At 63.9% G+C, this 109,433-nt stretch carries 113 protein-coding genes, 1 tRNA gene and 5 pseudogenes (2 of these 119 only partly in view); 55 read left to right on the forward strand and 64 right to left on the reverse strand.

The features are described from left to right. The 3 genes from NVV79_RS05615 to NVV79_RS05625 all read right to left on the reverse strand — a co-directional run. On the reverse strand, positions 1–602 hold the 5' portion of the coding sequence (locus NVV79_RS05615; RefSeq protein ID WP_303987050.1) for a branched-chain amino acid ABC transporter permease. The gene continues 319 nt to the left of window position 1, outside the view; the window shows 602 of its 921 coding nt (coding positions 1–602); the start codon lies at positions 600–602; its stop codon lies off the left edge, out of view. Continuing rightward, positions 599–1,471 carry a branched-chain amino acid ABC transporter permease gene (locus NVV79_RS05620; RefSeq protein ID WP_303987052.1) on the reverse strand — a complete coding sequence of 291 codons (873 nt, stop codon included), beginning with the start codon at positions 1,469–1,471 and terminating at the stop codon, positions 599–601. Before NVV79_RS05620 ends, NVV79_RS05615 begins: the two co-directional genes overlap by 4 nt. 153 nt (positions 1,472–1,624) lie before the next feature. Continuing rightward, positions 1,625–2,860 carry an amino acid ABC transporter substrate-binding protein gene (locus NVV79_RS05625; protein ID WP_303987054.1) on the reverse strand — a complete coding sequence of 412 codons (1,236 nt, stop codon included), beginning with the start codon at positions 2,858–2,860 and terminating at the stop codon, positions 1,625–1,627. A 167-nt stretch (positions 2,861–3,027) separates the two neighbouring features. Here NVV79_RS05625 and NVV79_RS05630 point away from each other — a divergent pair, with 167 nt between their 5' ends. Further along, positions 3,028–3,921: an AraC family transcriptional regulator gene (locus tag NVV79_RS05630; RefSeq protein WP_303987056.1), complete on the forward strand. Its 894-nt coding sequence runs from the start codon at positions 3,028–3,030 to the stop codon at positions 3,919–3,921. A gap of 258 nt (positions 3,922–4,179) precedes the next feature. Here the strand turns inward: NVV79_RS05630 and NVV79_RS05635 are convergent, their stop codons facing one another. Both NVV79_RS05635 and NVV79_RS05640 read right to left on the reverse strand, forming a co-directional pair. Next, complete coding sequence (locus NVV79_RS05635; RefSeq protein WP_303987058.1) at positions 4,180–5,109, reverse strand: aldo/keto reductase family oxidoreductase; 930 nt, start codon at positions 5,107–5,109, stop codon at positions 4,180–4,182. Positions 5,110–5,294: 185 nt separating this feature from the next. After that, positions 5,295–6,404 carry an FAD-dependent oxidoreductase gene (locus tag NVV79_RS05640; RefSeq protein WP_303987060.1) on the reverse strand — a complete coding sequence of 370 codons (1,110 nt, stop codon included), beginning with the start codon at positions 6,402–6,404 and terminating at the stop codon, positions 5,295–5,297. Positions 6,405–6,506: 102 nt separating this feature from the next. On the opposite strand from NVV79_RS05640, the gene NVV79_RS05645 reads away from it, so the two are divergent. Continuing rightward, positions 6,507–6,758 (forward strand): DUF2188 domain-containing protein, encoded by a 252-nt coding sequence (locus NVV79_RS05645; RefSeq protein WP_303987062.1) that lies wholly within the window; start codon positions 6,507–6,509, stop codon positions 6,756–6,758. A gap of 6 nt (positions 6,759–6,764) precedes the next feature. Here NVV79_RS05645 and NVV79_RS05650 read toward each other — a convergent pair whose 3' ends face one another. From NVV79_RS05650 to NVV79_RS05690, 9 genes are all read right to left on the reverse strand, one after another. Then, positions 6,765–7,592, reverse strand: a complete 828-nt coding sequence (locus NVV79_RS05650; protein WP_303987064.1) for an ATP-binding cassette domain-containing protein — start codon at positions 7,590–7,592, stop codon at positions 6,765–6,767. Between the two features lie 134 nt (positions 7,593–7,726). Beyond that, the gene (locus tag NVV79_RS05655; protein WP_303987066.1) at positions 7,727–9,019 is read right to left on the reverse strand and encodes a hypothetical protein; all 1,293 of its coding nucleotides are present in this window, start codon (positions 9,017–9,019) and stop codon (positions 7,727–7,729) included. A 113-nt stretch (positions 9,020–9,132) separates the two neighbouring features. Beyond that, on the reverse strand, positions 9,133–9,591 hold the full coding sequence (locus tag NVV79_RS05660) for a DUF1801 domain-containing protein (RefSeq protein ID WP_303987067.1): 459 nt from the start codon (positions 9,589–9,591) through the stop codon (positions 9,133–9,135). A 10-nt stretch (positions 9,592–9,601) separates the two neighbouring features. After that, positions 9,602–9,991, reverse strand: a complete 390-nt coding sequence (locus tag NVV79_RS05665; RefSeq protein ID WP_303987069.1) for a VOC family protein — start codon at positions 9,989–9,991, stop codon at positions 9,602–9,604. Between the two features lie 32 nt (positions 9,992–10,023). Further along, positions 10,024–10,446 carry an SRPBCC domain-containing protein gene (locus tag NVV79_RS05670; RefSeq protein ID WP_303987071.1) on the reverse strand — a complete coding sequence of 141 codons (423 nt, stop codon included), beginning with the start codon at positions 10,444–10,446 and terminating at the stop codon, positions 10,024–10,026. Continuing rightward, the gene (locus tag NVV79_RS05675) at positions 10,443–10,691 is read right to left on the reverse strand and encodes a hypothetical protein (protein WP_303987073.1); all 249 of its coding nucleotides are present in this window, start codon (positions 10,689–10,691) and stop codon (positions 10,443–10,445) included. Before NVV79_RS05675 ends, NVV79_RS05670 begins: the two co-directional genes overlap by 4 nt. Beyond that, positions 10,688–11,011 carry a helix-turn-helix transcriptional regulator gene (locus NVV79_RS05680; protein WP_303988327.1) on the reverse strand — a complete coding sequence of 108 codons (324 nt, stop codon included), beginning with the start codon at positions 11,009–11,011 and terminating at the stop codon, positions 10,688–10,690. Before NVV79_RS05680 ends, NVV79_RS05675 begins: the two co-directional genes overlap by 4 nt. A gap of 247 nt (positions 11,012–11,258) precedes the next feature. Beyond that, positions 11,259–12,014 (reverse strand): ABC transporter permease, encoded by a 756-nt coding sequence (locus tag NVV79_RS05685; RefSeq protein WP_303987075.1) that lies wholly within the window; start codon positions 12,012–12,014, stop codon positions 11,259–11,261. 125 nt (positions 12,015–12,139) lie between these two features. Next, positions 12,140–13,096 carry an ATP-binding cassette domain-containing protein gene (locus tag NVV79_RS05690; RefSeq protein ID WP_303987077.1) on the reverse strand — a complete coding sequence of 319 codons (957 nt, stop codon included), beginning with the start codon at positions 13,094–13,096 and terminating at the stop codon, positions 12,140–12,142. A gap of 172 nt (positions 13,097–13,268) precedes the next feature. Between NVV79_RS05690 and NVV79_RS05695 the strand changes: the two genes are divergently transcribed. Beyond that, positions 13,269–14,033: a TetR/AcrR family transcriptional regulator gene (locus NVV79_RS05695; RefSeq protein WP_303987080.1), complete on the forward strand. Its 765-nt coding sequence runs from the start codon at positions 13,269–13,271 to the stop codon at positions 14,031–14,033. Here the strand turns inward: NVV79_RS05695 and NVV79_RS05700 are convergent. The 6 genes and pseudogenes from NVV79_RS05700 to NVV79_RS05725 form a co-directional block, all read right to left on the reverse strand. After that, positions 14,030–15,081, reverse strand: a pseudogene (locus tag NVV79_RS05700) (ABC transporter ATP-binding protein). The gene NVV79_RS05695 and the pseudogene NVV79_RS05700 sit on opposite strands and share 4 nt — an antisense overlap. Positions 15,082–15,093: 12 nt before the next feature. After that, complete coding sequence (locus NVV79_RS05705) at positions 15,094–16,179, reverse strand: Gfo/Idh/MocA family protein (protein ID WP_303987082.1); 1,086 nt, start codon at positions 16,177–16,179, stop codon at positions 15,094–15,096. Then, positions 16,176–17,195: a Gfo/Idh/MocA family protein gene (locus NVV79_RS05710; protein WP_303987084.1), complete on the reverse strand. Its 1,020-nt coding sequence runs from the start codon at positions 17,193–17,195 to the stop codon at positions 16,176–16,178. The genes NVV79_RS05705 and NVV79_RS05710 overlap by 4 nt, the downstream gene beginning before the upstream one ends. Before the next feature lie 194 nt (positions 17,196–17,389). After that, the gene (locus NVV79_RS05715; protein ID WP_303988328.1) at positions 17,390–18,223 is read right to left on the reverse strand and encodes a carbohydrate ABC transporter permease; all 834 of its coding nucleotides are present in this window, start codon (positions 18,221–18,223) and stop codon (positions 17,390–17,392) included. 46 nt (positions 18,224–18,269) lie between these two features. Continuing rightward, positions 18,270–19,214: a carbohydrate ABC transporter permease gene (locus NVV79_RS05720; protein ID WP_303987086.1), complete on the reverse strand. Its 945-nt coding sequence runs from the start codon at positions 19,212–19,214 to the stop codon at positions 18,270–18,272. A gap of 2 nt (positions 19,215–19,216) precedes the next feature. After that, the gene (locus NVV79_RS05725; RefSeq protein ID WP_303987088.1) at positions 19,217–20,509 is read right to left on the reverse strand and encodes an ABC transporter substrate-binding protein; all 1,293 of its coding nucleotides are present in this window, start codon (positions 20,507–20,509) and stop codon (positions 19,217–19,219) included. Between the two features lie 464 nt (positions 20,510–20,973). Here NVV79_RS05725 and NVV79_RS05730 point away from each other — a divergent pair, with 464 nt between their 5' ends. Beyond that, a complete protein-coding gene (locus tag NVV79_RS05730; protein ID WP_303987090.1) occupies positions 20,974–21,897 on the forward strand; it encodes a LysR family transcriptional regulator in 924 nt (307 codons plus the stop codon). A gap of 141 nt (positions 21,898–22,038) precedes the next feature. Here NVV79_RS05730 and NVV79_RS05735 read toward each other — a convergent pair whose 3' ends face one another. The 4 genes from NVV79_RS05735 to NVV79_RS05750 all read right to left on the reverse strand — a co-directional run bounded on the left by NVV79_RS05735 (position 22,039) and on the right by NVV79_RS05750 (position 25,996). After that, positions 22,039–22,728, reverse strand: a complete 690-nt coding sequence (locus NVV79_RS05735) for a TetR/AcrR family transcriptional regulator (RefSeq protein ID WP_303987092.1) — start codon at positions 22,726–22,728, stop codon at positions 22,039–22,041. Then, positions 22,679–24,202, reverse strand: a complete 1,524-nt coding sequence (locus NVV79_RS05740) for a tripartite tricarboxylate transporter permease (RefSeq protein ID WP_303987094.1) — start codon at positions 24,200–24,202, stop codon at positions 22,679–22,681. The genes NVV79_RS05735 and NVV79_RS05740 overlap by 50 nt, the downstream gene beginning before the upstream one ends. A 9-nt stretch (positions 24,203–24,211) precedes the next feature. Continuing rightward, positions 24,212–24,739 carry a tripartite tricarboxylate transporter TctB family protein gene (locus tag NVV79_RS05745; protein ID WP_303987096.1) on the reverse strand — a complete coding sequence of 176 codons (528 nt, stop codon included), beginning with the start codon at positions 24,737–24,739 and terminating at the stop codon, positions 24,212–24,214. Between the two features lie 219 nt (positions 24,740–24,958). After that, the gene (locus NVV79_RS05750; RefSeq protein WP_303987097.1) at positions 24,959–25,996 is read right to left on the reverse strand and encodes a tripartite tricarboxylate transporter substrate binding protein; all 1,038 of its coding nucleotides are present in this window, start codon (positions 25,994–25,996) and stop codon (positions 24,959–24,961) included. Between the two features lie 208 nt (positions 25,997–26,204). Between NVV79_RS05750 and NVV79_RS05755 the strand changes: the two genes are divergently transcribed. The 4 genes from NVV79_RS05755 to NVV79_RS05770 all read left to right on the forward strand — a co-directional run bounded on the left by NVV79_RS05755 (position 26,205) and on the right by NVV79_RS05770 (position 30,365). Beyond that, positions 26,205–26,945 carry a sulfite exporter TauE/SafE family protein gene (locus NVV79_RS05755; protein ID WP_303987099.1) on the forward strand — a complete coding sequence of 247 codons (741 nt, stop codon included), beginning with the start codon at positions 26,205–26,207 and terminating at the stop codon, positions 26,943–26,945. A 269-nt stretch (positions 26,946–27,214) separates the two neighbouring features. Next, positions 27,215–28,366, forward strand: a complete 1,152-nt coding sequence (locus tag NVV79_RS05760; protein ID WP_303987100.1) for a Gfo/Idh/MocA family protein — start codon at positions 27,215–27,217, stop codon at positions 28,364–28,366. Positions 28,367–28,371: 5 nt separating this feature from the next. Then, positions 28,372–29,544 carry a dihydrodipicolinate synthase family protein gene (locus NVV79_RS05765; RefSeq protein ID WP_303987102.1) on the forward strand — a complete coding sequence of 391 codons (1,173 nt, stop codon included), beginning with the start codon at positions 28,372–28,374 and terminating at the stop codon, positions 29,542–29,544. Continuing rightward, positions 29,541–30,365 (forward strand): sugar phosphate isomerase/epimerase, encoded by an 825-nt coding sequence (locus NVV79_RS05770; protein WP_303987105.1) that lies wholly within the window; start codon positions 29,541–29,543, stop codon positions 30,363–30,365. The genes NVV79_RS05765 and NVV79_RS05770 overlap by 4 nt, the downstream gene beginning before the upstream one ends. On the opposite strand, the gene NVV79_RS05775 is transcribed toward NVV79_RS05770, so the two are convergent. The 7 genes from NVV79_RS05775 to NVV79_RS05805 all read right to left on the reverse strand — a co-directional run bounded on the left by NVV79_RS05775 (position 30,362) and on the right by NVV79_RS05805 (position 36,832). Further along, a complete protein-coding gene (locus tag NVV79_RS05775) occupies positions 30,362–30,745 on the reverse strand; it encodes a hypothetical protein (RefSeq protein ID WP_303987106.1) in 384 nt (127 codons plus the stop codon). The two genes, NVV79_RS05770 and NVV79_RS05775, sit on opposite strands and share 4 nt — an antisense overlap. A gap of 110 nt (positions 30,746–30,855) precedes the next feature. Further along, positions 30,856–32,049 carry a class I SAM-dependent RNA methyltransferase gene (locus NVV79_RS05780; protein WP_303987108.1) on the reverse strand — a complete coding sequence of 398 codons (1,194 nt, stop codon included), beginning with the start codon at positions 32,047–32,049 and terminating at the stop codon, positions 30,856–30,858. Between the two features lie 51 nt (positions 32,050–32,100). Next, complete coding sequence (locus NVV79_RS05785; RefSeq protein ID WP_303987110.1) at positions 32,101–33,174, reverse strand: DUF2793 domain-containing protein; 1,074 nt, start codon at positions 33,172–33,174, stop codon at positions 32,101–32,103. 190 nt (positions 33,175–33,364) lie between these two features. After that, entirely contained in the window at positions 33,365–34,204 is an 840-nt protein-coding gene (locus NVV79_RS05790; protein ID WP_303987111.1) for a metal ABC transporter permease, read from the reverse strand. Further along, positions 34,201–35,055 carry a metal ABC transporter permease gene (locus NVV79_RS05795; protein WP_303987113.1) on the reverse strand — a complete coding sequence of 285 codons (855 nt, stop codon included), beginning with the start codon at positions 35,053–35,055 and terminating at the stop codon, positions 34,201–34,203. Before NVV79_RS05795 ends, NVV79_RS05790 begins: the two co-directional genes overlap by 4 nt. Then, entirely contained in the window at positions 35,052–35,936 is an 885-nt protein-coding gene (locus NVV79_RS05800) for a manganese/iron ABC transporter ATP-binding protein (RefSeq protein WP_303988330.1), read from the reverse strand. The genes NVV79_RS05795 and NVV79_RS05800 overlap by 4 nt, the downstream gene beginning before the upstream one ends. Positions 35,937–35,941: 5 nt before the next feature. After that, positions 35,942–36,832 carry a metal ABC transporter substrate-binding protein gene (locus NVV79_RS05805; protein WP_303987115.1) on the reverse strand — a complete coding sequence of 297 codons (891 nt, stop codon included), beginning with the start codon at positions 36,830–36,832 and terminating at the stop codon, positions 35,942–35,944. Between the two features lie 202 nt (positions 36,833–37,034). On the opposite strand from NVV79_RS05805, the gene NVV79_RS05810 reads away from it, so the two are divergent. Together NVV79_RS05810 and NVV79_RS05815 are read left to right on the forward strand one after the other, a co-directional pair. Then, positions 37,035–37,721: a Type 1 glutamine amidotransferase-like domain-containing protein gene (locus NVV79_RS05810; RefSeq protein ID WP_303987117.1), complete on the forward strand. Its 687-nt coding sequence runs from the start codon at positions 37,035–37,037 to the stop codon at positions 37,719–37,721. A 150-nt stretch (positions 37,722–37,871) separates the two neighbouring features. Then, positions 37,872–39,707 carry a patatin-like phospholipase family protein gene (locus NVV79_RS05815; protein ID WP_303987118.1) on the forward strand — a complete coding sequence of 612 codons (1,836 nt, stop codon included), beginning with the start codon at positions 37,872–37,874 and terminating at the stop codon, positions 39,705–39,707. Here the strand turns inward: NVV79_RS05815 and NVV79_RS05820 are convergent. The 7 genes from NVV79_RS05820 to NVV79_RS05850 all read right to left on the reverse strand — a co-directional run bounded on the left by NVV79_RS05820 (position 39,704) and on the right by NVV79_RS05850 (position 46,414). Then, a complete protein-coding gene (locus tag NVV79_RS05820; RefSeq protein ID WP_303987120.1) occupies positions 39,704–39,901 on the reverse strand; it encodes a hypothetical protein in 198 nt (65 codons plus the stop codon). The genes NVV79_RS05815 and NVV79_RS05820 overlap by 4 nt on opposite strands. A 130-nt stretch (positions 39,902–40,031) precedes the next feature. Then, positions 40,032–42,452 (reverse strand): phenylalanine--tRNA ligase subunit beta, encoded by a 2,421-nt coding sequence (gene pheT, locus NVV79_RS05825; protein WP_303987122.1) that lies wholly within the window; start codon positions 42,450–42,452, stop codon positions 40,032–40,034. Between the two features lie 12 nt (positions 42,453–42,464). Continuing rightward, positions 42,465–43,505: an ASCH domain-containing protein gene (locus tag NVV79_RS22535; protein WP_369684701.1), complete on the reverse strand. Its 1,041-nt coding sequence runs from the start codon at positions 43,503–43,505 to the stop codon at positions 42,465–42,467. A 1-nt stretch (position 43,506) separates the two neighbouring features. Then, on the reverse strand, positions 43,507–44,637 hold the full coding sequence (gene pheS / locus NVV79_RS05835) for a phenylalanine--tRNA ligase subunit alpha (RefSeq protein WP_303987124.1): 1,131 nt from the start codon (positions 44,635–44,637) through the stop codon (positions 43,507–43,509). 183 nt (positions 44,638–44,820) lie between these two features. Beyond that, on the reverse strand, positions 44,821–45,222 hold the full coding sequence (rplT, locus tag NVV79_RS05840; RefSeq protein ID WP_303987126.1) for a 50S ribosomal protein L20: 402 nt from the start codon (positions 45,220–45,222) through the stop codon (positions 44,821–44,823). Positions 45,223–45,242: 20 nt separating this feature from the next. Further along, positions 45,243–45,443 (reverse strand): 50S ribosomal protein L35, encoded by a 201-nt coding sequence (gene rpmI / locus NVV79_RS05845; protein ID WP_035099236.1) that lies wholly within the window; start codon positions 45,441–45,443, stop codon positions 45,243–45,245. A gap of 116 nt (positions 45,444–45,559) precedes the next feature. Then, on the reverse strand, positions 45,560–46,414 hold the full coding sequence (locus NVV79_RS05850) for a glycosyltransferase family A protein (RefSeq protein WP_303987131.1): 855 nt from the start codon (positions 46,412–46,414) through the stop codon (positions 45,560–45,562). A gap of 112 nt (positions 46,415–46,526) precedes the next feature. Between NVV79_RS05850 and NVV79_RS05855 the strand changes: the two genes are divergently transcribed. Both NVV79_RS05855 and NVV79_RS05860 read left to right on the forward strand, forming a co-directional pair. Then, positions 46,527–46,946 carry an Hsp20 family protein gene (locus tag NVV79_RS05855; protein WP_146291372.1) on the forward strand — a complete coding sequence of 140 codons (420 nt, stop codon included), beginning with the start codon at positions 46,527–46,529 and terminating at the stop codon, positions 46,944–46,946. 15 nt (positions 46,947–46,961) lie between these two features. Continuing rightward, the gene (locus NVV79_RS05860; protein WP_303987134.1) at positions 46,962–47,249 is read left to right on the forward strand and encodes a DUF1150 family protein; all 288 of its coding nucleotides are present in this window, start codon (positions 46,962–46,964) and stop codon (positions 47,247–47,249) included. A gap of 73 nt (positions 47,250–47,322) precedes the next feature. Here NVV79_RS05860 and NVV79_RS05865 read toward each other — a convergent pair whose 3' ends face one another. The 8 genes and pseudogenes from NVV79_RS05865 to lnt all read right to left on the reverse strand — a co-directional run bounded on the left by NVV79_RS05865 (position 47,323) and on the right by lnt (position 54,487). Beyond that, positions 47,323–47,790 carry a PTS sugar transporter subunit IIA gene (locus NVV79_RS05865; RefSeq protein WP_303987136.1) on the reverse strand — a complete coding sequence of 156 codons (468 nt, stop codon included), beginning with the start codon at positions 47,788–47,790 and terminating at the stop codon, positions 47,323–47,325. Positions 47,791–47,837: 47 nt separating this feature from the next. Then, complete coding sequence (locus tag NVV79_RS05870; protein WP_303987138.1) at positions 47,838–48,413, reverse strand: HPF/RaiA family ribosome-associated protein; 576 nt, start codon at positions 48,411–48,413, stop codon at positions 47,838–47,840. 261 nt (positions 48,414–48,674) lie between these two features. Further along, on the reverse strand, positions 48,675–50,192 hold the full coding sequence (gene rpoN, locus NVV79_RS05875; RefSeq protein ID WP_303987140.1) for an RNA polymerase factor sigma-54: 1,518 nt from the start codon (positions 50,190–50,192) through the stop codon (positions 48,675–48,677). 127 nt (positions 50,193–50,319) lie between these two features. Beyond that, positions 50,320–51,069: pseudogene (gene lptB / locus NVV79_RS05880) on the reverse strand (LPS export ABC transporter ATP-binding protein); the annotation flags it as partial. Positions 51,070–51,074: 5 nt separating this feature from the next. Further along, complete coding sequence (locus NVV79_RS05885; RefSeq protein ID WP_303987142.1) at positions 51,075–51,530, reverse strand: LptA/OstA family protein; 456 nt, start codon at positions 51,528–51,530, stop codon at positions 51,075–51,077. After that, positions 51,527–52,180, reverse strand: coding sequence for a hypothetical protein (locus NVV79_RS05890; RefSeq protein WP_303987144.1), 654 nt, complete (start codon positions 52,178–52,180; stop codon positions 51,527–51,529). The genes NVV79_RS05885 and NVV79_RS05890 overlap by 4 nt, the downstream gene beginning before the upstream one ends. Before the next feature lie 13 nt (positions 52,181–52,193). Next, positions 52,194–52,808, reverse strand: a complete 615-nt coding sequence (locus NVV79_RS05895; protein WP_303987145.1) for a ribonuclease D — start codon at positions 52,806–52,808, stop codon at positions 52,194–52,196. Positions 52,809–52,873: 65 nt separating this feature from the next. Further along, complete coding sequence (gene lnt, locus NVV79_RS05900; RefSeq protein ID WP_303987147.1) at positions 52,874–54,487, reverse strand: apolipoprotein N-acyltransferase; 1,614 nt, start codon at positions 54,485–54,487, stop codon at positions 52,874–52,876. Positions 54,488–54,612: 125 nt separating this feature from the next. On the opposite strand from lnt, the gene tsaB reads away from it, so the two are divergent. The 5 genes from tsaB (at position 54,613) to NVV79_RS05925 (ending at position 57,316) form a co-directional block, all read left to right on the forward strand. After that, positions 54,613–55,224, forward strand: coding sequence for a tRNA (adenosine(37)-N6)-threonylcarbamoyltransferase complex dimerization subunit type 1 TsaB (tsaB, locus tag NVV79_RS05905; protein WP_303987150.1), 612 nt, complete (start codon positions 54,613–54,615; stop codon positions 55,222–55,224). Next, complete coding sequence (gene rimI / locus NVV79_RS05910; RefSeq protein WP_303987152.1) at positions 55,221–55,700, forward strand: ribosomal protein S18-alanine N-acetyltransferase; 480 nt, start codon at positions 55,221–55,223, stop codon at positions 55,698–55,700. The genes tsaB and rimI overlap by 4 nt, the downstream gene beginning before the upstream one ends. A gap of 90 nt (positions 55,701–55,790) precedes the next feature. Then, positions 55,791–56,180 (forward strand): Fur family transcriptional regulator, encoded by a 390-nt coding sequence (locus NVV79_RS05915; protein ID WP_303988332.1) that lies wholly within the window; start codon positions 55,791–55,793, stop codon positions 56,178–56,180. Beyond that, on the forward strand, positions 56,177–56,980 hold the full coding sequence (locus NVV79_RS05920; protein ID WP_303987153.1) for a 1-acyl-sn-glycerol-3-phosphate acyltransferase: 804 nt from the start codon (positions 56,177–56,179) through the stop codon (positions 56,978–56,980). The genes NVV79_RS05915 and NVV79_RS05920 overlap by 4 nt, the downstream gene beginning before the upstream one ends. 93 nt (positions 56,981–57,073) lie before the next feature. Continuing rightward, a complete protein-coding gene (locus tag NVV79_RS05925) occupies positions 57,074–57,316 on the forward strand; it encodes a hypothetical protein (protein WP_303987155.1) in 243 nt (80 codons plus the stop codon). Here the strand turns inward: NVV79_RS05925 and NVV79_RS05930 are convergent. The 7 genes from NVV79_RS05930 to NVV79_RS05960 all read right to left on the reverse strand — a co-directional run bounded on the left by NVV79_RS05930 (position 57,313) and on the right by NVV79_RS05960 (position 63,402). Next, on the reverse strand, positions 57,313–57,570 hold the full coding sequence (locus NVV79_RS05930; RefSeq protein WP_303987157.1) for a hypothetical protein: 258 nt from the start codon (positions 57,568–57,570) through the stop codon (positions 57,313–57,315). The genes NVV79_RS05925 and NVV79_RS05930 overlap by 4 nt on opposite strands. A gap of 219 nt (positions 57,571–57,789) precedes the next feature. Beyond that, a complete protein-coding gene (gene pncB, locus NVV79_RS05935) occupies positions 57,790–59,100 on the reverse strand; it encodes a nicotinate phosphoribosyltransferase (protein ID WP_303987158.1) in 1,311 nt (436 codons plus the stop codon). A gap of 76 nt (positions 59,101–59,176) precedes the next feature. Further along, entirely contained in the window at positions 59,177–60,316 is a 1,140-nt protein-coding gene (locus NVV79_RS05940; RefSeq protein ID WP_303987160.1) for a winged helix-turn-helix domain-containing protein, read from the reverse strand. A gap of 53 nt (positions 60,317–60,369) precedes the next feature. Then, positions 60,370–62,079: an alpha/beta-hydrolase family protein gene (locus tag NVV79_RS05945; RefSeq protein WP_303987162.1), complete on the reverse strand. Its 1,710-nt coding sequence runs from the start codon at positions 62,077–62,079 to the stop codon at positions 60,370–60,372. After that, positions 62,079–62,669, reverse strand: coding sequence for an exopolysaccharide biosynthesis protein (locus NVV79_RS05950; protein ID WP_303987164.1), 591 nt, complete (start codon positions 62,667–62,669; stop codon positions 62,079–62,081). The genes NVV79_RS05945 and NVV79_RS05950 overlap by 1 nt, the downstream gene beginning before the upstream one ends. Positions 62,670–62,781: 112 nt before the next feature. Next, a tRNA-Ala gene (locus tag NVV79_RS05955) sits at positions 62,782–62,857 on the reverse strand. Positions 62,858–62,997: 140 nt separating this feature from the next. Then, positions 62,998–63,402 carry a TIGR02300 family protein gene (locus NVV79_RS05960; protein ID WP_303987166.1) on the reverse strand — a complete coding sequence of 135 codons (405 nt, stop codon included), beginning with the start codon at positions 63,400–63,402 and terminating at the stop codon, positions 62,998–63,000. Between the two features lie 177 nt (positions 63,403–63,579). Here NVV79_RS05960 and aroA point away from each other — a divergent pair, with 177 nt between their 5' ends. The 13 genes and pseudogenes from aroA (at position 63,580) to NVV79_RS06025 (ending at position 75,416) form a co-directional block, all read left to right on the forward strand. Further along, positions 63,580–64,953 (forward strand): 3-phosphoshikimate 1-carboxyvinyltransferase, encoded by a 1,374-nt coding sequence (aroA, locus tag NVV79_RS05965; RefSeq protein WP_303987167.1) that lies wholly within the window; start codon positions 63,580–63,582, stop codon positions 64,951–64,953. A 1-nt stretch (position 64,954) separates the two neighbouring features. Continuing rightward, complete coding sequence (locus NVV79_RS05970; protein WP_303987169.1) at positions 64,955–65,602, forward strand: d(CMP) kinase; 648 nt, start codon at positions 64,955–64,957, stop codon at positions 65,600–65,602. A gap of 159 nt (positions 65,603–65,761) precedes the next feature. Then, positions 65,762–67,465: a 30S ribosomal protein S1 gene (gene rpsA, locus NVV79_RS05975; RefSeq protein WP_303987170.1), complete on the forward strand. Its 1,704-nt coding sequence runs from the start codon at positions 65,762–65,764 to the stop codon at positions 67,463–67,465. A 79-nt stretch (positions 67,466–67,544) separates the two neighbouring features. Then, entirely contained in the window at positions 67,545–68,036 is a 492-nt protein-coding gene (locus NVV79_RS05980; RefSeq protein ID WP_303987172.1) for a GNAT family N-acetyltransferase, read from the forward strand. A 15-nt stretch (positions 68,037–68,051) separates the two neighbouring features. Then, a complete protein-coding gene (locus NVV79_RS05985; protein WP_303987174.1) occupies positions 68,052–68,378 on the forward strand; it encodes a hypothetical protein in 327 nt (108 codons plus the stop codon). Continuing rightward, the gene (sppA, locus tag NVV79_RS05990; RefSeq protein WP_303987176.1) at positions 68,375–69,316 is read left to right on the forward strand and encodes a signal peptide peptidase SppA; all 942 of its coding nucleotides are present in this window, start codon (positions 68,375–68,377) and stop codon (positions 69,314–69,316) included. The genes NVV79_RS05985 and sppA overlap by 4 nt, the downstream gene beginning before the upstream one ends. Before the next feature lie 38 nt (positions 69,317–69,354). Beyond that, positions 69,355–69,636, forward strand: coding sequence for an integration host factor subunit beta (locus NVV79_RS05995; RefSeq protein WP_146291309.1), 282 nt, complete (start codon positions 69,355–69,357; stop codon positions 69,634–69,636). Between the two features lie 31 nt (positions 69,637–69,667). Further along, positions 69,668–70,030 (forward strand): lipopolysaccharide assembly protein LapA domain-containing protein, encoded by a 363-nt coding sequence (locus NVV79_RS06000; protein ID WP_303987179.1) that lies wholly within the window; start codon positions 69,668–69,670, stop codon positions 70,028–70,030. A 56-nt stretch (positions 70,031–70,086) separates the two neighbouring features. Beyond that, positions 70,087–70,685, forward strand: a pseudogene (locus NVV79_RS06005) (phosphoribosylanthranilate isomerase). 116 nt (positions 70,686–70,801) lie between these two features. Then, complete coding sequence (gene trpB, locus NVV79_RS06010) at positions 70,802–72,013, forward strand: tryptophan synthase subunit beta (RefSeq protein ID WP_303987181.1); 1,212 nt, start codon at positions 70,802–70,804, stop codon at positions 72,011–72,013. A 3-nt stretch (positions 72,014–72,016) separates the two neighbouring features. After that, the gene (gene trpA, locus NVV79_RS06015) at positions 72,017–72,841 is read left to right on the forward strand and encodes a tryptophan synthase subunit alpha (RefSeq protein WP_303987183.1); all 825 of its coding nucleotides are present in this window, start codon (positions 72,017–72,019) and stop codon (positions 72,839–72,841) included. A gap of 233 nt (positions 72,842–73,074) precedes the next feature. After that, complete coding sequence (gene accD, locus NVV79_RS06020; protein WP_303987185.1) at positions 73,075–74,049, forward strand: acetyl-CoA carboxylase, carboxyltransferase subunit beta; 975 nt, start codon at positions 73,075–73,077, stop codon at positions 74,047–74,049. 71 nt (positions 74,050–74,120) lie between these two features. Further along, the gene (locus NVV79_RS06025) at positions 74,121–75,416 is read left to right on the forward strand and encodes a folylpolyglutamate synthase/dihydrofolate synthase family protein (RefSeq protein WP_303987186.1); all 1,296 of its coding nucleotides are present in this window, start codon (positions 74,121–74,123) and stop codon (positions 75,414–75,416) included. Here NVV79_RS06025 and NVV79_RS06030 read toward each other — a convergent pair. Further along, positions 75,413–76,971, reverse strand: a pseudogene (locus tag NVV79_RS06030) (glycoside hydrolase family 3 protein). The gene NVV79_RS06025 and the pseudogene NVV79_RS06030 sit on opposite strands and share 4 nt — an antisense overlap. 205 nt (positions 76,972–77,176) lie before the next feature. Beyond that, positions 77,177–78,064: a bifunctional DNA-formamidopyrimidine glycosylase/DNA-(apurinic or apyrimidinic site) lyase gene (gene mutM, locus NVV79_RS06040; protein WP_303987192.1), complete on the reverse strand. Its 888-nt coding sequence runs from the start codon at positions 78,062–78,064 to the stop codon at positions 77,177–77,179. Positions 78,065–78,180: 116 nt separating this feature from the next. Between mutM and ubiE the strand changes: the two genes are divergently transcribed. The 6 genes and pseudogenes from ubiE (at position 78,181) to NVV79_RS06070 (ending at position 82,443) form a co-directional block, all read left to right on the forward strand. Next, positions 78,181–78,945, forward strand: coding sequence for a bifunctional demethylmenaquinone methyltransferase/2-methoxy-6-polyprenyl-1,4-benzoquinol methylase UbiE (ubiE, locus tag NVV79_RS06045; protein ID WP_303987194.1), 765 nt, complete (start codon positions 78,181–78,183; stop codon positions 78,943–78,945). Between the two features lie 290 nt (positions 78,946–79,235). Next, a pseudogene (locus tag NVV79_RS06050) lies at positions 79,236–79,397 on the forward strand (AarF/UbiB family protein); the annotation flags it as partial. 91 nt (positions 79,398–79,488) lie between these two features. Continuing rightward, entirely contained in the window at positions 79,489–80,496 is a 1,008-nt protein-coding gene (locus NVV79_RS06055) for an AarF/UbiB family protein (protein WP_303987196.1), read from the forward strand. A gap of 10 nt (positions 80,497–80,506) precedes the next feature. Further along, entirely contained in the window at positions 80,507–80,968 is a 462-nt protein-coding gene (gene dut, locus NVV79_RS06060; RefSeq protein ID WP_303987198.1) for a dUTP diphosphatase, read from the forward strand. Continuing rightward, entirely contained in the window at positions 80,919–81,731 is an 813-nt protein-coding gene (locus tag NVV79_RS06065) for a DUF2259 domain-containing protein (protein ID WP_303987200.1), read from the forward strand. Before dut ends, NVV79_RS06065 begins: the two co-directional genes overlap by 50 nt. Next, positions 81,721–82,443 (forward strand): molybdopterin-synthase adenylyltransferase MoeB, encoded by a 723-nt coding sequence (locus NVV79_RS06070; protein WP_303987203.1) that lies wholly within the window; start codon positions 81,721–81,723, stop codon positions 82,441–82,443. The genes NVV79_RS06065 and NVV79_RS06070 overlap by 11 nt, the downstream gene beginning before the upstream one ends. 10 nt (positions 82,444–82,453) lie before the next feature. Here the strand turns inward: NVV79_RS06070 and fabB are convergent, their stop codons facing one another. Continuing rightward, positions 82,454–83,680 (reverse strand): beta-ketoacyl-ACP synthase I, encoded by a 1,227-nt coding sequence (fabB, locus tag NVV79_RS06075; RefSeq protein ID WP_303987205.1) that lies wholly within the window; start codon positions 83,678–83,680, stop codon positions 82,454–82,456. A 105-nt stretch (positions 83,681–83,785) separates the two neighbouring features. Next, positions 83,786–84,292 (reverse strand): 3-hydroxyacyl-[acyl-carrier-protein] dehydratase FabA, encoded by a 507-nt coding sequence (gene fabA / locus NVV79_RS06080; protein WP_303987207.1) that lies wholly within the window; start codon positions 84,290–84,292, stop codon positions 83,786–83,788. 185 nt (positions 84,293–84,477) lie between these two features. On the opposite strand from fabA, the gene irrA reads away from it, so the two are divergent. The 3 genes from irrA (at position 84,478) to NVV79_RS06095 (ending at position 85,891) form a co-directional block, all read left to right on the forward strand. Continuing rightward, positions 84,478–84,924, forward strand: a complete 447-nt coding sequence (gene irrA, locus NVV79_RS06085) for an iron response transcriptional regulator IrrA (protein ID WP_303987209.1) — start codon at positions 84,478–84,480, stop codon at positions 84,922–84,924. A gap of 173 nt (positions 84,925–85,097) precedes the next feature. After that, positions 85,098–85,274, forward strand: a complete 177-nt coding sequence (locus tag NVV79_RS06090; RefSeq protein WP_303987211.1) for a DUF1127 domain-containing protein — start codon at positions 85,098–85,100, stop codon at positions 85,272–85,274. After that, a complete protein-coding gene (locus NVV79_RS06095; RefSeq protein WP_303987213.1) occupies positions 85,271–85,891 on the forward strand; it encodes a glutamine cyclotransferase in 621 nt (206 codons plus the stop codon). Before NVV79_RS06090 ends, NVV79_RS06095 begins: the two co-directional genes overlap by 4 nt. Positions 85,892–85,893: 2 nt before the next feature. Here NVV79_RS06095 and NVV79_RS06100 read toward each other — a convergent pair whose 3' ends face one another. Then, positions 85,894–87,102 (reverse strand): helix-turn-helix domain-containing protein, encoded by a 1,209-nt coding sequence (locus NVV79_RS06100; protein WP_303987215.1) that lies wholly within the window; start codon positions 87,100–87,102, stop codon positions 85,894–85,896. A 108-nt stretch (positions 87,103–87,210) separates the two neighbouring features. Between NVV79_RS06100 and NVV79_RS06105 the strand changes: the two genes are divergently transcribed. The 5 genes from NVV79_RS06105 to NVV79_RS06125 all read left to right on the forward strand — a co-directional run bounded on the left by NVV79_RS06105 (position 87,211) and on the right by NVV79_RS06125 (position 90,884). Then, complete coding sequence (locus NVV79_RS06105) at positions 87,211–87,888, forward strand: class I SAM-dependent methyltransferase (protein ID WP_303987217.1); 678 nt, start codon at positions 87,211–87,213, stop codon at positions 87,886–87,888. Positions 87,889–88,022: 134 nt separating this feature from the next. Beyond that, on the forward strand, positions 88,023–88,853 hold the full coding sequence (locus NVV79_RS06110; RefSeq protein WP_303987219.1) for an arylamine N-acetyltransferase: 831 nt from the start codon (positions 88,023–88,025) through the stop codon (positions 88,851–88,853). 2 nt (positions 88,854–88,855) lie between these two features. Further along, on the forward strand, positions 88,856–89,455 hold the full coding sequence (locus tag NVV79_RS06115) for a YdeI family protein (RefSeq protein ID WP_303987221.1): 600 nt from the start codon (positions 88,856–88,858) through the stop codon (positions 89,453–89,455). Continuing rightward, the gene (locus NVV79_RS06120) at positions 89,455–89,994 is read left to right on the forward strand and encodes a DUF1697 domain-containing protein (RefSeq protein ID WP_303987223.1); all 540 of its coding nucleotides are present in this window, start codon (positions 89,455–89,457) and stop codon (positions 89,992–89,994) included. The genes NVV79_RS06115 and NVV79_RS06120 overlap by 1 nt, the downstream gene beginning before the upstream one ends. After that, complete coding sequence (locus NVV79_RS06125) at positions 89,991–90,884, forward strand: ribokinase (protein WP_303987225.1); 894 nt, start codon at positions 89,991–89,993, stop codon at positions 90,882–90,884. Before NVV79_RS06120 ends, NVV79_RS06125 begins: the two co-directional genes overlap by 4 nt. Here the strand turns inward: NVV79_RS06125 and NVV79_RS06130 are convergent. Then, on the reverse strand, positions 90,881–91,765 hold the full coding sequence (locus tag NVV79_RS06130; protein WP_303987227.1) for a LysR family transcriptional regulator: 885 nt from the start codon (positions 91,763–91,765) through the stop codon (positions 90,881–90,883). The two genes, NVV79_RS06125 and NVV79_RS06130, sit on opposite strands and share 4 nt — an antisense overlap. Positions 91,766–91,870: 105 nt before the next feature. On the opposite strand from NVV79_RS06130, the gene NVV79_RS06135 reads away from it, so the two are divergent. From NVV79_RS06135 to dnaA, 3 genes are all read left to right on the forward strand, one after another. After that, the gene (locus NVV79_RS06135; protein ID WP_303987229.1) at positions 91,871–92,500 is read left to right on the forward strand and encodes an NADPH-dependent F420 reductase; all 630 of its coding nucleotides are present in this window, start codon (positions 91,871–91,873) and stop codon (positions 92,498–92,500) included. A gap of 251 nt (positions 92,501–92,751) precedes the next feature. Further along, entirely contained in the window at positions 92,752–93,018 is a 267-nt protein-coding gene (gene rpsT / locus NVV79_RS06140) for a 30S ribosomal protein S20 (protein WP_056255689.1), read from the forward strand. A 904-nt stretch (positions 93,019–93,922) separates the two neighbouring features. After that, positions 93,923–95,377 (forward strand): chromosomal replication initiator protein DnaA, encoded by a 1,455-nt coding sequence (dnaA, locus tag NVV79_RS06145; protein ID WP_303987233.1) that lies wholly within the window; start codon positions 93,923–93,925, stop codon positions 95,375–95,377. A 70-nt stretch (positions 95,378–95,447) separates the two neighbouring features. Here the strand turns inward: dnaA and NVV79_RS06150 are convergent, their stop codons facing one another. After that, positions 95,448–96,134, reverse strand: a complete 687-nt coding sequence (locus tag NVV79_RS06150) for an ABC transporter substrate-binding protein (RefSeq protein WP_303988335.1) — start codon at positions 96,132–96,134, stop codon at positions 95,448–95,450. 14 nt (positions 96,135–96,148) lie between these two features. On the opposite strand from NVV79_RS06150, the gene NVV79_RS06155 reads away from it, so the two are divergent. From NVV79_RS06155 to gyrB, 4 genes are all read left to right on the forward strand, one after another. Further along, positions 96,149–96,376, forward strand: coding sequence for a hypothetical protein (locus NVV79_RS06155; protein ID WP_303987235.1), 228 nt, complete (start codon positions 96,149–96,151; stop codon positions 96,374–96,376). A 227-nt stretch (positions 96,377–96,603) separates the two neighbouring features. Further along, positions 96,604–97,725 (forward strand): DNA polymerase III subunit beta, encoded by a 1,122-nt coding sequence (dnaN, locus tag NVV79_RS06160; RefSeq protein WP_303987238.1) that lies wholly within the window; start codon positions 96,604–96,606, stop codon positions 97,723–97,725. 5 nt (positions 97,726–97,730) lie between these two features. Then, positions 97,731–98,843, forward strand: a complete 1,113-nt coding sequence (gene recF / locus NVV79_RS06165) for a DNA replication/repair protein RecF (protein WP_303987240.1) — start codon at positions 97,731–97,733, stop codon at positions 98,841–98,843. 104 nt (positions 98,844–98,947) lie between these two features. Next, positions 98,948–101,374: a DNA topoisomerase (ATP-hydrolyzing) subunit B gene (gyrB, locus tag NVV79_RS06170; RefSeq protein WP_303987241.1), complete on the forward strand. Its 2,427-nt coding sequence runs from the start codon at positions 98,948–98,950 to the stop codon at positions 101,372–101,374. Positions 101,375–101,422: 48 nt separating this feature from the next. Here gyrB and NVV79_RS06175 read toward each other — a convergent pair whose 3' ends face one another. Continuing rightward, the gene (locus tag NVV79_RS06175; protein ID WP_303987243.1) at positions 101,423–101,626 is read right to left on the reverse strand and encodes a CsbD family protein; all 204 of its coding nucleotides are present in this window, start codon (positions 101,624–101,626) and stop codon (positions 101,423–101,425) included. Between the two features lie 190 nt (positions 101,627–101,816). Here NVV79_RS06175 and NVV79_RS06180 point away from each other — a divergent pair, with 190 nt between their 5' ends. Continuing rightward, positions 101,817–102,839: an LLM class flavin-dependent oxidoreductase gene (locus NVV79_RS06180; RefSeq protein WP_303987245.1), complete on the forward strand. Its 1,023-nt coding sequence runs from the start codon at positions 101,817–101,819 to the stop codon at positions 102,837–102,839. Between the two features lie 4 nt (positions 102,840–102,843). On the opposite strand, the gene NVV79_RS06185 is transcribed toward NVV79_RS06180, so the two are convergent. Further along, positions 102,844–103,377, reverse strand: coding sequence for a hypothetical protein (locus tag NVV79_RS06185; protein ID WP_303987248.1), 534 nt, complete (start codon positions 103,375–103,377; stop codon positions 102,844–102,846). Between the two features lie 283 nt (positions 103,378–103,660). Here NVV79_RS06185 and NVV79_RS06190 point away from each other — a divergent pair, with 283 nt between their 5' ends. After that, entirely contained in the window at positions 103,661–106,333 is a 2,673-nt protein-coding gene (locus tag NVV79_RS06190; RefSeq protein WP_303987250.1) for a PBP1A family penicillin-binding protein, read from the forward strand. Between the two features lie 35 nt (positions 106,334–106,368). On the opposite strand, the gene NVV79_RS06195 is transcribed toward NVV79_RS06190, so the two are convergent. Together NVV79_RS06195 and NVV79_RS06200 are read right to left on the reverse strand one after the other, a co-directional pair. Then, positions 106,369–107,106: a M48 family metallopeptidase gene (locus tag NVV79_RS06195; RefSeq protein ID WP_303987252.1), complete on the reverse strand. Its 738-nt coding sequence runs from the start codon at positions 107,104–107,106 to the stop codon at positions 106,369–106,371. A gap of 193 nt (positions 107,107–107,299) precedes the next feature. Beyond that, positions 107,300–107,785 (reverse strand): DUF2852 domain-containing protein, encoded by a 486-nt coding sequence (locus NVV79_RS06200; protein WP_303987254.1) that lies wholly within the window; start codon positions 107,783–107,785, stop codon positions 107,300–107,302. A 144-nt stretch (positions 107,786–107,929) separates the two neighbouring features. On the opposite strand from NVV79_RS06200, the gene NVV79_RS06205 reads away from it, so the two are divergent. Then, on the forward strand, positions 107,930–109,249 hold the full coding sequence (locus NVV79_RS06205; RefSeq protein WP_303987256.1) for an ActS/PrrB/RegB family redox-sensitive histidine kinase: 1,320 nt from the start codon (positions 107,930–107,932) through the stop codon (positions 109,247–109,249). 96 nt (positions 109,250–109,345) lie between these two features. Further along, positions 109,346–109,433, forward strand: partial view of an ActR/PrrA/RegA family redox response regulator transcription factor gene (locus NVV79_RS06210; protein WP_303987258.1) — the start only. Its footprint extends 464 nt past the window's final position; only the first 88 of its 552 coding nucleotides appear in the window; its start codon is at positions 109,346–109,348; the stop codon falls past the right edge of the window.

Below are 109,433 nucleotides of genomic sequence, written 5' to 3' on the forward strand. Positions count from 1 at the left end.
CAGGAGATGGAGAACAGCGTCAGCTTGGTGCGGGTGATGCGCACGCCGAGATGGCTGGCGACGACCGGATCGTCGCCGATGACGCGGAGGGCGAGGCCGATACGCGAGCGGCGGACCCAGAAGGCGATGGCGAGCGTGGCGGCGAGCAAAGCCAGCAATTGCCAATAGATATGCTCCGGCTCCAGCGGCAGGAAGACATAGCGGCCCAGGGTGCGGGTGACGTTGACCTCGTAATAGGTGACGAGCTGGCGCACCAGTTCGGTGAGGCCGAAGGTGAAGATGACGAAATAGATGCCGGCGAGGCGCAGAGTGGCAAGGCCGACGATCAGCGCCACGATGAGGCCGACAAGGGCCGCGACAACAAGCACCAGCGGATAGGGCAGCACATCGGCCAACACGGCGACCGTGTAGGCGCCGAGGCCGAAGAAGGCGACGGTGGCGAGCGAGATATAGCGGGTGGGACCGGAGAACATGGCCCAGGCCGTGGCGAGCACGCCATAGCCGAGAATGCCGATGCCCAGGCCGAGCGGATAGGGGCCGGCAAAGGCGGGCACGAAAGCCAGCGCGACGAGGGCGATGAGGGCGAGAGCCAGTTTCATCATCGCGCCGCCTTTCCGAACAGGCCCTGCGGCCGCACGACGAGCACGGCGAGGAAGATGAGATAGGTGGCGGCCAGCGTCAGGCCGGGATCGATGAAGCTGGCGACCAGCGTTTCGACCAGCCCGAGGATGAGCCCGGCGGCCAGCGCGCCCATGAGATTGCCGACGCCGCCCATGATGACGACGATCAGCGCCTTCATGGTGAAGATGACGCCCATCGTGGCCGAGAAGGTGAGATACATCGAGACCACGACACCCCCGGCCGCGGCCAGCGCGCCACCGATGGCGAAGGCGAAGCGGGCGACGGAATCGACATTGATGCCGACCAGCGGCGCGGAGGCCGGATTGGCGGCGACGGCGCGGATGACGGTGCCGAAGCGGGTGCGCGTCAACATGAGCCAGAGGCCCAGCCCGAAGACCACGGCCAGCACGAAGGCGAGCAGCCTGTTGGCGGCGATGGTGGTGCCCATTATATCGACCGGCACGGCGAGGAAACTGTAGCTCATGAAGCCCGAGCCGAAGATCACCAAAGCCACGCCCTGGATGACGAAGAGCAGGCCGAACGTGGCGAGGATGGAATCGCCCTCCAGCCTGCCCCGATCGCGCGAGCGGCGGGCCAATGGCTGCAGCATGACGGCATAGATCAGCCAGCTCAGCGCGAAGCCGGCGGGAATGACGATCAGCATGCCGAGCAGCGGATTGATGCCCAGGGCGGTGAACAGCACGAAGGCGCCGAAGCTGGCCGCGATGATGATATCGCCATAGGCCAGGTTCATGATGCGCGCCACGCCATATTGCAGCGTCAGGCCCATGGCCACGAGGGCATAGGTGCCCCCGAGGACGAGGCCGGTGAGTATGGCGCTGAAGAGCATATGGGCGCTCCGGTGGTTGGACAGGCACAATAGAACTCCCTCCCCCTTGTGGGGAGGGTTGGGGTGGGGGTGGGCCACGAGCACTGAGCGCGCGGAGGCAACCCCCACCCTCATTCCCTCCCCGCAAGGGGGAGGGAGGCAGATCGAGCTTGCTTAGGCCGCAGGAACCCATGCCGGCTTGGGCACGACCGGATCGCGGCTGCCATCGCGCTCGGTATGGGCCAGGCCGACGAACTTGCCGCCCTGCCACTGGCCGACGGTCCACAGCGCGCGCAACTGGTTGTCGACCAGCTTTACCTTGCCGATGACGGTATCGAATTCGCCACTCGACAATTCGGCGGTGATGGCCTCGCGGTCGAGATCGCCGACCCTGACAATGGCCTGCTGCAGCATTTCCAGGCTCGCATAGGTGATGGCGCTGGCCCAGCTATCGGGGGCCTGGCCATTGAGCGCTGTATGGCGTTCGAAATAGGCGGCGAGCTTTTCGCTGTCGGGGTCGATGCCGCCGACGCCCATGACGCCGTCATGGTTGGGGCCGGCAATGCCCGGATAGATCGGAAAGGCGGTGCCGACGCCGAGATAGAAGACCTTGGGGCTGAAATTGGCGACCACCGATTGCTGGGTCAGCGCGAAAGTATCGGGCGGATAGGAGAAGGCGACGAATGTATCGACGCCGAGGCCCGAGACCTCGTTGATGATGGGCGCGAAATCCGACGTGCCGAGCGGATAGGTCTTGTCATAGACCAGCTCGAACCCGGCTTCGGTAAAGGCGGGCGTCGCGGCCTTGGAGAGGTCGATGCCGAAGCCGTCGGCCACCGAGGCAATCGCCACCTTGTTGTTGATGGTGCCGGCTTCGCGCTGCTTGACCAGCAGTTGCACCAGGGCATTGGCATAATCGTGACCGCCGCCGAGCAGCCAGAAGCTGTGCTTCCAGCGCTTGGCCAGATCGGGCGCCATGTCGGTGACGGCGGTGGCGCCAAGCTGGGGATAGCCGAAGCGATCGAAGGTCGGGCCCGAAGCCAGGTTGGGGCCGGTGCCCCAACTGGGCAGAATAAAATCGGCATTGTCCTGGGTGGCGAGGCGCTCGACGGCGCGCACCAGTTCCTCGGAGCTGGAGCGGTCGTCATATTCGACCACTTCGAGCGGCAGGGTGACGCCCAGCTTGGATAGTTCGAGTCCGCCGGCCTTGTTCACGTCATCCACCCAGAGCAGGTAATTGGGGGTGGTCGAAATGCCGGCGCCGGCGGCATTGGCGCCGGTCTTGGGCACGGCATAGCCGATGCGGATGGCTGTGCGGTCCTGCGCGAAGACCGGCAGGCCGGCAAGGGCGGTAGCCAGGGCGCTGACGCCCATGCCCTGCAAGACGGTTCTGCGGCGAAAAGTGGTCATGACTTGCTCCTCCATGCCCGTCGCTGCGGGCGCTCCCAGATGCGGTTCCGGCTTACTGCCGGTTCCGTCCTTGTCAGCATGGTAGGGCGGGGTTCCAGCAGATAAAATGGACATTACGGAAAGATAAATGTACTTTTACGGCGATCTCACTCCTTAAAGGGACCGCCATGACCGAACATCCCATGCGCGCCCTGCCCGGCCCCGGCATGGTGCAGGATGTGGAAGTAGACGACATTGCCGGGGCGCTGTCGGCGAGCGAATGGGATTTTTCGGCGCCACGGGCGCGGCTGGGGGCGCATGGCTTCGTGCTGGCTTCGGGCAGCGGCATGGTGCGGCTGGATAGCGGCACAACCAGTATCGAGGCGCCCTGCGTGATCTGGCTGCCCAACGGCCTTGTCGGCAGCGTGCGGCTGGAAGCGGGCGCGCGCGGGGTGATGATGACCGTGTCGGACGCGGCTCTGGGCCGGGTGGTGCCGGCCAGTTCGATTGCCGGACCCTTGCGCCAGGCCATCGACCGGCCGCTGGTCGGCACGCGCCTCGAGCCGGCCACCGCGCGCGCAACCATCCGCGACCTCGAAGATATAAAGCGCGAGACGCTGGAGGACCTGCCGGGCATGCGCGAGGCGATCATGAGCCGGCTGTGCCTGGTGCTCATCGCCTTCTGGCGGCTGGGCGAGGTGGCGGCCCAGCCGCAGGCGGCGCCGCGCGTGCTGGTGCAGAATTTCCTGCAATTGGTGGAGCTCAATGCCCGCGCGCAATGGCGCGTGGCCGACTATGCCCGGACCATGGGCATTTCCACCGACCGGCTGACCTCGGCCATCCGCCGCGGCACCGGCCAATCGCCGCTGGAACTGGCGCATGGGCGGCTGCTGGAAGATGCCGAGAGCCTGCTGGAACGCTCGGCGCTGCAGGTGCGGGAAATTGCCGACGCGCTGGGTTTTCGCGACGCGGGGTACTTCAACCGCTTCTTCACCCGGCTCAAGGGGATTTCGCCCGGACGCTATCGGCAGCAGGTGCGGCGGCGGGCGAGCCCGGATGGGTCCTATGCGGCTTGGCCGTAGCTTCATGCGGGTGGCACCACCCCACCCTCGGTCCCTCCCCATCAAGGGGAGGGAGGCGTCAGATCGGATGCGGGTGTTCATCGTCTCCCTCCCCCTTGTGGGGAGGGATCAAGGGTGGGGGTGTCGGGGCTTCAACAAGCATCAAGCATGTGGGAACCTCGACACCCCCTCCCCAGCTTTGCCAAGGCCCTGCGGGCCAGGCGCCGCTACCCTCCCCTCAAGGGGGAGGTGGGCAGGAGCTGATGGTGTGGCGATCGATCACGGCAGCGTATGCCCTGCCGCGCGGAACAGGCGATACCATTCCTCGCGGGTCAGCGTCACATCCGAGCCGGCGGCGGAATCCTTCACGCGCCCCGGATTGGTGGTGCCGAGCACGACCTGGATATGGGCCGGATGCCTCACGATCCAGGCCACGGCGATGCCGGTCGGGGTGACGCCATATTGGGCCGCGAGCGCGTCGATGGCGTCGTTCAGTTCGGCGAAATTCTCGCGGTCGCCGAGGAAAACGCCGTCGAAGAAGGCCTTCTGGAACGGCGACCAGGCCTGCAGCATCATGTTGTTGAGCCGCGAATAATCGAGCAGGCCATTGTCGCGCGACACCGACTGTTCGAGCCCGGCCATATTGGCGGCGACGCCCTGGGCGAAGAGCGGGGCATGGGTGATGGAGAGCTGCACCTGATTGGCCACCAGGGGCTGTTTCACCGCGGTCTTGAGCAGTTCGATCTGGCCCGGCGTGTGGTTGGAGACGCCGAAATGGCGCACCTTGCCGGAGGCGACCAGTTGCTCGAAGGCTTCGGCCACTTCCTCGGGCTCGACCAAAGTGTCGGGGCGGTGCAGCAGCAGAAGATCGAGATAATCGGTGCGCAGGGCAGCCAGCGATTCATCGACGCTGGTGAGGATGTGCTGTTTCGAGAAATCGAACCAGCCCTTGCGGATGCCGACCTTGGACTGGATGACAATGGCGTCGCGTTCGGCTGGGGTGAGGCGCACGGCCTCGCCGAAGCGCTGTTCGCAGCGATGGCGCTCGCCGCCATAGATATCGGCATGGTCGAAGACATTGATGCCGGCATCGCGGGCCGTGCCGAACAGGGTGGCGATCTCGGCATCGCTCATCTTGGCAATGCGCATCAGGCCGAGGACGACGCTGGAAACGGTGCGGCTGGTATGGGGGAGCGTGTAGGTTTTCATGGATTTGGCCTCGATTCTTGGCCGAAGAATAGCTCCAATATTCGGGCCAACCCACCCCCACCCTTGATCCCTCCCCACAAGGGGGGAGGGAGACGATAGGACCTCGTTCCGGGCTTCGATCCGCAAGAGCAGAATAGCTTCCCTCTCCCTTGTGGGGAGGGAATGAGGGTGGGGGTACGCTTCCGCTAGCGCTGTGTGGGGGTAATCCCCAGAAACCCCGTCAATTCCCGCGCCGCCACCGCCCCCGCCCGGTTCGCCCCGATAGTGGAGGCCGATGGCCCATAGCCCACCAGATGCACGCGCGGGTCGCGCGCCACCTGCGTGGCCAGCCGGCCGGTCATGGTGATGCCGCCCGATTCCTCGCGCAGTTGCAGCGGGGCGAGATGATCGAGCGCCGAGCGGAAGCCGGTGCACCACAGGATGACATCGACATCGAGCGTCCTTCCATCGGCCCAGCGCACGCCCGATGGCGTAATCTCGCTGAACATTTCCTGCCGCTCCAGCACGCCGCGGGTGCGCATGGCCTCGATGGCCGGCGTCAGCGGCAGGCCGGTGACCGAAACCACCGAATTGGGCGGCAGGCCGGCGCGGACGCGATCCTCCACCAGCTTGACGGCAGCGCGGCCGGCTTCCTGATCGAAAGGGCCGGTGCGGAAACGCGGCGGGGTGCGGGTGACCCAGGTGGTCCGCGTCACCTGCGAAATCTGGTCGAGCAACTGGATGGCGGAAATGCCGCCGCCGACAATGAGCACATGCTGGCCGGAGAAATCCTCGGCGGTGCGAAATTGCTGGGTATGGAGCTGGCGGCCGCGGAAGCTGTCGCGGCCGGGATAATCGGGGATGTAGGGCTTTTCCCAGGTGCCCGTCGCGTTGATGAGGCCGCGGACCGAGAAGAGGCCGCGATCGCTCTCGACACGCAGCCGCTCGCCCCGGTCGCAGACGACATTGACGGTGGCCGGGCGCAGCACGTTTAGGCCGAAGCGCTCCTCATAGGCGGCGAAATAATGCGGCACGGCAACCGAGGCCATGACGCTGTCATCGCCGCCGGCGCTATCGGCAAAGCTCAGGCCGGGCAGGTCATGCACCCGATTGACGGTGGAGAGGGTGAGCGAGGGCCAGCGATATTGCCAGGCGCCACCGGGCTGTGGCGCGCGGTCGAGCACGAGGAAATCGCGGCCGGGGGTGAGGCCGAGCTGTTTCAGGTGATAGGCCGATGAGAGCCCCGCCTGGCCGGCACCGATGACGACGATATCGAGCTTGATGGCGGTGCGGGTATTGGGGGATGGGTCGGTCACGCAGAGGCTCCGGAGACATGCTAAGCATGTAGAGTCGGCGCGACGGAAAGCAAGCGCAACCTCCTGAGCGCCCGCCAGTTATGCATTGCAAAGGAGACTATCATGGGCCACGTGACTTATGACATCGTCGAACATGACGGTGGCTATGCCTACAAGGTTGGAGACGTGTTCTCCGAAACATTCCCCACCCATCAGGCGGCCCATGAAGCAGCCGAAGCCGCGGCCCGGCGCCAGCAGATCGGCGGCCGGGATGAAGCCATCCAGTATCAGGACAGCAAGGGACGCTGGCACGAGGAGCAGGCCGATGGCGGCGACCGGCCCGAAACCGATGTCGAGGACGACCTGAGGGACTAGGTCTGCCTAGAACCGCGCCGCCAGATGCTGGCCGGTGAGCGAGTGTTTCGCCTTGGCCAGATCGGCGGGCACGCCTTCGAACTGGATTGTGCCGCCATCCTGCCCTGCCCCCGGGCCCAGGTCGATGACCCAGTCGGCCCGCGAGATCACATCGAGATTATGCTCGATGACGATGACCGAGGACCCGGCATCGACCAGCCGGTCGAACAGGCCGATCAGCGTATCGACGTCGTTCATATGCAGGCCCGTGGTGGGCTCGTCCAGCACATAGATATTGCCCTTCTTGCCCAGTTCGGCGGCCAGTTTCAGGCGCTGGCGTTCGCCGCCCGAGAGGGTCGAGAGCGGCTGGCCGAGCGTGAGGTAGCCCAGGCCCACATCGTCGAGTCCGCCCAAGATCCTGGCGATGGCCGGTTCGGTGAAGAAGCCCACCGCGTCGGAAATGCTCATCTCGTAGACTTCGGCGATGGACTTGCCGCGCAGGTGATGCTCAAGCACCTCGGGCAGGAAGCGCTTGCCTTCGCAGGTCTCGCAGGTGGTGATCATCGGGTCGAGATGGGCGAGATCGGTATAGATGACGCCCAGCCCGTTGCAATCCGGGCAGGCGCCCTTGGAATTGGCCGAGAACAGCGCGGCATCGACGTCATTGGCCTTGGCGAAGGCCTTGCGGACGGCGTCGAGGATGCCGGTATAGGTCGCGGTATTGGACCGCCGCGAGCCGCGGGCCAGGTTCTGGTCGATGATGATGGTATCAGGGTAGGCCAGCGGCAGGCAGCCCTGGATCAGACTCGACTTGCCCGAGCCGGCGACGCCGGAAACCGCAGTCAGCACGCCCATGGGAATGGTGACCGAAACGTCCTGCAGATTGTTGAGCCTGGCATGGGCGATCTTCAGCTCGCCCGTGGGCTTGCGGACCTTTTCCTTGATCGACTGGTGCTTCTTGATGTGGTTGCCGGTCAGCGTGCCTGACGTCAGCAGCCCGGCGTAATCGCCCTGATAGACCAGCTCGCCCCCTTGGAGCCGGCGAAGGGCCCCATATCGACCACATGGTCGGCAATGGCGATCATGTCGGGCTTGTGCTCGACGATGAGCACGGTATTGCCCTTGTCGCGCAACTGCTGCATCAGCCCGGCCAAGCGGCCCACATCATGCGGGTGGAGCCCCACTGACGGTTCGTCAAAGACATAGGTGATGTCGGTCAGCGAGGAACCGAGGTGGCGCACCATCTTGACGCGCTGGCTTTCGCCACCCGACAGGGTCGAGCTTTCGCGGTCGAGGCTGAGATAGCCAAGGCCGATAGTGACGAGGTTTTCCAGCCGCAAGGCCAGGGCTTCGAGCATCGGGCCGACCTGGGGCGCCTCGATCTTGCGAACGAAACTGGCCAATTCGCTGACCTGCATCGCCGAGAGCTCGGCAATGTTGCGGCCATTGACCTTGCTGCCCAGCGCCGCCTGATTAAGGCGGGTGCCGTGGCAGGCCGGGCAGGTGGCGCGGGTGAAGATCTTCTCGTATTCGCGCAGTACATGGGGCTGCAGGCTTTCGGGGTCCTTGGAGCCCAGCCCCTTCTTGAGCTTGGCGACCACCCCCTCATAGGTCAGGCCGATCTTGCCGACCTTGATCTTGCGGCCGTCATCGAGGTTGAGCAGGTTTTCGCGCTCTTCGGCGCTGTATTTGCTGATCGGCTTGTCCATGTCGAACAGGCCGGAATTCTTGTAGATTTCCCAATACCAGGTATCGACCGCGAAATCCTTGGGCAGCAGGGCGCCGTCATTGAGCGAGCGGCTTTCATCGATCACCGCCGACATGTCCATGGCCGCCACCTGCCCGATGCCCTCGCAATCGGGGCACATGCCGCGCGGATCGTTGTAGGAATAAAGGCTGGGCGGCCCCAGCTTCGGCTCGGCCAGCCGGGAAAACAGCACGCGCAGCATCTGCGCCGCATCGGTCACCGTAGCCACGGTCGAGCGGGAATTGCCGCCGAGACGCTGCTGGTCGACGATGATGGCGGCCGAGATGTTTTCGAGCTGGTCGGCATCGGGCTGGCCGTAGCGCGGCATGAATTGCTGCACGAAGCTGGGGTAGGTCTCGTTGATCAGCCGCTGGCTTTCCGCCGCGATGGTGCCGAAGACCAGCGACGACTTGCCCGACCCGGAAACCCCGGTGAACACCGTGATGCGGCGCTTGGGAATATCGAGCGAGACATTCTTGAGATTGTTCTCGCGGGCGCCGCGAATGATGATCGAGCCGTAATTGGGGTTGGTCAAGGACAGTCCTCATGGTGGGGGCCGGAGCGAGACCGACATTGCAGAAGGCTTGCTGACATGACGTGTCAGCAAGCCGATTTTCGACAGCGGGCGTGATTTTTCAAGCGGGAAGCCTAGCCCACCGCCTTCTTCAGCAAGGCGGCGATCTGCTTTTTCTCGGCGTCGCCGAGCTTGAGCAGCGCGAAGGAGGTCGGCCACATATTGCCGTCATCCAGTTTGGCGCTGGTATTGAAGCCCAGCGAGGCATAGCGCTCCTTGAACTTTTCGCCGGGAGTGAAGAAGCACACCGCCTTGCCGTCCTCACCCGCCCAGGCCGGCATGCCATACCAGGTCTTGGGTGCGAGGCTGGGCGCATGTTCCTTGACCAGGGCATGGAGGCCTTCGGCCAGTTCCCTGTCGAGCCCGTTGAGTTCGGCGACCTTGGCGAGCAGGTCGGCTTCGCCATCGACCTTCTTGCCGCCCTTGCGGCGGGCGGCCTTTTCGGCCTTTTCCTCGGCGACCTTGTCCTTCATCGCCTCGATTTCGTCGTCGGAGAAGGACTGACTGGTCTTTGTCGTCTTGCGCGTTGCCATGGGAGGCTCCCTACCAGCTCAACTGGGTGATCTGCACGATATTGCCGCAGCCATCGTCGAGCTGGGCGATGGTCGAGCCGGTGACGTCGATCGGCTCCATGCGGAGCGCCACGCCCCTGGCCTTGATGCGTTCGCAATCGGCCTTCACATCGTCGGTGAAGAACTGGATGGCCGGCTGCTCCTGCTCGAACGTCGCCTGCTGGAAGGCCCTGGCCGGCGGATTGTCGTTGAGCGCCAGTTGCAGCTCGACGCCGTCGGGGTCCTCGGACGGCACCACGGTCAGCCAGCGATAGCCTGCATTGCCGAAGTCATTCTTCTTGGTGAAGCCCAGCACATCGGTATAGAAGGCCAGCGCCTTGTCCTGGTCGTCCACATAGATGGTCGTTACCTTGATCTTCATCGTCGCTACTCCATTTCACTCGGGCCTGGACGTCAGTCCAGCTTCGCCACGACCTGTTCCAGCCGCGCCATGAACTGCTTCCACGCTGCCTTGGCGCCCTTGTAGGCAAGGTCGTGCTCGGGCCGGAAACCGGTCTGTTCCATACGGACAATCGTACCCGATGGCGTCGGTTCCAGCGTGAAGGTCACTGTTGTTTCGAGCCCATAGGCGACCCAGCTATAGGTGAGGGTCTTGTGAGGCTCGATCTCCAGCACCTCGCATTCGACCACCACTTCGATGTCCGGCTTCGGCGTGTTGCGGAACTGGAATTTCCGTCCCTTGACCGGCTTGAAATCGCTTTTCATCAGCCACTCCTCGATCAGGTGTGGTTGGGTCAGCGCCCGCCAGATCTTCTCGGGTGGATGGGCGATTTCCCGTTCGACGACGGCGGTGCGAATCTCGGGCTGGTCGCTCACCGGGCCAGGCTCCCGCGGCTGCGCCAGCGGGCGGCATAAGGCAGGACGAACATGTAGAGGCCCGTCCCCATCAGCAGGAAGAGCGGCAAGAGCGGAATATAGGACACCCAGACCAGCGGCTCGGGCAGAGCCAGCGCGATGAAGGTGACGATGACGCTGAGCGTGAAGACTATGGCGAGCCAGCGATGGATCTGGCGGATCCATTGGCTGGCGGTCCAGGGTGTGGTGCCGGCGATATCGGTCATTGATCCATCCTCTTGAGCAGGTTTTCCAGGTCGTCGAACCGGCCCTCCCAGAAGCCGGTCATTTCGCTGGTCCAGTCGACCAGCGGCGCCAGGGCACCCGGCAGGGCGCTGTAATGGGTCTGCCTTCCCTCATGGCGATCGCGCACCAGGCCGGCCTGTTTCAGCACGCCGAGATGGCGCGACACGACCGGCTGGGACACCCCAGCCTGGGCCGTGAGAGCCCCGACGGTGATCTCGCCTTCCCGGCACAGCCGCTCGAAAATGGCGCGGCGCGTCGGATCGGCAAGCGTCCGGAAGATCATGTCCTGGGTGGTCGACAAATCCATACCTCACTGGCTATGAATTATGTATAGCTGGAGAGGTATGAATGAGTCAAGCAGGATTTGGTCTGTCAGAAGTGTAGGCTCCTTCGACCTTCCGTGGCTCCCGTCACCCCACCCTCAATCCCTCCCCATCAAGGGGAGGGAGGCGCAGGTTGAGATGTCGGTGTTCGTCGTCTCCCTCCCCCTTGTGGGGAGGGATCAAGGGTGGGGGTGGGCCACGCTCACCGGACCTCGCTATCGCTCTTTAGAGCGAAGCCTTGCGCACCTGGCTGACGCCCACCGCGAGACCGGCCACCGCCACGACCACCGCCACCAGCGCGCCATACAGCACCGGCATGACGAAAATCTCACCCATGAACAAAGCGCGTTCGGCTTCGACCAGATAGGTCAGCGGATTGAAGCGGCTGGCAATATAGAGCCAGGCCGGCGCATTGGTCATGGGCAGCAGCACGCCACCCAGCAGCATCATCGGCAGGGCCACCGAATGGCTGACGAGATAGAACAGGCTCCCATCATGCTTGCTGGCAATGGCCAGGGCATAGGAGAGCGAGGCGACGCCCACGCCGAACAGCATCAGCATGGCCAGCCCCAGCAGCATATGCAGCGGATGCAGCACCAGGCCGAATGGCGTGGCGACGACGATCAGGATCAGCGCCTGCACCAGCAGCGGCGCCAGTTCCTTGAGCGCCCGGCCCACCATGATGGCGGGCCGGCTCATCGGGGTGGCAAGGAAGCGTTCGAAGCTGCCGCTCATCAATTCCTCGGTCAGCGCCCAGCCGCAGGATACGGTGGTGAACAGCACCAGCATGACCACCATGCCGGGCACGAACCATTGCAGCGGCGAGGTGCCTTCGGGGCCGGGAATGGCGCCGAGCAAAGGTACGAAAAGCGCCAGATAGAGCAGCGGCTGCACCAGTCCGAAGATGATGTAGTACCAGCTTCGCAGGGTGGGGCCGATTTCGCGGCGGAAGGAAATGGCGGTGTCTGATAAGAAGGACATGTTTTGATCCTGACTGTCAGTAGACCTCGTCCTGAGCCTGTCGAAGGACGAGGTCGTGCCGAGATTGGCGTACCCGACCTCGTGGTTCGACAGGCTCACCATGAGGTCTAACGAGACTGGAACGGCTAAGCCGCCGCCTCCCTGAGCGAGCGCCCGGTCAGGCCCAGAAACACATCGTCCAGCGTCGGCCGCACGACCCTGGCGCTGATGGCTTCGATGCCGGATTGATGCAGCCGGCGGATGAATTCGGGCAAGACGGCCTCGCCATCCCGCAGGGTGACGGCGACGTCGCGGCCATCGACCCTGGTTTCGCGCGCATCGGGCAGGTTCTGCGCGATCTCGGCGGCATTGCCCGACTGGTCCTCGCAGAGCACGCTGACATGGATAGTGTCGCCCGCCAGATCGGCCTTGAGCCGCGCCGGGGTGTCGTCGGCGATCATGATGCCATTGTCCATCACCATGACGCGCTCGGCCATGGTGTCCGCCTCGTCGAGATAGTGGGTGGTGAGGAAGATGGTCATGCCGCTGGCCTTGCGGAGGCTGGTGATGTGATCCCAGAGATTGGCGCGGCTATGTGGGTCGAGCCCGGTGGAGGGCTCGTCGAGAAACAGGATCGGCGGGGTATGCATCAGGCCCAGGGCCACATCGAGCCGCCGCTTCTGGCCGCCCGACAGCGAGGCACAAGGCCTGTCGGCCAGGCCATCGAGTTCGAGCATGCCGAGCAGGTCGTCGGCGCGCTTGCGGGCCGCCGAGGCGGTCATGCGCTGGGCCTTGCCCTGCGTCACCAGCTCGTCGCGCACGCGATGATAGGGCCCCGAGCCTGTGCCCTGCCCGACATAGCCGATCTGGCGCCGTACGCCGGCCGGATCGGCCACCACGTCATGCCCGCTGACGCTGGCGCTGCCGGATGTGAGCGGCAGGAGCGTGGTCAGCATGCGCACCGAGGTGGATTTGCCGGCGCCATTGGGGCCAAGAAAAGCCACCAGCTCCCCCTCGGCCACGTCGAGGCTGAGGCCGCGCACGGCCTCTACCGGGCCGGCCTTGGTCTTGAAGGTACGGGTCAAATCTCTGGCATGGATCATCGGCTTCCCCTGTGCGATGCGGGCACACTGACCCGGCCCTGCTGACATGACGCGGCAGCAGGCGGGTTTTCGACAGCAGGCTCGACTTTTGCGTCGCGGAGCCGTATAACTCCGTACGCCGCACAGGGTTTAGCACAATCTCGTACGGTGTAAAGAGTTATTTGGAGACCCAATGGCCGAGGATATTGCCGGGCGCGGCGACCCCATCAAAACCCTGCAACTGATGTGGGGGCGGGTCGATACGCCAAAGCGCGGTCCGAAGGCCAGGGTGGCGCTGACCGACCTGGTGCAGGCGGCGGTGCGCATTGCCGATGCGGAGGGGATCGACGCCGTCTCGACCCGCCGGGTGGCCGAGGCCGTCGGCATTTCGCCGATGAGCTTTTACACCCACATTCCCGACAAGTCGGTGCTGCTCGACCTGATGCTGGATGCGGTGTCGGGCGGGGACTATCCCATGCCGGTCTTCGATCCGGCGCAGTGGCGCGCCAATGTGACCATGGTCGCCTCCGAATTCCGCAAATATTACATCGCCCATCCCTGGGTGCTGCAGGTGTCCACCCACCGCCCGGTGCTCGGCCCCAATACGATGAAGTCCTACGAGGTCTTCCTCAGCGCGCTGGACGGGCTGGGGCTCGATGAGATCGAGATGGATATGAGCGTCACCATGATCGCCAATTACGTCTTCGGCGCCGCCCGCGACGTGGCCCGCTCGCGCATGGTCAAGGAACAGACCGGCATGAGCGATGACGAATGGTGGTACGCCATCGCGCCTTTCCTCGAAACGCTCGACTATTCCCCCTACCCCGTCGCCAGCCGCATCGGCCCGGTGGTCGGCGAACTCTATGGCCTGGGCGACCCCGACCGCGCCTTCGATTTCGGGCTGGAGCGGATTCTGGACGGGTTGGCGGTGATGATCGAGGGGAAGGGCGGGCCCTAGATCACATTGCCCTCGGCATCGAACAGGTGCAGGCGGGACGGGTCGATATGGGCGCCGACGGTCGAGCCCAGTTCCACCGGACGCTGGCCTTCGAGCACGATGGTGAGCGGCTGATTGTCGGCCGTCGTGGCATAGACCACCGTCTGGCCGCCGAGATTTTCCACCAGGTCCACGCGCACATCGGCCAGCTTGAGGCCGCTGCCTTCTGATATGGTGATGTGTTCGGGGCGCACGCCCAACGTGGTCGCGCCGGTCACCGGGCGCGGCAGGTCGAGCGTGTTGCCCGCCACTTTCAGCGCCGAACCATCGGCGCTGGCGGCGAGGAAATTCATCTTGGGCGAGCCGATGAAGCCGGCCACGAACAGATTCTTCGGCGTGTTGTAGAGTTCGAGCGGCGCGCCGGCCTGTTCGATGACGCCCTGGCGCAGAACCACGATCTTGTCGGCCATGGTCATGGCTTCCACCTGATCGTGGGTGACGTAGATCATGGTGTTGCCGAGGTCGTTATGCAGCTTGGCGATCTCGACGCGCATCTGCACGCGCAGTTCGGCATCGAGATTGGAGAGCGGCTCGTCGAACAGGAAAATGCGTGGCTCGCGCACGATGGCGCGGCCGATGGCGACGCGCTGGCGCTGGCCGCCCGACAATTGCTTGGGCTTGCGCTGCAGCAGCGGCACGATCTGCAGGATTTCGGCGGCGCGCTGCACGCGCTCCTTGATCTCCGCCTTGGGGGCGCGGGCGGTTTCGAGCCCGAAGGCCAGGTTCTGGTAGACGCTCATATGCGGATAGAGCGCATAGGACTGGAACACCATGGCGATGCCGCGCTTGGCCGCCGGCACGTCGTTCATGCGCTCGCCGTCGATCAGCAGGTCCCCCCGGTGATCGGCTCGAGCCCGGCAATCATGCGCAGCAAAGTGGATTTGCCGCAGCCCGAGGGGCCGACGAAGACGGTGAATTCACCCGGATCGATGTCGAGATCGACGCCGTGGATCACTTCCACGTCGCCATAGGCCTTGACGATCTGGCGGAGCTGGATGGGGGTCGACATGAGCTCTTACTCCTAAGCCGCCCGGAACTGGGCCGGAACCCAGCTTTCGTAAAGCGGATGGCCGGGGCCGATGGGCAGGACGACATCCTCATTGGTTGCCGACGAATGATAGAAGGCGGTGACCAGTTCGAGCGAACGGCGCGAATCCGCCGATGTCACCGGCAGCGGGCCGGTGCCCATGAGGGCATCGTGGAAACGGGCCATCTGGGTCTGGAACCTGGACGGCACATGCTTCCAGTCCTTGAGCAAAGCGTCGATCCTGGCCGCCGTCTCGGGGTTGCGCGGCTGGATCTTCCAGGGCTTTTCGCCCGGATTGTAAGCCGCATGATCGCTCTCGAAGGTGACATTCTCGAAGGCCAGGCGAATGCGGGTGGTGTCGTCGGCCGAGCCCAGGGTGGCGGTGAGGCTGGCGAGGGCGCCGTTCTTCATCTGCAGCGAGGCCGAGATCGTGTCCTCCACCTCGATCGGATTGACGCGGGTGGCGACGCGGCCGAAGACGCGTTCGATATCGCCCATGAGATAGGTGAAGAGGTCATGCGGGTGGATGGCATGGCCCATCAGCACGCCGCCCAGTTCGGTGGCCCATTTGCCGCGCCAGGGCACGGCATAATAGGGCGCGTCGCGCCGCCACAGCGTCTCGACCGTGCCCATGAAGGGTTTTCCCGCAATGCCGGCATCGATGATGGCCTTGGCCTGCTCGATGCCATTGCCGAAGCGGTACTGGAACACCGGCATCAGCATGCCCTTGCTGGCTTTTTCCTGTTCCATGACCGCATCGACCTGGGCGAGCGAGCCGACCAGCGGCTTTTCGCAGATGACATGCTTGCCGGCTTTGAGCGCCGCCATGACCATGGGGAAATGCAGGCCCGGCGGGGTGCAGATGTCGATAATGTCGATATCGTCCATGCCAAGCACGTCATCGAAGCCGGCAATGCGGCGCTCGATGGCGAATTCGTCGGCGACGCCGCCCAGCCGCTCGGCATTGAGATCGCAGAGCACCTTGACCTTGAACTTGTCGGCATTGGGCAGGTAGCCCTCGACGATATGGGAACGGCCGATGCCGCAACCGATGACGGCGACGTTGAAAACCCTGCTCATTGCGCCCACTCCGTTCCGCGTTCGGCCAATGCCTGCGCCGTCAGCGCCAGCTTCATGGCATTGAAGCACCGCTCCTGCGGCATGGCGGTCTCGGTGCGATTGCGCACATCATCGAGGAAAAGCCGGCCAAAGGGGCGGTCCACGGCCGAACAATCCACGTGGCGCGGGCCTTCGTGATTGACCATGAACAGGTGATCCTGCCCGGGCCGGCCGGCAATATCGATATATTTGCGCAGCTCGATATAGCCCTCGGTGCCCAGAATGGTCAGGCGCCCGTCGCCCCAGGTGGGCAGGCCCTTGGGGGTGAACCAGTCGACGCGGATATAGCCCGAAGTGTTTGGTGTCCGCAGATGCACGTCGCCCACATCCTGCAGACCCGGCCGGTCGGGATTGGCGCGATTGGCGACGCTGGCCGAGATCACTTCGGCATCATTGGCGTCGGAGAAGAACAGGAACTGCTCGAACTGATGGCTGGCAATGTCGCAGAGAATGCCGCCATAGCGCTGACGGTCGAAGAACCAGTCGGGGCGCGGATTGTTCTTGAGCGCATGGGGCCCCAGGCCCACCGTGTTGATGACCTTGCCGATGGCGCCCTGGGCGATGAGATTGCCCGCTTCCACCGTGGCGCGCACCTCGAAATGCTCGGAATAGAGCACCGAATAGATGCGGCCGGTTTCCGCCTGCACTTTCCGGAGCTCGTCAAGCTGGGCGAAGCTGGTCATGCCCGGCTTGTCGGTCAGCACGTCCTTGCCATGCCGCATGGCGGCGAGCGAGATGGCCGCGCGGTCGGCCGGAATGGCCGCAGTCAGCACCACGGCGATATCAGGGTCTTCCAGGATCGCCCTGGGATCGTCGACGCGTTTGGCCTCGGGATATTTGGCCCCGAAAGCCGCGGCGAGATCGTCCTCGACGGCGTGGAAGGCAACGAACTGCGCGCCGGCATCCTTGAGGCAATCGACCTGGCCATGAATGTGGCTGTGGTTGATGCCGATGGCGGCAAACTTGATGTCGGTCATAGAGAAGAGCCCTGGAAGAAACTGGGTGACGGAACGTCCACCGGACGGCCCCCCTCTCCCCTCAGGGGAGAGGGCTGGGGTGAGGGGTGAAGGCCCCTCGGCAGGAATACCGAAGCTGAACCCCTCACCCGACCCTTCGGGTCGACCTCTCCCCTGAGGGGAGAGGTGAACAGGCCCGTGCATAGCGCCCGTCCTCACCGCTTCATCCCCGTCGTGGCGATGCCCTCGATGAGCAGGCGCTGGAAGAACAGGAAGAACAGGAAAATCGGCACCAGGCTGAGCACGCTCATGGCGAACAGCCCGCCATAATCGGACATGCCAGTGCTGTCGGTGAAGGTGCGCAGGCCCAGCATCACGGTATAGGTCCGCATCTCGCTGAGATAGATCAGCGGTCCGAAGAAATCGTCCCACGTCCAGATGAAGGTGAAGATGGCGGCCGTCGCCAGCACGGGCATGGAGAGCGGCAGCACGATCTTCCAGTAGATGCGCCAGGGCGAGCAGCCGTCCATCTGGGCAGCCTCGTCCAGCTCCTTGGGCAGGCCGCGGAAGAACTGCACCATGAGGAAGATGAAGAAGCCATCGGCGGCAAGGAATTTAGGCACCACCAGCGGCAGAAAAGTGTTCACCCAGCCAAGCTGGCGGAACAGCACATATTGCGGGATCAGCGTCACCTGATAGGGCAGCATCAGCGTCATCAGCATCAGGGCGAACCAGAAGTTCTTGCCGCGGAACTGCAGGCGCGCAAAGGCGAAGGCGGCCATGGAGCAGGCCATGACATTGCCGCAGACGCTGAGGATGGAGATGATGAAGCTGTTGGTGAAGAAGGTGCCGAAGCTGGTGCGCAGCCCGTTCCAGCCGCGGAAATAGGCATCGAGGCTCCAGGCGGAGGGGATGATGCTGGCCGAGGTGAAGATTTCGTTTTCCGGACGGAACGAGGCGGCCAGCATCCACAGCAGCGGATAGAGCATCAGGACCGAGGCGCCGAGCAGCGCCACATGGATCAGCACCGAGACGAGGCGGCGCTGCATCGGGGTGAGCTTGCGCAGGCCGACCACGGTCAGCTTGTTGGGGGCATCAGTCATCGTAGTGCACCCAGTATTTCGATGTCAGGAAGGAGAAGGCGGTGAACAGCCCCACCAGCGCCAGCAGCACCCAGGCCAGGGCCGAGGCATAGCCCATGCGGAAGAAGCCGAAGGCCTCCTGGTAGAGATAGAGCGTATAGAACAGGGTCGAATTGATCGGGTTGCCGGTGCCGCCCGAGATGATGAAGGCCGGGGTGAAGCTCTTGAAGGCCTCGATGGTCTGGATGATGGCGTTGAAGAACACGACCGGGGTCAGCAGCGGCAGGGTGATCTTGACGAATTGCCGCCACTTGCTGGCGCCGTCGAGGCTGGCCGCCTCGTACATGTCCTGCGGGATCTGCCGCAGGCCGGCCAGGAAGATGATCATGGGCGAACCGAACTGCCAGATGGACAGCACGATCAGCGTCCACAGCGAATAGTTGGGATTGGATATCCAGCTTGGCCCGACAATGCCGAAGATCGACAGGAACTTGTTGACCAGGCCGTCGCCGGCGAAAATCTGCCGCCACAGGATGGCGATGGCCACCGAGGCGCCGAGCAGGCTCGGCAGGTAGAACAGGGCGCGGTAGAGCGGCAGGCCGCGAATGCCGCGATTGAGCAGCATGGCCACGCCAAGCGCGAAGGCGAGCTTGAGCGGCACCGAGAAGATGACGAAGAACATGGTCACCCGCATCGACGCCCAGAATTTGGGGTCATTGGTGAACATGCGCATATAGTTGTCGACGCCGGTCCAGCGCGGGGCGGTCAGCAGGTCGAAATGGGTGAAGCTCAGATAGAGCGAGGTGACCATGGGCCCCACGGTCAGACCGAGAAAGCCGATCAGCCAGGGCAGCAGGAACAGATAGCCCGGGGCATCGTTCTGCCAGATACGGGCCCAGAGCGAGGGTGCCGCGCGCTCCCTTGCGGGAGCGCCCGATTCAAGGGAGCGCGCGGTCATGCTTAGCTGGCCCGGTCCAGAATGGCGGCTGCTTCATTGACGAAGTAGACACCGGCATCTTCGGCGGAACGGCCGCCGAAGGCGACTTCCTGGCTCAGCGTCCGCAGCAGCGAGATGTCGATCTCACCGGCAGCGGCCGGCGGCGGCGGCGGCAGCGGGCCGAGCAGGTCGCCCAGATTGGCCACGAAATGCAGCGCGATCTGGTTCTGCGCGTCGAGCGTGGGGGCCACCGCATCACGTACGGCGGCGGCGCAGGGCACCCCGCGTTCGACGCCCAGGATCTTGCCGGCGTCGGGATCGTTGATGAAGAAGCTGAGGAATTCGGCAGCCGCTTCCTTGTTGGCCGACGAGCCCGCCACCGAGAAGAACATCGAGGGCTTGCGGTAGTGACCGCCACCGACACCGGGGGCGAGACGCGGATAGCCGACCATGTCGAGGCGGTCCGGCAGCAGCGCCTGATAGCCGACCAACTGGTTGGAATTGGATGGCATCATGGCCGCCTTGCCGGAAACCAGCATGGTAGTTTCGAGCGGACCGGTGTCGAGCGCCTGATCTTCCGGCGAAACGATCACGCCGGCATCGCGGAAGCTGTTCCACATGGTGAACCACTCGATCATCTCGTCGGCGCCGAAGCCCAGCTCGCCCTCGGCGGTATAGAGCGCGAGGCCTTTCTGGCGCAGCCAGTTGTCCAGCATCGGCTCGGTGCCCGAGGAATCGGTCATCATCTTCATGCCGTTGCGGACATTGGCGGCAGCGAAGGCTTCGCCGGTGGCCAGGATGTCGTCATAGGTCCAGTCGCTGGTCGGCACCGCGATATCGGCTTCCTCGAAGGCGGCCGTATTGATGAGCGTGGCCACCGTATTGGCGCCCAGCGAGATGCCGTAGAGCTGGCCGTTGACCTTGCCGCCTTCCAACTGGTCGGCGTCGAAATCGTCCAGCTTGAGCGCGCCGCCGACGAATTCGTCGAGCGAGGCGATGGCGTTGCGCTGGGCGTATTCCACGATATAGCGGTAGTCCATCTGGATCAGGTCGGGGGCGTTGCCGCCCGCGGTCTGGGTGGCCAATTTGGGCCAGTAGTCGTTCCAGGCCAGGAACTCGCCCTCGATGGAGCCGCCATTGGCGGCGGTGTAGAGGTCGGTCACGCCATAGGTGCGGTCGGCGCGGTCCTGGCCGCCCCAGAAGGTGAGGCGCATATTGGCGCCCTGAGCCCAGGCCGGCATGACGCCGGCGGCGCCGGCGGCGACAAGCGCGGAACTGCCCATCAGGAACTGACGGCGGTCGATGCGGATAGTCATTCGGTTTTCCTCCCATGAACTGTGGTCGTTCCGGCTCCCGGAACGGATGCGTAATTCGCAGCCTCCCCGCTGCTAATCACCAATCGGTTACTTGTTCTGCCCCGAGGCCGGCATCGCTGCCGGCATTCTCGGTTGTGCTTTTCGCCGGAAACTCCCTACGAAAGTTACACAAATAACCGACTGGTTACGACATAGCACACACGTTTGCGGCAAGGCAATGACTTGTATGGAAGATGCGGAAAGCTGGTGAAATCTCCCTCCGGCAGTGTCGCTGCCCGAGCCGGATCGTCCCGGATTCCCGCTGTTTCAGACCGTCCCCGCGAACGCAGACGCGTCTGGCTCCCATGGCCGTTATCGGCCGTTTCCTGTCTCGCTGCCGCCACCTTGGCGCAGTCTCGACCAAAAGAAAAATAGGAAATATCCTGTCCGGTATAGATTGTTTCTATGGCATGGAGACCGGCCCCATGGACAAGCTGCTCAACCAGTTCCTCGCCGTGGCCGAGGCGGGCACGATCAGCGCCGCGGCGACGGCCCTGTTCGTCACCCAGCCGACGCTGACCTTCAACATGCGCAAGCTCGAGGAAAATCTCGGGGTGAAGCTGCTGATCCGCACGCCGCGCGGGGTGGAGCTGACCGAATATGGCGAGACGCTCTATCAGAACGGGCGGCTGATGCGCCGGCTCTATGACAATACGCTCAATGCGATCGCCCACCAGCAGGGCCGCACCGAGCAGGGCTTGCGGATCGGCTCGGGCTATTCATGGTGGACTTTGTTCATCCGCGACATGGTGCTCGACTATTCCAGGAACTACCCCAATGCGCGCATCCATGTGAGCCTGGGCAACCAGTTGCGCTGCATGGACCAATTGCTGAGTGGCGACATATCCCTGTTCGTGGCCCATGAGATCGAGGGGCTGAGCCGCAGCACCGGCGCCCGCCTCCTGCCGCTGACCCGGGTCGGCCAGGGCTATTTCGTGCGCGAGGGCCATCCCTTGCTCAGCCGCCCCCGCTCGATGACGGAGGTGGAAGCCTATCCGGCGGTCACCAGCTCACTGCCCGAGGTCCGCCACCAGCGCTTCTTCGAGACCTGGAGCCGCACCACCACGGCCAGCGCCCCGTTCGACCAGGGCAAATATGTGTTTGCCTCCAATTCGCTGGCCGCCTGCCTCGACTATGTCGAGCGCAGCGACGCGGTGCTCAGCCATACCGAGGTGATGGCCGAGGAATTCATCAGCCGCGGCCTGCGACAGGTCAGCGTGACCGAACCGACGCGGCAGAGCCTGATCGGCATCTATGTGCTGCTGGAACGGGCCGAAGAGCCCCGCGTGGCCGAACTGATCGAGCGCTTGCGGGAGAAAGCCGCCACGGTGCTACCGCCGTTGGAATAGGCTTTTCCAAGAGGATACCCCCTCCCAACCTCCCCCTGATAGGGGAAGGAGCAGATCGGGGATTTGGCACGATCTTGCCCCACCCACCGGCCGGATTCCTCCCCTATCAGGGGGAGGCTAGGGGGTATCCGACAAAAAACCTCAAGCCGGCTTGGTCCGCAGATAATCCAGCACCATCTGCACTGCCTGCGCCTCGCGCTCCTGCACCATGTCGATACCGCTGAGGTCCCGCGCGAAGATCACCGACAGCGTCGCCATGTTGGAGACGTAGAAGAAGCCCAGGGCGGCGATGGAGATATAGAGCTGCACCGGATCGACGTCGCGGCGGAAAATGCCGATCTCGGCGCCGCGTTCGACAATGGTGCGGATCTGCCCGACCAGCGGGGAATGCAGGGCCTGGATATCGGGCAGGGTCTTGAGGAACCGGGCATTCTCGATGTTTTCGGTGCCGAGCAGGCGCGGAAACCACGGATTGGCGAGGAAGTGGCGGAAGGTGAAGCGCACCAGCCGGTCCATGGCATCGACCGGCCCGTATTGGTCGAGGCTCAGCGCCCGTTCGCCGCGGCGGATCTCCTGATAGGCATCGAGCAGGACGGCCCGGTAGAGATCCTCCTTGTTGCCGAAATAGTGGTAGAGCAGCCGCTTGTTGGCCCCCGCCAAAGCGGCAATGGCATCCACCCGCGCGCCCTCGAAGCCGCGCTCGGCGAATTCGGCCCGGCCGGCGACCAGGATCGCCGCCTTGGTCTTGATCGAATTGCGCGCCCGCTTGGCCGGGGCCGCCTCAGCCTTGGGCTGGGGCGGCGCGACCGCGGGTGAAGAGGGCTCGGACACGCTTGGATACCGCCGGAATGGACATCAGGATGGTGAAGACGATGATGAGGCAGATAACAGCACTGATCGGACGGGTAAAGAACGGGGTTGGATCGCCATTGGTCAGCAGCAGGCCGCGCCGCAGGTTGAGGTCGAGCAGATCGCCCAGCACGATGCCCAGCACCATGGGGGCCATGGGATATTTCATTTCGCGCAGGATGAAGCCGAAGACGCCGAAGCCGAGCATGACATAGACGTCGAACATGCGCTGGGTGATGGCGAAGGAACCGACCACGCAGAGGATATAGATCACCGCCATCAGCCGCTGGCGCGGCACGCGCAGGACCTGGATGAAGACCTTGGTCAGCGACAGGCCGAAGACCAGGTTGGCGAGCGTCGCCAGCAGCAACATGGCCACGACCTGGTAGAGGAAAACCGGATTTTCCACCATGATCATCGGCCCGGGCCTGATGCCGTGGATATACATAGCCGCGATCAGTACGGCCGCGGCGGCCGAGCCGGGCAAAGCCAGAGTGAGTGTCGGGATCATCGCCGCCGAGACCACGGCATTGTCGCCGGTTTCCGCGGCGATCAGCCCTTCCTGGCTGCCCTTGCCGAATTCCTCGGGATGCTTGGAGGCCCGCTTGGCCGCGGCATAGGAGGTCCAGGAGCCCACATCCTCGCCTACACCGGGAATGATGCCGATGAAGGTGCCGATGACGCCGGAGCGGATGATGGTTTTCCAATACCGGAAAATCTCGCGGAAGGTCGGCACCACCCGGTCATTGACCGAAGCCACATGGGCCACCGCATTGCGTTTCATGGCCGAGAGGATTTCGGCCAGCCCGAAGGCGCCCACCATGGCCGGGATCAGGTCGATGCCGCCGCCTAGCTGGGAAATGCCGAAAGTGAAGCGCTGATGCGCATGCAGCGTTTCCATGCCCACCATGGCGACGAGCAGGCCCAGAATGCCCGCAATATAGCCCTTGAGCGGCGTATCGCTGCCGGTCATCTGGCCCGAAATCACCACGCCGAACAAAGCCAGCCAGAAGAATTCGTAGGAGCCGAATTTCAGCGCCGCCTCGGCGAGGAAGGGCGCGATGATGGCGAGAAAGAAGATGCCGACCAGCGTGCCCAGGGTGGACGAGGTGGTGGCCAGGCCCATGGCGAGGCCGGCCTTGCCCTGCTGGGCCAGGGGATGGCCGTCCAGCGTCGCCGCCGCATTGGCGGGGGTGCCGGGAATATTGAGCAGGATGGCGGTACGGCTGCCGCCATAGATGGCGCCGAGATAGACGCACATCAGCGTGAGGATCGCCTGGTCGGGCGCCATCTTGTAGGTGAGCGTTACCAAGAGGGCCACGCCCATCGTGGCGGTCAGCCCCGGCAATATGCCGATGACCACGCCGAGCAGGGTCGCCCAGGCGACATTGAACAATGCGGCGGGGGTGAGGAAGTGGCCGATGCCCTGACCGAGAAGGAGCAGTCCGTCAAACATCTGGAATCCTTACGGCAGGCGGACGAGAAAGATGCGTTCGAAGACGAGGTAGATGCCCCCGCCGCCGAACACGGCAATGGCGATGGCCCAGCCCAGTGTCGACAGCGGCGTGATGGGCCCATCGGCCAGCCAGGTCTCGAAAATCATGATGAAGGCGAAGATGAACAGCATGGCGGCAGCCCAGAAGGGCAGCCAGCCGACCAGGATCAGCGTATGGACCAGCGCCAGCCCCAGGATGACCAGCACGCGCAAGGCCTGCCGCGTGGTGAATATACCGGCCAGGCCGCGCCAGCCGCCTTCGGCCTCGATGCGCCATGAGCGCAGCCCCAGCAGCGCGCCGCACAGCGTCAGCCCCACCGACAGGATCAGCGGCACCAGCCCCGGAATGGTGGCGGGATGAATGTGCCGCGCCTCGAGGCGCGGCATGGTCCAGGACAGGTAGAAAATGGTAAGGCCCAGCCCCACCAGCACGATTGATGTCAGCAGATCGGCCCGCGCCCGGATGGCGGTTTCGTCCGCTTCAGTCGGTGTGTCCAATGCCCGCCTCCCTAGTAAAGACCATCTCTACCCCTCTCCCCTTGCGGGAGAGGGTGGTTCTTCCGCGTCCAGCGGAAGAACCGGGTGAGGGGTGCTGCGCTCTCCCATGCTTCAATGCAGTCGGATAGCACAGAACCCCTCATCCGCCCTTCGGGCACCTTCTCCCGCAAGTGGAGAAGGGAAGAGCCTCAATGGCGGTGACCACCGAGGCCCCGACTCTTACTGCCCGACTTCGGTGCGGGTCTCGCAGTCGATGCCGATGGTGGAGGGGTCGTTGACCGCCTCGCCACGCGCCACCGACGAGCAGGCTTCGAGGATCGCGACCGGCATGGCCAGCGCACGGGCCTCGGGCCCATAGGAGGGCGCGAAGACCGCACCGAAGGTTTCGGCATAGGTCTTGAGCTCGGGCGAGTTCATCACCTTGTCGGCCCAGATGGCATCGACCGTGGCCAGCACTTCGGGCGGCGCGTCGGCCGGAATGAAGATGCCGAAATAGTCGGGGGCCAGTTCCATGTCCGGAATCCAGTCGGTGATCGGCGGAATGGGATCGACCCCATCCAGAACCAGCGGCTGGTCGGACAGCACGGCAAGGGCCTTGAGGCGCCCGCCGCGGATCAGTTCGGTCTGTTCCACCGCCAGTTGCGTGGTGACCATGGCTTCGCCTGCCGCCGTGGCAATGGCGGCCGGGCCACCACCGTCATAGGTGATCATGTTGTAGTCGAAGCCGTCGGCCGCATCGGACAGTGCGGCAATGGCCGTGCCGCCCGAAGAGGTGATGCCGGCCGTAGCCACCGTGATCTCCTGGCCTCGCGCCTTGAGCGCGTCCAGCAACTGGCCGAAATCGGTGAATTCGCTGCCGGCCGTCACGCTCACGACCGGCACGTTGGCGACGGAGAGATAGATGTGCCAGTCGTCGATATCGGTGCCTTCGAGCAGGCCCGACACCGAATAGGTGGCATTGTTGGCGATGGCATTGGCGGTCCAGGTATAGCCGTCATGCGGCGCGTTGAGCACTTCCTGGGTGCCGATGGCGCCCGAGGCACCCGGCTGGTTGACCACGACCACATCCACACCCAGCGCCTCGGCCAGGATCGGCGCGGTGACGCGGGTCACCTGGTCGGTCGAACCGCCGGCGCCCCAGGGCACGATCAGGTTGATCGGGCGGTCGGGCTTCCATTCCTGCGCGGCGACCAGCGACGAGCTCAGCAACAGCGCCGAAACGCCGCCAGCCAGCACAAACCGTAAGTCACGATTCATCTGCATCCTCCCTCGATGTTGAAAGGCCGGACTTTTGTCCTCGGCCCAAGGGGGCAGACTGCCGCAGCGATCCGGCACTGTCAACCAAGTAACTACCCGGTGACTATTGACAGCGCGATGCGGAAACAGGATTTTTCTTTTCCATCATATGGATGATTGCCCCGGTCGTTCCGGCCCGGCCGTCACATGTACCGGACAGGGAACACAAATGGACGTGACGGCGGCTCTCATCATGACGGCGGCCCTGGCTGCGGGCGCCGTGGTCAAGGGCGCCACCGGCATGGGCCTGCCGCTCATCGCCCTGCCGGTGCTGACCGCCGCCTTCGGCCTGCAGCATGCCGTGGGGCTGATGACCATTCCGCTCATCGTCACCAATATCTGGCAGGTCTGGCGCTTCCGCAAGGAAGCCCGCTCGGACCGGCTGGCCTTCATGCCGCTGTTTCTCGTCGGCGGCGCAGTGGGCATCGGCATCGGCACCTGGGCGCTGACCACCCTGCCCGAGCGCGTGCTGGTGCTGGTGCTGGGCCTGCTGCTGCTGGCCTATGTCGGGCTGCGGCTGATGGCGCCAACCTGGTCGCTCGGCCCCGACCTGGCGCGGCGGCTGGGGCCGCCAGCCGGGCTCGGCGCTGGCATTCTGCAAGGTGCCACCGGCATTTCCTCGCCCATCGGCGTCACTTTCATCCATGCGATGAAGCTGGAGCGCGAGGCCCATGTCTTCGCCGTTTCGGCCATGTTCCTGCTGTTCTCGGTGGTACAATTGCCGGCGCTGTGGGCGGCCGGGATCATGCAGCCCGAATGGCTGCTGCAGGGCCTGCTGGCACTCATTCCCATCCTGCTGTTCATGCCCGTGGGCCAATGGATCAGCAGCAAGCTCAGCCGCAAGGCCTTCGACCGCATGATCCTGATTTTCCTGGCGGTGATCGGGCTGACCATGGTGCTGGGGCTGTAGGGGCATGGCGCGCTGTTTTATCCCAGCAGCCCTCATCATCCCCAGTAGCCCTCATGGTGAGCCTGTCGAACCACGAGGGCGTGGCACGATAGCTCCACTCGCCCGACCTCGTGGTTCGACAGGCTCACCATGAGGTCTTCGAGGGCATGAGGCCGCTCCCGACTTCCTCATCCAAAAGTCTTCCATACATCCCGCTTGACGCCAGTGCTGCATCGCGTGTAGCTAAGTAACTAATCAGTTACACGCCGGGTGCGGCAGGGAGGAACACGATGGCAGACAGGCGGCTTGGACTCATCATGCACGGGGTCACCGGGCGCATGGGCTATAACCAACATCTGGTGCGCTCGATCCTGGCCATCCGCGACCAGGGCGGCGTGGTGTTGTCCAATGGTGATCGCCTCGTGGTCGATCCGATCATTGTCGGCCGCGACGCCGACAAGATCGAACGCCTCGCCAAAAAGCACGACATCAAGCGCTGGAGCGCCGATCTCGACGCGGCCCTCGCCAACCCCGACGACACCGTGTTCTTCGATGCCGGCACCACGCTGATGCGCGCGAGCCTCTTGGAAAAGGCGCTGGCCGCGGGCAAGCATGTCTATTGCGAAAAGCCGACCTCGGACTCGCTCGATGTCGCCCTTAACCTCGCCAAGACCGCTCGCGCCTCGGGCCTCAAGCATGGCGTGGTGCAGGACAAGCTGTTTTTGCCCGGCCTGCTGAAGCTCAAGATGCTGCGCGACAGCGGCTTCTTCGGCAAGATCCTCTCGGTGCGTGGCGAATTCGGCTATTGGGTCTTCGAGGGTGACTGGCAGCCGGCGCAGCGCCCGAGCTGGAACTATCGCAAGGATGACGGCGGCGGCATCATTCTCGACATGCTCTGCCACTGGCGCTACGTGCTCGACAATCTCTTCGGCGAAGTCCAGGCCGTGTCCTGCCTGGGCGCCACCCACATTCCCGAACGCGTCGACGAGAAGGGCAATCGCTTCACCGCCGATACCGACGATGCGGCCTATGCCACCTTCCAGCTCGAAGGCGGCGTGGTGGCGCAGATCAATTCGAGCTGGACCACGCGTGTTCGCCGCGACGATCTGGTGACCTTCCATGTCGATGGTACGCATGGCTCGGCCGTGGCGGGGCTGCACAAATGCTGGAGCCAGCATCGCGTCAACACGCCCAAGCCGGTGTGGAATCCCGACCAGCCGCAGACCATGAACTTCTTCAATGACTGGGAAGAAGTGCCTGATAACTGGCCGGCCCAGAACGGCTTCAAGGCGCAGTGGGAAATGTTTTTGAAGCATGTCGCCGAGGACGCGCCCTGGGAATACGGCCTCGAAGCCGGCGCCAAGGGCGTGCAGCTCGCCGAACTCGGCCTCAAGAGCTGGGCCGAACGCCGCTGGCTCGACGTGCCGAAGCTGGAATTCTAGTCGCGATGACCAGCATCAACCTGCCCAATCCCGACCGGACCATCACCCCCTATACGCTGACCGGCACCCCGATCCCCTTCGTCCGGCACAAGGCCAGCGACTTCAACCGCATCGCCTATGCGGCGGCCCATGTCGTGGCCGATCCGCTGGCCAATAACGACCCCTGGCTGACGCCCGCCATCGACTGGGATACGACGCTCAAATTCCGCCATCGCCTGTGGGATCTCGGCCTCGGCGTCGCCGAAGCCATGGACACCGCCCAGCGCGGTATGGGGCTGGGCTGGACCGAGGCGCAGGAGCTGATCCGCCGCGCCCAGGCCGAAGCCCGCACCCGTACCGACAGCCTCATCGCCTATGGCGCCGGCACCGACCACCTGGCCCCCGGCCCCGATGTCACCATCGACGACATTATCCGCGCCTATGAAGAACAGGTCGGCTTCGTTGAAGCCCAGGGCGGCCGCGTCATCCTGATGGCCTCGCGGGCGCTCGCCGCCGCGGCCAAGTCGCCTGACGATTACGCCAAGGTCTATGGCCGCATCCTGAGCCAGGTGAAGCAGCCGGTCATCATGCATTGGCTCGGCGAGATGTTCGACCCGGCTCTCACGGGCTATTGGGGCCATGGCGACCACGACAAGGCCATGGATGTCTGCCTCGACGTCATCGCCGCCAATGCGGACAAGGTCGACGGCATCAAGATTTCCCTGCTTTCGGCCGAGAAGGAAATCGCCATGCGCCGGCGGCTGCCGGCTTCGGTGAAAATGTATACCGGCGACGACTTCAACTATGCCGAACTCATCGCCGGCGACAACCAAGGCTTCTCCCATGCCCTGCTCGGCATTTTCGACGCCATCGCCCCGGCCGCCTCGGCGGGGCTCGCCGCGCTCGGCAAGGGCAACAATAACGAGTTCTTCGACCTGCTCGAACCGACCGTGCCGCTCAGCCGCCACATCTTCGCGGCGCCGACCCGGTTCTACAAGACCGGCGTCGTCTTCCTCGCCTATCTCAACGGGCTGCAGGATCACTTCCAGATGGTCGGCGGGCAGCAATCGACCCGCTCGGTGCAGCATCTCAGCGAACTGTTCCGCCTTGCGGATAAAGCACGTGTCCTTGTTGACCCCGAATTGGCTGTTTCGCGCATGAATGCGGTGCTCAACGTTAACAGTGTGCTAACCAAATGACCCAACGTGCTATCTCGCTGAACCTCGCCACCACGCGTCAGGTCTGGGGCTTTGCCGAAGCCGTGGATGGGTGCCTGCGGGCCGGAATCACGGCCATTTCGCCCTGGCGCGACCAGATCGCGGCCATCGGACTCGACGAGGCCGCCCGCATCGTCAAGGCCAATGGGCTGCAGGTAACCGGGGTCTGCCGCGGCGGCATGTTCCCCGCCGAAAGTGCCGCCGGGCGGCAGGCCAATATCGATGATAACCTGCGCGCGATCGACGAAGCGGCGGCACTCAATGCCGATTGCCTCGTGCTGGTAGTCGGTGGATTACCCGGTTCTTCCAAGGACTTGCCTGGCGCCCGGCAGATGGTGACCGACGGCATCGCCGCCATGCTGCCCCATGCCCACGCCTCCGGCGTCAAGATCGCCATCGAGCCGCTGCACCCGATGTATGCCGCCGACCGCGCCTGCGTGAACACGATCGACCAGGCACTCGATATCTGCGAGACGCTGGGCGAAACCGTCGGCGTTGCCGTCGACGTCTACCATGTCTGGTGGGACCCGCGGCTGGCTGAGGCCATTGCCCGCGCCGGCCGCATGAAGCGCATTTTCGCCCATCACATCTGCGACTGGCTGGTGCCGAGCAAGGATATGCTGCTCGACCGCGGCATGATGGGGGACGGCGTCATCGACCTTCCCGCGATCCGGAAAATGATCGAGGACGCCGGCTTTCACGGGCCGCAGGAGGTCGAGATTTTCAGCCAGGACAATTGGTGGAAGCGCCCCGGCGACGAAGTTCTGTCAGTCATCAAGGAGCGCGTCGCCACCGTGTGCTAGGCGCGGGTATAGGTCAGCGTCTGGCAGAAGATGCCGCCGCGGCAGCCCTGGATGTCGATCGTGTCGGGGCTCGTCATGGTGACCGTCGCCTCGGCGCTGATGCCGCCGGCGGAAAGCTCGCCCTTCCACTGGTTGGGCGCAACCTGCTCGGCCTGCATCACCTGCTTGCCGACATAGGCCAGGTTTTCTTCAGTGGCCGAGTTGCCTTCTAGATTGGTCAACACGCCGCATAGGTCCGTGCCATCGCCGCAGAGCGAGAACTCGAAGGACGTGCCCCAGGAATCGACAAAGGTGCCTGATGGCGTCGCCGTGGCGGCAAAAACCGGGATGGCGGTGGCGGCGCACAGGGCGCCAATGGCAAGAATCTTCTGAATACGCATGGTATCTCTCCACGCGACTACACCCGCCCCAGGCCGTCGCTCAGTTCATGATTGATGAGTAGCCAACGTAAACACGCCCGAGACGGTTGCGTTGGCGACGTCATTCGTGATTAGCGACGAAATGTGGCAGCAATTTCGACATGGGTGGATTGGGTGAACTGATCCACGGCCACGAGGTCGCTCATGGCGTAGCCGCCAGCGATAAGGAGCGCTGCGTCGCGGGCGAAAGTCCTGCTGTCACAGGCAACCATGACCACGGTCTTTACCCTGGATGCGGCCAGTTCCCGGACCTGTGCCTCGGCCCCGGCCCGCGGCGGATCGAGCACCACGGCCTCGTAGGGCAGTTCGAACCGGGTCAGCGGATCGCGGAACAGGTCGCGTGGTTTGGCCGTCACCTCGCGCAGGCCCCTGGCGAAGCGGCGCGCCTTGTCGAGGGCGGCAATGCCGGCTTTGTCGCTGTCGAAAGCGGCCACCGGCCGCTGCCCGGCCAATCGCAGGGCGAAAGGCCCGATGCCGCAGAACAGGTCGGCCACGGTTTTCGCCTTGCCCACGGCATCAAGCACGTAATCGGCCAGGATATTTTCCGCGGTCTCGGTGGCCTGCAGGAAGCTGCCGATCGGCAATTCGACCTGCGCCCGGCCCATGGCGATCAGCGGCGGTTGGGCCTGCAGCACCATTTCACCATTGAGAGCCAGCCGCGCCAGCCTGAAGCGCCCGGCCAGCGGCGCGACGCGGTCGGCGCGAGCCTGCTTCTTTTCGGTGCGGATGGCGACATCGAGGCCGCTCAAAGTGGCAGTGAAACTCACATCGGCCTCGCCCACGACCTGCATCACCGCGCGGGCAATGTCCGGAGCCCTGGCCAGAGCGGGTACCAGGATGGGGCAGGTATCGAGGTCATGCACCTCGTGGCTGCGCAGGCGCATATAGCCGGCGCCTTCGCGCCGGGCATGCAGGGTCGCCCGGCGGCGCCCGTCGCCCGAAGCGTCGATGAAGCGGGACACTTTCTGCTCGATGCCGGCAAATTGCAGCGGCGTCTCCACCAGACCGGTCTTGAAGGCCTCGTAGCTCGGGCGATCCATATGCTGGAGCTGGCAACCGCCACAGGCGCCGAAATGCGGGCAGAAGGGCGCGATGCGGTTGGGCGCCGGGGCGGTTACGGCCAACAAGGTGCCGCGCTCGCCCTCGGCGAGGATTTCCACCACCTCGCCGGGCAGGGTCAGCGGCACAAAGACCTTGCGCCCGTCGATCTCGGCGACACCCTCGCCCTTGTGGCCGAGGCTGGTAATGGTGGTTGTCGTTGTCATTGATATCCGGGGCTTGCTGAGGGCCTGCACTAGCGCGTTTCCGCCAAAAGGTCACGTCTTTGCGCCTCGGCCGGCGGGGTCGCGTTCGAGTTGATCGATGCGGCTGGCCAGTTCCTGCACGGCTGATATCAGCGGGGCGATGAAGGCATCGTAGCGCAGGCCCTGCTCGCTATCGGGATCGGCGGGGTCGGCGAGGATGTGGCCAGCGAAGTCCGCACCGGCCAGGACGGCCTGCACCTGCTGGGCGAGGAGGCCGTAATGGGTGCGGCGGCCGGGGCGCGGGGCGCCCGCTTCATTGCCGCCGATGGTCCAGCGGTATTTGACCGGTTCGAGCGCGCAGATGAAATCGAGACCGAGATCGGAGGGGGCGATGTCGGTTTTCTGCCTGATATCGGAGGTCTGGATCGTGCCGGTGGCAGCCCAGACGGCGGACCAGCGCGCGCCCGAGCCGCCCAGGGTCATGGCATTGTCGGTGGCGGGGCGGAGGGTGGCGGCGAGGGTGGTCGCGCCGGTGCTGGCATTGACCGTGAGGGCGTTGACCCAGGTGGCGCCATCGGGGCTGACCTTGAGGCGCCAGTGGTCGTCGCCGGCCAGGCCCATTTCGGCGCGGCCCGACCAGTTGGTCTGGTAAAGCAGGCTGGCCGTGTCGCCTAATGCCGCCTTGTTGATCTTGACCTGATGGCCATTGCCTTCATGGGTCAGCAGGGTGGCGGCGGAAGCGACGGCAAGGCGGTTGGTGCTGTCGGCGCTGGTATTGACGCCCAGGCGCGGCAAAGCGGCGCCGAGTGCGGCCAAAGGGGTCCAGGCGCCAGCATCGAAGACGAGCTGGGTCTTGTCGGAACGGTCATAGACCTGCCAACCGGCGGCCGGATCGAGGAAAGTCCAGGCGCCGGACTGGAAGGCGGCGATTTCGTCGGTGTGGCCGGACCAAGAACCGGTAGCGCCGGATGGAACGATCCAGGCTTCGCCCTCCAGCGGGGTGGCGGGGGGCGTTGTCAGGCGGCGGCTTTCGACGGTGGGTTGCACCAGGGTATCGAGGGCCTGGATGGCCTCGTTATGGGTAATGTGCTTCTGCGCCTGACTCGGCATGATGAAGGGCAGGGTAAGGCGAGGGGTGTGGTCCATGAGGGGTTCTCCTTTGGCGAGGAGTATCCGGCCGGATGGAGGGGGTGGGGATAAGCGGGATTTCTTGCCGCCATTCCAGCCCCCACCGCGCGTCACCCTCGGGCTTGACCCGAGGGGCCTGCACTTACCCGGCGCTCGGCAAGTGAAGAGCCTTCGGGTCAAGCCCGAGGGTGACGATCGAGTTTGAGGACTACGCGGTGACCGCCGCAGGCCTTCTCGCCGTGGTCACGATGAAGGTCACCACGAATGTCGCACTCATCAGCAGGACGATGGTCGGGGCGGGGGCGGAGTCGATGAAGAAGCTGGCATAGATGCCGATCAGCGAGCTCAGCACCGAGACCGTCACCGCGATCAGCATCATGGGGGCGAAGCGCTTGGAGATGAGGTAGGCGATAGCGCCGGGGGCGACCAGCAGAGCGATGACCAGCACGATGCCGACGGCGGTGAGGGCAGCGACGATGGTGAGCGAAAGCAACGCAAGAAGTCCGTAATGCAGCCAGCGCACGGGCAGGCCGATGGCGCCGGCCTGTTGCGGATCGAAGGTGAAAAGCAGCAGGTCGCGCCATTTGGCTGATACGATCAGCGTCACCACCAGGGCGATGATGCCGGTCTGGATCAGGTCGGCGGGGCTGATGCCCAGGATATCGCCGAACAGGATGTGGTCGAGATGCACATCGGTCTGGATCGAGGTGTAGAGCACGATGCCCAGGCCGAAGAGACCGGAGAAGACCACGCCCATGACCGTATCTTCCTTGATGCGGGAATTTTCCTTGAGATAACCGACCGAGAGGGCGCAGCCCATGCCGGCGGCGAAGGCGCCGACACCCAGCGGCAGACCGACGATATAGGCCAGCACGACGCCGGGCAGCACGGCATGGGAAATGGCGTCGCCCATCAGGGACCAGCCCTTGAGGACGAGGAAGCAGGAGAGCAAGGCGGTGGGCACGGCGACCATGACCGCGATCAGCATGGCACTGGTCATGAAGGGGAACTGGAACGGCCAGAGGGCGTAGGTGAGGAACTCGCTCATGACGCAATCTCCGCGGCGGCCTTGCGGCGTGCGGCCAGCAGGCCATGCTTGGGTGCGAAGACGAAGGCGGTGAGGAAGACCACGGTCTGGAGCACGACAATGACGCCGCCGGTGGCGCCATCGAGAAAGAAGGAAATGTAGGCGCCTGATAGCGAGGACAGCGTGCCCACGGCAATGGCAATGAGGATCAGCCGGGGAAAGCGGTCGGTCAGGAGGTAAGCGGTGGCGCCGGGGGTCACCACCATGGCGATGACGAGAAAGGCACCGACGGTCTGCATGGCGGCGACGGTGCAGGCGGCGAGCAGGGTGAAGAATATCACCCGGAGCAGCGGCGGATTGAGGCCGATGGAGCGGGCATGGCTTTCATCGAAGAAGGTGACCATGAGGTCCTTCCAGATGAAGAACATCACCACCAGGGTCACCACCGCGATGATGACCAGTTGCAGCGTATCTTCGGGGGTAACGGCCAGGATATTGCCCATGACGATGGTCTGGATGTTCACCGATGTGGGCGACAGCGAAATCATGAACAGGCCGAGGCCGAAGAAGGCGGTGAAGATCAGCCCGATGACCGCATCTTCCTTGAGCTTGGTGCGCTGGGTGAGGAACAGCATGGCCCCGGCGGCAAGACCGCCCGAGAAGAAGGCACCGATGGAAAAGGGCAGGCCGAGCATATAGGCGCCGGCCACACCGGGCACGATGGAGTGGCTGAGGGCGTCGCCAATCAACGACCAGCCCTTAAGCATGAGATAGGCCGAGAGGAAGGCACAGACGCCGCCGACCAGGGCCGAGACCCAGATGGCGTTGATCATGTAGTGGTAATTGAAGGGCAGGAGCAGAGTTTCGATCATTTCGGTTCGACCGGGTCCGACTGCTTGGTGGTCATCTTGCCCTTTTCGCCATACATGACCAGCGGCCGCTCATCGTCGGTCAGGACCGAAATGTGGCGGGGATCGTCGTCTTGATGCAGGCCCGAACCGGCGAGGACGAAGTGGCGCAGAGCGCCGCCGAAGGTTTCCTCGAGCCATTCGCGAGTGAAGATTTCACTGGTCGGGCCGGAGGCGAGGACGGTGCCCTTGACCAGCACGGTGCGGTCGCAGAATTCGGGGACCGAGCCGAGGTTGTGGGTCGAGACCAGCATGACCTTGCCCTCGTCGCGCAGCGCGCGCAGCAAGGCGACGATCGCATCCTCGGTCTTGACGTCAACGCCTGTAAAGGGCTCGTCGAGCAGGATCACCTGCCCTTCCTGCGCCAATGCGCGGGCGAGGAAGACACGCTTTTTCTGGCCGCCGGAGAGTTCGCCGATCTGGCGGTGACGGAATTCGAGCATGTTGACGCGTTCGAGGGCGGACGTGACCATGTCATGGTCGATTTTTCTCGGGCGGCGCAACAGGTTCATATGGCCGTAGCGGCCCATCATCACCACGTCTTCGACGAGTACCGGGAAGTTCCAGTCCACATCCTCGGACTGCGGCACATAGGCGACGAGGTTGCGCTTGAGTGCCTGTTTTCCCGGCACGCCGAGGATATCGACGGATCCTGATGCCAGCGGCACGAAGCCCATAATGGCCTTGAACAGCGTGGATTTGCCCGAGCCGTTCACCCCGACCAGCGCCGTTATGGAGCCCCTGGGAATGGTGAAGCTGGCACGTTTGATAGCGGTGGTGCCATTGCGATAGGCGACGGTGATGTCATCGACATCAAGGCCCAGTGTCGCGGCGTCGTGGCTCATGTCGTTCATGGGGTGAGGCCTTGCACGATGGTCGTTGACGTGACCGAGAGCAGATCGAGGTAAGTCGGCACGGGACCGTCGGGGTCCGACAGGGAATCCACATAGAGCACCCCGCCATATTTGATCCCGGTCTCGCGGGCGACCTGTTCGGCCGGCTTGGAGGAAATGGTGCTCTCCGAAAAGATGGCCGGCACGGCATTGGCGCGCACGGCGTCGATCACCAGGCGCACCTGTTGCGGCGTGCCCTGCTGGTCGGCATTGATCGGCCACAGATAGAGCTCCTTGAGGCCGAAATCGCGGGCCAGGTAGCTGAAAGCGCCTTCCGACGTGGCGAGCCAGCGGCGCTGCTCGGGGATGGCTGATATTGCGGCGCGAATGGGTTCGACCGTGGCGGTGATCCGGGCGGAATAGGCCGCGGCATTGGCGGCATAGACCGCCTCGTTGGCCGGATCGGCCGCGGCGAAGGCTGCGCGGATATTCTCGACATAGATCAGCGCGTCTGAGGGCGACATCCAGGCATGGGGATTGGGCTTGCCCTGATAGGGACCTTCGCCAATGCCCATGGGCTCGATGCCCTCGGTGACGATAACGGAGGGCACATCGCCCAGATTGGAAAGGAACTGCTCGAACCACTGTTCGAGATTGAGGCCATTCCACAGGATCAGGTCGGCATCCTGGGCGGCGATCAGGTCGCCGGGGGTGGGCTGGTAATTGTGGATCTCGGCACCGGGCTTGGTGATCGAGACGACATCGGCGGCGTCACCAGCGACGTTGCGGGCCATGTCGGCAATGATGGTGAAGGTGGTCACCGCCTTGAGGCGTTCCTGCCCCGCGGCAGGAAGAGATGCCGCCAGCACGACAGCAGCGGCAAGAACGGAAAATACGCGACGACGCATCGAACACTCCAAAGCGAATGATCACCAGATAATGCAATTGCAAATCATTCGCAATAGCAAATCGAAGGTTTGGGTGGATGCGTGGTTCATTGCGCCGAACGCTTCAGGCAACCTGGCGCGTGCGACAATGCCGTTGACGTCCTGGGCGCTGCGGCTGGATGATGGCGTATCAGCACGATGTGGCTAGTCGGGGGAGGCCTTCGTGAAGTTTCTTCTCACATCCGCAGGCATTACAAACCGGAGCATCTCCAACGCGCTTGTCGACCTGCTGGGCAAGCCGATTGCCGAGTCCAGCGCCCTTTTCATCCCGACCGCGATCTATCCCTTTGCGGGCGGTGCGGGCATGGCGTGGAAGGCGATCAGCGGCAAGGCCGGAAACCCGTTTTGCGAACTGGGCTGGAAGTCCCTCGGCGTGCTTGAACTCACCGCCCTGCCGACCATTCGCGAAGAAAACTGGATACCGATGGTCCGGGAGACCGATGCCCTGCTCGTTTGGGGTGGGGACGTGCTGTACCTGACCTACTGGATGCGCCAGTCGGGCCTGGCGAACCTGCTGCCGTCACTAACCAGAACCATCTATGTGGGGATGAGCGCGGGAAGCATCGCGGTGACCCCCTATAACTGCGATGCTGAATTCGACCTGCAATATGTGCCTGACGGCAGCGACAGGGGCCAGGACGCCGACAGGGCGCTGGGACTGGTGGATTTCACGCTCTATCCGCATCTCGATAACAAGGACATGCCGGACACGACCCTGGCCAATATCGAAAAATGGGCGTCGGGAATCCCGGTTCCGACCTATGCCATCGACGATGAAACGGCCGTCAAAGTGGTCGGCGGCAATGCCGAGATCGTCTCCGAAGGAAACTGGCAGTTGTTCAACCCGTAGCGCTTGCGTGCCTCCTTCGAAGCAGGCATCGCGAAGGGCATTTCGCCAGCCATACCATGTTCATAGTATTCATCCGACGCGCCCCGAGCGCATAGGGTCCGCCCGCCACGGGCCGGCCATGCCGGCAGCACGAGCGCAGGGGGACGGACTATGGACGGCATGGGCACGCTGCAGAAACTGACTGCGGCCCAGAGGGAATTGCTCGTTGCGCAGGCGCAGAAACGCTCGATCGGGCGGGGCGATGTATTGTTCCGCGCAGGAGAGGCGAGTCAGGCCCTGTTCATCGTCGTGCGCGGGGTATTGGCCGCCTCGGCCAGTGGCGACCTGACGGTTTACCGGGAGGTCAGGGCCGGGCAGGCGGTGGGCGATCTCGCTTTTTTCTGTGGTGGCGACTACAGCGAGACGGTCACGGCCTTGCGCGACTGCGAAGTGCTGGAGATTTCCCGCCTGGCCTATGCCCATGCGCTGGAGACCGATCCGGGCATTGCCGTGGCTTTTCTCGGCATGCTGGCCGCGCGGCTGCACCTGAAGGATGCGCGACGCGAGCGGCGGCCGGGTGGCCCGCGACGCGCCATTGCCTTTGTGCAGGGTGGGCACGAGCCGGTGCCGCCGGCCTTCTTCGAACGGATGCGCAGCCGCTTGCAGCGCGAGGGCCATGTCACGATCGACCATGGTGCGGTGGCGGACCGGTTCGGCAGCCGAAGCCTGAATGACCCTGCAGTGGCGGAATGGCTGGACCGGATGGAGGACGACACCGCACCCGTCTTCTATTTCGGCGATGACGGGCTGACCGACTGGACGGAGCTATGCATCCGCCAGGCCGATGAAGTGGTACTGGTGACGAGCGGCGATGCACCAAAGGCCGAACTGTCCGCCGTCGAGCGGCTGGTGGAGAAGCTTCATCCGCAATCGGCCTGCCGGCTGGTTCGCCTGCATGGGCGGCGGGCCGGCATTGTCGAGGGCACGGCCTCCTGGCTCGCGCGGACCCCGGTATTCCTGCATCACCATGTGTCGTTGCAGGACAATGCCGATGTGGATGCGCTGATCCGCTTCCTGACCGGGCGGGCTGTGGGGTTCGTCGCCGGCGGGGGCGGCGGGTTCGGGCCGGCGCATGTCGGCATCTACCGGGCGTTTCGCGAACAGGGCGGCACGTTCGACGCCTTCATGGGTACGAGCGTGGGGGCAGCGATGCTGGCCGGCTTCGCCTTCCTGGGTGAACACGACACGCTGACTTCAGGCACGCACGACATTTTCGTCAAGAGCCGCAGCTTCAAGAAGGTGACCTGGCCGCGCTACGCACTGCTGGACCACACGGCGTTCGACGATGCATTGGCGCGGGCCTATGGGCCGGATACGCGGGTGGAGGATTGCTGGAAGCCGTTTTTCGCCATCGCCACCAACCTGTCGGACAATCGCATGGAGATCATCCGATCCGGCCTGCTGTGGCAGGCGGTGCGTGCCTCGAGCGCCATTCCCTGCGTGCTGCCGCCTTTCTATACGGCGGACGGGAAAATGCTGGTCGATGGCGGCGTGATGGACGATGCGCCGCTCGGCCCGATGCAGCAGATCAAATCCGGCCCCAATCTGGTCGTGCATTTCGGACGCACCGGAGGACAGCGGTTCAACGTTTCCTATGCGAGCCTGCCCGGGCGCGGCAAGCTGCTGGCAACGCTGCTCAATCCACGCGGACGGCTGCCGCGGGCACCGCGCATGCTGAGCATATTGTTCCGCACCATGCTGGCGCATCAGCGCTATGAATTGCCCGTCACGCCGCAGGATCTCGTGCTGACGCCGCCGACCTTTCCCGGTGCGAGCCTGATGAGCTTCGACCGGCATATGGATGTGTTCAACGCGGCCCATGCCTGGGCGCAGCGGGAAATCGAAACCCGACTGGGCAATCATGACGCAGCCATGGAAGCCATTTTCCACCGCCCTGCTCCGGCAGAACCGCTGGAGGACGTGCCGGCGATGCAGGCAGTAGCCTAGCTCGACTGGGTATGCGGATCGGGCGGCAGGGGGTGCAGATCGGGGACGCCGCGATAGGCCCTGGCCTCGCAGCGGCGGGCCGCCTCTTCCACCAGCAGGCGTATGACTTCGCTCCCCTCCTGCGGCAGGATGGCGAGCGCTTGCAACAGGTGATCGCGGGCGGTTTCGTAGCGTAGATCAGGCAGGGAAGTCATGCGGCGCTCCACCGAAGCCCCACATGCGAGGATGGGAGCGATAGGTGGATGGCGCCTTAACGGCGGCCGCGCAATTTGAGATGGTTCGTAGGCTGGGTGTGGCCCCATGGAGCCACACCCGTCAATTCGGCTAAGCGCGCAGCACGCCGCCGGATGTCTTGGTGACTGCGGCGATGACGCCGGCGGAAATCCTGTCGATTTCTTCCTCGGTCAGCGTCTTGTCCGATGGCTGGATGGTCACCTCGATGGCAACCGACTTCTTGCCCTCGCCGACATGGTTGCCCTCGAAGACGTCGAAGACCGTGACATCCTTGATCAGCGCCTTGTCGGCACCGCGCGCAGCCTTGAGGATGGCGCCTGCGGTGACAGCCTTGTCGACCACGAAGGCGAAGTCGCGGGTGAGCGGCATCAGGGCGGAGAGGTCGAGCGCCGGCTTGGTCTTGGTCGCCTTCCTGCGCGGCTCGGGCAGTGCGTCGAGATCGAGCTCGAAGGCGGCAACGGGGCCGTCAATGTCCAGTTCGGCGGCCAAGGCGGGATGGAGTTCGCCGAACCAGCCCAGCGTCTTTGGACCCTGGGCGACGCGGCCGCCGCGGCCGGGATGGCTCCAGGGGGCGGGCTCGGCAAAGAGCTGCACCTTATCGATGTCATGGCCCAGCGCATCGAGCACGGCGCCGAGATCGGCCTTGGCATCGAAGACGCCGACGGGTTCAGGCTTGCCGGACCAGTGGCGGCCGGAGCCGCCGAGTTTTGCGGTGCCGGTGCGGATGCCCGTCGCGTAGGTGTGCTGGCCTTCGGGCGCGTCGCTAAGGAAGACCTGGCCGACTTCGAAGAGCGCCAGATCGGCAAGGCCGCGATTGGCATTGCGGCGGGCGGCGGCGAGCAGGCCCGGCAGCAAGGACGGCCGCATGTCGGTCATGTCGGAGGCGATGGCATTGGCCAGTTGCAGGCCTTCGCTGCCGCCGCCGAAGCGGGTGGCTTCGTCGTGGCTGATGAAGGACCAGGTGACCGCCTCATCGAGGCCGCGCGCGGCGAGGGCCCGGCGGGCGATACGGCGGCGGTTCTGGATTGACGTCAGCATGCGCGGGGCGACATGGCTGAGACGCGGCAGCGGCTCGACCGGGACATTATCGACACCAACCATGCGCATGACTTCTTCGACCAGGTCCGCCTTCTGCGTCACGTCGGGGCGCCAGGACGGCACCTTGACCGATAGAACATCGCCCTTGCCCGATATCTCGAAACCAAGGCGGGTGAGGATGGCGGTAACGATCGTCGGCTCAACCGTGAGGCCGGTGAGGCGACGCACTTCGGCGAGCGGGAATTCCACACTGGTATCGGGGAACACGTCCTCGCCCGAAATTGCCGGCTCCATCGGTTCGCCGCCGCAGAGTTCCATGACGAGGCGGGTGGCGAGTTCGAGACCGGGCTCGGTCAAAGCCGGATCGACATTGCGTTCGAGGCGGTAGCGAGCATCGGAGACGATGCCGGTCTTGCGGCCGGTGCGGGCGACCAGTTCGGGGTCCCAACTGGCGCATTCCATGAAGACATTGACGGTGTCGTCGGTCGAGCCGGAGCGGATGCCACCCATAATGCCGCCCAGACACAGCGGACCGACATCGTCGGCAATGACCGTCATGGTTTCGTCGAGGGAATAGATCTTGTTGTCGAGCGCGTCGAGCGTCTCGCCGGGGCGGGCATTGCGGAGCACCGGCTGACCCTGGATCTTGTCGGCGTCATAGGCGTGCAGCGGACGGCCCCAGCCGAGCGACACCCAATTGGTGATGTCGACAATAGCATTGATAGGGCGCAGGCCGACGGCGCGCAGGCGCTGCTGCAGCCAGGCCGGGGATGGGCCGTTTTTCACACCCTTGATGTAGCGACCGCTGAATTTGCGGATGGTCTTGGGCTCATCGGCGCCGAATTGCTGCGGCAGCGGCGCGATAGGGCTTTTGCCCTTGGAGGGGACCGGCGACATATCGGTCTGCTTCAGCGTGCCGAGGCCGAAGGCGGCCAGATCGCGGGCAATACCGTAAACGCCGGTGGCGTCGCCCCTGTTGGGGGTGATGGAGATATCGAAGACCACGCCGTTGATGCCGGCATAGTCGGTATATTTCATGCCCACCGGGGCGTCTTCGGGCAGTTCGATAATGCCGTCATGATCGTTGGACAATTCCAGCTCGGCATTGGAGCAGAGCATGCCATTGGACACCTGGCCGCGGATATTGCCCTTGCCGATGGTCATGTCCTTGCCCGGGATATAGGTGCCAGGGAAGGCGAAGACCGACTTGAGGCCTGATCGGGCATTGGGGGCGCCGCAGACCACGTCGATCAATTCGCCGGTGCCGGCATCGACCTTGCAGACGCGCAGCTTGTCTGCATTGGGATGTTGCTCGGCCGAGACGATATGCGCCGTGACGAAAGCGCTGAGCGCCTTGCCCTGGTCTTCCATGCCTTCGAGCTCGAGGCCGATCATGGTCAGCGTCTTGCCGATCTCGTCGGCCGAGGCATCGCTATCGAGGTGCTCCTTGAGCCAGTCGAGGGTGAATTTCATATCAGTGGCACCTTAGCGGGAATCGGACTTGCTGCCCGAAATGGGCGGCAAGGCACGGGAAATCTTGAACAATTCGACGAGGACATTGGCAAAACCCTCGGCGTCGTCGATGGCTTTGTGGGTGTGGGCGATGTGGCCGTAGAATTCGGCCGGCAGCTTGCTCATGCCCCAATCGAGATAGGGCGCGCCGCGCAGGGTTCCGGCCATGGTGTAGAGGCAGATACCGCCGCCGCGGAAAATCTGCCGGGACTTGAACGGGCCGGACAGCACGCGCGTGCCGGCATATTCATCGAGATAGTGATCCATCCAGAGACCATCGAAGATCATCGGCGCGGCGACGAAGACTTTCGGGCCGGGCAGATTCTCGACCCAATCGGCATAGCGTGGCATGACGACGGCAGGGTCTTCGGCGTCGGTGGTGGCGGCCGCCCAGGCTTCGGGCTGGGTCTGCCACCAGGCCATGGTGGTCTCGTTGGTGGCACGGTCGGGGCGCTGCAGGAGCTGGGCTTCGAAACTGCCATGGCGCGTGCCATCGGCTTCGATCGCGACCGAGGCGAAGCTCAGCATGGAATTATGCAGCGGCGTGGGCCCGTCGGATTCGATGTCGGTGACGATGAAGATGGGCGAGGCTACCTGCGCATAAAGCGCGCGCCCGGCGGGCAGCACGGTGACGAGACGGAAGGTTTCGCAGACCACGTCCATATCCGGCGAGAAGCCGCCGTTACGGGCGAAATAGGCCTCGTGGCCTGCTCGCCAGGCGGCATAGTCGCCTTCGCCTTCACGGTCGGTGAAATCGGGCGTGATGGCATCGAAGCGCCTTGTTTCGACTGACAGCGTCTCGATCAGCGCCGCTTCTTCGCCCGCGCCATTGAGCACGATATCGCGCCGCCCGGCTACGGGCATGGGCTCGCCGCCCGCGCCATAGTCGCGCAGGGCGCCGCAGGTGGCGGTCTTCTTGCCCGCCAGCACCAGCGCGAGCAGACGGTCGGCCAGCTCCGGCGAGTCGCCGAAGCTGAACCGGATCGGCTCTGGTCTGGTGCCCTGATCGGCCATGTTAGCTGCTCAGCCCTCCGAACAGGGTGGGCAGGTCGAGGGGGCGGAAGCCATAGTGGTCGAGCCAGCGCTGGTCGCCGTCGAAGAAGGCACGCAGGTCCGGCATGCCGTATTTCAGCATGGCGATGCGATCGATGCCCATGCCCCAGGCAAAGCCCTGGTAGATATCGGGGTCGAGGCCGGCATTGCGAATGACATTGGGATGGACCATGCCGCAGCCGAGGATTTCGAGCCAGTCGCTGCCCTCGCCGATCTTCACTTCGGAGCCCGAGCGGTCGCATTGCACGTCGACTTCCATCGACGGCTCGGTGAAGGGGAAGAAGCTCGGACGGAAGCGCAGGGTGACGTTGGGCACCTCGAAATAGGCCTTGAGGAATTCCTCGAGCACCCAGCGCAACTGGCCGATATGGGAGGACTTGTCGATGACGAGACCCTCGACCTGATGGAACATCGGGGTATGGGTCTGGTCTGAGTCATTGCGATAGGTGCGGCCGGGCATGACCACGCGGATGGGCGGATCCATGGGCGGGGTGATGTAGCTGGCCGCCGGCTTTTCGTTGGTCCTCTGCATGACGCGCATCTGCACCGGGGAGGTATGGGTACGCAGCACCTTCTTCACCCCATCGACACCCATCTTCATGAAGAAGGTGTCGTGCATTTCGCGGGCCGGGTGGCCTTCGGGGAAATTGAGCGCCGTGAAATTGAAATAGTCGGTCTCGATATCGGGCCCTTCGGCGATCGAGAAGCCCATATCCGAGAAGATGGCGGTGATCTCGTCGATGGTCTGGCTGATCGGGTGGATGCGGCCCTTCGCCGTGGGGGCGGGCTGCAGGGGCAGGGTGATATCGACGGTTTCGGCCTTGAGGCGGGCGTCGAGCGCGGCGGATTTGAGCGCGGCGCTCCTGGCCTCGATCAGGCCCGACATCTCGGTCTTGAGGCCGTTGATGGCGGGACCGGCGCTCTTGCGCTCTTCAGGCGCCATCGTGCCAAGCGAGGCGAGAAGGGCGGAGACGCTGCCCTTCTTGCCCAGGGCGCCTACGCGCACGGCGTCCAGCGCCGGCTCGTCGCTAGCCGCGGCGATGGCGGCCGAAAGCTCGGCACGAAGGGTGGCAATTTGAGTGTCGAGGGACATCGCAAACTCTCAATAAACCTCTCCCGGGCATGGCAGGATCGGTGTGACCGACCTCGTGGTTCGACAGGCTCACCATGAGGTCTCAGGGAAATTCAGTGGGCGTTAGAGCAAACAAAAACGCCTCGCGCCAGCCTTCACAGGCGGCGCAAGGCGCTATTTTGACCTCAGCCAGGCTGGGGAGTGTTAGGCGGAGATGCGCTCGTGGGTCGTCTTTTCGACGGGCTCCAGATACGCCAGCGCTGCCTTGGCCTTCGCGACCAGCACGCCGAACGCTTCGGGCTGGGTGATCGCGAGATCGCTCAGCACCTTGCGGTCGACGGCAACCTCAGCCTTGCTGAGGCCGTCGATAAATCGGCCATAGGTCAGCCCGTAATCACGGACGGCAGCATTGATGCGCTGGATCCACAGGGCGCGAAAATTGCGCTTCTTGACGCGACGATCGCGGTAGGCGTACTGGCCGGCCTTTTCGACGGCCTGCTTGGCGATACGGATCGTCGACTTGCGGCGGCCGTAATAGCCCTCCGCAGCCTTCAAGACCTTCTTGTGACGGGCGTGGTTGGTAACGCCTCTTTTAACGCGTGACATGTGTCAGCTTCCCTTCAGCGTTAGCGGTTGTACGGCATGTACCACTTGACCAGACCCTCGTCGCCCTTGGACAGGATCTTGGTGCCGCGGTTGGTGCGGATGTACTTGGCGTTGTGGTTGATCAGGCGGTGACGCTTGCCGGCGACGCCTGCCTTGACACGACCGGTCGCTGTGAAGCTGAAGCGCTTTTTGGCGCCAGACTTCGTCTTCATCTTGGGCATTTTGCGGGTCCTTCAGATAGTTCGGATGGATTTGGGCCCATCGCATTCAAGAACCGCCACGGCATGCCTTTTGGCCGGGCGGTCCGGAGAAGTCGGCTCTATAGGGGAAAGCGGGCCTATGGCAAGCCCCGGCCGGCCGCTGCGAGCATGGGTTCAATGTGATCTTCGAAGAGCAGACCGGGCCTGGCCGCCAACGCCGTCTCGTAGCGGGCTTCGGCTTCGAGCGAAATGCGGAGGAATGCCGCGACACCATCGACCTCGACAGCGGGGAGGCCGTAATGGCCGGTTTCGAGGCGGCGCAGGATTTCGGTCTTGGAGGCGATCATGCCTGATGCGACATTCTTGCCATTGCTCATCGAGCTGGAGCGCTTGATGTAGTCGTGCAGCGGCATGCCCAGATGCATGGATGTTGGCGCGGTGCGGTAGAGCTGGAGCAGGAATTCGAGGTCGGTCATGTTGCTCATGGTGGGATCGTAGCGCCCGTCGGCGCGGTGCCGATCCCAGACCACCATCGAATCCATGGAGAGGCTGACCCATTTATGGGTGCCGGCTGACAATACGCGGTCGGGACCGTGGCCGACATGGCGCAGGTGTCGGAAATCCTCGGTCATGACATCGAGTGCGGTCGAGACCACACCGTGCTCGGCCAGGGCCGCGACGGCCATTTCCAGCTTTTGTGGCTTCAGCCGGTCATCGGCATCGAGAATGGCGGCATAGGGCGCGGTGATCTGTTCCAGGGCCACATTGCGGGTGTTGGAGGCGCCGCGACCGGTACCGCCGCTGGAGAGGAAGCGGATGCGGGAATCGCGTATGCCCGCTTCGGCCAGGAAGGTTTCGTAGTCGAAACCGTCATCGGCGATCAGCCAAAGTTCCCAGGCCGCATGGGTCTGCACCAGGGCGCTGCGGACCGTGGTGACAATCGTTGCCTGGGCCTTCCAGGCGGGCGTGATGATGGCGACGGTCTGATCCATGGTGCACTCTTGAACGGGACCCCGGCTTGTCCCATATCTCTGGTCAGGTGTGCGATGCCGGAATTCAGCGGGTCCGCACCGATACGTTGCTTGATAATCAAGGACGGCGTGGATGTCGCGTATTTCAGTGTTTTCCGCTCCCTTTCTCCTCGGCTTCGACAGCTTCGAGGAGAGGATAGACCGGCTGGCCAAGTCCGCCGACGGATACCCGCCCTACAATATCGAGCGCACGATAGATGCCGAAGGCACCGAAAGGTTCCTGATCTCCATTGCCGTAGCCGGCTTTGGCGCCAGCGAGCTCGAAGTGCTGGCCGAGGACAACCAGATCGTGGTCCGCGGCCGACAGAAGGATGAGCCAGGACGGGAATTTCTGCATCGCGGTATCGCCGCCCGGCAGTTTCAGCGTTCGTTCATATTGGCTGATGGCATGATCGTGAAGGATGCAACTTTGGGGCATGGTATGCTCGTTGTTGCAGTAGAGCGTCCCCGGACGCCCAAGATCGCCCGACGTATCGACATTCGCTCAATATGAGGAAAGGGCCGACAAATGTATGAAAAACGCAATGACGAGGCCGCAGCCGAAGCGCTGATCCATCCCCTCAAGTCCCTGACGCGCGCCCAGTTCGCTGCGCTGGGCGGCGACGCCGTCGCCTATATGCGACCGGTGAGCGGGGCGATCCTGTCAACGATGATCCATGATGCCGAATTCGACGCGGCAGCGGAATATCAGCTACTGATGTCTGCCGACGGCACGCCGTTGCTGGTGACCGACACCGAAGAAGCAGTGGCCGACTGGCTCGGCGACAAGAATCTGGGGCTGGCGACGCTGCATTAGCGGCCGCTGACCCGCGCAATAAAAGACCCTCGGGCCGGATGGTCCGAGGGTCTTTGCGTTTCATGCCGGCCGATCAGGCCGCGTAGTGCGTGGCCAGGGGTGAGGTGAAGATGGCGCGGAGCTGTTCCGGACCTTCGGCACGCCGCAGGTCTTCGATCACCGATTCGGTGCGCAACAGCCGCGCCACGCGCGACAAGGCCTTCAAATGATCGGCACCGGCGCCGGTCGGCGCCAGCAGCATCACCACGATATCGACCGGCTGGTCGTCGACCGAATCGAAATCGATCGGCTGGTCCAGCCGAGCGACCAGGGCGGTGACGCCCTTGAGTCCGGCAACCTTGCCATGGGGAATGGCAATGCCATTGCCCAGCCCAGTCGAACCCAACTCTTCGCGGCTAGCGATCGCCTCAAGAATTTCGGCAGCATCGTGCCCGGTGATTTCCGCTGCCCGTTCGGCAAGGTCTTCAAACAACTGGCGTTTTGTTGTTACGCCCGTGCAACAAAGCACGGCGCGGTCAGCCAGGATATCGGCCAATTCCATTACTCTGCCCTAGGATAAACCACGCTGAATCTTGGCGTCGGGGACACTCAATTCGCCCCGAGGGCCGGATCAATCCAGCCTATATTGCCGTCGGAGCGGCGATAGACCACATTCAGCCCGCCATGTCCAGCGTGGCGGAACATCACCACCTGTCCGCCGGTCAGATCCAGCTCCATAACAGCCTCCTCCACACTGAGCTGACGCAGGTTCTTGGTGGTCTCGGCGATCACCGGCGGGGCATAATCCTCATCGAGTTCGTCCAGGTCATCGGCCATGCCGAACACGGTATATTGAGCGGTCAGGCCATCGGCCTCGCCATCGACGCCGCGCGGGCGCTGCCTGAGCTTGCGGTTGTAGCGGCGCAGGCGCTTCTCGATATTGACCGCCATGATTTCATAGGCGCTGGTGGCGTCGCCGCCCTTGGCACTGGCCTGCAAAGTCGCGCCGGTATCCAGGTGGACGACGCAATCGGCGCGGAAGCCGATGCCATCAGGGGTGAGGGTGAGATGGCCGTCATAGCCGCCGTCGAAATATTTCCCGACCACGGCCGCGAAATGGTCCTGCGCCTTGCCGCGCAGGGCATCGCCAACATCCATGTTCTTTCCCGAAACGCGTAAAGTCATGGCTTGCTCTTCCTTCTGTCGTTCTGATTCGACGCAAGGATCTCGAAAGCCGGTTCCCGGTTTTCGGGATCACGCCTGCTGCCTATCCAGTGGATGTGGGTAGGCAGCGGGTATGATGCTAGCCCCGCCCGAGCCGATGAGGCAATGCGCAAGACTGCCCGATGGGTCGTTTATCCTTTGGACATCGCCATACAATGGCCTTAGCCTTCGCGAGCGCATTTCGGAGGGCGGTGATTTGCATCTTGCCACACCCTCGTGGCGCTAACTCAGCCCACCTGTTCCAGATTTTTCTTCTGCCGCCGGCGCATGACCGAGGAGGGGGATGTTCATGCCCTCGCGGTATTTGGCGACGGTGCGCCGAGCGACGTCGATGCCCTGCTCTTTCTTGAGCATTTCGGCGATGGTGTCGTCGGAGAGGATGTTGCTCAACACTTCGGCATCGATGAGCTGCCGTATGCGGTGGCGCACCGCTTCGGCCGAATGATCGCCGCCACCATCGCTGGAGGCGATGGCGGTGGTGAAGAAATATTTCATTTCGTAGAGGCCGCGGGGCGTCGCCATATATTTGTTGGAGGTGACGCGGCTCACGGTCGATTCATGCATATCGATGGTTTCAGCCACCATCTTGAGCGTCATGGGCTTGAGATGGGCGATGCCGTGGGTGAGGAAGCCATCCTGCTGGCGCACGATTTCGGCGGCGACCTTGAGGATGGTCTGCGCCCGCTGGTCGAGGCTCTTGGTGAGCCAGTTGGCGGTAGCCAGACAATCGGAGAGGAAGGTTTTTTCGGCCGGATCGCGGGTCTTTCTGGTGACCGTGGCATAGTAGACGCGGTTGACCAGCACGCGCGGCAGGACTTCGCTGTTGAGTTCGATCTGCCAGGCGCCATCGGGGCCGCGGCGCACGAAAACGTCGGGCACGACCGATTCGACCGGGCCGCTGTCGAAAGCCAGACCCGGCTTGGGATCGAGCTGGCGGATTTCGGCCAGCATGTCCATCAAGTCTTCGCGATCGCAGCCGACCGATCGCATCAGCCCGGCCATATCGTGCTCGGCCAGGAGGCCGATATTGTCGAGCAGAGCCTGCATCATCGGATCGAGACGATCCCTGTCCCTGAGCTGGATGGCGAGGCATTCGGGCACCGAACGGGCAAAGACCCCGACGGGATCGGAGCCCTGCAAGGCTTCGAGCACGGCTTCGATATCGGCGCGCTCGCAGCCGAGTTGTATGGCCAGAGCATCGAGATCTGCCGTGAGATAGCCGGCCTCGTTGAGGCCATCGATGAGGTGGCGGGCGATCAGCCGGTCAGCGGCGGTGCGCAGCAGCATATTGGCCTGCGCCTCCAGATGTTCGCTCAGCAGCGGCCGGGCAGCGACGAACTGGTCGATATCGGGGGCTTCGCCACCTTCGCTGGCGCCATTGCGATCGAGCCGGCTTTGCGGATTGAGCTGATCCTGCGCGCTTTGGTCGGGAAAGACGTTCTCGACCGCAGTATCGTAGCCATCGGCGATGGACGTGGCGTCCTGGATGCGTTCGCCACGATCCACCGTGTCCTCATAGGCACTGATTTCGGTGGAGCGTTCGGGGATTTCAGCCGGCTCGGCATCGCCGGGCTCGCTGCCGTCCTCGCGCTCCAGCAGGGGGTTGCGCAGCAATTCGGCATCGACGAAGTCGTTGAGTTCGAGATGGCTGAGCTGCAACAGCCGGATCGACTGCATCAGTTGCGGCGTCAGCGTCAGACTCTGGGCCTGGCGGAATTCAAGACGCGGCGAAAGTGCCATTCAATCAAGACCCTTGGCGGATAGTCGTGCCGTTTCCGGCGGCTTTCGGCGGGACCATGACTGATTTATGGGCAGCGGGCAAGCCGAAGGGCAAGTTCCGTGCCAAGTTTGGACACGGTTTCGTGACCTAGAGTTCGAAGCCCTCGCCGAGATAGACGCGGCGCGCATCGGGGTCGGCGCTGATGGTTTCCGGGCGCCCCTGGATCATCACCTTGCCGCCATGGATGACATAGGCGCGGTCGACCAGTCCCAGCGTTTCACGCACGGCATGGTCGGTGATGAGCACGCCGATGCCGCGGCGGGTGAGCTGGCGCACCAGGCCCTTGACCTCGTTGACGGCGATGGGATCGACACCGGCAAAGGGTTCGTCGAGCAGCATGAAGGCCGGATCGGCGGCCAGCGCCCGCGCGATCTCGACGCGGCGCCGCTCGCCGCCGGACAAAGCCAGCGCGTTGGAATTGGCGAGATGGCCAATGGAGAATTCATCGAGCAGGGCAGCGAGCCGCGCCTGGCGCTCGGCCTTGCCCTTCACGTGGTTTTCCAGCACCGCCAGGATATTGCCGCGCACCGTGAGGCCACGGAAGATGGAGGGTTCCTGCGGGAGGTAGCCGATACCGAGCTGCCCACGCTGGAACAGCGGCAGGCGGGTGATGACATGGCCATCGAGGCTGATGGAGCCTGCATCGGGCTTCACCAGCCCCATGATCATGGTGAAGACGGTGGTCTTGCCGGCGCCATTGGGGCCGAGCAGGCCGACGGCCTCGCCACGGCGCACGGCAATGGAGACATCGCGCACCACGATGCGCTTGCCGAAGCTCTTGGCCAGGCCATGGGCCACCAGCCAGCCGGTCTGGTCGATGCGCGGTTTGCCCGAAGCGTCACTCATTGCGAGGTGAAGACCCCGGTGACGCGGCCGCCGCTGCCGGTATTGGTGAAGGTGGAGACGTTGGTGGCGAGATTGACCACCAGCTCCCCCGCATCGATGGTGCCGCTGGCATTGATCACCTTCACATTGCCGGTGAGGCGGAGCAACTGGTCGCCGGGGGTGAACACAGCCTGGTCGCCGGTCGCGTCCTGTTCGTCGGTTTCCAACCGCACCGAGCCAGAGGCGACAAAGCTTTCGACGTCACTGGGGCCGGCCTCGCCATAGACGGCGACAACCTTTTCGGCCCAGACTTTCACATTGGGATGGATCACCACCACATTGCCGGTGAACACGGATTCCCTTGTATTCTCATCAACCGTGAACAGATCGGCCGTGATCTGGACCTGCTGCTGGGCGAGCGCCGGATGAGCGAGGATGGCCAGTGCAACGGCCAGAAAGAGGCGCTTGATCATGGGCTTTCCATTGCGGGTTCGCTGGTTCCGGGCGTATCGGGCAGGGTGACGGTGGCACGGGTGAATGTCCAGACCATGGTGGTGGCATCATAGGTTAGGCCTTCGGCCTCCAATTCGGTGCCATCTTCATAATCGATGCTGACCGGGCCGTTGCCGGTGAGCTGTTGCCGCTCATAGTCGAAGATCGAATTGCGCAGCAGGCCGGTGGTGCCCAGCGAATTGCTGACTTCGGCCACGCCGGCGATCTCGACCACCTGATTGGTGGTGTCGAGGAGGGCGGCGCGGGCATCGACCTGGATCGTCACGCCATCGGGCTTGAGCATGGTCAGCGCGGCCTCGCTGAGCGCGATGCGGTCGGTCGCGTCAACGGCGGCCTGGGCCGCGATGGCCGAAACGCGATAGGCCGTGCCATCATCGAGCAGGCCGGAATATTCGGGCGTTTCCACCGTCACACTGTCGGAAGACACCACGATCTGGCCGACGCCGAAGCGGCTGGTGCGGCTCGATACGTAAATCTGCAGCATCAGCGCGGCAAGCGCGACCACACCGAGGGCCGGGACGCCGACCCGCAGGATGGCGACGAGGCGATTGCGGGACTGGAGGCCCCGGTAGATTGCCAGCCGCTCTGTCGCATCTGCCTGCAGGTTCATGCGTCCCGCGCTTTCAGCTATGGGCGAAGATATCGGTTTCGTCCCAGCCCAGCAGGTCCAGCTCGCAGCGCGTCTTGAGGAAATCGAAGCAGGACTGAGCCAAGTCCATGCGGCCTTCGCGCTTCAGCATGCGATCGAGATGACGCTTGAGGTCGTGCAGGTAGAGCACGTCGGACGCGGCATAATCGAGCTGGGCATCGGTGAGCTTTTCGCCGCCCCAGTCCGAACTCTGCTGCTGCTTGGAAAGGTCGACATTGAGCAGCTCGCGTACCAGGTCCTTGAGGCCGTGGCGGTCGGTATAGGTGCGGACCAGCTTGGACGCGATCTTGGTGCAGTAGATCGGGCCGGTCACCACGCCGAAGCGGTTCTTGAGCACGGCGACGTCGAAGCGGGCATAGTGGAAAATCTTGGTGACGTTGGGATCGCCCAGAAGCTTGACGAGATTGGGGGCCTCGCTGGCATCCTGGGGAATCTGCACGACATCGGCGCTGCCGTCGCCCGGCGAGAGCTGGACGACGCAAAGGCGGTCGCGATGCGGATCAAGCCCCATGGTCTCGGTATCAACAGCCACTTCGCGGCCATAGCGGGAAAGGTCGGGCAGATCGCCGCGGTGCAGTCGGGTGGTCATGGCTGGTTCGTCCAATTGGGTCCCATTCCTCTTGGCACAGCAAGAGGGCGTTGGGAAGGCGATGGTTAGATGCGCCTGCGCCGACCGCTGCGCGCCGCCACGACCGATATCAGCAGGCCCGCGACCAGGGCGATGAGCAAAGGCCAATAGCGGAGCTGGGAAAAGACTGTCGCGGCCAGCCGCTCATGCGGGCGCACATCGAGCGCCGCCATCTGTTGCGGAGCGATTTCAGCGGTGATCCGGCCCAGCGGATCGGTGGCGAAGGTGAGGCCGGAATTGGCCGCCCGGATGAGGCTCATGCCTTCTTCCACCGCACGCACGCGCGCATGATGGGCATGCTGGGCCGGGCCGATGGAGCCATCGAACCAGGCGTCATTGGTGATGTTGAAGAGGAACTGCGCTCCCGCGGTGTCGCCCAGATCTCCGGAAAACAGGATTTCGTAGCAGATCAGCGTCAGGAAAGGCGGGGTGGCGGGCAGGCTCATCAGCCGGCGGCGGGCATCGCCATGTGCCCAACCCTCGGTGCCGGGCACGAACTGCTTGACGCCGAACTGCGCAAAGAAGGCGCCGAAGGGCAGGAATTCGCCGAAGGGCACGAGGTGGGACTTGTCGTAGGAGGCGATGACCTCGCCATTGGTGTCGATGGCCAAGACCGAATTATAGGGCGGGCCGGACGGCTCGGTGGCGCCGGGCTCGTACTGCTGGCGCGGCGCGCCGGTGAGCAGGGTGGCGCCATCGGGCAGGAGCCGGGCGATGCGGGCCAGAGCTTCGGGATAGGTGGCGAGGAAGAAGGGCAGCGACGATTCTGGCCAGACCAGATGGGTGATATCGGCCAGGCCTTGATCGGTCGGGTCCATGCGCATGTCTGACAGCATCAACAGACGGTCGATCAGCGCGACGGGATCGACATTGCCGAAATCGGTATGTTCGTAGACCAAAGGCTGCACAAGGCGCAGAGCGATATCTGATCGTTCGGTGGCGACCGTGCCGGTCAGGCGATTGTGGCCATAGCCGAGCTGGGCGGCGATGACCCCGATCGCGATGAAAAACGGCAGGAGCCGTCGGCTGAGGCTGCGGCCATCGGCAGGCCAGATCAAAGCCGGCGTCATGGCAATCAGGGCCGCCACCAGGGTCAGGCCATAAACGCCGATTACTGCTGTGATCTGCATCATCTCGTCGGTCGGGGTCAGCGCATAGCCAAGCAGGTCGAATGGGAAGCCGGTCAGCACGTGGCCGCGCGCCCATTCGGCCATGGTGAGGAAGGTGGCGAGCGTGACGATGCGCCAGGGTCCGTGGCTCCAGAACAGATGGGCCAGTGCTGAGGCAACGCCCCAGAAAAAGGCGATGAGCGCCGCCAGAGCCAGGATGGCTGGTGGCATAAGCACCAGCATGATGCCGCCATCGACGAAGAAGGCGGCGCCCAGCCAATGGAAAGCGACGGTGAAATAGCCCCAACCGAAGGCAAAGCCGATATTGAAGGCCGGCCCCAGGATACGGCGCCAGCCGCGCTGCCTTTCCGCGCCATCGAGGCACCAGACCCAGATGGGGAAGGCGACGAACAGAGCCGGCACGACGAAGAGCGGCGGAATCGAGAGGCCGGCAAGCGCCCCGGCGAGCAGCAGCAGCCCGAAGCGACGCCAGCCATGACTCAGCATGGCGGTTTCGGCCAGCCAGGTCATCGTGGCGCTGTCGGCGAATCAGGAAGCATGGGCGGCAAAGTCGCCGTGACGGCGGGAGGCGTCAAGGCGGGCGTGGCGAGATGGCGGGCTCGACTCCGCTTTCGTGCCGGTCTAGAGCGATGCCCATGTCACCGACCCCTGTTACCCTCGCCATCGATACTGCCGCGCCGCGCCTGCAACTGGGGCTGTTGCTGGCGGATGGGCGCGTCGCTATTTCGGTGGACGAGATTGCCACCGGCCATGCCGAATTGATCTTCGGGCGGATCGCCGATCTGCTGGGGCGCAACGGGGTCGATTATGCCGATCTGGGGCGGGTGGTGACGACGACCGGGCCGGGTTCGTTCACCGGGCTCAGGATAGGGCTCAGTGCCGCACGGGGAATCGGGCTGGCGCGGGGGATACCGGTAGTCGGAGTATCGAGCCTGGTGGCGCTGTCGCTGGGCGCGGAGGGTCCGTCGACCGTGCTGCTCGACGCGCGGCGGGGCGAGGCCTATTTCCAGAGTTTTGCGGGGCCGGCCCAGCCGCTGACACAAGGCGATCTGCTGCCGATGGCCATCGCGCAGGCGGCGATCGTGCCCGGAACGACTCTCATCGAATCCCCCTTCGTCGATATCGCCGCCCTCGTCCGTCTGGGCGCGACGCTCGACCCCTCTGGCAATCCGCCCGAGCCGAACTATATCCGCGATGCCGATGCCAAGCCGCAGACGGCAGCGCGGATCGAGAGGCAGCATTCATGATCAAGCTGTGGATGGCCCCGGCCGGACTGCATATCGAGCCGGGCAAGATGGGTGATGCGCGCGAGCTGGCGCGCATCCATGCGTCGGGATTTTATCGCGGCTGGCCGGTGGGCGAGTTCGAGAGTTTCCTGGGTGATGCCAATACGCCGGTCTATATCGCCTGCGACGCAAGACGGCGCATTGCCGGCTTCGCATTGATCCGCGTGGTGGCGGACGAGGCCGAGCTTTTGACCATCGCGGTCGATCCGAAATGGCGCGGCAAGCGCATCGGACAGGCGCTGATGAAGGCGGTGTTCGACGACCTGCTGCTGACACCGGCAAGACGCATGTTCCTCGAAGTCAGCGAGGAGAATACGGCCGCCATCAAGCTCTACCAGCGCGAGGGCTTTGCTGTCATTTCTGTTCGCAAGGGCTATTATCCCAAGCCCGACGGGTCGCAGGCGACCGCGCTTGTCATGGCGCGCGATCTTGGGTAACCCGGTCGACCAGGATGGAGAGGTTAGGAGCCGCGCGTGAGCAAAAGCCAGACTGATCCGACGCTGGAAGAAGCCTGCGTCTCCAAGGGCATGCGCATGACCGACCAGCGGCGCGTCATCGCCCGCGTCATCGAGCAGGCCGACGACCACCCCGATGTCGAGGAGCTCTATCGGCGCGCCTCAGCGGTGGATGAGCGCATCTCGCTCTCGACCGTTTACCGCACCGTGAACCTCTTCGAGGAAGCGGGGCTGGTGACCAAGCATGATTTCAAGGATGGCCGCGCCCGGTTCGAGCTGATCCCGGACGAACACCACGACCACCTGATCGATATCAGAAGCGGCACCGTCATCGAGTTCCGCAACGAGGAAATCGAGGCGATCCAGGAGGTCATCGCCAAGCGGCTGGGCTACCGGCTGGTCGACCACCGGCTCGAACTCTATGCGGTCCCAATCGAAGGCTCCGACAGACACAAAAAATGATCTTCCGCGTCCTGTTCTTCATCTTCGTGCTGGTGCCGGTGATGATCGTCATCATTCCGGCACAGGCCCTGATCAATGCGCTGAAACTGCCATTCTGGGGCGTACTGCCGCGCTTCTTCCACCGGGTGGGCTGCATTTTCCTCGGCATGCGGGTCACTGTCATAGGCCAGCCGGCGACCGGACGGCCGACATTGCTGGTGTCCAACCATATTTCGTGGACCGACATCATCGCCGTAGGCTCGGTGGCCGAGGTGACCTTCGTCGCCAAGCGCGAAGTGGGGGAATGGTTCTTCGTCGGCATGATGGCGCGGTTACAGAAAACCATTTTCGTCGACCGGACACGCCGGTCCGACGCTGGCCGCACCGCCCAGGAAATGGGTGCGCATATGGCGGGAGGCAATGCGGTTCTGCTGTTTGCCGAGGGCCAGTCGGATATCGGCACGCATGTCCTGCCGTTCCGCTCGGCGCTGGTGGGCGCGGCGCAGCATGCCATGATCGAAGCCGGCGCCGACGATGTGATGATCCAGCCGCTGACCATCGCCTATACGCGGCTGCAGGGCCTGCCGGTGGGGCGCACGGAGCGGTCGCTGATCGCGTGGATCAAGTCCAAGTCGGTCAAGCAGAATATCAGGGAAATCCTGGCCGGCCCGGTCAAGGACGTGACCATCGCCTTCGGCACACCGCGCCCGCTACGCGATACCGATAATCGGAAGCTGGTGACCAAGGCCGCCGAAAACGACGTGCGCGCCATGCTGGTGGCACTCAATCGCGGCCAGAAACTGCCGGTGGCAGCGGGCTGATCGATAAAACTTTAGCCGGTAATCCTAATGCCGGCTTCCATTTGGCGGTTAAGGTTTCATTAGCTATCACCGATCCGGTAACCGGAGGCGGCCATGGCTTGGGAATTGCTGGCAATGTGGGCGATCGTCATCGCGACGATCATCTGGTTCATCCGCGATGAGAAGCGCCTGCGCGCCGAAGCCGAATTGCAGCGCGCCGCACGCTACTACGCCCATGCCCCCAAATATCGCCATGTCGCGGTCGAGCCCAAGGCGAAGGCGGCCTTGCCGCAGCGCCGCACCGGCGGCCTTTCCAGCGAACAGCGGACCTTCATCAAGGATTTCACGAACCGCTAGGACGGCGCTGGGTTCAGGTTGGCCTTGAGCCTGGAGACGATGTCGGCGGCCTTGACCATGAGCGCCATGTCGATATCGGCGTCGCTGGTGCCGTCCAGCACGTCGGTCCAGACCGGGATGATCAATTCGTGAGTCTGCTCCTGGGCATCCATGGTTTCCACCAGCACCGCCCGGACGTGCCCGGTAATGCGGCCAGCAAGGCGTGGATGCGCCTGCTTGTCGCGGACGGTGATATCGATGAGCTGCAAAGTCATACCGGCCCCTGTCGGAGCCCCCTGTGGAACGCTAGTCCGGCATGGTTCCCAAGACGTTAACACCCGTCTGAGGCCAAAGGTTCTCCACAGCCGGTAATGCTGGAACCCGCATGGAGTTCCCTGGAGCGCTGGACGACCCGATGAATCAGGTCGCGCCCTTAGTTATTTGATTGTGTCTCGGATTCAACCCGAAACCGCTGCGACCTTTTCGGTTCGGTGTCAGACCTTTACGGGATGCTCCACCCGTCCGGCATCGCCGAAGATGCGGATATAGCGGGCAATTTCTTCCGGCGTACCGGTGGCCTTGGCCGGATTGTCACTCAGCTTGACCGCCGGATGCCCATCGGCCTCGCTGACCTTGGCAACGATGGAGATGGGATCGAGTCGTGGGTTGGGCCCGTCGGGCGCACAACCCTCGAAATCGTTGGTGAGATTGGTGCCCCAGCCGAAGGCCATGCGCACCTTGCCGTCGAAATGCAGATAGGCTTCCTCGATCATGTCGACATCGAGCCCGTCGGAGAAGATCAGCAGCTTTTCGCGCGGGTCGCGGCCGCGTTCCTGCCACCAGGCGATGATGCGCTCGCCGCCTTCAATGGCCGGGGCGGAGTCGGGGCGGAAGCCGGTCCAGTCGGCCACCCAGTCGGGCGCGTTGCGCAGGAAGCTGTCGGTGCCAAAGGCATCGGGCAGCACGATCTTGAGATTGCCGCCGTAATAGCTCTCCCAATCCTGCAGCACCTGATAGGGCGCGGCGAGCAGCGCCTCGTCGGTTTTCGCCAAAGCGGCCAGTACCATGGGCAGTTCATGGGCATTGGTGCCTAGGGCTTCGAGGTCATTGTCCATGGCGAGCTTGACGTTGGACGTGCCGGTAAAGGCCTCGCCAATGCCTTCCTTGAGCGCCTCGACGCACCAGCGCTGCCACAGGAACGAGTGACGGCGGCGCGTGCCGAAATCGGAAATCTTGAGATCGGGGAGCTTCTGCAGGCGCTCGACCTTTTCCCACATCCGCGCCTTGGCCCGGGCATAGAGCACATCGAGCGTGAAAGGCCCGTAATGCTTCATGGCGGCGCGGGAGCGCAGCTCGTTGATAATGGCGAGGGCCGGGATTTCCCACATCGTGGTTTCGAGCCACAGGCCGGGGAATTCGAGCACGAACTGGCCGTCCTGCTTTTCCAGCCGGTATTCGGGCAGGCGGAAATCTTCCAGCCATTTGAGGAAATCGGGCTCGAAAATCTGCTTGCTGCCGTAAAAACTGTTACCGGCCAGCCAGATCATCTCCTTCTTGGTGAAGCGGAGCGTGCGGGCATGGTCGAGCTGGGCGCGCAATTCCTCGATGTCGATCTCGTCGGCCAGGCGGACCGACTTCGTGCGGTTGATCAGCGAGAAGGTGGCTGACACCCTGGGGTAGAGCCCCCAGATCATCTGCAGCATCAGCAGCTTGTAGAAATCGGTATCGAGCAGGCTCCGCACGATCGGATCGAGCTTCCAGGTGTGGTTATACACCCGCCGGGCAATATCGGTATAAGTCGCCATAGGTGGTCCCCACTTCGCGGCAAGGCTTTTAGCGCGCGCGGCAATGGTTTGGAAAGGCGGGGAACGCCGAAGTGGTTCACTCCCCCAGCTGAAACGCCTCGAAACGACCCAGGGCCGCATCGACGGCCGCCCGCCCCTCGGCCCCGACATCCTCCAGCCAGGTGGCCTGCTGGATCAGCAGTTTTTTGCCGGCGCGGTCGGTCTTGAGATCGAAGGCGGCGACGATGCGGTCGCCCATGAGGATGGGCAGTGCAAAATAGCCCAGCTTCCGCTTGGCCGCCGGCAGATAGGCTTCGAACAGGTGATCGTAGTCGAAAAACAGCTTGAGCCGCTTGCGCTGGATGATCAGCGGATCGAAGGGCGAGAGGATATGCACCAGAGTGGGCGGTTCATCGGCCGGGGCATCGAGCACCTCTGGAGTGGCCCAATGCTGGACCTTCTCGGCGCCCTCTATGGTCACTGGAACCAGTAATTTCCGCCGGACGCGGCTGTCGATCAACTCCTTGACCGCCTTCTTGCTCGGCGCGTCGAGGTGGCAGATGGAATCAAGGCTCACCACGCCCTGACTGCGCAGGGCGCGGTCGAGCTGATAGGCGGTGATCTGCCTGGATGTCGCGGCTTTGGGCACCACCCCGAAATGGCGCGCCATCAGGTCGTAGGTCTTGACCATGCCCTGCCGCGCGCCCACGGTGACCAGGCCCTGAAAGAACATCATTTCGAGCACGCGCTTGCTCGGCTTGCGGCTGGCCCAGGGATGATCCTTGTCCACCAGCTCATCGTCGCCGATGTCGCGGATGGAGAGCGGGCCTTCCTTGCGCAGGCGCTTCAGCATCTTGCTGACTTCGTCCGGCGTCACCGAGCCGAACCAGCGGCTGGGCGTTTCGCGATACTGCTTCATGGCCGGCACAAAGAAGGGCAGGTCTGATGTCGGCACGTAGCTCAGCGCATGGGTCCAGTATTCGAACACCGATTTGTCCGATGACTGGACCTGGGCGAGATCGCCGCGGCGATAGGCGGGAATGCGCGAGAAAAGAATGTGATGATGGCAGCGCTCGATGACATTGATGGTGTCGATCTGCACGTAGCCAAGATGGGCAATGGCCGCTGATGTGGCGGCAGAGCCACGGCCGAACGGCGCAGCGCTATCGAGCTTCTGCGCTGATATCCACAGGTGTCGGGCACGAGTCTGGTCGATGACGAGGGGCTTTTTAGGCAAGGTCTTGTCCGAATCTGACGGGCTGCGAGCATGGCCGCAGCGCAGGGAGGCCGTCAATCGACGGGCGCGTTGCGGAACCAGCCACCCTCGATCACCTGCCGCTCGCCATGCCGGACCAGTTGTGCGCGCAATGCGGCAAGCTCGGTTTCGCTCAGGCCGTCGCTGCCGGTGACCTGAACCCAGCCATCGAAATAATCCTGCGGGGCGTAGACGTGGCCAAAGCCAATGGGAGCGGTCTGGGCCAGGGCCATGTCGAGCGCCAGTTGCAGGAAGGTGACGACCGGATACCAGTCGAGCAAAGGCGAGACGCCCTTGCCGCGCGGCCCGCTGAACCAGACCGGTGCGCGCCACAGCATGCTGGGCTCGAAGAAGACGATGGGATCGCTGGGATATTGCAGGAATACGGTGCGCAGTGGACCCCAGTGACGTGTATCGGCGGCAAGATCGCCGTCTCCATTGGAAAAACGCACGGCCGATCCATCGCCTATTTCCGGCCGCCACCAGGGCGAGCCGGGATCGCGATTGGCCGTGGCGCTGCGCCAGGACGCGGCGGCGAAAGGCGTACCGACGAACAAGGCTCCGTCGAAAGGATCGCCGAGAATGTCATAGATCGAGCTCGAGGCCGCCGAACTATAGGCGCCCAGGCTGAGGCCATGCAGATAGAGGCGCGGCCGTGTCGCCTTGTCCATCGCCGACCAGCGTTCGTAGACGGCGCTGAACAGAGCCCTGGCGGTCTCGACGCCCACATCGGGCTCGGAGACCAACGACAGCCAGCTCGTGAGGTACGAATATTGCACCGCAACGCTGGCGACGTCGCCGCCATGCAGGAATTCCAGCGTGTCGATGGCCGCCGGCTCCACCCAGCCTGTTCCCACCGGCATGACCAGGACCAGGACCGAGCGGTCGAAGGCGCCGACGCGATCCATTTCAGCCAGAGCCAGGGTGGCGCGCTGTTCGGCGCTTTCGGCCGAGCGCAAACCAACATAGACCCGCAGCGGCTCGACGGCCGGCCGCCCGGTCATCGCGGCGATCTCGTCCACGGTCGGGCCGGACTGCACATAGATGCGTGCATCGAGCCCGATCGTGTCCCAATCGATCAGCGAGGCGGCGCTGCCCGAGCGCAAGGGATCGGTCGGCGCTTCGGCATAGCGGCCGGCCAGGGTATCGAGATTGCCGTAGAAGCGATCGGCGGCATAGAGCAGGCCGCGCGCCACCACGCCCTGGGCCACCGCCCAGGTCAGGATGCCGATGGCAATCATGGCCCCGGCCAAGGCGACGCGGCGCGGAATGATGCGCCGCAGCCAGGACGAAACCAGTTGCACGCCATGCACGATGAGGGTGCCCAGTCCAATCAGCAAAGCTGCGGGCAGGACTGCGACGGCAGCAACGAACCAGGGCTGGCGCGCCTCGACCGGGGCCACGCCCATCTCGGCCCGGATCGAATTCTGCCAGCCGGTGGAGAACCACAGGAAGATGATCGCAAGGACCAGGCAGGCCAGCGCCACTGTTCGCCCGATCCAGGTGGCTAGTTTCGGGCTGGGCCATTTCAGTTCGAGATAGTCCCACAGCCATTCCAGGAACACGCCAATGCCGTAACCGGCAGCAAAAGCGAAGCCGCACAGAATGCCTTGCGTGGCGAAATGCCGGGGAATCAGCGAGGGCGTCAGCGCCAGGGCGAAGAATAACAGGCCCAGCAACCAGCCACCGGTCGACAGGCGGTCGACCTGTCGCCAGAGCAATGCCTTGAGCCGGGCGGCCTGCATCAGCCGATCATCGAGGTAGCGAGCATGGTAGCACCCCAGATGCCGGCCACTGCTATCACTAGGCCCAGCAGGGCAATGAACCCACCCAGCAGAACGCCCAGGCCGTCATGATTGATGCGCGACACGCAGATCACGGCAATACCGGTATTGGGCACGGCATTGATGAAGGGAATGGGCAGCACCATGGGCAGACTCACCAGCAGAATGAAAATCGCCGTCGGCAGCTCGGTCCGCGCTTCGGTCAGTATGGCCAGCCGGGGTCGAGATACCTTGGCCACCAGCGTGGCAAACCATTGCATCTGCCCCATCATGCGATCGAGCAGCCGGGGTGGCAAGATGCGTTCACCGATCCAGCCGCCGAGGCCCAGCGGCCGGCCCAGCAAGGTGGCCACGGTAACGCTGATGATGGTGATGGCCAGCGTGCCGCCATAGCCCGGCGGACCGGGCAGCATGTTGAGAATGCTCAGCACCAGGATGACCAGCGGATAGGAGGTGCTGCCCAGCAGATCGACCAGCCCGGCGGCTGTCAGCCCGTCGCTGCTGCGGATTTTGTCGGCAATTGCCGCAATGCTGGCTTCAACGGGAGACACAGGACCTGCTGCATGGCGGGTAGGAAGTCGAACCCTAGCCGCGGGAACGGCCGGAGAGCAACCGCCAGGCGTTATGAGCGCCTGTCGAGCTGAACTACAATGTCGGAGGAATTGGTGGAGCCAAGCGGGATCGAACCGCTGACCTCTTGCATGCCATGCAAGCGCTCTCCCAGCTGAGCTATGGCCCCATTCCATTGGGTATCGGAGGGGCTAACCCGTCCGAAGCGAGGCGGAACCTATTGGATGATCCGTCCCCATGCAAGTGCCTAAATGACACTTTTTTGTTCAGCCGGCTGACGGGGTCAGCCGGCCAAAAACGCTATTCAAATCAACGGTCTTCGTCGCCACCGACATCGAAGCCGAGTTCGTCGTCTTCGTCTTCATCCTCTTCGAGGAAGACATCGGCCTCGTCGTCGCCGAGTTCTTCGTCCACCTCGACGTCCTCGACATCAGGAATGTCCTCGTCGCCGGATTCCTCGGCGTCGGCATCTTCAAGAGAGACGATCTCGGGCGCTGCGACGTCCTCGACCTCTTCTTCGACTTCCTCTTCATCCTCGTCATCCACCTTGCGGGCGGTGGCGGGAGAGGGCTTGCCGGAAAGAACCTGCTCGAAATAGGAGCGCGGATAGCTCTTGCCGGTATAGGGCGAGACGATCGGGTCCTGATTGAGGTCGTAGAACTTCTTGCCCGTCTCGGGATCGGTGCGTTTTGTGCCGCGTTCGGAACTGGCCATCGATGTTCCTGTAAGGTTTCTCGGTCGTAAGGTTTTTGCGGGGTTCTGGCCCCGGTTTGGTCAGTCCGGTTATGGGCAAACCCCGCCCCTGTCAAACCGAAAATGTGGAGAGCTGGTTCCCGCGGCGAAGCGATGGTGGCCTTGCCGCGCCGGGCCGTGCTAAAGCCGGCTCCGCCCATGACCGAAAAGCCCGCCAAAAAGACCGCTGAGAATCGCCCCGGCCACATGCCGCTGGCCAGCCATGGCGCGACGCCGTTGACGGGTCGCTTTGCCACGCCCGGCGACAAGGCCATATCGCACCGTGCGCTGATCCTGGGGGCGCTGGCAGTGGGCCGCACCAGTATAGAAGGGTTGCTAGAAGCCGAGGATGTGCTGGCGACCGCCGCCGCTTTGCGGCTGCTGGGCGCACACATCGAGCAGCGGGACGCCGCCTGGCACGTGCATGGGTTGGGCGTCGGCGGACTGCTGGCGCCGGGCAAGGCACTCGATATGGGCAATTCGGGCACCGGAGCGCGGCTTTTGATGGGGCTGCTCGCTCCCTATAATTTTACCGCGCGCTTCACCGGGGGGCCGACGCTGCTGCGCCGGCCGATGCAGCCACTGCTCGACGCGCTGGCGCCACTGGGCACCGTGGCGAGCGAAACGGCGGATGGGCGTCTTCCGCTGGCGCTCAAGGGACCGAAAATGCCGCTGCCCTTGCGGCATGTCATTACCGCTCCATCCGAACAGATCAAATCGGCCTTGCTGCTGGCCGCGGCACAGATTGCCGGCACCTCGACCATTATCGAGCCAGTGGCGACGGGCGACCATACCGAAAAGCTGCTGGCCGATTTCGGCGCGGCCATAACGGTGGTCAATGATGATGCCGGTGGCGCGACGATTACCATCAACGGGCTCGCCGAATTGCAGCCTCGCCACCTGGTGATTCCAGGCGACCCGTCCTCGGCCGCCTATCCGGTGGTCGCGGCGCTGATCGTGCCGGGTTCGGACCTTTTGATCGAGAATGTGCTGATCAATCCGGCCCGTACCGGCCTGATCGATACTTTGCTCGAAATGGGCGGCGATATTCAGTTTCTCAACCAGCATGAGGCGGGCGGCGAGCATGTGGCCGACCTGCGGGTTCGCTCTTCGCGCCTCAAGGGCATGCGCATCGGCGCCGAACATGCCGCGACCATGCTGGACGATATTCCGGCGCTGGCTATCGCCGCTGCCTATGCGCAGGGCGAAACCGTGATCGAAGGCCTGGGCGAGTTGCGGGAGCAGGAATGCGACCGGCTTGCGGCTATCGCCGCCGGCCTCGCTGCGAGCAAGGTGACCGTGGCCGAAGGCGACACCAACCTCACCATCGGCGGCATCGGCAAGGTCGAGGGTGGCGGCATGGTCTTGAGCCAGGGCGACCACCGTGTCGCCATGAGCTTCCTGGTGCTGGGCCTCAACAGCCAGAAGCGTGTGACGCTGGACGATACCAGCGCCATTGCCGCGAGTTTTCCAGGTTTTGTCGAGGCCATGACCGCGGCCGGGGCCCGCTTCGAACCGGCGAAGGGGCGCTAGAATGATTATCGCAGTGGATGGACCCGCCGCTTCGGGCAAGGGCACGCTGGCCTCGGGCCTGGCCCGCCACTACCGCCTGCCCTATCTCGATACCGGCCTGCTCTATCGAGCGGTCGGGCTGGCTGTCGCCGGCAAGGCCGAAGGACTCGACTTCGAGGCCGGGGCCATCGCGGCCGCGAAAGCGCTCGATGCGGCCCATCTCACGGATATCGAGGCCCTGACTGCCGCGGAAACCGGCGTGCTGGCCAGCAAGGTCGCTATCATCGCCGAGGTCCGCAAGGCGCTTTTCGACTTCCAGCGCGCCTTTGCGCTCCAGCCCGATGGCGCGGTGGTGGACGGGCGCGATATCGGCACGGTCATCGCGCCCGACGCCGATGTGAAGCTCTTCATCCAGGCCGACAGCAAGGCCCGCATGGAACGCAGGGCCCGTCAACTCGAAGCACGCGGCCAGGTGGTTGACCGCTACGCCCTCTATCACCAGATAGAAGAGCGGGATGCGCGTGACATGCAAAATCCCAATGGCGGCTTCTACAAAGCGGACGACGCGCACTTGCTCGATACGACGCTTCTCGATATAGAGGCCGCACTCCGCGCAGCCATCGCGATTGTCGATGGGACCATGGCGCGCAAGGCAGGGCAGCAGTCCTAATCCAACCTTGCGTGATCAGGCCCCGGCACTCATCCAGCGAGGCCAGTGGAATCTACCGCAAATCAACGTTTGATCGGGCGCTCGCGCGCCGGCATTTCCATTGGAAATGGCGGGCTTTCGGTCTTCAACCGCAAACAACCGGCGCATTGGAGATGATATTTGGCACAGCAAACTGTGACGAAAGAAGATTTTGAAGCCCTCCTGATGGACAGCTTCGTCGACAACGAGCCCCTAGAGGGCGCCGTCGTCAAGGGTACGGTCGTCGCCATCGAGAAGGATCTGGCGATCATCGACGTCGGTCTCAAGACCGAAGGCCGTATCGCGCTCAAGGAATTCGGCCAGGCCGGCCGTGACGGCACCATCACCGTCGGCTCGATCGTCGAGGTCTATGTCGACCGCGTCGAGAATGCCGCGGGCGAAGCCGTTCTGTCGCGCGAGAAGGCTCGCCGCGAAGAGAGCTGGGTCAAGCTCGAAGAAATGTACAACAACAATGAGCGCGTTGAAGGCACCATCTTCAACCAGGTCAAGGGCGGTTTCACCGTCGACCTCGAAGGCGCCATTGCGTTCCTGCCGCGTTCGCAGGTCGATATCCGCCCGATCCGCGATATCGCGCCGCTCATGAACGTGCCGCAGCCCTTCCAGATCCTCAAGATGGACAAGCGCCGCGGCAATATCGTCGTGTCGCGCCGCGCCATTCTCGAGGAATCGCGCGCCGAACAGCGTTCGGAAATCGTCCAGCAGCTCGAAGAGGGCCAGGTGGTCGATGGCGTGGTCAAGAACATCACCGATTACGGTGCGTTCGTTGACCTGGGCGGTATCGACGGCCTGCTGCATGTCACCGACATTGCCTGGCGCCGCGTGAACCATCCGTCCGAAGTGCTGACGATCGGCGAGACCATCAAGGTCCAGATCGTCCGCATCAACCACGAGAGCCACCGCATCAGCCTCGGCATGAAGCAGCTGCAGGCCGATCCGTGGGAAGGCATCGAAGCCAAGTATCCGATCGAGGCCAAGTTCACCGGCCGCGTCACCAACATCACCGACTATGGTGCGTTCGTGGAACTGGAGCCGGGCATCGAAGGCCTGATCCACGTCTCGGAAATGAGCTGGACCAAGAAGAACGTCCATCCCGGCAAGATCGTCTCGACCTCGCAGGAAGTCGAAGTCGTCGTGCTGGAAGTCGATCCGGACAAGCGCCGCATCTCGCTCGGCCTCAAGCAGACCCTGGCCAATCCGTGGGAAAGCTTTGCCGAGAAGTTCCCGGTCGGTTCGGTCATCGAAGGCGAAGTCAAGAACAAGACCGAATTCGGCCTGTTCATCGGCCTCGACGGCGATGTGGACGGCATGGTTCACCTCTCCGACCTCGACTGGCAGAAGTCGGGCGAAATCGCGCTCGAAGACTACAACCGCGGTGACATGGTTTCGGCCAAGGTCCTCGATGTCGACGTCGAAAAGGAGCGCATCTCGCTTGGCATCAAGCAGCTCGCCACCGGCGAAGTTGCCGATACGGCCGGCTCCGAAGGCGGCATCAAGAAGGGTTCGGTCGTGACCGGCACCGTCATCGAAGTCAATGATGGGGGCATCGAAGTCCGCATCGCCGACAGCGAGATGACCGCCTTCATCCGCCGTGCGGACCTGAGCCGCGACCGCAACGACCAGCGCCCGGAGCGTTTCTCCAAGGGCGAGAAGGTCGATGCGCGCGTCACCCAGTACGACCGCAAGACCCAGCGTATCCAACTGTCGATCAAGGCACTTGAGATCGCCGAGGAAAAAGAAGCCGTCGCCAATTACGGTTCGTCGGATTCGGGCGCTTCGCTCGGCGACATCCTGGGCGCCGCGCTCAAGGACCGCGAGCAGAAGTAATTCTGTCTCCCGGCAAATATCTGGCCCGCGCTTCACAGCGCGGGCCTTTTTGCTTTTTAAGGACCGGATGGGGAATGCAATGCACTGGCGGGCCATGACGACATTCGACCTGCCCGCGGTCGAAATCATCGCCGCGCGGGTGCATCCTTCATTTCCCGAGGATATGGCGGTGTTCGCCGAGCGGCAGTTGCTTTATCCGGACGGAACGCGGCTGCTCGAACTGGATGGTGTGCCCTCCGGCTACATCCTGTCCCATCCCTGGCATTTCAAGGCGCTGCCGGAGCTCAATTCCCTGCTCGGCGCCATTCCCGATGATGCCGATACCTATTACCTGCACGATCTGGCGCTGCTGCCGTCCGCGCGCGGCACTGGCGCGGCGGCGATGATCGTCGGCGATATCCTACGCCACGCGCGAGCTGCCGGCTTCGCCACCGCCAGCCTCGTCGCGGTCAACGGCTCGCTGCCCTTTTGGTACAAGCACGGCTTCCGCGAAGTGGCAGCGCCTGAGCTGGCCGGCAAGCTTGCCAGCTACGAGCAGGCGGCGCGGCTGATGGCCAAACCGCTCACCTGAATCAGGAGAATTGCCATGATCTTCAGAAAATGGACGGGCCGTATCCGCACGGCGGACAGCTCGGCCTATGTGGATTACGTGGAAGCGACCGGCGCTGCGCATTATGCGGCAACGCCGGGCAATCTCGGCTATCAGATCCTGTTGCGCGACCTGGGTGACGGCACCAGCGAGATTTCGACCATAAGCTGGTGGACCGACTATGACGCGGTGCGTGCGTTTGCCGGCGAGGACTATCAGCGGGCGAGCTATTATCCAGAGGACGATCAATACCTTGTGGAGCGACCCGAGTTTGTGGAACACCACGTGGTGACAGTCGACCAGCGCCAGCCGAGCCCTTCATGACCGAAACGTCCAACGACCCGCATGCCGTCATCGCCGCCGAAACCTATCGCCGTTCGCGCGGGCTGTGGCGGGTGCTGGCCTTTATCGCGCTGGCCATCGCCATCATTGTCGGCCTGGGGCGCTTTGCGCTGCCGCAGGGACCGGTGGGCGATTATGTGGCCAGGCTGGTGATCGATGGCACGATCACGACGGATCGGGCGCGGCTCAAGGCCATCAACGACCTGGCCGAAGACGATGCGGTCAAGGCCGTGATCGTCGCCATCAACTCACCCGGCGGCACCACGGCCGGTGGGGAGGAACTCTACGAGGCGCTGGGGCAGTTGCGGGCAGCCAAGCCTACTGTGGCAGTCATCGGCGAGCTGGGCGCTTCGGCGGCCTATATGACCGCTATTGCCACCGACCATATCTTTGCCCGGCGGCTCTCCATCGTCGGTTCCATCGGCGTGCTGTACCAGCATGTCAATGCCGGCAAGCTGATGGAGACGATCGGCGTGGATCTCGACAAGGTGGCCTCTGGTCCGCTCAAGGCGGAACCCGATTTCGACGAGCCGATGGAAGGGGCGCCCCGCGCTTCCATCGCCGCCCTGGTCGATGACAGCTTCCAGTGGTTCGTCGATGTGGTGGCCGAACGGCGGGGGCTGACACGGCCTGCCACGCTTGGTCTGGCCGATGGACGGATCGTCACAGGCCGGGTGGGCGTCGAGAGCGGGCTGATCGACGCGATCGGCGGGGAAAAGGAAGCCATGGACTGGCTCGAAACCGAGCGCGATGTAGGCGCCGATCTCGATATCCGCACGGTCTGGCCCGAGCCGCAGCAGGGGTTCGATCTGATCGGAACCTTCCTCAATGGACAGGCCCGCGCCGCCCTCGGCCTGCCCGATGGTCCCATCACGCTTGACGGGCTGGTCTCGCTTTGGCAGGTTGGCACCGCTTCCTGAACTAGAGGGAGGCGACGGCCTGCCAACTGGAGCCCGGGATGATCAAGTCGGAACTCGTCGAGAAACTCGCGGCGGAAAATCCGCATTTGTTCCAGCGTGATATCGAAAATATCGTCAATGCCATCCTCGACGAGATCGGGGACGCCATGGCCCGGGGTGACCGGGTCGAGTTGCGTGGCTTCGGCGCCTTTTCGGTCAAGAACCGCCCGGCGCGCATCGGCCGCAACCCGCGGACCGGCGAGCAGGTCGATGTGGGCGAGAAATATGTGCCGCAATTCAAGGCCGGCAAGGAAATCCGCGAGCGGCTCAACCGCTCGTAACGGGGCCAGGGCTCCATAGGTCACCAGGCGCATGGTCAATAGAATCGTCGGTTGGGTGGTCCTTGTCCCACTATGCCTGGGGCTGATCGTCTTCGCGCTCGCCAACCGGCATTTCGTCGTGGTCAATTTCAATCCCTTCGCACCGGTCGAGGCCAGCGTGGCGCCGGGCTATGGCGTGCCGCTCTTCGTGGTGCTCTATGTCGTGCTGCTGGTGGGCGTGCTGCTGGGCGGTACGGCGACCTGGTTTGCGCAGGGCAGCCATCGGCGCCGGGAAAAACATTGGCGTCGCGAGGCGCATATGCTCAATGGCGAGCTGGAAAAGCTGCGCCGCAACACTGGCCAGGCCGCTTCCGGCCCACTGGCCGAAGTCGATGATCTTCTGGAGCTGCGTTGAGCGACACGATGGCCGAACCTCTCGTCATCAAGATTTGCGGCATCAAGACCCCTGACATGCTCGAAACCGCCATCGCTGGTGGTGCCGATATGGTCGGCTTCATGCATTTCCAGCGCTCGCCGCGCCATGCCTCGGTCGAGGAGATCGCCGACCTGATCTCCCAGGCGCGCGGGCGCATCGAAACCTGCGTGGTGCTGGTCAATCCCGACAATAGCTGCGTGGCCGAAATTGCCGCGCTGGGGCCGGACTGGATCCAGCTGCATGGACCGGAAACCCCGCATCGGGTCGAAGCGATCCGGGCCGAAGCCGGTGTCGAGATCATGAAGGCGCTGCCCATCGGTTCGGCCGAGGACGTGGCGCAAGTGCCTGCCTTCGTCGATATCGCGGATCGCATCCTGGTCGATGCCAAGCCGCCCAAAGGGGCCGACCGGCCGGGCGGGCTGGGCGATACGTTCGACTGGAGCCTGCTCAAGGCGCTTGACCCATCCATCCCCTTCATGCTTTCCGGGGGCTGACGCCGCAGACCGTGGCCGACGCCATAAAGACCGTGCGCCCCTTCGGGGTCGATGTGTCCTCCGGCGTCGAAAGCGCGCCGGGCGTCAAGGACAAGAGGCTGATCGAGGCGTTCATCCGGAACGCGCGCGCAGCCGGCTAAAGCAAAGCGCTGACAGACCTCATGGTGAGCCTGTCGAACCACGAGGTCGTGCGCACCGAACCTCGTCCTTCGACAAGCTCAGGATGAGGTTCTCTCGGGGCATCGAGAGGACCACGATGGACGGCATCAATTCCCTGCGTAACGGCCCCGACGAGGACGGCCGCTTCGGGCTTTATGGCGGGCGGTTCGTGGCCGAAACGCTGATGCCGCTCATTCTCGACCTAGAGGCGCATTATCGCGCCGCCAAGGTCGACCCGGACTATCTGGGCGAACTCAAGATGCTGGCGACCCATTATACCGGCCGCCCCAGCCCGCTCTATTTCGCCGAGCGGCTGACCAGCCATCTCGGTGGCGCCAAGGTGTGGCTCAAGCGCGAAGAGCTGAACCATACCGGCTCCCACAAGATCAACAATTGCCTGGGACAGATCCTGCTCGCCAAGCGCATGGGCAAGACGCGCATCATCGCCGAGACCGGCGCCGGCCAGCATGGCGTGGCCACGGCCACGGTCTGCGCCAAGTTCGACCTGCCCTGCACCATCTTCATGGGCGCCACCGACGTGGAACGGCAAAAGCCGAACGTGCTGCGTATGAAGATGCTGGGCGCTGAGGTTCGCCCGGTCACGGCCGGCGCCGGCACGCTCAAGGACGCGATGAACGAGGCCTTGCGCGACTGGGTGACCAATGTGGACACCACCTATTATCTGATCGGCACCGCCGCTGGGCCGCACCCCTATCCCGAGATGGTGCGCGACTTCCAGTCAGTGATCGGCACCGAACTCAAGCAGCAGTTCCAGGAGGCGGAAGGCAAGCTGCCGGAGGCCGTCGTGGCCTGCGTCGGCGGCGGCAGCAATGCCATCGGCACGTTCCATGCCTTTCTCGATGACCCTTCGGTCAAGCTCTATGGCGCCGAGGCGGGTGGGCACGGCATCGACACCGAGAACGGCCACGCCGCCAGCATGACCGGCGGCCGCCCCGGCGTGCTGCATGGCAACCGCACCTATCTGCTGCAGGATAGCGATGGGCAAATCCTCGAAGGTCATTCCATCTCGGCAGGTCTCGACTATCCCGGCGTCGGCCCGGAACACGCATTCCTGCACGATACCAAGCGCGTCACCTATGCGCCGATCACCGACAATGAAGCGCTGGAAGCCTTCCAGCTCTGCACGAAGATGGAAGGCATCATTCCGGCGCTGGAATCGGCGCATGGGCTGGCGCAGGTGATGAAGGTGGCGCCCGCCATGGGCAAGGACACCTCGATCGTGCTGTGCCTCAGCGGGCGCGGCGACAAGGACGTCGAAAGCGTCGGCAATTATCTGGGGCTGCTGTAGATCATGACGTCTCGCATCGAAAAACGCTTCGCCGAAGCCAAGGCCGCCGGTCGCCCGGCATTTGTCACCTATGTCATGGCCGGCGACCCCGATCTTGCCACCAGCCAGGCGATCATGGAGGCCTTGCCGCAGGCGGGGTCCGACATCATCGAATTCGGCATGCCGTTTTCCGACCCCATGGCGGATGGCGTGGCGATCCAGATGGGCGGACAGCGTGCATTGGCCGGCGGCATGACCTTGCGCGGCGTGCTCGGCATGGTCGAGGATTTCCGTCGCAAGGACGAGACCACGCCCATCGTGCTGATGGGCTACTACAACCCGATCTACAGTTTCGGCGTCGACAAGTTCCTGGCTGCGGCCAAGGAAGCGGGCGTGGACGGGCTCATCATCGTTGACCTGCCACCGGAAGAGGATGAAGAACTCTGCATTCCGGCGCTGAAGGCCGGCCTCAACTTCATTCGCCTCACCACGCCGACCACCGACGACAAGCGCCTGCCAGCCGTGCTCAAGAATACGTCGGGCTTCGTTTATTACGTGTCGATGACCGGCATTACCGGCGCCGCGATCAAGTCGCGCGCAGCGGTGGGCGAGGCCGTGGCGCGTATCAAGACCCATACCGACCTGCCGGTGGCCGTGGGCTTCGGCATCAAGACTGCCGAGGATGCCGAAGAGATCGGCAAGCATGCCGATGGCATCGTGGTGGGCACGGTGCTGGTCGATGCCGTGGGCAAGTCGCTGGTCGATGGCAAGGCCACGGACAAGACCGTCGCCGCCGTGCGGGACCTGGTGGCCGACATCTTTGCCGGCGTGAAGCGGGCTCGGGGGTAGAACCCCCCACCCTCATTCTCCCCCCACAAGGGGGAGGGAAGCCCGCTCGGCGCTTGCGGTTGCAGTATGCCACCGAAGGTTTCTCCATCGTCTCCCGCCCCCTTGGGAGCGATCAAGGGTGGGGGTTCTCTCCACAACCACCGGCTTCACCTTTGCCCTCCCCCACCGCCCCTGATAACATTCGCCACAATTGACCCTTAGGTGACGCAACAGTCCCTTCACGAGGCACCCCGATGAACTGGATCGACAATTTCGTCCGCCCCAAAATCCGCTCGTTCCTCAACACGAAGCGCGACACGCCGGAAAATCTCTGGGTCAAGGACCCTGAATCCGGCGAGATGGTGTTCTATCGCGACCTCGAAGCCAATCAGTGGGTGGTGCCCAATTCGGGCTATCACATGAAGATCAAGCCAGCCGACCGGCTCAAGACCTTCCTCGACAATGGCGAATATGACCTTGTGCCGGTGCCATCAGTGGCTGTCGATCCGCTGAAGTTCCGCGATCAGAAGCGCTATCCCGACCGCCTCAAGGAAAACCGCGCCAAGACCGGGTTCGATGACTCGGTGATCGTGGCCACCGGCAAGCTGTTCGAGCGCGACGTCACCGTCGCTATCCAGGATTTCGATTTCATGGGCGGCTCGCTCGGCATGGCGGCCGGACAGGGCATCATCACGGGCCTTGAAACCGCGGCCAACCGCAAGACGGCCTTCGTGCTGTTCGTCGCCTCGGGCGGCGCGCGCATGCAGGAAGGCGTGCTGAGCCTGATGCAGATGCCGCGCACCACCGTCGCGGTTTTGCGCCTGCGCGAAGCGGGCCTGCCGTTCTTCGTCGTGTTGACCAATCCGACGACCGGCGGCGTCACGGCTTCCTATGCCATGCTGGGTGACGTGCACCTGGCCGAACCGGGTGCGCAGATCGGCTTTGCCGGCGCCCGCGTCATCGAGCAGACCATCCGCGAAAAGCTGCCCAAGGGCTTCCAGCGCTCGGAATATCTCTATGAGCACGGCATGGTCGACATGGTGGTGCATCGCCACAACCTGCGCTCGACCATCGGTTCGCTCTCGGCCATCCTGACCAAGGCGGAAGCCTCGGGCGCGCTGACCGATACCGCCCCTGCCGTGGTGCGGACCAGCCTGCGCGATGCCGCCGTGGCCGCCGAAGGCGACGATGGCGATCTGGCTCCGGTAGCGGCAGCCCACGCGGAATAGCATCGCCGGGACAGCCATTGAGCGGCGCGCCAATCGGGGGTACCTGATCGGGGCCTGCCGCTGGTGAGTCCATGTCCCGTACCGATGCCATTCTCAAGCGCCTTTCGGCGCTGCACCCCAAGCTGATCGATCTCAGCCTCGATCGTATCCTGCCGCTGCTGGCCGATCTCGGCAGCCCGCATGAGCATCTGCCGCCGGTGATCCACGTCGCCGGCACCAATGCCAAGGGTTCCACGATTGCCTATCTGCGCGCTTTCCTCGAAGCGGCGGGCAAAAAGGTGCATGCCTACAATTCGCCCCATCTCGTGCATTTCAACGAGCGCATCCGGCTGGCGGGCAAGCTGGTGGGAACGCGGCGGCTCAACGCGGCGCTGGAGCAGGTCGAAGGGGTCAACGCGCAGAGGCCGATGACCTTCTTCGAAATCACCACGGCCACCGCCTTCCTGCTCTTCGCCGAGACCAAGGCCGATTACCTGCTGCTCGAAACCGGCATGGGCGGCACTTATGACACGACCAATGTCGTGGCCCAGCCGCTGGGGGTCATCATCACACCCATCGATCTCGATCATCATGGCTTCCTCGGGAATACAATCGGGGAAATCGCCGTCAACAAGGCCGGCATTTTCAAGCGTGGCAGCAAGGCGGTGATCGGTCTCCAGAAAGACGAGGGTCACGCCGTGCTGGATCGTGCGGCAAGGAAGCTGGGCATCCAACCGATCTGGCAGGGCGAAGACTTTCACGGGGCGGAGCAGGACGGAAGGCTGGTCTATCAGGATGACGCTGGATTGCTCGATCTGCCGCCGCCGGGCCTGCTCGGGGCGCACCAGTTCGACAATGCGGCCCTTGCCATCGCTGCGGCACGGCATTTTGGCCTGCCGGTGGATACGGACGCCTTTACCCGCGGTTTGCGGGAGGTGCGCTGGCCGGCCCGCATGACGCCGCTGCAGACCGGGCCATTGCGTGACCTGCTCGGCCCCGGCGCCGAGCTGTGGCTCGACGGCATCCACAATGCCCATGGCGCGGCGGCCGTGGCCACGACCCTGCGCGATCTCGACCGCGCCCGCCCGGCGCCGCTGGTGCTGATCATGGGCCTGATGAATACCCGCGCCCCGGCAGCCGTACTGGCGCCCTTTGCGGGCATGGCTCAGCAGGTTCTTACGCTTTCCATTCCCGGCGAGCCCAATGCACACAAGGCGGGCTATATTGCCGACGAAGCGCGCAAGGCGGGCTTCGATGCGCGGCCGATGCGCTCGGTGACGGCGGCGCTAAAAGCGGCAGCCGATGTGCCCGATGCAAGGGTGCTGATCTGCGGTTCGCTCTACCTCGCCGGCGCCGTGCTGGCGCAGAACCGCACACCGCCGGACTAATACTTCCCCTGCTCGCTGCCCACGAAGGGATCGACCGGGCTCGTTCCGGCAAAGGGCGCCCGGCCCATGATGGCTTCCAGCACGGCGGCCTGCATGGCTTCGCTCGAGCCATAGGCGTTGACATAGGCCGGCACGCGCGGGGCATCGTAGAGATAATAGGGATAGCCGAAGGAAATCATCAGCGTCGGAACGTCGTGCCACAGCCGGCTCATGGCACCGAAGACCGAGCCGGTGAGCCTGGTCCAGTCGAGGAAGATGCGGCTGCGGGTGAGCACGGTTTCTTCGGCGAAGAGATAGAGCACGAGATCGAAATTCTTCGGACTCACCTCCATGCCCGGTGCATAGACGGTGACCTCGAAGCCCTCCTTTTCCAGCCGTTCGGGCAGGCTGATTGGCAGGGGGTGGGGGACGAAGGGCAGAATGACGCCGCCGGAATAGACCAGCACGCGCCTATGCCTGGCCGGTGAGAGCGGCAGCAGGTTTTTGACATCCTTGACCAGGGTGGGTACGCGCGCCGTGACCTGCTGCGCCAGAGCCAGGTTTTCCGGCGTGGCCACTACATTGCGCGCCGTATCGAGATTGGGTTCGGCGCGGTCTGCCTTGTGCAGGCCCAAAGCCGCCTTGAGTGCGAGGACCCGCGTCACCGCCTCGTCCACCCGCTCCTGGCTCAGGCGACCATCGGCCACGGCCTTGACCAGCCGCATCAGATCGCCATTGGCGTCGTCGGTGAACAGGATCACGTCGCAGCCTGCTATGATGACTTCGGGCAGCACTTCGTCGCGCGGCCCCCAATCGCCCATGCCGGCCATGGGCGTGGCGTCGGAGACGATGAGGCCGTTGAAGCCCAGTTCGCGCCGCAGCAGGTCTTCGTTGAGAACTCGGCTCAGCGAGGCCGGGCGATAGGCCTCGGCGCCGGCATCGGGATCGAGCGCGCGCACGAAGGCGGGCAAGGCGATATGGGCCGACATGACGCTCATCACGCCTGCCGCAATCGCCTTGCGATAGAGCTGGCCGAAAGTCTTTTCCCATTCCGGCATGGAGAGCGGATTGACCGTGGTCACCAGATGCTGGTCGCGGTCGTCATAGCCTTCCCCGGCCAGTGCTTGACCGTGGCGGCGACGCCATTGGCCTGGAAGGCTGATATCTGCGCCAGCGCGTGGCGCTCGACCTTGTCCATGTCGCTACCATAGGAGCGGGTGCCGACAATGGCGCTACGCCAGGCCTGGTTGATGTCGATGACGGGAGTGAAGCTCCAGTTGAGCCCGACGGCCGCCGCCTCTTTCGCCATGATGGTGGAAATGGCCGTGGTCGCCTCGACATCGTCCACCGCGGCGAGGCCAAGCGGGTTGGGTACTGACGTGCCGAAGGGCAGGCTCATCCGACTGCCTTCGAGGTCGGCGCTGACCAGCAGGGGAATGGGGCTCAGAGCGCCCAGTTCGCGTGCCAGGTTGATCTCGGCAACCAGATCGTCGGAATAGATGCGGGTAATGCCACCCGGCTTGAAGCCACGCACCTCGGCTGCGACCTGATCCGGCGTGCCGCGCGCCAGCAGCACGAAGAGCTGGGCCAGCTTGTCGCGCGGCGTCAGGCCATCACGCGTCGCGGCGACCCAGGCGATGGCCTCGTCATCGAGATTGAATGGGGCAGAGGAAAGATCGATCGGGGCCAATTAGGGCATCCTCCGGTAGTCTTCTTATGCCCCTTGTTTAGCAGGCGACTGCGGCAAAAGCAGCACGGGCTTGCGCGGCACCAGGACGCCTCTAGGGCGCTTTCTGGCATACCGGGCAAAAGAACGTCGAGCGCCCGGACTGTACGATGCGCTGCACCGTGCCTGTACAGAGTGGCGTCGGGCATGGCTCGCCTTCGCGGTCGTAGACGGCAAAGCGGTGCTGGAAATAGCCCGAGCCGCCCTCGGCATTGCGAAAATCCCGCAAGGTCGAGCCGCCGACTTCGATGGCCTCCACCAGAACCTGCCGCACGGCATGAGCCAGATCGTCCAGTGCCGGCTTGGGGGCGCCTGTCGGCGTCACCAGCGTTCCGGCCAGCACGGTGGGCAGGATGTGGCTGCGATGCAAAGCCTCGGCCACATAGATATTGCCCAGCCCCGCCACCACGCGCTGATCGAGCAGAGCCGCCTTGATCGGTGTTTTCTTACCCCTGAACTTCTCCGCCATTTCCGCGGCATTGAAGTCATTGCCCAGGGGCTCGGGGCCAAGCTCCCTGAGATAGGGGCTGTCCGCCACATCGTCATAGAGGTCGATGAAGCCGAAGCGGCGCGGATCGGCATAGATGAGGTGGCTCTTGCCGTGTTTGGGGTGGGTGATGTCCCACACCATATGGTCGTGCTTGGGTTCGGTGCCCGGCTCGTAATAGCGCGGCGGCTTGTCGATGCCGTGTTCGGCGAAGCGCCACGAGCCGGTCATGCCGAGGTGGCTCAGTACGGTCCTGCCATTGCCCAGCGTCATGAGAAGGTATTTGGCCCGCCGCCCCACCGAGACGATGCTCTGACCCTCCAGCGCTGCAGCCAGTCCATCCGGGAAAGGAAAGCGCAGGTCCTTGCGCTTGAGGGTGACCTTGTCGATGGTCGCACCCACCAGCCAGGGCTCCAGGCCACGTCGAACGGTTTCGACTTCGGGCAGTTCGGGCATTTTTTGTCTCTTTACCTGTGCGGCTTTGCACCATGGGCAATCCAAAACGCCTTATATATGGTGCGCGTCAATCCAAGATGGATTGATGGCCAATCCAAGATGCATCGAGCTATTCCATGACTGACGCGAAAGAAACCACTCATTTCGGCGAGCAGACCGTGGCCATGGCCGACAAGCAGGGCCTGGTCGACAAGGTCTTTCACGATGTTGCCGACCGCTACGACCTGATGAACGACCTGATGAGCGGTGGCGTGCACCGGCTCTGGAAGGGCGCCATGGTCAGCGAACTGGCCCCACCCAAATCCGGCGCACGTCCCTATAAGGTGCTCGACATGGCCGGCGGCACCGGCGACATCGCCGAGCGCATCGTCAATGCCTCGGTCGGCTATGCCGAAGTCGTGGTCTCCGACATCAATGCCGACATGCTGCGGGTCGGGGCCGAGCGGGCAAAGACCTGGCGCTATCCGGCACAGGCCAGCTTCGTCGAGGCCAATGCCGAGGAACTGCCTTTCGACGATAACAGCTTCGACGCCTATACGATCGCTTTCGGCATCCGCAATGTGCCGCGCGTCCAGAAGGCGCTGAACGAGGCGCATCGCGTGCTCAAGCGTGGCGGGCGCATTCTCGTGCTCGAATTCTCGCAGGTCGATGTGCCGGGCTTCGACGCCGTCTACCGGCTCTATTCGGACCGCATCATCCCGCCCATGGGCAAGGTGGTGACCGGCGATTCCCAGCCCTACCAGTATTTCGTGGAATCCATCCGCAAATTCCCCAACCCGCAGGCTTTCTCCGCCATGCTGACCAGTGCCGGCTTCAAGCGGGTGAAGCATACCTCCCTCACCGGCAACATCGCCACGCTGTTCTCGGGGTGGAAGATTTGATCTTCTCCGCCTATTTCCGCCTCGCCCGCGCCGGCTACGTTCTCGCCCGCGAAGGGGCGCTGTCCATTCCCGGCGAGCTGCCACCGGCCCTGGCGCCGCTGCGCTTCGGCATCTGGCTGGGCCGGTTGGTCGAACGCCCCAGCGTGCGCAAGACCGGCCATGTCGAACGCCTCAACAAGGCACTCAACCGGCTCGGTCCGACCTATGTGAAATTCGGCCAGACGCTGGCCACGCGCCCAGATGTGGTTGGCGCGCAAATTGCCAATGACCTCTCCGGCCTGCAGGACAAGATGGAGCCGTTCGACCCGGCCCTGGTGCCGGACATTCTTGCCGCGGCGCTCGGGGACAAGGCCGCCCAGCTTACCGAGCTCTCGCCTCCCATTGCCGCGGCGTCCATCGCCCAGGTGCACAAGGCGCGGCTCAAGCCGGCCAATGGGTTGCCGAAAACCGTGGCGGTAAAGGTGCTCCGTCCCGGTGTCGAAGCTCGCTTCATGGCCGATATCGAGATCTTTCTACGCTGCGGCGCGCCTCGCCGAGGGCCTGGTGCGCTCGACGCGCCGCCTGCGCCCCACCGAGGTGGTCGAAACCCTCGACCGCTCGGCCCGGCTCGAACTCGACCTGCGGCTCGAAGCCGCCGCCATTTCGGAAATGGCCGAGAATATCAAGGACGATACCGGCTTTGTCATTCCCACCATTTCCTGGGACCATGTGGCACAGAATGTGCTGACTACGTCATGGGTCGAGGGCATCCCGATCCGCGAGCATGACGCGCTCGATGCGGCGGGCGTCGACCGCAAGGCGCTGGCATCCAAGCTGCTGCAGAGTTTTCTCAAGCACGCCATCCGCGACGGCTTTTTCCATGCCGACATGCATCCGGGCAATCTGTTCGCCGATCCCAGGACCGGCGACGTGATCGCCGTCGATTTCGGCATTATGGGCCGCATCAATCGGCGGGAGCGCCGGTTCCTGGCGGATATCCTCTACGGCTTCATCACGCGTAATTATCGCCTGGTGGCCGAGCGGCATTTCGATATCGGCTATGTGCCCAAGGACCAGTCGGTGGACGATTTCGCACTGGCCATCCGTTCCATCGGTGAGCCCCTGCATGGCCGTACCGCCGCCGATATTTCCATGGCCAAGGTGCTGGGCCAGCTCTTTGCCATCACCGACCTTTTCTCCATGCAGACCCGACCCGAACTGGTGCTGCTACAGAAGTCCATGGTGCTGGTGGAAGGCGTGGCCCGCGCGCTCGATCCCGATCTCGATATCTGGACCGTGGCCGAGCCGGTGGTGGGCGACTGGCTGCGCAAGGAGGCTGGACCGTTGGGGCGCCTGCAGGACCTCAAGGACCATTTCGATACCATTGCCGAGGCGGCAGGGCGCCTGCCGGTCATCGCCGCGCAGGCCGAACTGGCTTTGGCCGATTACCATGCCGGCAAGATGACGCCGCGCCGCGATGGGCTGATGCGCTGGGCGCTGCTGGGCCTGATCGGGGTCACCGGCCTCACCATGGCGGTGGTGCTGTGGCGTCTACTGACCGGCGCACTGTGAGGTCCGAATGATGGCTGATATGGTTTCTGTCAACCTGGTCTGGCTGCCGCATGGTGCGGGCTTGCCCATTCCCGGGCGGCAGACTGAGGGCGCCGCCGGCATGGACCTTGCGGCCGCGCTGCCGGAGGGCGAAGCCTTGGTGCTGGTGCCGGGTGAGCGCGCCTTGGTGCCTTGCGGCTTTGCCATGGCGCTGCCCGAGGGCTACGAGGCGCAGGTACGCCCACGCTCGGGTCTCGCCGTCAAATTTGGGGTGACGGTGCTCAATGCACCGGGCACTATCGACGCCGATTATCGCGGCGAGGTGATGGTGCCTCTGATCAATCTGGGGCAGGAGGATTTCACGCTGCGCCGTGGCGACCGCATCGCCCAGATGGTGATCGCCACGATCAGCGCCGCAAGTTTCTTAACGGTGGAGACGCTAGATGACACTGAACGCGGTCATAGTGGCTTCGGCTCAACGGGTCGGGACTGAACCGGCGCCCCGTCGCGCCACAGCCCATGGCGGCTGGTTCGGCGCTGCTCTTCTCGGCGCCCTCACCCTCGCCGCCCCAGCCATAGCCGGCGACCGGGCCGGTATCGACTACCTCGGCTATTCCGACGACTTCCGCTATTTCGCCTTCGAGGAATACGGCATCCAGGACGGGTCGGGCTTTGCCTATACCAATATCTATGTGCTCGATCTCAGCAGCGACGATTGGGTCAAGGGCGCGCCGATCCGCGTGCGCATTGACGATGAGAGTGTCGACCTGCGTCAGGCCCGCGCCGAGGCGCATGCGCAGGCCCAGCCGCTGCTCGAGCAATATGGCATCACTGAGCCGGTGGAAATTCTGGCGCTCAATGGCGACGGCACGGTCGATGCCGATTTCAACAGGATGACCGCCGGCTGGCCGAGCTATGGCATGAGCGCACCGGCCCATGTGTTCGACCTGACGCTGGAGAGCTTCACCGCGCTGGGCGATGGCACCTGCGCCAGCTATACCGATGAGCCTCTCACCGGCTTTGCTCTCACCTACACCAAGGATGGTACCAGCACGGAAGTGCACCGCGATGTGACGGTGCCAAAAAGCCGGGGCTGCGTTTCAGCCTATCGGCTCTATGGGGTGATTGCGCCGTTCGACAGTTTTGCCGCCTTCAATACCGATCCCACGGCGGGCGTGGTGGCCATTGTCAGCGTCTATTCGCTGGGCTTTGAGGGGCCTGACCGGCGCTTCATCGCGGTGCCCCTTGCCCACTGATCCGCTCTCGCCCGAGGAAGCACGGCGCTATTCGCGCCATCTGGTGCTCAAGGGCATGGGCGGGGCCGGCCAGCAGGCGCTGAAAGCCGCGCGGGTACTGGTGATCGGTGCTGGCGGATTGGGCAGCCCGGTCATTGCCTATCTGGCGGCCGCCGGTGTCGGCACCATTGGCATCATCGATGACGACAGCGTATCGCTATCCAACCTGCAGCGGCAGGTGCTCCACACGACCGGCGGCATAGGCAAGGCCAAGGTGACGAGCGCCGAGGACTTCGCCGGCGCACTCAACCCGCATGTGAAGATCGTGTCGCTCAATGTCCGGCTGACGCCCGAAAACGCAGCCGGTATCTTCGCCGAATATTCGCTGGTACTGGACGGCACCGACAATCTTGCCACCCGCCGTGCCGTCGCCGCCACCTGCGAGGCACTCGGCCTGCCCCTGGTCTCGGGCGCCGTCTCGATGTTCGACGGCCAGGTCACCATCTTTGTCCCCGCCGGCCCGCGCTTCGGTGATCTTTATCCCGAAGACGCCGATGACGCTGATCTGCCCAGTTGCGAAGCCACTGGCATATTGGGGCCGCTGACCGGCGTGATCGGCACGCTGATGGCCATGGAGGCCATCAAGCTGATCACGGGGATTGGGGAGCCGCTGATTGGCCGCGTGCTGACTTATGACGGCAAGGGCGGGCGGTTCAGCGAGTTTTCGTATTGAAGTGCGTCAATCAAGCATCCGGATGCTTGAACACCAGCGCCGCATTGGTTCCGCCGAAGCCGAACGAATTGCTCAGCACCACGCCCAGATCCACATCGTCGCGGCGCTGCCGCAGGATGGGCATGTCCTCGAAAGCCGGATCTAGCACCTCGATATTGGCGCTTTCGGCGATGAAGCGATGCTTCATCATCAGGATGGAATAGATCGATTCATGCACGCCGGTCGCGCCCTGGCTGTGGCCGGTCAACGACTTGGTGGCGGAAATGGGTGGACATTTGTCCTCGTTGCCGAACAGCTCGCGGATCGCCTCGATCTCGCGCAGGTCACCCACGGGGGTCGAGGTGGCATGCGGGTTGATGTAGTCGACCTTCTGTTTGACGTTCTTCAGCGCCATGCGCATGCAGCGCTCGGCGCCTTCGCCCGACGGGGCGACCATGTCGAGGCCATCAGAGGTGGCGCCATAGCCCACCAGCTCGGCCCAGATCTTCGCGCCGCGCGCCTTGGCATGCTCGTATTCTTCGAGCACCAGCACGCCAGCGCCGCCGGAAATAACGAAGCCGTCGCGCGCCGCGTCATAGGCGCGGGAGGCCTTTTCCGGGGTATCGTTGAAGTCCGAGCTCATGGCGCCCATGGCGTCGAACAGGTCGGACAGCGTCCAATCCAGATCCTCGTGGCCGCCGGCGAAGACAATGTCCTGCTTGCCCAGCATGATCTGTTCCATGGCATTGCCGATGCAATGCTTGGACGTCGCGCAGGCGGCGGTGATCGTGTAGTTGATGCCCTTGATGCCGAAGGGGGTGGCGAGCGTCGCCGAGGCAGTGGAGCCCATGGCCTTGGGCACGGCCAGCGGCCCGATGCGCTTGGGGCTCATATTCTTGCGCGTGATATCAGCGGCTTCGACGATGGTGCGGGTCGAGGCGCCGCCCGAGCCCATGACGATTCCCGTCATGGGGTTGGAAATGTCGGATTCCTCGAGCCCGGCATCTGATATGGCCTGCTGCATGGCGAGGTAGTTCCAGGCCGCGCCCTTGCCCATGAAGCGGGTGGTGCGGCGATCGAGGATTTCGAACGGGTCGAGCCCGGGATCGCCCTTGACCTGGCTGCGGAAACCCAGTTCGGCATAGTCCGGTGCTGCGACAATGCCCGGCCTTGCGGCGCGCAGGCTCGCAGTCACCTCGTCCAGCGAATTGCCGATCGAGGAAATGATACCCATGCCGGTTACGACAACTCGTCTCATCGTGTCCTCGCTCTATAGTCCTGCTCGGGCGCCCTTGGGCAGGCGTCTCTTATTATCTTGTGCGAATTTGGCTCATTGCACCCCTATGAGATGCTTTTCAGCATTTCATGCGACGGGAATCAGGCCCACCCTGAGATTCTCCGCAACATAGATGACCTCGCCATCCGCCTTGACGCTGCCGGTGGCGATACCGAAGGGCAGCGGGGAGCGCATGTGCCGCTTGATGTCGATGCGATATTCCAGCAGCTTCTTGTCGTTTGTCGCCTGGCCGGTGAACTTGATCTCGCCACCCAGCGCGCGGCCGCGACCGGGCGAGCCCGACCAGCCCAGGAAGAAGCCCGTCATCTGCCAGAGCGCATCGAGCCCCAGGCATCCGGGCATGACCGGATCGCCGATGAAATGGCACTGGAAGAACCAGAGGTCCGGCCGCAGGTCGAGTTCGGCGGTCACGTAACCCTTGCCGAATTCGCCATCCGTATCGCCGATATGGGTGATGCGATCGAACATCAGCATGGGGGGCGCCGGCAGGCGGGCATCCATCTGACCGGGCAGTTCGCCACGGCCATGGGCCAGCAGCTCGTCATACCCAAATGCATTTTGCCGCTCGGCCATGCCTTGATACCCCTGAGAACCTTGTGTTTTGTCTCGTATAGAGGCGCGGGGAGAGGGTCAAGTCAGCGGCCCTTAGCCATTGTGGGCAATTGCCCGGCCTGCGGCACGCCTGCCGCTTGTATGAACTTTCTGCCATAGTTATAAGGAAGCCAGCATTTCCGGCCGTTCCGACCTTCAAGGACCCAATGACCGATCGTATTCAGACCGCCCGTTCCATGCCGTCGCGCAAGCCCTGCCTCACCGCAGTCCTGCGCATGGCCGGTCTCCGCCCGACCCGCCAGCGCGTCGCCCTGGCCGAGCTGCTGTTTGGCGGGCCGCATCGCCATGTCAGCGCCGAGCAGTTGCATGGCGAGGCGTCCGAGGCTCGGGTCAATGTGTCCCTGGCAACGATCTACAATACGCTGCATCAGTTCCATGAAGCCGGCCTGCTGCGGGAAGTAGCGGTCGATGCCTCGCGCTCCTATTTCGACACCGACACGTCGGACCATCATCACTTTTACGTTGAGGATGAGCAGCGGATGATCGACATTCCCGCTTCCTCGGTCGAATTCGCCAGCCTGCCGGATGCCCCGAAGGGCATGAAGGTCAGCCATGTGGATGTGGTCATCCGCGTGCGCAAGGCACAGGCATAATCACCCCGATATCGGTTCCATGCTCGTCAACCGGCTCGTCCGGGTGATCCATGCTGTCTGGACGCTGCGTTTCCGCCGGTAAAAGCCGTCACATCTGTAACTCTCACCCCCGGGCATACCGCTGCTAGACCTTTGCCACTGGCCGATTTTGGCCACTTGCAGAGGAGATGATCATGTTTAGATCGTGGATCAATCGCTATCGCCAATGGCGCTTCGAGCGTCACACTATCAATACGCTGCGTTCACTCGACGATCACAGGCTGGCCGATGTCGGCACATTTCGCGATAGTATCGAGCTATTCGTGGCAGAGCGGCTTCGTCCGGACACCTCGAAAGGACAGTCGGTATGAACAAGCGAGCAGAAATCGTGGGCGAGTTCGTCGGCAATGCCGGCGGAGCCGTGAATGGCGTCAGTTACGACGGACACCATGTCTGGGCCGCCACGGGTGACCGGATGCGCTCGTTCGATCCGGTCACCGGGGCGGAAGTCACCACCTTCGACCTGCCCGCCCATGCGGGAACGGCTTATGATGGGCAGCACCTGTACCAGATCGCCGATGCCATCATCCAGAAGGTCGATCCACAGAGCGGCAAGGTCGTCGACACTATCCCGGCGCCGGGTGCGGGCAAGGATTCGGGGCTGGCCTGGGCAGATGGCTCGCTATGGGTCGGCCAGTATAACGACCGCCAGATCGTGCAGATCGATCCCGATACGGGCGCGGTGCAGCGGGTCATCCAGACCAACCGCTTCGTAACCGGCGTGACCTGGGTCGATGGCGAATTGTGGCATGGCTATTCGGACGACGGCGATGGTGGCCTCGCCCGCATCGACCCGGCCAATGGCAACGTGCTCGTCAACCTCGACATGCCGGGCATCAGCGTTTCGGGCGTCGAATCCGACGGTGCGGACCGTTTCTTCTGCGGTGGCGGCGAAAGCGGCAAGGTCCATATCGTCCGGCGCGCCTGATACTATCCGGCGCCCGGCAGCAGCAGGGTGGTGGGAAAGCCGGGCAGGGTGAGCAGGGTCCAGCGCTGTGCGCGGCCCCGCCCGACTGCCTGGACTTTCCCCGCCTCCTGCAGACCCTGAAGCGCCCGCTGCACCGTGCGGGCGCTGGTGTCGAGCACCAGTGCCAGCGCCGAGCTCGACCACAATTCCCCATCGGCCAGCAGCGCCATGACGGCGGCGCTCTGGTCTTCCAGCGGAAAGGCCAACACCACCGCCTCGCCCCGCTTCGGTACGAGCCGAAACCCGGCCGGCGTCGCCGACACATCGGCGAGGGGCGTGATAAGCTGGCGGAGCCGGGTCATCTCCACGCGCAGCCGGGCGCGGTGCGATTCATCGGCATGGCGGGCATGGAAGGCGCGCTTCAGCAGCGTTTCCCGCGACGCATCGCCAGGCCAGGCTTCGGCCAGCGTGCGCAGCAGGGCGAAGAGGACCGGACGCGTCGCCAGCGAAACCAGCTCGTTACCCTGACGCAGGGCATTGCGCGTGGCATCGGCGACCAGGGTGTCGGACGCCAGCAGCGCCTCCACCTCGTCCAGCGAAACCGCCGCCTCGACGCCATGGCGACGCAACAGCGCGGCCGGGCCATCCAGCGGCAGGCTTGCCGCCTCCACCTCCGCCACCAGCCCTTCTATCCCCGAGCGGCGCGCGGCTGCGTCGGCATGCTGCAATGCCTGCCGGGCCGATGCGACCCGCAAGCGTCTGATATCCATGCCCGCATGGACCAGCCAATAGCTAGCCAGCAGGGCCGGCGACAGCGTTTCGGGCGCGAGTAACGCCAGTTGTTCGTCTGCGTGGTCGAGATGGCCCAGCAGCAGATGGCGGCGCGCCGCGATGATGGCGGCATGCGCTGCATTGGCCCGGTCGCCCCGGTTCGCCAGCACCGCCTGGGCTGCTTCCAGCCGGCGGTCGGGCCAGGTCAGGTCGCGGGAAACCAGCGCAATCTCGGCCTCGGCGAGAATACAGCGGGCACGCGCCACCGATTCCTGCCGGCCGAAGCCGCGGGCCGCCTGTTTCAACAATTCCCGGGCCCGTGGCAGGTCGCCCAGTTGCGCCATGGCGATACCGCGCAGCGCCAGCGCCGCGGGGTCATTCCGCAAGGCGACCCTATTGAGGGCGCCCAGCACATCGCCGGTGGCCAGTGCCAGGGCTGCTGCGTTGAGGATGGAATCCATGGGAGCCGGCGAATGGACAAGGATGCGGCATCCTACAATGAAAGGTCTCGCCTCGCTCGGATTTTCATGTAACAATAATAGTTACATTAAACTGCTCATGGTCCGCACATGAAACCTAACGCCTTTGGCAACCACACCTCTCCGTCCTATGCCGAGGGCCCGCCGCGGCAGGTGCCGGGCTTTGCGAGCCTCCATCGCATGGTATCGCTGTTGCTGGCCGAGCGGGTCCCGGCCGATGGCAGCGTGCTGGTGCTCGGTGCCGGGGGCGGGTTGGAACTCAAGGCGCTGGCCGATGCCCATGCCGACTGGTCGTTCCACGGTATCGACCCCTCCCCCGCAATGCTGGAGTTAGCTCGGCAAGCCGTTGATCCGCATGGCAGCCGCATCGCACTGCATGAAGGCTATATCGACGCCGCGCCCGAGGGGCCATTCGACGGCGCAGTGAGCCTCCTCACCTTCCATTTCATTCCGCGCGAAGAGCGCCTCGACACGCTGCGCCAACTGCACCGCCGCCTCAGGCCCGGTGCGCCGCTGCTCCTCGCCCATATCAGCTTTCCCCAGACCGAACCCGAGCGCTCGACCTGGATCGCGCGCCACGTCGCCTGGCCTGCGGCCCCCGATGCCGATCCGGCCCAGCTCGAAGCGGCGCGGCAGGCCATCGGCACACGCCTGTCCATCCTCGCGCCCGAGGAGGAAGAATCCATGTTGCGGGAGGCGGGCTTTGCCGGTGTGAGCCTGTTTTATGCCGCGCTGAGCTTCCGCGGCTGGGTCGCCTATGCCGCCTGATTTGCTGCCGGTTCCGCTGCCAAGCGAAGCCTTGTCCAGCCCCCGGCGCGCCTAAATCGCCAAACCGGCCGGTGACAGCGGCCGCCGCATCGCCCATATTGCGGGCCGTGCGCAACCAGCGGCAAGGGTGGCCAATGAGCCAAAAGGTCAATCTGAACGCCTATTTCGAGCGAATCGGCTTTGCCGGATCGATCGCCCCGACCTTGGCGACTCTCGAACTGATCCATGCGCTGCATCCGACGGCGATCGCCTTTGAAAATCTCAATCCACTGCTTGGCCTGCCGGTCAATCTCGACCTCAACAGCATCGCGAAAAAGCTGCTGGCCGAGGGCCGCGGTGGCTATTGCTACGAGCACAATCTGTTGCTCATGGCAGTGCTGCGCGAGCTCGATTTTTCCGTGCGGGGCCTGGCAGCGCGTGTGCTGTGGAGCGACCCCACGGCCATCGACCGGCCGCCGACGCATATGCTGCTGGCCGTCGAAATCGGGGGCGCCACCTATATTGCCGATACCGGCTTCGGCGGGCTGACGCTGACCGCGCCGCTCAAGCTCAAATCCGAAATCGAGCAGGCCACCCCGCACGAGACCTTCCGCCTTGTCGGCGGCGCGCCGGACTGGGTGCTGGAAGCCAGCATCGGCGACAATTGGAAACCGCTCTACAGCTTCGACACGGCCGAAAAGACCGAAGCGGACTATGCGGCATCGAATCTCCAGCTCTCCACGGACTCGCCTTTCACGCGTGAATTGCGCGTAGCGCTGTCGCCCGCCGGCAAAAGGCTGGCCTTGCGCGACAACCGCTTTACCACCCATGTGGCAGGCGAGCCCTCCGAAAGCCGGCTGCTGACCAGCGTCGCCGAGATGCGCGAAGTGCTGTCCGGCTCCTTCGGCATCCAACTGCCCGCGGCCGAGCTGCTCGATCCGAAACTCGAAGCCATTCTCGCCGCCGCCGGCGCACCCGAGGCCTGACCATGGCACCGGTCATCGTCGATCCGGCAAAAGTCCGGGAATTCACCGATAAGAACGCCTTCTACGACTGGCTGGCGGAGAACCATGACAGCCAGGACGAGGTCTGGATCCGCATCTTCAAGAAGGGCAGTGGCAAGCCAACCATAACCCCGGTCGAGGCTATCGATGTCGTCCTGTGCTGGGGCTGGATCGATGCCATCAAAAAAAGCTGGGACGAAGAATCCTTCGTACAGCGCTACACTCATCGCAAGCCGAAGAGCCTGTGGAGCCAGATCAACAAGGACAATGTCGCCCGCCTCGTCGAGGAAGGCCGCATGACCCAGCATGGCCTTAGGCATGTCGAGCTCGCCAAGGCCGATGGCCGTTGGGACGCGGCCTATCGCACCACGATGGAAGCGCCCGAGGACCTGCTGGCCGCCATCAAGGCGAATCCGGCGGCACAGTCCACCTATGCCACACTCAGCGCGCAAAACCGTTTTGCGCTGACTTTCCGCACCATCAGCCTCAAGACGCCGGCCAGCCGGGCAAAGAAGATTGCCGGTTTCGTCGAGATGCTGGCGCGGGGTGAAACCATCTACCCGCAGGGCAAGGGGAAGACGTGATGGCTGTCTGGCTCGCCTTCCTGCGCGGCATCAACCTGGGCAAGCGCCAGGTCAAGATGGCCGAGTTGCGCACCTGCCTCGAAGCGGCCGGCTTTGCCGCGGTCAAGACCGTGGTGGCCAGCGGCAATGTGCGTTTCGAGGCCGAAGGCACAGCCGAGGCCATCAAGGAAAAGCTGGAAAAGACCATCGAAGCGCAATTCGGTTTCGGGGTCGGAGTGGTGCTGCGCTCCGAGGCCGAGCTCAAAGCGATGCTGACGGCCCACCCATTCGACAGCCTTGATCCCAAGGCGGACTTTACCCGCCATGTGCTGATGTTCGACAAGCCCCTGCCTGAAAACCTCACCATCGAGGATCGGCCAGGCCATACCGAAATCCTGCGCATCGATGCCCGCGATATCTACATTGCCGGGTACCGCCAGCCCAACGGGCGCTATACGGAGGGCATCGAGGAGGTGCTCAAGCCCCTCTATGCCCAGCTCGACAAGGGTGTGCTCGACACGATGCGCAACTGGAACACTATCGAAAAGATGCTCGCATGATCACCGTCTTCGGCTCGACCAATCTCGACCAGATCGGCACTGTCAGCCGCCTGCCCCAGCCGGGCGAAACCGTGGCCGGCGGCACCTTCTCCATGGCAGCCGGCGGCAAGGGTGCCAACCAGGCGCTGGCGGCCCGCCGCGCCGGTGCAGAGGTGCGCCATGTCTCGGGTGTCGGTAACGACGCCTTTGCCGATATGGCTCTCGCTTTGCTCAAGGCCGACGGGGTCGACCTTTCGGCCATGAAGGTGGTGGACGGCGCCACCGGCATTGCCATGATCTTCGTCGATGCCGACGGCGAGAATGTCATCGCCATCCTGCCCGGCGCCAATGGCAAGATGACCGCGGAGGACGCCGATGCGGCTATCGAGGGCGTCAGCGGCGGCGTCATGCTGCTGCAGCAGGAAATTCCCCAGGCGGCCACGGAGCGGGCGCTGGACCTGGCCAAGGCACAGGGCATTACCGCCATTCTCAATACCGCACCCTTCCTCGACAGCACGGCCGCTATCGCCCCCAAGGCCGCTATCTTCATCGCTAACGAAACCGAATTCGCCCTGCTGTCCGGCCGGGGGATCGATGAACTCGACGCCGCCATGGCGGATTGGGCCGCAAAGCACCACCAGACCGTCATCGTCACCCTGGGCGGCGATGGCGCCCGGGCCGTTACGGCCGAAGGCAAGCGCATCGCCGTGCCCGCCCTGCCGGTCAAGCCGGTCGATACGGTAGGCGCCGGCGACACATTCTGCGGCTATCTCGCCGCCGGGCTCGATGCCGGTCTCGACCTCGAAGCGGCCATGCGCCGTGCCGCTGTCGCAGCCAGCCTTGCCTGCCTCAAACCCGGCGCCCAGCCGGCCATCCCAACCAAGGACGAGGTGGCGGCACACCTGGGTTAGTGGCCCCGAAAGCCCTCGGCCAACTCGGCGATGAAGGCGCTGACCCGCCGCGGCACGAAATGCCGAGACGGGTGCAACGCGTGGATAGGCATGGTCGGCAATTGCCAATCGACGAGCAACGGCACCAGCCGGCCTTCGGCAATGTCGTCCTCCACCAGGTCGCGCGGCAGATAGACCACGCCTGCCCCGTCGATGGCCAGCATGCGCTGAGCCTCGTCATTGTCGATCTCGAAGCCCCCCGCCACTTCTACGGTCAGTGTCTCCCCCGCAGGGTCGATGAAGCTCCAGCGGTTGCGCGGCACGATATTGAGGTTGAGCACGCAGCGGCAGCGCGCCAGATCGGTTGGATGCTGTACCGCGCCATGCCGCGCGAGGAATTCCGGCGCTGCACAGCAGACGAAGCGATAGGTGCCGATGCGCCGCGCTACGAGGCTCGAACTGGGCAGGTCACCGATGCGCACCGCCATGTCATAGCCCTCGGACACCAGGTCCACCCGCCGATTGGCGAGGCTCATCTCGAAGATCACGCCGGGATGGGCGGCGGTAAAGCGCGCGATGATGGGCGGCAGCCGCCTGATACCCAGTGTCGTGGGCGCGCTCAGCCGCAGCCGCCCGGTCAGTGCGCCGCCCTCGCCCCAATCGCCCAAAGCCTCCGTGGCCTCGATCACCGCTTCGGCGCGCAGGAGGAAAGCCTGCCCCGCCTCGGTGAGCCGCTGGCTGCGCGTGGTGCGCTCGATCAGGGTCGCACCATAGCGCTGCTCCAGGGTCTGGATGCGCCGGCCCACCATGGCGGGCGACAGGTTGAGCTGGCGCGCCGCGCGGGCAAAGCTGCCAATGCGGGCAGCGGAGATGAAGGTGCGCAATTCGTCGAGTTCGGCCATTCGATACTTTTACGCAATTGTGTTTGCACCAGACAAGCAATTCCCTTTGCAATCGGCAAGCCGCATCTTGAGGTCATCGCAACCGCACATCACGGGAGACTTCCAATGACCACAATCGCAATCCTGGGCCTCGGCAATATGGGCAAGGCGCTGGCCAAGCGCCTCGCCGGCAAGACCGATCTCGTGCTGGCCTCGCGCGACAGCGCCGCCGCCACCGCCTTCGCCGCCACCCTGCCGGCCGGCGTCACCGTGCTCGACCAGGCCGGCGCCATCGCCAAGGCCAACATTGTCGTATTGGCTCTGCCCTTCGACACCGCACTCGAAACCGCCGCCAATCCGGCGCTGGCGGGCAAGGTCGTGATCGACATTTCCAATCCGGTAAAGGCTGATTTCTCGGGCCTCGCCATCGGCCACACCACGTCGGCCGCCGAACAGGTGCAGGCCGCTGCCCCCGCTGCCAAGGTCGTCAAGGCGTTCAACACCATCTTTGCCGGCCTGTTCGATCTGCCTGCCGCCCAGACTTCCGATGTGCCGGTCTTCGTCGCCGGCAATGATGAGGCCGCCGTCGCCGCGGTATCGGATATCGCCACCCTGGCCGGCTTCGCCGTCGAAAAGACCGGTGGCATCGACGCTGCCCGCCTGCTGGAGCCGCTCGGCATGCTCAATATCCGCTTCGGCTATGGCCTCGGCCGCGGCACGGGCATTGCCCCGCGCTGGACCAAACTGGCGGCTTAGGCCCAACCGCGATATCGCCGACCCGCCGATCCCAACGAGGGTTCGGCGGGCTCGGGCGCACTCGGTGAGCGACAGAGGCTTGCCGCGCAGACAGACCGTGCTCCATCCCTGAATCCAGTTGACGCTTCCCCGCCTTTCCCCTATAGACCGCGCAACTTGGCGGCAGTCGAAAGCCGCCGATTTCATTTCATCCCGGACGACTGCAGCGCGAATTGCGTGCAAGCGGCCGGTTGGACGCCAAGAGGACCGTTATGGCCAATACGCCGTCAGCCAAGAAGGCTACCCGCAAGATCGAAGCCCGCACCGCGGTCAACAAGTCGCGTCGTTCGCGCGTGCGCACCTTCATCCGCAAGGTCGAGGAAGCCATCGTGGCCGGCGATCACAAGGTCGCCATGGAAGCCCTCAAGGCTGCCGAGCCGGAAATCAACCGCGCTGCGACCAAGGGCATCGTCCATGCCAATCTGGCCGCCCGCAAGGTCAGCCGCCTCAACAATCGCGTCAAGGCGCTCAGCGTCTAATTCATTCCGCCGCGGCGCCTTTCCAGCGCAGCCACGGCAGGTGAAACAGGGCTCCCCAGGGAGCCCTTTTCTTTGTATGGTAGCCGCGCAAGGTTTTTCCGAATTGACGCTTTTGTGTCGCCGGTGTGACGGCTGGATGACTGGGTGACCCGGATATGCCTGCTACGTGTTTCTCAAGCGTTTTCAGGACCTTGGTGCTGGACGACCACTTCTGCGGAATGGGGTAGCGCGGCAAAATCCGGGCGAGACGGGAATAAATTTTTTGTCACCCGACCGGAGCTAAGGTTTGGAATCTGCCTTGAGTCACAGACCCTTGGTTTGAGGGACTTTGCCGGGGGCGGGACAGCAAAAATGACATCCTCAGAGTCAAGCCCCCATTTTGCAGATTCCACGGTTGCAGCCCCAAAATCGTCCCTCTAAAGTAATCTCGTCAGCTCCGGAAAGGACACCATGAATGAGTGTCGCGCGGAGGTGGCAGGGTCATTTTTGGGGCGTTGGTTTTCAATTTCTCGGCAGTGATGCCATAGACGTTTCATACCGGTAGGGGTTGTATTGGCAGCGGGTCTTGCGGCCGGTTCGATCAAGGCCGGAGGGTTTCAGTAAAGCCTTCGGCCATATGGCCGGGTTCATGACAAGGTTGAGTTTGAAGCCGGTGGTTTGTCCACCGAGCGAAAAGAATGCGCCCGCTTGAATCGGGCGTGATGGCGAAGCTGTGGCCAAAGGACAGAAAGTCCGCACACGGCAACAACAGGGCAGACTAGCCATCCGAGCTTTGCGGGCCGGGTGGATCGAACAGAAAATGGGGCACTTTACGATGATGCGACAGGTAACCGCCGGAAGGGACGATTGGACCGGCGCCAATCCCTCTTCCTCCCTCCCGAACACGAAAGGCGAAAAACCTGTCATGACCACGTCCGATAGCTCCGAAGGTCAGCGCGAACTCTGGAACCGGGTGCGCGCCCGTCTCAAGGCCGGTGTGGGTGAGGATGTCTTTACCTCGTGGTTCGCCCGGCTCGAGCTGGAGGAAATGCTCGAGGATGTGGTGCATCTGTCGGCGCCGACGCGCTTCCTCTGCTCCTGGGTGCAATCCAATTATGCCGACCGCATTCTCGAGGCCTTCCGGCTGGATACCGAAGAAGTTTCCCGCATCCAGATAACGTTGCGCGTCAACGGCCAGGCCCGCCCCCGCCTCGCCCAGCCCGCTACCGAACCCGCTTCGCCCAGCCAGACCGTGGCGCCCACAGTGGCTGTCGCTCCGACGCCGGTGAGCCAACCGCGGCTGGTGCGCGACAATTCCGCCGCCAAGGGCGATGCCCTGGCCGGCAGCGCCATCGATCCGCGCATGACCTTTGACAGTTTCGTCGGCGGTTCGGCCAATGAAATGGCCCTCGGCGTCGCCCGGCAGATCGCCCAGGCCGTCACCAACAACACAGTGAGCTTCAACCCGGTCTACATTCATTCCACAGTCGGTCTCGGCAAGTCGCACCTGCTCAATGCCATTGCCCATCAGGTGCAGCAGGCCGATCCGACCAAGAACATCGTCTACCTCACCGCCGACCACTTCATGTACCATTTCATTGCCGCCGTGCAGCGCCAGTCGGCGCTCGGCTTCAAGGACTGGCTGCGCCGGGTCGACCTGCTGCTGATCGACGACATGCAGTTCCTGCAGGGCAAGTCGGCCACCGAATTCGGCCATACGCTGGGTACGCTCCTCACCGGTGCCAAGCAGGTGGTGGTGGCCGGCGATGCGCCGCCGCGCGATCTCGAAATGCTCGACGAGCGCATCCGCTCGCGTCTCAGCGGCGGCCTTGTCGTGCCGATCTCGGGGTTCGATCTCGATCTGCGCAAGGCTATTGTGCAGCGCCGCGCCGAACAGTCGGCGACCCGCTATGGCATGCATTTCCCCGCCCCGGTCATCGACTATATTGCCCGCGCCGTGGTGAGCCATGGCCGTGACCTCGACGGCGCCGTCAACCGGCTGGTGGCAGCCAACCAGCTGACCGGCGAATTGATCACTGTGCCGCTGGCGGAGAAAACGCTGGGTGACCTGATCCGGTCACGCGAAGCGCGCCGCGTACGCATCGAGGACATCCTCAAGATCGTCAGCCGTCATTACAAGGTGCCGCGCAACGAACTGCTGTCGGCCCGCCGTTCGCGCGATGTGGTGCGCCCGCGCCAGATCGCCATGTTCCTCGCCAAGGCGCTGACCTCGCGGTCGCTGCCGGAAATCGGCCGGCGCTTCGGCGGCCGCGACCACACCACGGTGCTCCATTCGGTTCGCAAGGTCGAACAGATGATCAAGGACGACGTGGAACTGGCGCAGGAAATCGAACTGCTGAAGCGCATGCTGGAGGAATAGGCCGGCGCCAGGCCGTTGCTGCCGAAATGAAAAGAGCCCACCGGCATTCCGGTGGGCTCTTCTGCTTGTCTCAGGCCAGCGTCTTGTAGACTTCGTCCCAGCCGCCGGCCAGGTAGAGGGCCGTGTAGAGCGAGCCGAAGGTCGAGTTCCCCTTGAGGACATGCGTATGCCCTGCAGCGACAGCCGGGAGGCGGTTCCATAGTGGATTATCGGCAAAGGCCTCGACTGCGCCGTTTTCGAAATCGAGGATCAGGAACCCTTCGACATCATCCAGCAGGTCGCCCACCTGCTCGATGCCGACTTCTCCCGATTCGCTCAGGATATCGGCCGGCACGGCAAGCCCGCCGATTTCGGCCAGCACCTGGCCCGGCATGACCTGACCGTAGGATGTACCCAGCGTGCGCACATGCACCGCATTCTTGCTGGCGTCGAGCTGCACCGCCGCGACCTTCCTGCCGGCAATGGCCGCCGCATGGCGCACCCTGATATCGGCGATCAGGCCATTGTACTGGCCAATCGTCTCCGCACCCACCACCGGCAGATCCAGCCAGGCAGCCAGGTTGGCCAGATTGTCCTGCCACGTCGCCAGGTAGTCGGTCGGCAGGATCGGGGCAACGGACTTGAGCTTGTTGAGAGGCCACCATTCCGAGTCGGGATCGGTCGTCGGGCAGATGATGAGATCCGGCTCCAGCGCCAGGATTTCCTCGATATTGGGGGTGCGGCCAGCATCGGCACGCCGGGGTCGAGCGGCACCCAGGGTCGAACCGGGCTATGGCTATAGCCGATGACCTTGAGACCCAGCGCCACGGCCGGCTCAAGATTCGAGCGCAGATCGATGGCAATAACGCGCTGCGGGCTGACGGGTATGTCATAGGTGCCCAACGGCGTCGTTACGGTCCGCGTCGCCTGCTGGGCCTGCGCGCCGCCTGCCAGCGTCGCGCTCAGCAGGGCCGCACCTGTCAGGGTAAAGCTGCGGCGATTGAAATGCATGGTCATTGAAATGAACTCCGGTTGAACCGGGCGAGCATACCCGCTCCCGGCATCGTCCGGACGATACTTAACATGACAAATAAAATCCAGTTAAGCGAGGCCGCCGTCACCATTTCTCGTGGCAAACCGCCGCCTGCCCTTGCCTTTTGGTCACCGAATTGTAAATGTCCAACCCCCGGCCTGCCGGGGGTTTTGCTGCGCCATGTGCAGCCGCGTAGTGCCAGGGAAGTGCCCAAATGAAAGTCACGCTCGAACGCAATCATCTGCTCAAGTCGCTGGGCCATGTGCATCGGGTGGTGGAGCGGCGCAATACCTATCCGATCCTCGCCAATGTGCTGTTCAAGGCGGGCGACGACAAGGTGGAACTGCGCGCCACCGACCTCGATATCGAGGTCACCGAAAGCGTGCCGGCCATGGTCTCGACATCGGGCACCACCACCGTTCCGGCGCATACGCTCTACGAAATCGTGCGCAAGCTCAGTGATGGCGCCGAAGTGCGGTTGGAAACCGATGGTGGGGAGAACATGGTTCTCACCTCCGGCCGCTCGCGCTTCAACCTCGCCTGCCTTTCGCCCGACAGTTTCCCAGATCTCAAATCGGGCAGCTTCGGCCACGAATTTTCCATGCCGGCCTCGGCGCTGCGCGAGCTGATCGAGCGCACACAATTCGCCATCAGCAATGAAGAGACGCGCTACTATCTCAACGGCATCTATTTCCATACAGTCGATGTGAGCAATGTCGGTACCGTGCTGCGCGCCGTGGCCACCGACGGCCACCGCATGGCGCGCGCCGAAATCGAGGCTCCATCGGGCGCCCAGGGCATGCCGGGTATCATCGTGCCCAAGAAGACCGTGGGCGAAGTGCAGAAGCTGCTGGACGGCGCCGAAGGCGACGTGACGGTGGAAGTCTCCGACACCAAGATCCGCTTCACGCTGGGCTCGGTCGTGCTGCTCTCCAAGCTGATCGAAGGTACATTCCCCGACTATGATCGGGTGACGCCCAAGAACAACGACAAGCAGATGAATGTCGATCGCGCGAGTTTTGCCACCGCCGTCGACCGCGTCTCCACCATCGCTTCGGATCGCGGCGGCAAGGCCGTGAAGCTCCAGGCGCGCGAGGGGTTGCTGGAACTGTCGGTGACCAATCCGGACCACGGCACGGCGAGCGAGGAACTGGCGGTGGAATTCGACACCGACGGTTTCGAGATTGGCTTCAATGCGCGCTACCTGCTCGACATCATCGGCCAGATTCGCAGCGACAATGCAGTCTTCATGTTCAACGATGCGGGCTCGCCCACGCTGGTCAAGGACGATGGCGAAACGCGTGCGCTCTATGTGCTGATGCCGATGCGCGTCTGAGGCCCTTGACCCGCTACCTTTCCCGCCTGCGCCTCACCGCTTTCCGCAACTACACAGCCGCGGCGCTCGATCTCGATGCCCGCCATGTCGTGCTGACCGGGCCCAATGGGGCCGGCAAGACCAATCTGCTCGAAGCCATTTCGGTGCTTTCGCCTGGCCGGGGACTGCGCGGGGCGAGTTTCGAGACCTTGCAGGCGCATGGCTCGGACATCGGCTGGGCCGTAGCGGCGACGGTGGAGACCGATGACGGTCCGGCCGATATCGGCACCGGGGCTTCGCCCGATGGCGGACGGCGGGTCCGCATCAATGGCGCCAATGCCCGCTCCATCGAGGCGATGAGCGACTATCTGCGCGTGCTGTGGCTGACCCCGGCCATGGACGGTCTGTTTTCCGGCCCTGCGGGCGATCGACGCCGCTTTCTCGACCGGCTGGTAACGACGCTGATCCCCAGCCATTCGGCCTCGGTGGGCGACTACGAAAAGGCCATGCGGCAGCGCAACCGCCTGCTTGAGGACAATGGCGAAGGGGCCTGGCTCGATGCCATCGAAGCGCAGATGGCCGAACTGGGTGCCTCAATTCATCTGGCGCGGATGGACAGTCTCACCCATCTCCAGGCGCTGATCGAACAGAGCCTTGACGACGAGAGCTTTCCCGCCGCCCATCTGGCGCTGACGCCGCTGTTCGAGGATGAGGTGGAGCCGGCTTCGTCCGCGGCACTCGAAACCGCGCTGAGCGCCCGCTGGCGGGCCGCACGCGGGCTTGATCGCGCCGCGGGACGCACCATATGTGGACCACACAGAGTGGACCTCGAAGTAACCTATGCCCAGAAGGCCATGCCGGCCGCCTTGGGCTCGACAGGGGAACAGAAGGCGCTGCTTATCGGACTGATCCTGGCGCATGCCCGGCTGGTGAAGCTCAGGACATCAATCACGCCGTTCCTGCTGCTCGATGAAATCGCTGCCCATCTTGATCCCGACCGCCGCCGGGCGCTGTTTTCGGCGCTGGACGGGCTGGGTACGCAGTGCTTTTTGACCGGCACCGACCGGCTGCTGTTCGAGGCCCTGGGCGAGCGGGCGCAGATGGTGACTGTGCGTGATGGGCGGGTCTCGAAAGGGTAGCCTGCAATCCCCCGCAAACCGCCCCTCAAAAGCCCATTTTGCTTGGGGATATACCCCCATTCCGCTAGAACGAAACGAACAAGAAAACGACTGATTCGGACCCCATGACCGATAGCGAAAATCCCGTTCCCAACGATTACAGTGCCGACAGCATCAAGGTGCTCAAAGGGCTCGATGCGGTGCGCAAGCGCCCCGGCATGTATATCGGCGATACCGACGACGGATCGGGCCTGCACCACATGGTCTATGAAGTGGTGGACAATTCCATCGACGAGGCCCTGGCTGGTCATGCGGACCTGGTGACGGTAACGCTCAACGCCGATGGTTCGGTCACCGTCACTGATAACGGTCGCGGCATTCCCACCGGCATCCACAAGGAAGAAGGCGTCTCCGCTGCCGAGGTCATCATGACCCAGCTCCATGCCGGCGGGAAGTTCGACCAGAATTCCTACAAGGTTTCCGGTGGCCTCCATGGCGTGGGCGTTTCCGTCGTCAACGCGCTCTCGGTCTGGCTCAGGCTCAAGATCCGCAGTGGCGGCGAAATCCACGAGATGAGCTTCACCCATGGCGAGGCGGATGCACCGCTCAAGGTCACGGGGACCTATGAAGGCCGCAACGGCACCGAAGTCAGCTTCATGCCGTCGTCCGAAACCTTCACCATGGTCGAGTTCGACTTCAAGACGCTCGAACACCGCCTGCGCGAGCTGGCCTTCCTCAATTCGGGCGTGCACATCCTGCTGGCCGACCGCCGCCATCCCGAGCCGATCGAAATCGATCTCTTCTACGAAGGCGGGCTCGAAGCCTTCGTGCGCTATCTCGACAAGTCCAAGCAGTCGGTGCTCGAGAACCCGATCTATATGCGGGCCGAAAAAGACGGCATCACCGTCGAAGTGGCGCTGCAATGGAACGACAGCTACCACGAAAACGTGCTGTGCTTCACCAACAACATCCCGCAGCGCGATGGCGGCACGCATCTGGCAGGCCTGCGCGGCGCGCTGACGCGCCAGGTGACCGGCTATGCCGAAAGCTCGGGCATTTCCAAGAAGGAAAAGGTGACGCTGACCGGCGACGACACGCGCGAAGGGCTGACCTGCGTGCTCTCGGTCAAGGTGCCAGACCCGAAATTCTCCAGCCAGACCAAGGACAAGCTGGTCTCGTCCGAAGTGCGGCCGGTGGTCGAGAACATCGTCAACGACAAGCTCGGCCAGTGGTTCGAGGAACATCCCAACGAGGCAAGGACCATTGTCGGCAAGGTGGCCGAGGCCGCCGCCGCGCGCGAAGCCGCGCGCAAGGCGCGCGAACTGACCCGCCGCAAGGGGGCACTCGAAATCTCCTCTCTGCCCGGCAAGCTTGCCGACTGCCAGGAACGCGATCCGGCCAAGTCGGAAATCTTCATCGTCGAGGGCGACTCGGCCGGTGGCTCGGCCAAGCAGGGGCGCGACCGTTCCAACCAGGCGGTACTGCCGCTACGTGGCAAGATCCTGAACGTCGAGCGTGCGCGCTTCGATCGCATGATTTCGTCCGACCAGGTCGGCACGCTGATCACCGCGCTGGGCACCGGCATCGGCCGCGAGGAATTCAACGCCGACAAGCTGCGCTACCACAAAATCATCATCATGACCGACGCCGACGTGGACGGCGCCCATATCCGCACGCTGCTGCTGACCTTCTTCTACCGGCAGACCCCGGAGTTGATCGAGCGCGGCCATATCTACATCGCCCAGCCGCCACTTTACAAAGCCATGCGCGGCAAGTCCGAGCAGTATCTCAAGGACGAAGATGCGCTCAACGACTACCTGATCGAAGCCGGGCTCGACGACGCGGTTCTTACCACGCGCGACGGCCACCAGCATGCCGGCCCGGACCTGCAGGGCATCGTGCAACAGGCGCGCAGCATTGTCAGCGCCATCGACAATCTCAACACGCGTTACAACCGGAGTCTGGTCGAACAGGCCGCCATCGTCGGCGGGCTCGATCCCGAGGGCCTCAACGACCCCAACCGCATCAGCGGGACCATGGAGCGCATCGCCAACCGGCTCGACCGCATTTCCGATGAGCTGGAGCGCGGCTGGTCGGGCACGATCACCGACGAAGAGGGCCTGGCCTTCTCGCGCACCGTGCGCGGCGTCACCGAGACGCACCAGCTCGACAAGCCGCTGCTGCAGAGCGCCGATGCGCGCAAGCTGCGCCAGCTGGCCGAGCGACTCGACGAGATTTATGGTGGCGTGCCTGTTCTCACCCGCAAGGGCGAGACCATGCCGATCCATGGCCCATCATCCCTGTTCAAGGCAGTGACCGATGCCGGCCGCAAGGGCGTGTCCCTGCAGCGCTACAAGGGTCTGGGCGAAATGAACGCCTCCCAGCTCTGGGAGACCACGCTCGACCCCAATGCCCGCACCCTGCTCAAGGTCGAGATCGACCAGACCGGCGAAGCCGATTCCATCTTCACAGCGCTGATGGGCGATCTGGTCGAACCGCGCCGCGACTTCATCCAGGACAATGCGCTGAGCGTGAGCAACCTGGACGTTTAGAACGAAAAGCCCGGCGGGGATCGCCGGGCTTTTGCCTTGCAGGGAAGTCTACCAGCGCTGACGGCCATACCAGTCGTCGATTTCGCGCCGGACCTCGTCCTTGGCTTTGCCGTAGCGCTCCTGAATCTTGCCTTCGAGCTGTTCGCGGTTGCCATTGATCTGGGCGATGTCGTCATCGGTGAGCTTGCCCCATTGCTCCTTCACCTTGCCCGACACCTGCTTCCAGCTGCCTTCAATCCGGTTCCAGTCCATTGTAAATCTCCTTACCAGTATGTGGAGGTCCAACGGTTCGGGAGCGTGCCGCGTTCCACTCGATAGCGCAATCTTGGATCAATGTTCACCTGCCTGAACAATACGTTGCACAGAACCGGCTTGGTTCGGCGACGAAGTCGGCTTAGCTAGGCCTGGTTATCCCGGCATTGTCACCGCGCGAGGCTTTCCTATGAAAAAGATCGGCTTTCTCTCCTTCGGGCATTGGTCGCCCTCGCCGCAGTCCCAGACGCGGTCGGGCAGCGATGCACTGCTGCAATCCATCGATCTGGCCGTGGCGGCCGAGGAACTGGGGGCCGATGGCGCCTATTTCCGGGTGCACCACTTTGCCCGGCAACTGGCCTCGCCCTTCCCGCTGTTGGCGGCCATCGGCGCCAAAACCAGCAAGATCGAGATCGGCACTGCGGTCATCGACATGCGCTACGAAAACCCGCTCTATATGGCCGAAGATGCCGGCGCCGCCGACCTGATATCAGGCGGGCGGCTGCAACTGGGCATCAGCCGCGGCTCGCCCGAACAGGTGATCGATGGGTGGCGCTATTTCGGCTATGCCCCGGCCGAGGGCCAGAGTGATGCCGACATGGCGCGTAGCCAGACCGAAGTGCTGCTCGAAGTGCTCAAGGGCCACGGCTTCGCCCAGCCCAATCCGCAACCCATGTTTCCCAACCCACCGGGCATGCTGCGGCTCGAACCGCATTCGCCCGGACTGCGCGAGCGCATCTGGTGGGGTGCCGCGACCGACGCCACTGCGATCTGGGCGGCAAAGCTGGGCATGCACCTGCAAAGCTCGACGCTGAAATTCGACGAAAGCGGCAAGCCCTTCCACATCCAGCAGGCCGAGCAGATCCGCGCGTATCGGGCTGCCTGGAAGGAAGCCGGTCACAGCCACGAACCCCGCGTTTCGGTCAGTCGCTCGATCTTCGCCCTGGTCAATGACATGGACCGCGCCTATTTCGGCGGCGGCGGGCGCGAAGAGGACAGTTTCGGTTATATCGAGCCGGAAAAGCGGGCCGTCTTCGGCCGCGGCTATGCTGCCGAGCCGGAGCAGCTCATCAAGGAACTGGCGGCGGACGAAGCCATTGCCGAGGCCGATACGCTGCTGCTGACGGTGCCGAACCAGTTGGGCGTGGACTATAACGCCCATGTGATCGAGAGCATCGTCAAGCTGGTGGCGCCGGAACTGGGCTGGCGCTGAGGGGCTACCGCGACGGCAGACTGAACCCTGACCCCGTGCAGCCACTCGCCCGCCAATAGGCATGGACCGGGGTAAAGCGCCCTTTCGCGACCTGCTCGATACGGGCCGCGAAAGCCATGGCCTGGCATTCGTCAGGCCCGGCGACGACATGCACCATTTCGTGAAGCACAGTCAGTTCCCGCAGCGCGTCGGCACCTTCAGAGAAGAATTGCGGGCAGAGCACGAGCCGCACCGCGCCGTTTTCAGGCGGGATGCGAACGAAAGCAGCGAAACGCGTGCAGGAGCCGGTGCGCGTCTCGCGAATGGCCAGATCGACCGTGACTGTGCCGCCCCAATGCGTCGATGCGAAACGCTGCAGCGACAGCGCGTCGCGATAAGCCGCAACATCGACGCCGGCTTCGTCGGCCGCGAGGCGGGGCAATGCGGTCTCGAAAGTGGCAATGGCATTGTCGAGCGCCCGGTCGAGCAAGGCCTGTTCCTGCGCGACAGCCGGGCTGGCAAGAAGGGCGAGAAGGAGCGCGGCGAGGCGAGACAGCATGGCGGGCTTTCGTCTGGACAGTGGCGCACATAGCCGGTTCGCCTGATACCGGCAATGCTGTGACGGCTTCGCAACATCGCCGGCAAACTCGCAAAACCCCACATAAACCGGCCACAATTGCGCCGGAGAAGGATTTGCGTGATCGCGTGGGCAGCGCCTCGGCAGGGATGCCGCGCCTATGAGACGGTCAGATTCAGCCTAGGCCAGGTGCCAACCTCCTGTTTCCCAATGGACGCAAACAGGGGTAGAAGCAGGCAAAAGGCATCATTTCAGGGTCCGCTTGATGGATTTTCGCATTTCCGCCGATGACCGCGTTGGCAACCAGAAGGCCGCCACGGGTGCAAGACCCCAGGCCAAGGCGCGCGGTGGCAAGGGAAGCGACAGCCGGGTTGAGCCCACGCTGGGTCAATCCATGGCTTTTTCCGTCGCCGATGAACGGCCCCGCAATGCCGGTGGCTCGGGCGGCGGCAAGCCCCCCAAGCCACCCAGGCGCGGCAAGGCCCAGCCTGCCGCGAAAAAGAAGCGTTCGCGCAGCGGCGGCTTTCTCATGGGCCTGCTCTGGTGGGGGTTCGTCGCCTGCCTCTGGGGCAGCATCGCCGTTATCGGCGTCATCGTCTATTACGGCGCCCAGCTCCCCTCGTCCAATACATGGGCCATCCCCGAGCGGCCGCCCAATATCCGCATTCTGGCCGCCGACGGCAGCCTGATCTCCAATCGCGGCCAGACCGGTGGCGAAGCGGTGACCTATCGCGAGCTGCCCTATTATGTGCCGGCAGCCATCATCGCCAGCGAAGACCGTCGCTATATGAGCCATTTCGGTGTCGATCCGCTTGGCCTCATCTCGGTGGCGATCGAAATGGTGCAGGCGCGCGGCGTGACCCGCGGCGCTTCGACCATCACCCAGCAGGTGGCCAAGAACCTGTTCCTCACCCCCGACCAGACCTTGGGCCGCAAGGTGCAGGAAGCCATTCTGGCCGTGTGGCTGGAGCAGAATTTCACCAAGGAAGAAATCCTCGAACTCTATATGAACCGCGTCTATTTCGGCGCCGGAGCAACGGGTATCGAGGCGGCCGCGCAGACCTATTTCGGCGTTTCGGCACGCAACCTGTCGCTGGGTCAGGCCGCCATGCTGGCCGGCATCCTGCCGGCACCGTCGGCCTATAATCCGAAATCCAACCCCGAACGGGCCATCGAGCGCCAGCGCCTGTCGCTCGCCGCCATGGCGCGCGACGGCTACATCACCCAGGAAGAGGCCCAGGCTGCCCAGATCGACCCCGACCAGACCGTGCGCACGCGCATTGCTGGCTCGGAATCCTATGTCGCCGATTGGGTCGAAAGCCTCATGACCGCTTATATCGGCGAGATCGAAAGCGATGTGGTGGTACAGACCACGATCGACTGGAAGATGCAGAAGGACGCCGAGTTCATCGTCCGGGAACTGGTGGCCTCCGAGGGCCCCAAGCGCGGCTTCAGCCAGGGCGCGCTGGTGGCCATGGATGTCGACGGCACGGTGCGCGCCATGGTGGGCGGTGTCGACTACCAGGCCAGCCAGTATAACCGCGCGGTCACCGCCAAGCGGCAGCCCGGCTCGACCTTCAAGCCCTTCGTCTATATGGCGGCCATGGAAAAGGGCTACACGCCCGACACTTTGGCCGAGGATGCCCAGTTCGACTATAATGGCTGGAGCCCGCGCAATGCCTCGGGCAAATATGCCGGCACGGTGACGCTGCGGCAGGGCCTGGCCTATTCGCTCAACACGGTCGCGGCGCGTCTGGCCATCAACGTGACCCCGCAGGCGGTGGTCGACGTCGCCACCCGCATGGGCATTTCCTCGCCGCTGACCCCCGTGCCATCGATCGCACTGGGAACGCAGGAAGTGAACCTGCTCGAACTGACCAGCGCCTATGCACCCTTCGCCAATGGCGGCATGGGGGTGATCCCCAATGTCATTACCTCGATCCAGTCCAAGAATGGCGATGTGCTCTACCAGGCCTCCGATGCCGGCCCCGGCCGGGTCGTCGCTCCCAATATCCTGGCCGAGATGAACGACATGCTGGAAACCGCCGTCGAGGTGGGAACCGGCCGCAGCGCCAATGTGGGCGGCTGGGAATTTGCCGGCAAGACGGGCACCAGCCAGAATGCCCGCGACGCACTGTTTGTCGGCTATACCTCGGCCATGGTGACCGGCGTTTGGCTGGGCAATGACAACGACACCAAGACCACCCTGTCGGGCGGCAATGTGCCGGCAGCGATCTGGTCGCAATTCATGACCAAGGCCCATGCCGGCAAGACCATCGCCGCGATTCCGGGCGGCAGCTATGCGGGCCAGTTGGTGGTGCAGCCGGTCTATGACCCGGCCACCGGCCAGGTGGCCATCGACCCGGCAACGGGCCAGGCCATGACGCAATATGTCGATGCGAGCACCGGCCAGCCGGTGCAGACGGCAACCGATCCGGCCACGGGCCAGCTCATGCGGCTCGACCCGGCGACGGGACAATATGTGCCGGCAAGCGCTGCTCAGGCTGCCAACCAGCCGATCCAGACCGGCCAGATGGTCGACCCGACCACCGGCATGCCGGTTGGTACTCAGATCGACCCCGCTACCGGGATGCCCGTGGGCGGCACTGGCGGCGGCATGCTGGTGGATGCCAATGGGACCCAGATCGATCCGACGACCGGCATGCCGGTCGGGCAGGTGGTCGGCCAGGCCATCGATCCGGTAACCGGCTATCCGCTGCAGCAGCAGAGCAATGGCGTCGGCCAGGCGCCTATCGATCCCAATACCGGCCTGCCCATGGTACTGGTGGTCGATCCGGCCACAGGCCAGCAGGTCTGGGTGCCCAGCGCCCCGGCCCAGATGCAGCCGCCGGCCGGTGTCGGCCAGCAGCCGGTCTATCAGGAACCGCAGCGCCAGCGCACGCTGATGGATCTGATCTTCGGCGGCGGCGAGAACTAGAACCTTTCGCGCCCGGGGCAGCCCCGGGCGCCTATCTATGCCCCATGCGCCATCAACTGCCGTCCATGCGCCTTGAGCCAGGCGCGGCCGCGCTCCATGTCGGGCAGGGTCCGCTTGACCGTGGCCCAGAAGACGGCGGAATGGTTCATTTCGACCAGGTGCGCGACTTCGTGGGCCGCGACATAGTCGAGCACGAAGGGCGGGGCCAGCACCAGCCGCCAGTTGTAGTTGATGTTGCCCGATGACGAGCACGAGCCCCAGCGGCTCGACTGGCTGCGCATCCTGACGCTCTTGACCGTCACGCCCAGCCGCGCGGCGTGAATGGCAGTGCGCTCGGAAAGATCGGCCTGCGCCTCGTCCTTGAGCCAGTCGGTGAGCCGCCGCGCCTGATGCGCCGCTTCGCCCGGCACCAGCAGCACCGGCACGCCGTCGTCCTCGGCCACTTCCACGCGTCCGCGCAGCTTGCCTGTACCGATGATGCGATGATCGATGCCACGCAGCGGCACGATACCGCCATCGCCGAAGCTGGTGGCCTGGGGCGCACGCCTGATGCGGGCGGCCAGCCAGTTGTGATGGCGCAGCAGAAAGGCTTCGGCTTCGGCCCACTTGCCATGGGGCGGCAGCGTCAGCAGCGGTCCGCCGCTATGGGGAATGGATAGCCGATAGCTGCGTGCCCGCGCATTGACGCGCACGGTGACCACGACCGGCGCGCCATCGATCTCGATGACGGTGCTGGCAGGGATTTTCGGCTTGGCGCGGAAGAAGAGGTTCATCTGGGCTCGGAGAATCGTGGACGCATGATAGCGGGAAATGGGCACTTTGACTCCCATCCACCGTGTCATTCCGGCGCAGGCCGGGATGACACGGTGGATGGGGAAGATGGGCAAACAAAAAAGGCGCTCCTTGCGGAGCGCCAGTTCGATCGTCGGGAACGACCGACTTCAGGGGAGGGATGGTCTGGCTAGGTCAGTCGTTATTGCTGCCCCAGCCATTGTTGTTCTGGTCGCCATTGTCGGACCTGGGCTGGTCATAGCCCTGGCGCGAGCCGCGGCGTTCGTTCATGAAGCGATCGAACTCTTCGCGATCCTTGGCCTTGTTGAGGTTGGCCATGTATTCGTGGAAGGCTTCGATCTCGGCGTCGAGGCGGGCGCGCTCTTCGTCGAGGCGCTTGAGCTGTTCGGCGCGATAGTCGTCAAAGGCTGCATTGCCGCTCGAGCTCATGCCGTATCTCCGGTGGTTGTGCCAGCCGTGATGACGGTGGCGGTTGGGGGCGCACCAGTCGCGGCCCTTGTTCCAGTAGGCCTGGGCCTTCTCGGACGAGCCGCCGAACTTCTCACCCCACAGGATGTAGCCCAGCACGGCGAGGCCAAGCGGCCAGAAGATGATAAAGCCCAGAACCATGAGGGCGATGGTCAGCGGGGACCATTGAGGTTTGATGATTGCTGTGGTCATTTCGTTTCATTCTCCCAGTCACGATGCCCCTTACGTGGCCCGCCCGAGGACAGGATCAATGCTGTGCCCGCGATTTTTGGGTCTTGAAATGAAGTTTTTGCCTCACTATGGGGCGACCGGTTTATGCCCCGGAAAGGCCCGAAAATGACCATGACCCAGGCCGATGGCCTGCCCTTGCCTTCAACCTGGCGGCCTTTGCGCCTGCAAACCCTGATGCTGCTGCGTTGGCTGGCCGTGGGTGGGCAGACCATCGGCGTGCTCTTCGTGGCCTTCGGACTCGGGTTTCCACTGCCGCTGCTGGAATGCTTCGTGCTGATCGGGCTCTCGGCGGCGGTCAATCTGTGGCTGGTGCTGAAACTGGGCGTATCGCATCGGCCCAGCTCGCTTTCGGCCGCCAGCCAGGTCGCCTTCGACCTCTGCCAGCTCGGGGGCCTGCTGGCGCTGACCGGCGGGCTGCACAATCCGTTCTCGCTGCTGCTGCTGGCGCCGGTTTCGGTTTCGGCGACGACGCTGCCACAGCGGGCGACGTTCCTCATCGCGCTGCTGGCGGCTGTCATCGCCTCGATCCTGTCGGTCTGGCACCTGCCGCTACCCTGGGCGCCGGGCGAGCGCATCGTCTTCAACCGCATCTATGTCATCGGCATCTGGGTCTCCATCGTCTGCGGCGTGGTGTTCATCTCCGCCTATACCAACCGCGTGGCACATGACGCCCGCCAGATTGCCGACGCCCTGGCGGCGACCGAACTGGCCCTGTCGCGCAGGGAGCAGCTTTCGGCGCTCGATGGCATGGCTGCCGCCGCGGCGCATGAACTGGGCACGCCGCTGTCCACCATTGCCCTAGCCGCCAAGGAAATGCGGGCCGAGGCCGAGCCGGGGAGCGACCTGGCCGACGATGTGGAGCTGATCATCGAGCAGGCGGCGCGCTGCCGGGCGATCCTGGCCAAGCTGCGCAACCTGGGCAGCGATGGCGGCGACCCGTTTGCGGCCGTACCGCTGACCGACCTCCTGGCGGAAGTCGCGCGCCCGCATGAGGGGCGCGGCAAGGCAATCCTGTTCTATTCCGAACACGCGGCTGGCCCGGCGCCGGTGTTCCAGCGCAGCGTCGGCCTGCTCTATGGGCTGGGCAACCTCATCGAGAACGCCACCGACTTCGCCCGCAGCACCGTGCGGGTCGAGGCGGCCTGGGACCATGACGCGGTCTCGGTTTCCATCACCGATGACGGGCCGGGCTTCGCCCCTGAGCTGATTGCCCGGCTAGGGGAACCCTATCTCACCAGCCGGCCACGCGACCCTCAGGGACCGGACGCCAACAAGCCGGGCGGGCTGGGGCTGGGTGTTTTCATCGCCAAGACATTGCTGGAGCGCACCGGGGGCCGACTGGCCTTCGAGAATATCGCAGCCGAAGGCCATGCGCGGGTGCGCATTGTCTGGCCGCGGAGTGCGGTGGAGGGCACGCCGTCCTGATAGCGCCCCATCGCGCCACCTGCCCCTGTCAAGGTTGGGTGGGGGTATCCGCAGCGACATTTTGACCTTTTCGCATCAAAGCCCTAAATGAAGGCCATGAGCACGATCGAAGATCTCCTGGCCACCGACCCAAGCCTGCTGCTCGTCGATGACGACGCGGCCTTCCTCCAGCGCCTCGAACGCG

The sequence above is a fragment of the Devosia ginsengisoli genome, assembly GCF_024707105.1.
In the GTDB taxonomy this organism is placed as follows: domain Bacteria; phylum Pseudomonadota; class Alphaproteobacteria; order Rhizobiales; family Devosiaceae; genus Devosia; species Devosia ginsengisoli_A.

What these genes read in the sequence shown, in the direction of transcription:
- NVV79_RS05620 (WP_303987052.1), bottom strand. Translation starts at nt 1,471, where the DNA reads ATGCTCTTCAGCGCCATACTCACCGGCCTCGTCCTCGGGGGCACCTAT.
- NVV79_RS05625 (WP_303987054.1), bottom strand. Translation starts at nt 2,860, where the DNA reads ATGACCACTTTTCGCCGCAGAACCGTCTTGCAGGGCATGGGCGTCAGC.
- NVV79_RS05630 (WP_303987056.1), top strand. Translation starts at nt 3,028, where the DNA reads ATGACCGAACATCCCATGCGCGCCCTGCCCGGCCCCGGCATGGTGCAG.
- NVV79_RS05635 (WP_303987058.1), bottom strand. Translation starts at nt 5,109, where the DNA reads ATGAAAACCTACACGCTCCCCCATACCAGCCGCACCGTTTCCAGCGTC.
- NVV79_RS05645 (WP_303987062.1), top strand. Translation starts at nt 6,507, where the DNA reads ATGGGCCACGTGACTTATGACATCGTCGAACATGACGGTGGCTATGCC.
- NVV79_RS05650 (WP_303987064.1), bottom strand. Translation starts at nt 7,592, where the DNA reads ATGGGCGTGCTGACTGCGGTTTCCGGCGTCGCCGGCTCGGGCAAGTCG.
- NVV79_RS05660 (WP_303987067.1), bottom strand. Translation starts at nt 9,591, where the DNA reads ATGGCAACGCGCAAGACGACAAAGACCAGTCAGTCCTTCTCCGACGAC.
- NVV79_RS05665 (WP_303987069.1), bottom strand. Translation starts at nt 9,991, where the DNA reads ATGAAGATCAAGGTAACGACCATCTATGTGGACGACCAGGACAAGGCG.
- NVV79_RS05675 (WP_303987073.1), bottom strand. Translation starts at nt 10,691, where the DNA reads ATGACCGATATCGCCGGCACCACACCCTGGACCGCCAGCCAATGGATC.
- NVV79_RS05685 (WP_303987075.1), bottom strand. Translation starts at nt 12,014, where the DNA reads ATGTCCTTCTTATCAGACACCGCCATTTCCTTCCGCCGCGAAATCGGC.
- NVV79_RS05690 (WP_303987077.1), bottom strand. Translation starts at nt 13,096, where the DNA reads ATGATCCATGCCAGAGATTTGACCCGTACCTTCAAGACCAAGGCCGGC.
- NVV79_RS05695 (WP_303987080.1), top strand. Translation starts at nt 13,269, where the DNA reads ATGGCCGAGGATATTGCCGGGCGCGGCGACCCCATCAAAACCCTGCAA.
- NVV79_RS05705 (WP_303987082.1), bottom strand. Translation starts at nt 16,179, where the DNA reads ATGAGCAGGGTTTTCAACGTCGCCGTCATCGGTTGCGGCATCGGCCGT.
- NVV79_RS05710 (WP_303987084.1), bottom strand. Translation starts at nt 17,195, where the DNA reads ATGACCGACATCAAGTTTGCCGCCATCGGCATCAACCACAGCCACATT.
- NVV79_RS05715 (WP_303988328.1), bottom strand. Translation starts at nt 18,223, where the DNA reads ATGCAGCGCCGCCTCGTCTCGGTGCTGATCCATGTGGCGCTGCTCGGC.
- NVV79_RS05720 (WP_303987086.1), bottom strand. Translation starts at nt 19,214, where the DNA reads ATGACCGCGCGCTCCCTTGAATCGGGCGCTCCCGCAAGGGAGCGCGCG.
- NVV79_RS05725 (WP_303987088.1), bottom strand. Translation starts at nt 20,509, where the DNA reads ATGACTATCCGCATCGACCGCCGTCAGTTCCTGATGGGCAGTTCCGCG.
- NVV79_RS05730 (WP_303987090.1), top strand. Translation starts at nt 20,974, where the DNA reads ATGGACAAGCTGCTCAACCAGTTCCTCGCCGTGGCCGAGGCGGGCACG.
- NVV79_RS05740 (WP_303987094.1), bottom strand. Translation starts at nt 24,202, where the DNA reads ATGTTTGACGGACTGCTCCTTCTCGGTCAGGGCATCGGCCACTTCCTC.
- NVV79_RS05750 (WP_303987097.1), bottom strand. Translation starts at nt 25,996, where the DNA reads ATGAATCGTGACTTACGGTTTGTGCTGGCTGGCGGCGTTTCGGCGCTG.
- NVV79_RS05755 (WP_303987099.1), top strand. Translation starts at nt 26,205, where the DNA reads ATGGACGTGACGGCGGCTCTCATCATGACGGCGGCCCTGGCTGCGGGC.
- NVV79_RS05760 (WP_303987100.1), top strand. Translation starts at nt 27,215, where the DNA reads ATGGCAGACAGGCGGCTTGGACTCATCATGCACGGGGTCACCGGGCGC.
- NVV79_RS05765 (WP_303987102.1), top strand. Translation starts at nt 28,372, where the DNA reads ATGACCAGCATCAACCTGCCCAATCCCGACCGGACCATCACCCCCTAT.
- NVV79_RS05770 (WP_303987105.1), top strand. Translation starts at nt 29,541, where the DNA reads ATGACCCAACGTGCTATCTCGCTGAACCTCGCCACCACGCGTCAGGTC.
- NVV79_RS05775 (WP_303987106.1), bottom strand. Translation starts at nt 30,745, where the DNA reads ATGCGTATTCAGAAGATTCTTGCCATTGGCGCCCTGTGCGCCGCCACC.
- NVV79_RS05780 (WP_303987108.1), bottom strand. Translation starts at nt 32,049, where the DNA reads ATGACAACGACAACCACCATTACCAGCCTCGGCCACAAGGGCGAGGGT.
- NVV79_RS05785 (WP_303987110.1), bottom strand. Translation starts at nt 33,174, where the DNA reads ATGGACCACACCCCTCGCCTTACCCTGCCCTTCATCATGCCGAGTCAG.
- NVV79_RS05790 (WP_303987111.1), bottom strand. Translation starts at nt 34,204, where the DNA reads ATGAGCGAGTTCCTCACCTACGCCCTCTGGCCGTTCCAGTTCCCCTTC.
- NVV79_RS05795 (WP_303987113.1), bottom strand. Translation starts at nt 35,055, where the DNA reads ATGATCGAAACTCTGCTCCTGCCCTTCAATTACCACTACATGATCAAC.
- NVV79_RS05800 (WP_303988330.1), bottom strand. Translation starts at nt 35,936, where the DNA reads ATGAGCCACGACGCCGCGACACTGGGCCTTGATGTCGATGACATCACC.
- NVV79_RS05805 (WP_303987115.1), bottom strand. Translation starts at nt 36,832, where the DNA reads ATGCGTCGTCGCGTATTTTCCGTTCTTGCCGCTGCTGTCGTGCTGGCG.
- NVV79_RS05815 (WP_303987118.1), top strand. Translation starts at nt 37,872, where the DNA reads ATGGACGGCATGGGCACGCTGCAGAAACTGACTGCGGCCCAGAGGGAA.
- NVV79_RS05820 (WP_303987120.1), bottom strand. Translation starts at nt 39,901, where the DNA reads ATGACTTCCCTGCCTGATCTACGCTACGAAACCGCCCGCGATCACCTG.
- pheT (WP_303987122.1), bottom strand. Translation starts at nt 42,452, where the DNA reads ATGAAATTCACCCTCGACTGGCTCAAGGAGCACCTCGATAGCGATGCC.
- NVV79_RS22535 (WP_369684701.1), bottom strand. Translation starts at nt 43,505, where the DNA reads ATGGCCGATCAGGGCACCAGACCAGAGCCGATCCGGTTCAGCTTCGGC.
- pheS (WP_303987124.1), bottom strand. Translation starts at nt 44,637, where the DNA reads ATGTCCCTCGACACTCAAATTGCCACCCTTCGTGCCGAGCTTTCGGCC.
- rplT (WP_303987126.1), bottom strand. Translation starts at nt 45,222, where the DNA reads ATGTCACGCGTTAAAAGAGGCGTTACCAACCACGCCCGTCACAAGAAG.
- rpmI (WP_035099236.1), bottom strand. Translation starts at nt 45,443, where the DNA reads ATGCCCAAGATGAAGACGAAGTCTGGCGCCAAAAAGCGCTTCAGCTTC.
- NVV79_RS05850 (WP_303987131.1), bottom strand. Translation starts at nt 46,414, where the DNA reads ATGGATCAGACCGTCGCCATCATCACGCCCGCCTGGAAGGCCCAGGCA.
- NVV79_RS05855 (WP_146291372.1), top strand. Translation starts at nt 46,527, where the DNA reads ATGTCGCGTATTTCAGTGTTTTCCGCTCCCTTTCTCCTCGGCTTCGAC.
- NVV79_RS05860 (WP_303987134.1), top strand. Translation starts at nt 46,962, where the DNA reads ATGTATGAAAAACGCAATGACGAGGCCGCAGCCGAAGCGCTGATCCAT.
- NVV79_RS05865 (WP_303987136.1), bottom strand. Translation starts at nt 47,790, where the DNA reads ATGGAATTGGCCGATATCCTGGCTGACCGCGCCGTGCTTTGTTGCACG.
- NVV79_RS05870 (WP_303987138.1), bottom strand. Translation starts at nt 48,413, where the DNA reads ATGACTTTACGCGTTTCGGGAAAGAACATGGATGTTGGCGATGCCCTG.
- rpoN (WP_303987140.1), bottom strand. Translation starts at nt 50,192, where the DNA reads ATGGCACTTTCGCCGCGTCTTGAATTCCGCCAGGCCCAGAGTCTGACG.
- NVV79_RS05885 (WP_303987142.1), bottom strand. Translation starts at nt 51,530, where the DNA reads ATGATCAAGCGCCTCTTTCTGGCCGTTGCACTGGCCATCCTCGCTCAT.
- NVV79_RS05890 (WP_303987144.1), bottom strand. Translation starts at nt 52,180, where the DNA reads ATGAACCTGCAGGCAGATGCGACAGAGCGGCTGGCAATCTACCGGGGC.
- NVV79_RS05895 (WP_303987145.1), bottom strand. Translation starts at nt 52,808, where the DNA reads ATGACCACCCGACTGCACCGCGGCGATCTGCCCGACCTTTCCCGCTAT.
- lnt (WP_303987147.1), bottom strand. Translation starts at nt 54,487, where the DNA reads ATGACCTGGCTGGCCGAAACCGCCATGCTGAGTCATGGCTGGCGTCGC.
- tsaB (WP_303987150.1), top strand. Translation starts at nt 54,613, where the DNA reads ATGTCACCGACCCCTGTTACCCTCGCCATCGATACTGCCGCGCCGCGC.
- rimI (WP_303987152.1), top strand. Translation starts at nt 55,221, where the DNA reads ATGATCAAGCTGTGGATGGCCCCGGCCGGACTGCATATCGAGCCGGGC.
- NVV79_RS05915 (WP_303988332.1), top strand. Translation starts at nt 55,791, where the DNA reads ATGCGCATGACCGACCAGCGGCGCGTCATCGCCCGCGTCATCGAGCAG.
- NVV79_RS05920 (WP_303987153.1), top strand. Translation starts at nt 56,177, where the DNA reads ATGATCTTCCGCGTCCTGTTCTTCATCTTCGTGCTGGTGCCGGTGATG.
- NVV79_RS05925 (WP_303987155.1), top strand. Translation starts at nt 57,074, where the DNA reads ATGGCTTGGGAATTGCTGGCAATGTGGGCGATCGTCATCGCGACGATC.
- NVV79_RS05930 (WP_303987157.1), bottom strand. Translation starts at nt 57,570, where the DNA reads ATGACTTTGCAGCTCATCGATATCACCGTCCGCGACAAGCAGGCGCAT.
- pncB (WP_303987158.1), bottom strand. Translation starts at nt 59,100, where the DNA reads ATGGCGACTTATACCGATATTGCCCGGCGGGTGTATAACCACACCTGG.
- NVV79_RS05945 (WP_303987162.1), bottom strand. Translation starts at nt 62,079, where the DNA reads ATGCAGGCCGCCCGGCTCAAGGCATTGCTCTGGCGACAGGTCGACCGC.
- NVV79_RS05960 (WP_303987166.1), bottom strand. Translation starts at nt 63,402, where the DNA reads ATGGCCAGTTCCGAACGCGGCACAAAACGCACCGATCCCGAGACGGGC.
- aroA (WP_303987167.1), top strand. Translation starts at nt 63,580, where the DNA reads ATGACCGAAAAGCCCGCCAAAAAGACCGCTGAGAATCGCCCCGGCCAC.
- NVV79_RS05970 (WP_303987169.1), top strand. Translation starts at nt 64,955, where the DNA reads ATGATTATCGCAGTGGATGGACCCGCCGCTTCGGGCAAGGGCACGCTG.
- NVV79_RS05980 (WP_303987172.1), top strand. Translation starts at nt 67,545, where the DNA reads ATGCACTGGCGGGCCATGACGACATTCGACCTGCCCGCGGTCGAAATC.
- NVV79_RS05985 (WP_303987174.1), top strand. Translation starts at nt 68,052, where the DNA reads ATGATCTTCAGAAAATGGACGGGCCGTATCCGCACGGCGGACAGCTCG.
- sppA (WP_303987176.1), top strand. Translation starts at nt 68,375, where the DNA reads ATGACCGAAACGTCCAACGACCCGCATGCCGTCATCGCCGCCGAAACC.
- NVV79_RS05995 (WP_146291309.1), top strand. Translation starts at nt 69,355, where the DNA reads ATGATCAAGTCGGAACTCGTCGAGAAACTCGCGGCGGAAAATCCGCAT.
- NVV79_RS06000 (WP_303987179.1), top strand. Translation starts at nt 69,668, where the DNA reads ATGGTCAATAGAATCGTCGGTTGGGTGGTCCTTGTCCCACTATGCCTG.
- trpB (WP_303987181.1), top strand. Translation starts at nt 70,802, where the DNA reads ATGGACGGCATCAATTCCCTGCGTAACGGCCCCGACGAGGACGGCCGC.
- trpA (WP_303987183.1), top strand. Translation starts at nt 72,017, where the DNA reads ATGACGTCTCGCATCGAAAAACGCTTCGCCGAAGCCAAGGCCGCCGGT.
- accD (WP_303987185.1), top strand. Translation starts at nt 73,075, where the DNA reads ATGAACTGGATCGACAATTTCGTCCGCCCCAAAATCCGCTCGTTCCTC.
- NVV79_RS06025 (WP_303987186.1), top strand. Translation starts at nt 74,121, where the DNA reads ATGTCCCGTACCGATGCCATTCTCAAGCGCCTTTCGGCGCTGCACCCC.
- mutM (WP_303987192.1), bottom strand. Translation starts at nt 78,064, where the DNA reads ATGCCCGAACTGCCCGAAGTCGAAACCGTTCGACGTGGCCTGGAGCCC.
- ubiE (WP_303987194.1), top strand. Translation starts at nt 78,181, where the DNA reads ATGACTGACGCGAAAGAAACCACTCATTTCGGCGAGCAGACCGTGGCC.
- dut (WP_303987198.1), top strand. Translation starts at nt 80,507, where the DNA reads ATGGCTGATATGGTTTCTGTCAACCTGGTCTGGCTGCCGCATGGTGCG.
- NVV79_RS06065 (WP_303987200.1), top strand. Translation starts at nt 80,919, where the DNA reads ATGACACTGAACGCGGTCATAGTGGCTTCGGCTCAACGGGTCGGGACT.
- fabB (WP_303987205.1), bottom strand. Translation starts at nt 83,680, where the DNA reads ATGAGACGAGTTGTCGTAACCGGCATGGGTATCATTTCCTCGATCGGC.
- fabA (WP_303987207.1), bottom strand. Translation starts at nt 84,292, where the DNA reads ATGGCCGAGCGGCAAAATGCATTTGGGTATGACGAGCTGCTGGCCCAT.
- irrA (WP_303987209.1), top strand. Translation starts at nt 84,478, where the DNA reads ATGACCGATCGTATTCAGACCGCCCGTTCCATGCCGTCGCGCAAGCCC.
- NVV79_RS06090 (WP_303987211.1), top strand. Translation starts at nt 85,098, where the DNA reads ATGTTTAGATCGTGGATCAATCGCTATCGCCAATGGCGCTTCGAGCGT.
- NVV79_RS06095 (WP_303987213.1), top strand. Translation starts at nt 85,271, where the DNA reads ATGAACAAGCGAGCAGAAATCGTGGGCGAGTTCGTCGGCAATGCCGGC.
- NVV79_RS06100 (WP_303987215.1), bottom strand. Translation starts at nt 87,102, where the DNA reads ATGGATTCCATCCTCAACGCAGCAGCCCTGGCACTGGCCACCGGCGAT.
- NVV79_RS06105 (WP_303987217.1), top strand. Translation starts at nt 87,211, where the DNA reads ATGAAACCTAACGCCTTTGGCAACCACACCTCTCCGTCCTATGCCGAG.
- NVV79_RS06110 (WP_303987219.1), top strand. Translation starts at nt 88,023, where the DNA reads ATGAGCCAAAAGGTCAATCTGAACGCCTATTTCGAGCGAATCGGCTTT.
- NVV79_RS06115 (WP_303987221.1), top strand. Translation starts at nt 88,856, where the DNA reads ATGGCACCGGTCATCGTCGATCCGGCAAAAGTCCGGGAATTCACCGAT.
- NVV79_RS06120 (WP_303987223.1), top strand. Translation starts at nt 89,455, where the DNA reads ATGGCTGTCTGGCTCGCCTTCCTGCGCGGCATCAACCTGGGCAAGCGC.
- NVV79_RS06125 (WP_303987225.1), top strand. Translation starts at nt 89,991, where the DNA reads ATGATCACCGTCTTCGGCTCGACCAATCTCGACCAGATCGGCACTGTC.
- NVV79_RS06130 (WP_303987227.1), bottom strand. Translation starts at nt 91,765, where the DNA reads ATGGCCGAACTCGACGAATTGCGCACCTTCATCTCCGCTGCCCGCATT.
- NVV79_RS06135 (WP_303987229.1), top strand. Translation starts at nt 91,871, where the DNA reads ATGACCACAATCGCAATCCTGGGCCTCGGCAATATGGGCAAGGCGCTG.
- rpsT (WP_056255689.1), top strand. Translation starts at nt 92,752, where the DNA reads ATGGCCAATACGCCGTCAGCCAAGAAGGCTACCCGCAAGATCGAAGCC.
- dnaA (WP_303987233.1), top strand. Translation starts at nt 93,923, where the DNA reads ATGACCACGTCCGATAGCTCCGAAGGTCAGCGCGAACTCTGGAACCGG.
- NVV79_RS06155 (WP_303987235.1), top strand. Translation starts at nt 96,149, where the DNA reads ATGGCTATAGCCGATGACCTTGAGACCCAGCGCCACGGCCGGCTCAAG.
- dnaN (WP_303987238.1), top strand. Translation starts at nt 96,604, where the DNA reads ATGAAAGTCACGCTCGAACGCAATCATCTGCTCAAGTCGCTGGGCCAT.
- gyrB (WP_303987241.1), top strand. Translation starts at nt 98,948, where the DNA reads ATGACCGATAGCGAAAATCCCGTTCCCAACGATTACAGTGCCGACAGC.
- NVV79_RS06175 (WP_303987243.1), bottom strand. Translation starts at nt 101,626, where the DNA reads ATGGACTGGAACCGGATTGAAGGCAGCTGGAAGCAGGTGTCGGGCAAG.
- NVV79_RS06180 (WP_303987245.1), top strand. Translation starts at nt 101,817, where the DNA reads ATGAAAAAGATCGGCTTTCTCTCCTTCGGGCATTGGTCGCCCTCGCCG.
- NVV79_RS06185 (WP_303987248.1), bottom strand. Translation starts at nt 103,377, where the DNA reads ATGCTGTCTCGCCTCGCCGCGCTCCTTCTCGCCCTTCTTGCCAGCCCG.
- NVV79_RS06190 (WP_303987250.1), top strand. Translation starts at nt 103,661, where the DNA reads ATGGATTTTCGCATTTCCGCCGATGACCGCGTTGGCAACCAGAAGGCC.
- NVV79_RS06195 (WP_303987252.1), bottom strand. Translation starts at nt 107,106, where the DNA reads ATGAACCTCTTCTTCCGCGCCAAGCCGAAAATCCCTGCCAGCACCGTC.
- NVV79_RS06200 (WP_303987254.1), bottom strand. Translation starts at nt 107,785, where the DNA reads ATGACCACAGCAATCATCAAACCTCAATGGTCCCCGCTGACCATCGCC.
- NVV79_RS06205 (WP_303987256.1), top strand. Translation starts at nt 107,930, where the DNA reads ATGACCATGACCCAGGCCGATGGCCTGCCCTTGCCTTCAACCTGGCGG.